The following is a 115,343-nucleotide window of genomic DNA, read 5'->3' on the forward strand; positions in this document are numbered from 1 at the left end:
AAATTGCGGAAAACCGTCAACACCTAAGTATTTGATTTTTATGGGTTGACATATTTGGACTCTTAATCCGTAGGTCGAGTGTTCGAGCCACTCACGCCCCACCAGAATACAAAAGGGTTTCCGAAATGATCGGAAACCCTTTTTCATTTGTGGCGGCGCAACCGGGCTGGCCCTGCCTGCGCGGCCCGCCAACGCACTGCCAAATGCATCGCAGCCGCGCGCTTTCCCTCATTCCATCGCGGCTCAGCCGCGCTGCCCCATCGCCGGCCACGCTCCGTGCGATCGGCATCATTTGTATGATGACCATACGTTCCGTGCATGGTATCGTCAGCTGATGAAAAAGCCATCTTCCAGCCGCGCCAACAGCTCTCCGCCGAACGCCTCGCCCCAGCCGGCGATCGAATTCGATGCCCCCAGGATAGCGCCGGCAGGCACACTCGCCGACCGCGTCACCGCGGTGCTGCTGGAAAAAATCAGGGCCGGCGAATTTCCCCCGGGCATGAGGCTGCCGCCCGAACAGGCGATCTGCGAGCGCTTCGGCGTGAGCCGCACGGTCGTGCGCGAGGCGATCTCGCGGCTCAAGTCCGACGGGCTCGTCGAGGTGCGGCAAGGCAGCGGCACGGTGGTGCGCGAGCCGAACAGCGCCACGGCGTTTCGACTCGATATCGACACGCAGCACTCGATCGAAGCGGTGCTGCGCGTGACCGAGCTGCGTCGCGGCATCGAGGCCGAGGCCGCCGCGCTCGCCGCACAGCGCCGTACCCGCGCCCAGCTTGCTGCGATTCGGCGCGCGCTGGGCGCGATCGACAAGGCCGTCAAGCAGCAACGAGACGGGGTCGACGAAGATCTGGCTTTTCATATCGCCATCTCCCACGCAACCGGCAACCCGCTGTACCCGCCACTGCTGGAGTATCTGAGCCACTTCATTCATACGGCGATCGGCATTACGCGTTCCAACGAAGCACGGCGCGACGATTTTTCCAACGCGGTACGCGAGGAGCACAACGCAATCTATGAGGCGATCGCCGCCCAGGATGTGGTGGCGGCGCGGCGCGCCGTCGTCAAGCACATCGACAATGCCGGCCGGCGCATCCGCGAGGCCGATGCGGCATTCTGGGCCGAACATGGCGGGGCCGCCGCCGAGCCGCTGGTCGCGCCGGCCCGCCGTGGCACCCGGAACGCCGCACAACGCTAACACGCCAGTCTCGCCGCGCCGTATGTTTGCCGACGATCCGAACATAAGATAAGATCATCATACAACTTAGGGCAGTGCGTCATCGCGCCTTGCAAGGAGACACAAATGAACATCGTGGTCACGGGTGCGGCGGGCTTTCTCGGCAAGCGGCTGATCAAGGCGCTGCTCGAACGCGGTGAACTGCATGACCCGCACGGGCAGCGGCAGCGTATCGAAAAAATCAGCGCGTTCGACGTCGCCCCGGTCACCGGTATCGACGATCCCCGAGTGCAGGCTCTGTCAGGCGACATCGCCGATACAGTCCAGCTCGAGCGCCTGATCGGGCCGGACACCGCCAGCGTGTTCCACCTCGCGGCAATCGTCTCGGGCCAGGCCGAACAGGATTTCGATCTCGGCATGCGCGTCAACTTCGACGCAACGCGCGCGCTGCTCGAGCGCATTCGCGCGCTCGGCACGGGCGCGCGATTGGTCATGACGAGCTCGGTGGCGGTATTCGGGGGCGCCTTGCCGCGCACCGTCGAAGACACGCACGTGTGGGCGCCGCAAAGCTCCTACGGCACCGAAAAGGCGCTGGCCGATCTGCTGCTGGCCGATTACAGCCGACGCGGATACGTCGACGGTCGCAGCCTGCGCATGCCGACCGTGGTGGTGCGCCCCGGCAAGCCGAATCGCGCCGCCTCGAGTTTCGCCAGCGGCATTATTCGCGAGCCGATCAACGGCGTTGAGGCGGTTTGCCCGGTCGCACCGCAAACACCGATGTGGCTGATCTCGCCCGAGCGCGCCATCGACAATCTGCTGCACGGCCATGAACTGCTCGCCGCACAACTGAGCGGCGGCCGGGTGATCAACCTGCCCGGCCTGTCGGTGACGGTTGGCGAGATGCTCGAGTCGTTGCGGCGCGTCGCAGGCGGCGCAGCGGCCGATCGGGTACGTTTCGAGCCCGACCCGGCCGTCGAGCGAATCGTCAACTCGTGGCCCGGCAACTTCTCGGCCGACTACGCGCGTGCGCTTGGCTTCGTGGCCGATACGAGCTTCGACGACGTGGTGCGCGCGTTTATCCGAAGCAACGCCGACACCCCCCTCTGAGCGGCCCGCCTCGGGTAATGCGACCATGACAAAATCTTCCGTACTGCTGGGCTGCATCGCCGACGATTTCACCGGAGCGACCGATCTGGCCAATATGCTCGTGCGCGGCGGCATGCGCACTGTCCAGACCATCGGCGTGCCGGCCGGACCGCTCGAGGCCCAGGCCGAAGCCGTGGTGGTCGCACTCAAGTCTCGCACCGCGCCGCGCACCCAGGCGGTGGCCGAATCGCTCGCCGCGCTTGCATGGCTGCGCAAGCTCGGCTGCCGGCAGTTTTATTTCAAATACTGCTCCACTTTCGATTCAACCGACGAGGGCAATATCGGCCCCGTCACCGAGGCATTGATGGCCGCGCTCGACGCGCCATTCGCGATCGCCTGCCCGGCGTTTCCCGAGAACGGACGCACTGTCTATCGGGGGCACCTGTTCGTCGGCGACGCACCGCTCAATGAATCGGGCATGCAGAACCACCCGCTCACGCCCATGACCGACGCCAATCTGGTACGCGTGCTGCAACGGCAAACCGCCGCCAAAGTCGGACTGCTGCGCTACGACGCGATCCAGCGCGGCGTCGAGGCGGTGCGCGCCACGCGCGCGTCGCTCATGGCCGACGGCGTGCGCCTGGCCATCGCCGATGCGATCTCCGACGAAGATCTATACACGCTGGGCACCGCATGTGCGGACGATATATTGCTCACCGGCGGCTCCGGCCTCGCGCTCGGCCTGCCGGGCAATTTCTCGCGCGCCGGGCTGCTGCCCATGGCCGATCAGGCACAGCGCCTGCCCGCCGTCGGGCTGTCATCTGCCGTGCTGTGCGGCAGCTGCTCGCGCGCAACGCAAGCCCAGGTGGCCCACTGGATCGGCCTTGGCAGGCCGGCATTTCGGATCGATCCGTTCGCGCTGGCGCATGGCCAGCCGGTCGCCGACGAGGCCGTGGCATTTGCGCAGCGCCAGTTCGATAGCGGACCGGCCCTCTTCTACGCCACGGGTTCACCGCAAGAGGTCGACGCAGTGCAACGCCAGCTCGGCGCGGCCGCGTCGGGCGAACTGGTCGAACAGGCGCTGGCGGGCATTGCCCGACGGCTTTTCGAGATGGGGGTGCGACGCTTTGTCGTCGCCGGCGGCGAGACCTCCGGCGCGGTGGTCAACGCGCTCGGCGTGCGCGCGTTGCAGATCGGGCCGCAGATCGACCCTGGCGTGCCATGGACGGTATCGCTCGGCGCCGATCCGCTCGCGCTTGCCTTGAAATCAGGCAACTTCGGCACCGAAGATTTTTTCAGCAAGGCCCTGGCATTGTTGGATACCCACGCGGAGATCGCTCAATGAGCAAGCCAGCCTCGGCACGTAACGACGAAAACCGCGTGCGCGAAGAAATCGCGCGGATCGGCGCAGACCTTTACGGGCGCCGCTATACGGTCGGCTCGGCAGGCAACATCAGCGCCCGGCTCGAGGACGGCTGGCTGATCACGCCGACCGATGCCTGCCTGGGCCACCTCGATCCGGCGAAAGTCGCCAAAGTGGATTGCGACGGGCGCTGGGTGAGCGGCGACGCGCCGTCGAAAACGCTCGCGCTGCATCGCGCCGTCTACGATAGCGACCCGGCGATCCATGGTGTCGTGCATACGCACTCGACGCATCTGGTTGCGCTCACGCTGGCCGGCGTATGGCAGACCGATGACGTGCTGCCGCCGATCACGCCATACCAGGTGATGAAAGTCGGGCACATTCCGCTGATTCCGTACAGACGCCCGGGCGATCCGCGTGTGGCCGAGCAGGTGCGATCGCTGGCGGCCGAAGTACGCGGCGTGCTACTCGAGCGGCTCGGGCCGGTCATGTGGGGCAAAAGCGTCTCGGCGGCGGCTTGGGCGCTCGAAGAACTCGAGGAAACCGCCCGGCTCTGGCTCACCACGACCCCGCGTCCGGCACCGCTGAGCGACGCGCAGATCGACGAGTTGCGCGCGACGTTCGGCGCTCGCTGGTAGCCAGCCAAACCGTCGGACCCGCCAAGGCAAAGCGACGCCGCGATACATCGCATAGCACCACCGCTGTGCGATGCGCCCACACCCACGCACCACTGCGATCCCCCGGCACCATCAGAACGCATCGCGCGAGTCCCGTCGCGTCATCCATCCCGCTTGCGGCGATCGGCAACCCAAGGCCGCGCAATCGAAATCGTCAATGCCCCCGGGCATTGACCTCCCCGGCACATTTTTTGCTGCTGACGACAATGCCTGATATACGGCATACCTGCATCCCGAGGTATTCCGTCGCCGGCTTTTTCAAACCATGAGCGGCCTCGCACTCTCCGGTGCGGTTCACGCCGCTCGGGCAAATGTCCTTGGAGAGCATTGATGAATACCACGTCGCAACCGCTAGAGAGTCAGATCCCAAGTATTGCCCCCTCGGTCATCCACAGTCGCTGGGGCCAACTCGTGCTTGGGCTTGTCTGCATGATGGCGATCTCGAGCCCGCAATATGTCTGGACGCTGATGACGCATCCGCTGAGCACCAAGCTCGGCATCACCTTGCCGGAAGTGCAGGTCGCGTTCTCGCTATTGATTATTCTTCAAACCTTCTTTTCGCCCTTCCAAGGCTCGCTCATTGACCGTTTCGGCCCGCGGCTGCTGATTTCCGTGGGTACCGTGCTGTCCGGCCTGAGCTGGGTGCTCGCCGCCCAAGCCACCAGTGCGATGATGCTGTATCTGGCCTATGGCGTGGTGGGCGGCTTAGGCACCGGCATCGTCTACGTCGGCGTGATTGGCCTGATGGTGCGATGGTTTCCGGCGCAACGCGGCTTCGCCGCTGGCGCGGTGGCGGCCGGCTACGGCTTCGGCGCGATCATCACCACTTTTCCGGTATCGACTTCGCTGCATACGCGCGGCCTGGACGCGACGCTGTGGATCTTCGGCATTGCCTTCGCACTGATCGGTTTCGTTGCATCCCAGGGCCTGAGCGTGCCGCGCGGCGCGGCCCCGGCGGCGGTGGACCGAGGCGCCGCCGACCCACTCGACATGCAGCCGGCGCATATGCTGAAGACACCGATTTTCTGGCTGATGTTCGTGATGATGTGCATGATGTCGACTTCCGGCCTGATGGTCATCTCGCAAATGGCCACCTTCGCGCACGACTTCGGTGTGGGCAAAGCTACTGTGTTCGGGCTCGCCGCGCTGCCGCTGGCGCTCACCATCGACCGCTTCACCAATGGCATCACGCGCCCGCTGTTCGGCTGGATCTCCGATCGCGCCGGACGTGAAAATACCATGTGCTTCGCCTTCGCCCTGGAAGGCGTCGCCATGACGCTGTGGCTGCTCACGCGCTCGGATCCGCTCATTTTCGTGCTGCTCTCCGGTGTCGTGTTTTTCGGCTGGGGTGAGATCTTCTCGCTGTTTCCATCGACGCTGACCGACACCTTCGGCACACGCTATGCGACGGCGAATTACGGCTGGCTTTACATCGCCCAGGGTATCGGCGCGGTCTTCGGCGGCCCGCTCGCGGCACTGCTGCACCAACATGCGGGCAGTTGGATGCCGGTATTCGGCAGTGCGATCGCCCTCGACCTGGGTGCAGCGGTGTTGGCGATCTTGGTGCTCAAACCCGGGCGGGCACGTTTTATCGCCGCACGCCGCGCGCAGGCGAATTCGCCCATGGTTGTCTGATACCCGCCCGTCAACGTGCGTTACGTCCGCAGGTCTGCTCCGGCACGACCTGCGACCCCAAGCGCGCGACCAGATAGCCGCCCAGCGCCTGCTGCATTTCGTGCCGCAGCGACTTGCCTCGGGCCTCGTCGAGCAGGCGGCTACCCTGCATCGCCGCGCGTACCATCATCGACGCTGCCAGCGCGATCGGCGCGAGCTCGGCTTCTTTCATCTCGGGCGCAAATCTGGCCAGCAGCATCTGCACGCTTATCGACAACTTTTCCATGCGATACGACTTTGGCACCAGCGACGGCGTCTCCGCCAGCACGCGGCACGCCGGCCGCTGCGACAGGTAGTCGTACACGACAGTGATCAGCTCCTGCCCGAATGCGTCGAGCGAAATGGGCAGAGTCGTCTGCCATTGGGCGAGCCGCTCGCCCAATTCGTCCATATAGCGGTGCAACAAAGCGCTGCCGATACTCTCCTTGCTCGGAAAAAACTGATACAGCGAACCGATCGAGGCACCGGCTTGCTTGGCGATCGCGCTCATTGTCGTGGCATCGTAACCTGCCGTGGCGAAAAGCTGCTCGGCCGCACCGAGCAGATCGGCAACACGCCGCTCGCCGCGCTCCTGTCGCGGCACTTTGGGGTGCCTTGACAATATATGAGGGCTAGTCATATTATGGCTCTCAAAATATGAGTCTCCCTCGCATTTTACCCAAATGGCTCGACGCCGCAAGTCTGAAGTTTGCGGCCTTCGGCCCGGTACCCGGGTCCCTCCCCGATCCGGGCCGTGTCGCGGCAACGCGCGAGCCGGCAAGGCGAGTGAGCGCATGATATGAAAGAGGTGAGCGATGATGCATAACGCCAATGACCGGCTTGTGCCCGCGGCGGGGCGCCGCGTCCGGTTGCTGGAGCGCCCTCGCCCGGGCGTGCTGGTGGTCAACTGGAGCGACGCGCGTCGATGCCACTACGGCGAGCAAATCTGGCGGCTCGGCAAAGCCGCCACCAACGGTCTATGTGCCCTGAGCGGCGCGCCGATCCGCAAGGGTGATCCCGTCTTCAAACCACACCGCCGCCCACCGCCGCTCAATGCGGACGCCATGATCCTGCAGCGTGAAGTTCCCGAGTCCGTGTGCGCCGACGACCCGGCGGCGACGCTGCACTGATGCCCACCGCCGGCGCCCAATACGACGTCCGCGCCTTCCTGCGCGGGGCCTGAGGCGAGTCTGCGCGCCATGTCCGCCGCCCACGCCGCACAGGTTCGCCTGGCCCCCAAAGCCCACGCTTTCGTCACGGCCTCGGTAATGCTCGCGACGATCATGCAGGTGCTCGACAGCACGATCGCCAACGTCGCCTTGCCACATATGCAGGGTAGCCTGTCTGCCACGCAGGACCAGATCACCTGGGTGCTGACCTCCTATATCGTTGCGGCGGCCATCGGCACGCCGCTGACCGGCTGGCTGGCCGGACGTTTTGGCCGCAAGCGCATTTTCCTGATATCGGTGGCGGGCTTCACCGCCACCTCGATCGCTTGCGGCATATCGATCTCGCTGCTCCAGATCGTCGTGGCGCGCCTGCTGCAGGGCCTGTGTGGCGCAGCCCTGGTGCCACTTTCGCAGGCGGTGATGCTCGACATCAACCCGCCGGCAAAGCACGGCCAGGCGATGGGGCTGTGGGGCACCGGCGTCACGCTGGGGCCCATTCTCGGGCCCGCGCTGGGCGGCTGGCTGACGGACAATTACAACTGGCGCTGGGTGTTCTACGTCAACGTGCCCATCGGGCTGCTGGCGTTCTTCGGGATCCTCGCCTTCATGACGGAGACCCGGCTTTCGCCGCGCAAGCTCGATCTGTTCGGCTTCGCGACGCTGAGCATCGCCATCGGCGCGCTGCAGTTGTTCCTCGACCGGGGCGAGGTGCAGGACTGGTTCGGATCTGTGGAAATCTGGATCGAGTCGCTGTGCGCGCTGATCGCATTCGCCTTTTTTCTCGGGCACACGCTGACTGTCGAGACGACGTCATTCTTCAACCGCGCGCTGGCGCGCGATCGGAATTTCATCATCGGCTGCTGCATTTACTTCGTGATGGGCGCCGTACTCTACGCCACGCGCGCGCTCCTGCCGCCGCTGCTGCAAAATCTGATGCACTACTCGGTATTGGATGCGGGGCTGGCCACGGCGCCCAGCGGTGCCGGCTCGATGCTGGCGATGGTACTCGCCGGACGCCTGGTCGGCCCTATCAAGGCCCGCGATCTGGTCGGCGTCGGCTTTGCGGTCGCTGCCTTCTCGCTTTGGCAGATGTCGGGGTACAACCTGGCCATGGGCGAAGGCACCGTCGTCTGGTCGGGTTTCCTGCAGGGCCTGGGGATCGGGCTGATCTCCGTGCCGCTGACCACCGCGAGTTTCTCGACACTCGATCCACAGTTGCGTGGCGAGGGCACGTCGATCTACAGTTTGAGCAGAAATATCGGCAGCAGCATCGGCATCTCGTTCGTGCAAACGGAATTGACCCGCAACACGCAAGTCGCCCACGCATCGCTTGCCGAGCACATCACCGCGTATAACCCGCTCGCCCAGCCCAATGCACTGCCCGGCGCCTGGAATATTCACACCGCTTCCGGTCTGGCGGCGCTGAATGCGGAAGTCACGCGGCAAGCGTCGATGATCGGTTATGTCGATGACTTCAAGCTGCTGTTCGTGCTCACCCTCGCGTCGATGCCACTGCTGATTCTGATGCGTACCACTCGCCGGGTAACACATGTGGCGGCCGCGGCCGATCATTAGGCGGCATGACGCGGATCACTGCCCCGGCCCTTGCGGCCCTGCTAGAATCGAATGTAACGCGCTGCATCCCGCAGCCCCATCAAGACCAGGCACGCATCATGACCAATGACGCTCCCCAAAAGCCGCAAGACGACGATCTTCAACAGGAGCACTTCGGCGCGGCGCTCAACCATATCAGTCAAGCACTCAACTCGGGCAACATCGCCGTGAGTGCGGCCAAGGGTATTCTGTTCAGCTTGACCGAGACGCTCGGCGTACTGGTGGGCGACCCGGACTTGCCGGCACATGTCAAATCCGGCTATGAAGGCCTGCTGGAAACGGCGCGCGAATTGAGCGTGCAACTGAACAAGTCGAAAAAGTAGGCCGCCACCCGCCGCTCGCCCGCTACCCATTGCGGCACGCACGATGACCGGGCTGGCCAATGTCGTGCTGGTACTCCATGCGCTGATCGCGCTCTTCATCGTCGGCTCGCTCGCGATGATCTGGATCGGCGCCGCGCTGCGCTGGGCGTGGGTGCGGCAGCCGCTGTTCCGGCTCGTTCATTTGCTGGCCATCGGCACGGTTGCGCTGCTGGCACTGGCGGGCCTGCCCTGTCCGCTGACCGTGCTGGAAGATCACCTGCGGCAAGGCGCCATGGGGCAGGCGGGATTCATCCAATACTGGGTCAGTCGCCTGCTGTATTACCAATTCCCGCCGTGGGTATTCACTGTCGCCTATGCCGCATTTGCCATGCTGGCGGCACTCACGTGGCACTGCGTGCCGCCCCGCCGCCGCTGCGCCACGCCCGGACCCTAGCCGATCAGCCTGACCGGCAAGCCAGGATTGACCGCTCGCAAGCGGTCGACCGTCGCCATCAGAAGCTGCCGTGCGTCTCGCTCGCGTCGCGAATCGCCGGCCCGGTGCCGCGGCGCGACGACCAGCCTGGTCACACGAATCGGCTCGGTCGGTTTGAAGTCGGCGTGCAGACTGACGCCCGGCCGACCGACCACCAGGATTTCATTGTACTGATGGCGTGGCGACGTTCTCAGTATCGCGTTCGGACTCTTGATGATGTTGTAGCGTTGAACACTCCGATCGTCGTTCTTATCGAATCCTCCGCGAATTGCATCCGCCAGCGCGTGGGGCTCAAAAACAGCATGCGTCCCCGGATCGACGCCGGCATGATTGGGGAAATACACGTCGCGGTCATGGGTTCCAAGGATATTTTGCGGCGGGACCTCAAGCACGAAGTTAATGTCGGCAATGGCACCGGTGTCTCGGGTATGCACATCCCATGCCGCGATGAGCCTATCGGAAAATTCGCCGATGCGGGAGAGATCCATCAGCGAAGTGCTGACCACGTCCCATTGCGCCAGCGCCGTCTCGGCCGGCTGCTCGAACAACGCGCCGTCGTTGTGGCGGACCGAATGCACCAACATCAGCGGCGGGCTCAGGTTCGCCCATTTTGCCAGACGCCGGGTGAGTTTCGGGAACTCGATAGATGCGGACGGCGAGCGCGTGAAGTTTTCACGGTATTTGGCTGCCGCGCTGGCCGTCAAGCGATCCTTGACGGCCAGCCACAACACCGCCTCATTCTCGCGGGCGGGAACGGCATCGTCGTTTGCCGGCTCCGTCATCCGTCCATCCCGGTCCCTGCTCGAGACCGGGTTATTGTGCACGAAGGCAAACAGGTTCAAGCCGTCTGACGCGCCGGCCGGATCCGCGCTGACCCACCGTCCCAGCCAAGCGCCGTATGAACGATAGCCGTAATCGTGCAGACCGCTCGCATCGCGCTCTTTGCCGCAGTAGCGTCGACATTTCCGGGCTGCGTCGCCCGGGCTGGCGCACCCCCACGCCGCTGTGCCGCCGAATGGATAAAATGTCTCGTGAGTGAGCAAGCTCCCCTGCGCGTCGGTTTCGATCCGACAGGAACCCGCCAGGTCGCGCACCGCATAACGCCACTGTCGTCTCTGCATGCCAGTGACCGCATTGGCCGTAACCATGACCATCTCGGCCCCCGCGCCAGCGGTGACCAGCAATCTGGCGTTGATCACTGCGCGCCGATTGGATTGCCGCAACCATAATCCCGTCAGGTAGCGTGTTTCGTTATGCGGCCCGGCCTTTCGTGCACGCTGGCCAGGGCAACTGTAGCTGTATCGTTCCATGTTTCGAATCCACGGTGTCAATGTCGAGTGCCGCATGCTAGCGAACCGCCCCGTCGGTACTCAACTGCCGCGGCCGTGCCACGCAAGCAATTCATTGTTTTATCGTCAAGATACGAACGGCAGGCACAGCAGGTGAATGTAAGCAAATTTTTCAAGCTTGGCGGGTACGATCGGTTTGATCTAAGCTGAACGGATCACCTTCATCTTCGATAGGGATGCTTAATATGCCAACCTTTCTGCTGCCCGGTAGCGAGCAAACCTGCCCTCCCGGCGCGCGCTGCGTCGGCAGGGCCGATCCGAGCGCGCGCTTTGAAGTCACACTGGTCGTGCGCCAGCCTGCGCAGGACGCCTTCGCGCGTCATCTCGACGCCCTGCACGACGTCGCTCGACGTCCGCCCGCGCTTACGCGCGAGGCCTACGCGGCCCAATACAGCGCCGCCGCGGATGACTTTGCCGCGGTGGAACAGTTTGCCGCAGGCGAAGGCCTGCAGGTGGTGCGCAGAGACGCGGCACAACGCACGATGGTTCTGTCGGGCACAGTCGCGCAGTTCAATCATGCCTTCGAGATCGATTTGCAGAAAATCGAACACGAGGGCAAATCGTATCGCGGCAGAATCGGTCCGGTGCATTTGCCCCAACACCTCAAAACCGTGGTCGAAGCGGTGCTTGGCCTGGAAGATCTCCCGCTGGCCAGAACGCACTTCAGGTTGCAACCGGCGGCTCGCAGTGCCGCCGGCTTCACGCCGCTCGAACTGGCGTCGATTTATCAATTTCCGGCCGGCGCCGGCAAAGGGCAGACGATCGCGCTGATCGAACTGGGCGGCGGCGTCAATGCCAACGACCTGACCACTTACTTCTCGCAATTGGGCATCACACCGCCACAAGTTACTGCGGTGTCGGTAGATCAGGCCACCAACAGCCCGACGGGCGACCCCAATGGTCCCGACGGCGAGGTGACGCTCGACGTCGAAATCGCCGGCGCCATCGCACCCGAGGCACATATCGTCCTGTATTTCGCACCGAACACCGAAGCCGGCTTTTTCAACGCGGTCAGCGCCGCGGTTCACGACACCACGCACCGGCCGACCGTCATCTCGATCAGTTGGGGCGGCCCCGAAGCGGCCTGGACGCGGCAATCGCTCGACGTTTTCGATCGGGCACTGCAAGCGGCCGCCGCGATGGGCGTCACGGTGTGTGCTGCCTCCGGCGACAGCGGATCGAGCGGCAGCCCCGGCAACGGCAGCCCGCAAGTCGACTTTCCCGCGTCCAGCCCGCATGTGCTCGCCTGCGGCGGCACCCGGCTGCAAGCCAGCGCCAATCGGCGCGATACGGAGTCGGTGTGGAACGATGGCGCCGGCGGCGGCGCGTCGGGCGGCGGCGTGAGCGCCGCCTTTGCCCTGCCCTCCTGGCAGGAGGGCTTGCAGGTTACGGCCACCGATGGCACGACCCAAGCGTTGGCCCAGCGCGGCGTGCCCGATGTGGCGGGCGACGCCAGCCCGGCAAGCGGCTATGACATCGTGGTCGACGCGCAAGCGGCGATCGTTGGCGGCACCAGTGCCGTCGCGCCCCTGTGGGCCGGCCTGATCGCCCGCCTGAACGCGTCGCTGGGCAAACCGCTCGGGTATCTGAATCCAATTCTGTACCAGCATCCCGGGGTGCTCAACGACATTACCCAGGGAAATAATGGCGAATTCGCCGCCGCACCGGGCTGGGACGCCTGTACCGGCCTGGGCAGCCCCAACGGCCAGAAAATCGCCGGCGTCGTCTGAGCGCGACCGGTGACGCGGCAGCGCCGGCTAACGCGCTCGGCGGCGCGCCTGCAGACTCAGGATGCGCTGCATGGCGGCGTGATCGTTCGCGGCGCTATCGTAGAAGTTCACCAGATCGGCCTTGAGCGCGGTGCGGGATCCGCCGTCGAGATAGACCATATGCCCTGACGGATAGTATCTGACCGTGAGGTTGTCCCTGACTGCGTGGTCCTTGAGTGGCATCGCCTGCAAGTCGAGCGTGGTTTGATAGAACGGCGTTACCGCGTCATAGTACCCATTGGCCGACAGTACCTTCAGATCGACGTTCAGGCTCATCGCCGCGGCAAGATCGCCAGCGGTGTAGAGCACCACGTTGCCCTTGGCATCCACGCCTTTTTGCGCGCCGGTCGGATCGATGTGGCTGAAATCCCAGTAACGGAACGCTTGGTCATTCAGGTCGGTAAAGGCCGAGTTGGAAGTGAACTTGAGCTGATCGTTCAGGTAGCTGTTCCACATCGCGGTGTAGACGCCGCTCACGGCCGTCATGGTCGGATCGTTGCCGCCGGAATTCGGGTCGACCTTGCCGGCAATGCCGGTATCGATGCCGGTGACCCGACCGTCATAGGCGCCGCAGGCAAGCCCCTGCGATTGCAGCAGCGTCACCAGGAACAGCAGGGTGCCCAAGTGATTGTAGGTGCCCACATTGAGATGCCAGCCGGTCAGCGTCTGGGGGCTGATGCCCAGATAGTCACTGAGCTTCTGTACCGTGGCCGGGGCCGCCGTGGGGAAATTCTTCAGCGCCATCAGATAATCGGTGGCGGCGAATTGCGCGACCGCGGCCATGAAATGCGGCAAGTCCCTGGGCGCCGGCTTGACGGAAATTTTCTTGTGATACCAGGCGTCGGCTGCGCACGTCGGCAGCAGGCCGATCGGGTTGCCTGCCTGCGTGTAATCGAGGATCGACGATTGCAGTACCACGCCGTTCAGATCCACACCGTCCTCGTGCAACGCGTAGGCAAGTACCGCGCTGCGGGCAGTGCCGTAGGATTCGCCATAAATGAATTTGGGCGAATTCCACCGGTCGTTGGCCGTCAGGTAGCGCTTGATGAATTGCTTGATCGAGCCGGCGTCCTGGTCGACCCCCCAGAAATCCCGGTTCTTCTTCGGCGCGATAGCCGCCGAATAGCCGGTGCCGACCGGATTGATGAACACCAGGTCGCTTTTATCGAGCAGGCTGTCGGGATTCGGTTCCATCGCATAGGGCGCCGGCGGCGTGAACCCCGGCATCGAGGTCTTGATGCGCATCGGTGCGTAGGATCCAAGCAACACGAAAACCGCCGACGACCCCGGCCCGCCGTTGTAGAAAAATGTGACCGGCCGCGTCGTATGCGACTCGCCGTCGGCTGTGAAGGCCACATAAAACATCTTCGCGTCCGGCTTGGAACTGCTCGGGTCAACGGTCACCAAATGGCCCGCCGTCGCGGTATAGCGTATCGTGCGGCCCCCCAGCACAAGCGAATGGTGAGTGATCGCGGCGTTTTCGGTCGCGTCGGTCACGGAATCGTCGGGTCCGTTGCCGTAGGCGACCGGATCGAAAAAGGGATGATCGGCGTGCGCGGCAGACGCCGGCGCGGTGTGAGGTGTCGGTTTCGAAGGCATAGCAGACTCCTGATTCGCCACATGCCCCGTACCATATGGACTGTTCTTTAATGATAGTCGGATCCATTGTAGTACCAAACAACGACGAATTCACCACGCCGATTCACGCAGCCTCTGCCGGCTCCTTTTCCCTGGCGTATCATATGGCCGCTATGACAACAGGCACGCGGCGGCCGCGCTCGCCAGTGCCTTGCGGGAAAAGGTCTTTCCATGACAAATCTTGTAGTACACGGCGGCCAGCCCCTGCGCGGCCGCATCATGCCGTCAGCCAATAAAAACGCCGTGCTGCCGGTGCTGTGCGCCACCCTGCTCACGTCCCAGCCGATACGCCTGCTCGGCGTGCCGGAAATTACCGACGTCAAGAAAATCCTCGATATCTTTCGCGCCCTGGGCAGCGAAGTGCTGGCCGATTTCGCCAGTGGCATCGTCGAGTTGCACCACCGCGACACGCGGTTCGACCCCAAAGTGCATCGCCTGCCCGAGGAAATGCGCTCATCGATCATGCTGGTGCCGCCGCTGCTGGCGCGCTTCGGCGCCGCCCGCATCGAGGACAACGTCAAGGGCTGCACACTGGGCATGCGCGAAATCGACCCGCACGTCGAAGTCCTGCAGCATTTTGGCGCGCGCATCGAGCGCACCGACGGCTCGCTGCTCATCCTCGCCGACGGCCCGCTGCGCCCCACCCGGCATTGGCTCGATTACGCCTCGGTCACCACCACCGAAAACTTCGTCCTGTGCGCGGCCACCGCGACGGGCACCTCCAGGCTGACCAACGCGGCTTGCGAACCGCATGTTCAGGAATTGTGTCGCTTCATGGCGATGCTCGGCGTCTCTATCGAGGGGCTGGGCACCTCACAGCTGGTGGTCGCCGGCGCCGAGCGCTTCGGCGGCGGCGAATTCACCTTCAGCGAGGATTACCACGAGATCACGACGTTCCTCGCGCTGGGCGCGATCACCGGCGGCGAGATCAGCGTCAAGAACTCCATCCCGGAGCAATTCCCGCTGATCGACCGAACCTTCGGCAAATTCGGCATCGAAGTGATCCACCGCGACGGCTGGTCGTGCGCGGTACAGGACGGCCCGTTGCGCGTGCGCAAGCCATTCACACCGAATATCCTGACCAAGGTCGAGGCAGCGCCGTGGCCCTATTTCCCGGTCGATCTGTTGCCGATTTTCATCTCGCTGGGCGTCAAGGCCGAGGGCAGCGCGATGTTCTGGAACAAGGTCTACGACGGCGCAATGGGCTGGTCGGTCGAACTCTCCAAATTCGGCGCCCATGTCTTCCTGGCCGACCCTCACCGCCTGGTGACCTTCGGCGGCCTGCCGCTGAGCCCGGCGGTGGTCGAGAGCCCCTATATCATTCGCGTGGCAATCGCCTTGCTGATGGTCGCCGCCAGTATCGACGGCCGCTCGGTGATCAAAAACGCCGCGCCGATCCGCCGCGCCCACCCGCGTTTCGTTGAAAACCTGCGCTCGGTCGGGGCTCAGGTCGAGTGGCACGAAGAAAGCTGATCCGGCACGCGCCACGCCCCCGCCAGACGTGCGACAAAGGAGTATGATTTGTTGCTCCTCCCATTTTTGCCAACAGCTTCAAGAGAGGCCCATCGTGACTCGAAAAACCCCCATCGAGCGCTACCGCAACATCGGCATCAGCGCCCACATCGATGCCGGCAAGACAACCACCACCGAGCGCATCCTGTTCTACACCGGCGTGAATCACAAGCTGGGCGAGGTGCACGAAGGCGCCGCGACGATGGACTGGATGGAGCAGGAACAGGAACGCGGCATCACGATCACCTCGGCTGCCACCACCTGCTTCTGGCGCGGCATGGGCAACACCTACCCCGAGCACCGCATCAACATCATCGACACACCGGGGCACGTCGACTTCACCATCGAGGTGGAGCGTTCAATGCGCGTGCTCGACGGCGCCTGCATGGTGTATGACTCGGTCGGCGGCGTGCAGCCGCAATCGGAAACCGTCTGGCGCCAGGCCAACAAATACAAGGTACCGCGCATTGCCTTCGTCAACAAGATGGATCGCGTGGGCGCCGACTTCTTTCGCGTGAACAAGCAAATCCACGAACGCCTGCGCGGCAATTCGGTGCCGGTCCAGATTCCGATCGGCGCCGAAGACCATTTTCGTGGCGTGGTCGACCTGATCAAGATGAAGGGTATCGTCTGGGACGAAGCCTCGCAGGGCGTCAAATTCGAATACGTCGATATTCCCGCCGAATTGCTCGACACCGCGCAGGAATGGCGCGAAAAAATGATCGAGGTCGCGGCCGAAGCCAACGAGACGCTACTCGAAAAATATTTGCACGGCGAGACCCTCACCGAGGCAGAGATCAAACAGGGGCTGCGCGCGCGCACGATTGCCTGCGAAATCGTACCGATGCTGTGCGGCAGCGCATTCAAAAACAAGGGCGTGCAGGCCATGCTCGACGCCGTGGTCGACTTCCTGCCATCGCCATCCGATGTCCCGCCGGTCACTGGGCACGACGAAGACGACAAGGAAGTGCAGCGCAAGGCCACCGATGACGAGAAGTTCTCCGCGCTGGCCTTCAAGATCATGACCGATCCGTTCGTCGGCCAGCTGATCTTCTTTCGCGTGTATTCGGGGTCGATTTATTCGGGCGACACCGTGTACAACCCGATCAAGTCCAAGAAGGAGCGCCTGGGCCGGATCCTGCAGATGCACGCGAACCAGCGTGTCGAAATCAAGGACGTGCACGCCGGCGACATCGCCGCTGCGGTTGGCCTCAAGGAGGCGACCACCGGCGACACGCTGTGCGATCCCGAGCACATCATCGTGCTCGAGCGCATGGTGTTCCCCGAGCCGGTGATCTCCCAGGCAGTCGAGCCCAAGACCAAGGCCGACCAGGAAAAAATGGGTATCGCGCTCAATCGCCTGGCGCAGGAAGATCCGTCATTCCGCGTCAAGACCGACGAAGAATCGGGCCAAACCATCATCTCCGGCATGGGCGAGCTGCACCTGGAAATCCTGGTCGATCGCATGCGCCGCGAGTTCGGCGTCGAGGCCACCGTGGGCAAGCCGCAAGTCGCTTACCGCGAGACCATCCGCAAGAGCTGCGACGAGGTCGAGGGCAAGTTCGTCAAGCAGTCGGGCGGGCGCGGCCAGTACGGTCACGTGGTGCTCAAGCTCGAGCCGCAGGAGCCGGGCAAGGGCTACGAGTTCGTCGACGCGATCAAGGGCGGCGTGGTGCCGCGCGAATACATCCCGGCAGTCGACAAGGGTATTCGCGAGACGCTCAACGCAGGGGTGCTGGCCGGCTATCCGGTGGTGGACGTGAAGGCCACGCTGTTCTTCGGTTCGTACCACGATGTCGACTCGAACGAAAACGCGTTCAAGATGGCCGGCTCGATGGCCTTCAAGGAAGGCATGCGCCGGGCCAGCCCGGTGCTGCTCGAGCCGATGATGGCCGTGGAAGTGGAAATGCCGGAAGAGTTCATGGGCAACGTGATGGGCGACCTGAGCTCGCGCCGGGGCATCGTGCAGGGCATGGACGACATGGTCGGCGGGGGCAAGATCGTGCGCGCCGAGGTGCCACTGGCCGAGATGTTCGGCTATTCGACCTCGCTGCGCTCGCTCACCCAGGGCCGCGCCACCTACACCATGGAATTCAAGCATTACGCTGAAGCGCCGAAGAATGTCGCCGACGCAATCATCAATGCCAAGGTCAAGTAGCCAGCGCGGTTGACTGCGCCGGTTGGCCCGGCGCGGAGAGGGCCCAGGCCCATGCGCGGGGATGCCCGCGCATGGGCCTTTCCATTCGCGTCGCCGGCACCGGCATGACGCACTGCCGCATTCCCGCCGCCGGGCAGGCACGAATTTTTCCCGTTTTGCCGGCAGCCTCCTATACTGGAATGAAGGCTTGATGACAGGAGGCGAAGATGGTCCATCTCAATTGGTACGACCTCACCCTGTTTTTGCCGATGGCCATGGCCGGCGCAATCCTGATCGGCGCGATCCCGGTCGCCACGCGTTTCACCCGACTCAGTCTCAGGGCGGTCGGCGCCATTGCCGGCGCCTTGCTCGCACTGCTGGTGGTCGAGGCTTTGCCGACACTGATCTGATGCCCGTCACGACGGCGTCATAAGCTCGCCCTAAATTCTGTCTTGCATGCTGCCTGATCGCAGCATTGCGGCTGTCCCTCTCCTCAGGCCCGCCGGCTCTGCCGCGGGCTTTTTTTGACGCTGCTTCGCAAGCGCGCGCTGCGCCCCCGATTTTTTCGCCTACAATCGAAAACTGTATCTCAAGTCCGACGACTCATGAGGGAGCCGACATGCCGGATGCGCTCAGCAAATCGTTTGCCGTGGTGGTTCATCACTACCGTTCGCCGCGCGACTATGCGGTCAGTGTCGAGCGCACCGGCGAGATGCTGCTCAAGAATATCGGCCTATTCACCGACGGCTTCGCCGGCGAGGCGCGTCTGTTGATGGGGCTGTTTGCCACCGAAGCCCAGGCATGGGCGCTGGCCAATCAACTCAAGCGGTCGCGCACGATGCTCCATGCGCTGCTGCAAACACCCAAACACCCGACACGCCCGGAGCGGCTGACATCGACCGACTGACGCCTGGACCTCGCAGGCTCCGGCAGACATCGATGCCGCTCGCAGCGACAATCAGCTCTTTCTTGGCTACTTTTCGGAATCATCCAATCACCCGGCGCACAGCGCCGCCCCATGCGGCTTCCCGCGCGATCATCGCACTCCAATTCGCCTGTTTCTCCGCGTCAAACCGGCCAGACCCCAACGGCGCCGCGTAAATCGGGGCATCGCCTATGCAAAAATGCTCGCGGTCGCGCCCGGCAAGCAGCCGCCGCGACCGTGTGTCGAACTTGCAATATTTGGGAGTCATATGAAAAAAATCATCACGGCAGCCTCTTTGGCGCTGCTCAGCGCCACCGCCATCGCGCAATATATCGGCCCGGGGCAGAAGCACGGTTATACCGGCCCGTCCGGTGCGCCGGCCACCACCGTCAAGCAACTGCTCGAACAGGGCAAGGACGATCAATACGCCACATTGCGCGGACGCATCGTGCGCCACCTGGGTGACAAGCACTATCTGTTCGCGGACCAGAGCGGCGAAATCCGGGTAGAAATCAAACCCAAGTATTTTCCGTTGCACCAGCCGATCGACGAGAAGACGGTGGTCGAGCTCAATGGCAAATTCGACAAGGAATTGCTGGGCAAGGCGGAGTTGGATGTCAAGCAACTACGGGTTATCCCCAAATAACACTTTTAGCTTCACCCGTGTTTCGACGGCGCAATTCTTGCGCCGTTTTTGTGCGGCGTGCCCCGTCGAGCGTGCTGCGCCCGCACAAAATTGAAGCTTGTCCGGCATGGGCATAACTTGACGAACCCATCACTTATCCACAAAAACACTGAACAACTTTGTTGATAACTTGCCGATCACCTTTTTCCGTATGGCCGGAATCGGGCGTGCTGAAAAATCGGGCTGCGCCCGCCGATCATTCGTGCTCCCGGATGGTCAACCCCGTGCACATCACGCATGCATCATGTGCTGCTGCCATCGGCCTATGGTAGAGTCGAGCGATTCGCGATAAGCCTTATCGCACATAGCTTTCCCCGTCGATATGAGGTCCCCCATGAGTAACGCCCCCATCACCGTGCTGGGCATTTCCGGCAGCCTGCGCAAGCGGTCATACAACACCGCGGCACTCGATGCCGCCATTGAACTCGCACCGCCGGGCATGACGCTGCTCAAAGCCGATATCTCGGATCTGCCACTCTATAATGAAGACTTGCACACCGACGTCTATCCGGAAATGGTCGAGCGCTTTCGCAAGCAGATCCATGCCGCCGACGCGCTGCTGTTCGTGACGCCCGAATACAATTATTCGATACCCGGCGTGTTGAAGAATGCCATCGACTGGGCCTCGCGCCCGCCCGCGCAGCCGTTTGCCGGCAAGCCCGCCGCCATCATGGGCGTGAGCCCCGGCGCGATCGGCACCGCCCGGGCGCAATACCATCTGCGGCAGGTGGCCGTGTTCCTCGACCTGAAACTGGTCAACAAGCCGGAAGTCATGATCGGCGGCGCCAAGGATCGCTTCGACGAAGCCGGCAAGCTGATCCACGAACCGACCCGCGAGTTCGTGCGACAGTTGCTCGTATCGCTGCACGACTGGGCCACCCTCCTGAAAAAATAAGGTCGCGCTCGTCCCGCAACGCCAGTAAGTCAAGCAATTCATCCATGTGCAGGGCACAATAGCGCCATGCACATGGATTCCACCCCACACCCCTTCTCCACCCTGATGCCCGAGCTCGTGCTGGACGCACTCGACAGCCTCGGGGTGCGCTGCGACGGCCGCCTGCTGGCGCTCAACAGTTACGAAAATCGCGTCTATCAGGCGGGCATCGAAGACGCGGCGCCACTGGTCGTCAAGTTCTATCGGCCGCATCGCTGGCGCACCGAGGCGATCCTCGAAGAGCATGCGTTCACGCAGGAACTGGCCGAGCGCGAAATTCCGGTCGTCGCGCCGCTGGTGTTCGACGGCCGCACGCTGCACCGCTACGGCACCTTCGAGTTCGCCGTCTTTCCCCGGCGCGGCGGGCGCGCCCCCGAGCTGCAGGACCCCGACACCCTGGCCTGGCTCGGCCGATTCATTGGACGCATTCACGCAGTCGGCCGCACTGCGGCGTACCTTCACCGCGACACGCTCGATTCGCGCAGCTTTGGCAGCGAGCCGCGCGACTATCTGTGGCAACACGATTTCATTCCGGCCGATCTGCGCGAGGCCTGGCGCAGCGTTGTCGATCTGGCTCTCGAAGGTGTCGATCGCTGCTTCGCGCGCGCGGGCAACGTATCGACGCTGCGCCTGCACGGCGACTGCCACGCGGGCAACGTGCTATGGACCGATACCGGCCCGCATTTCGTGGATTTCGACGACAGCCGGATGGGTCCGGCGATGCAGGATCTATGGATGCTGCTCTCGGGCGAGCGCGCCGACATGACGCGCCAATTGGCCGAGGTGCTCGATGGCTATCAGGACTTCGCCGAGTTCGATGCGCGCGAGCTGCATCTGATCGAAGCCCTGCGCACGCTGCGTCTGATCCACTACAGCGCATGGATCGCGCGCCGTTGGGACGACCCGGCCTTTCCCGCGGCGTTCCCGTGGTTCAATACCCAGCGCTATTGGCAGGATCGTATTCTGGAATTGCGCGAACAAATCGCGCTGATGGACGAAGCGCCGCTGAACTGGTTCGGGTAAGCCCGGCGGCTTACCCGGTGACGCCGAAGTAAGCGCGCCGCAGCGCGTCGTCGGCGTGCAGCGCCTCGACCGTGCCGCTGAAACCGACCCGCCCGCCCGAGAGCGTCACGACGTGATCGGCCAGCTCGAGAAATTTGATGTTCTGTTCAGCGATCAGCAATGACAGGCCGGTATTGCGGAATCGGCCAAGCACCTGGATCACTTCCTGCACGAACAGCGGCGAGAGCCCGGCCGACGGTTCATCCATCACCAGCAGCTTGGGGTCGCCGGCAAGCGCCTTGGCAATGCCGACCATCTTGCGCTGACCGCCCGACAGACTGCTGGCCAGCGCCTTGCGGCGCGTGGCGATGGCCGGGAAAACGTCATACAGCTCGTCCATGCGTTCGCGCAGCCGCTCGGCCGGCGTGAACTGTCCGCCGATGCGAATGTTCTCGTCAATCGACAGCCCCGGAAAGCAACCGATCTCCGACATATAGGAAATGCCGGCGCGCACCCGCTTGTCGGTGCGCGCGTGGGTCAGGTCGGCCCCCTCGAAAATGATCTCGCCCTGCCACGGCTTGATCAATCCCATGATGGTCTTGATCAGGGTGGTCTTGCCCGCGCCATTGGCGCCCAGCAGCACCACCGTCTGGGCGCGCTGGACCTGCAGGTCAGCGCCCCACAGCACCTGCACGCGGCCATAGCCGGCCTGCAGGTTCTTCACACTGAAAATTTCACTCGCCATGAGAGGTTCCCAGAAACACTTCGACCACCTGAGGATCCTGCACTGCGGCGGCCAGCTTGCCCTCGAAAATCTCCTTACCGGCATTGAGCACGATCACGCGATCGGTAACCGCCTCGAGAAACCCCATCAAGTGCTCGACCACCACTACCGCCACGCCCGAGCGGGCGATCGTGCGTAAATGCTCGGCCACATGCCCCATCTCGCCGGGATTCAGCCCGGCAGCCAGTTCATCGACGCACAGCAACTTGGGCTTGGTCGCCAGCGCGCGCGCCAGGTCGAGCATCTTCTGCTGAATACTGTTGAGTTCGTCGGCACGCCGCTCTGCCTGATCGGCAAGATCGAGCATCTCGAGAATGCGCGCCACATCGGCGTCACCCGCTCCACGCGCGCCATAGGTCGCGGCGATCTCGACGTTCTGCGCCACCGTCAGGCTCAAGAACGGCTTGGGAATCTGGAAGGTTCGGTTGATGCCGGCATGCACCAGCTTGTGCGACGGCAAGCCGCCGATCTCGCGTCCCTCGAACTCGATGGCGCCGCCGCTCGGGGCATAGATACCGGTGATCACATTGATGCACGTGGTCTTGCCCGAGCCGTTCGGGCCGACCAGGCCGACCACTTCGCCCGCATGCACGTTCAGGCTCACCTGGTCGAGCGCGACGAACCCGCCGAAGCGCTTGACCAGTTGCTTGACCGCCAAAAGCGGCGCGCCCTTGGCCGAGCCGGCCGATGCCGGCCTGTCGATTACTTCAGGGGACATCGACACCTCGCCGCTGTAAGAGGGATGTCAGGCCGTTGGGCAGGAACAGCACCAACAGCATGATCAGCGCCCCATAGATCAATTGAAAATATTGAGGAGTGGAAATGCCGATTGCGTTGTACAGCCCATAGAGCAGCAACACGCCGAGCACCGGACCGGTCACCGTCGCGACACCGCCGAACAGGGCGAACACCAGCGCGAACACGCTGAACTCGGCGCTGAACACCGTCTCCGGATAAAACACCGACACATACCAGGCGAAATCGCTGCCGATCAATCCGGCAATCAGCGCCGAGAGCAGCCACGCGACCGTGCGCCCGCGCACCACCGCCACGCCAGCCATCGACGCGCTGATCGGATCGTCCTTGATCGCCTGCAGCGACAGGCCGAAGCGCGAGTTGCGAAGATAGATCACCAGCAGTAGCGTGGCGGCCAGGATCAGCACACCGATGTGATAACTCAGTTGCGGATTGAACACCCCGGACAGGCTCACGCCATAGGGCCCCTTGGTCAGCGACTCCAGGCTCGGGTTGGAGATGACCTGATAGGCGGCCAGTGCGGCGGCCAGATTGGCAATCGCGAAATAAGCGCCGGACAGCCGCAGCAGCGGCGTCAGCACCACGCCCAGCAGCACGGCGGCCGCGGCGCCGAACAGCATGCCCACCAGCGGCGATGCGTGCAGGTGCATCACTGCCAGCGCGAAACCATACGCGCCCGCGCCGAAGAATCCGACGAACCCGAACGGCAGATACCCGGTGAACCCGTAAATCACATTGACGCCTTGCGCCAGGACCAGGTAGACCAGAAAATTGAACAGCAGCAACTGATTCGAATAGACATGCGGCAGTACCAGTGCGGCGCCCACTACGGGCACCAGCACCAGCAGGATATGGCGCAGGAACTTAGCACTCATGAATGTGACCGTCGATAAGGGGGAGATGAGCGCTAGGCACTGCGCACCTTTTTGCCCAACAAACCGCTGGGCCGGATCAGCAGGATCAGGATCAGCAGCACATAAGGCAGCAGGCCGGCCCACGAGCTGAAGTAGGTCTGCATCAGCATCTCGGAGACGCCGTAAATCAGGCCGCCCAGCACCGTGCCCATCGGGCTGCCCAGCGAGCCGATCACTATCACCGCGAACGACTGGATATTGATGTCGACGCCCATGGCCGGGCCGAAGCTGCCCAGCATGAACGGCGCGAACACCCCGCCGACGGCCGCCAGGGCCAGGCCTACGCCGAACGCAATGGCGGAGACCCGGTTCACGTCGATACCGGTGGCCAGCGCTTCGTCGCGATGCACCATCACTGCGCGCGTCAAACGGCCCAGGCGCGTGCGATAGAGGTAAAGATACAGGCATCCCACGGCCACCGCGCTGACCGCTCCACTGACGATCCACGCCGAGGGCAAGTTCTGGCCGAGTACATGCATCGGCGCGGTGCCCAGCACCCGCCCGGGAATCGAGCGATCGCTCGGCCCGAAACCGATCGTGGTGATCGCCTCGATCACCTGGCTGAAGCCGAAGAACAGGATGATCGACAACATCTCCGGATCCTTGGCCTTGAGCAGCCGGGGCACCAGCAGGTAATACAGCGGAATGCCCAGCGCGATGAAACCGACCGTGACGATCAGCACCGTCGCGATCGGATGAATGTGGAACAGGCTATAGAGCCAGAACGCGGAGAACGCGCCCAGCATCAGAAAATCGCCGTGGGCCAGGTTGACGATGCGCATCACCCCGAAAACGAGGTTCAGCCCCAGCCCCACCAGGCAGAAATACAGGCCAAAAACCAGGCCGGCGGTAATCGAATAAGTCAGCATCCGTCTACCTCCGGCCTACCCGTGAGAGACATTCGCGGCACGGTCATCAAGGGTACTGCTCCAGTTTATTGCTGCGGCGCCGGATAGATCGGTTTGCCAGTGGCAACTTCAGGCGGATACACCACCGTGAATTTCACGCTGCCCTTGCCGTCGGGAATGACCTGGCCCAGCGGCGTGATTTCACCGATCTGCGCGCCTGTTTCATCGATCTGGAAAGTACCGTCCAGCGTCTTGAGTTTGCCGGAGAAATCGCCGATGGTCTTGCGCAGTGCCAGTTGATCCATGCTCGGCGTTTTCGCCAGCGCATTCTCGAGCACCAGGCCCGTGGTATAGCCAGCGACTGCGTTAAAGCCGAAAGTGATCTTGCCGCCAGCGTTCTTCTTCTCCCATGCGGCGCGGTAGTCGTCCAGCCCCATGCCGAATTCCGGCTTGTAGTGCAGCACCGACGAGGTCACGTACGTATAGGTGTACTGCATCGCCTTGGCGCCGGCGGTCTCGAGCAGGTGCGACGTTTCCAGACCCGAATAGATATTGAAGACGAAGTTGAACTTCACCCCGGAGTCCTGCAGGTTGCGCAGGAAGGCGATATCGTTGTTGGGATAGCCGAGTTCGACCACGGCGTCAGGATTGGTCGCCTTGATGTTGTTGATCAGCACCGTGTAATTGGTGGTGCTGGTCGGCACGCCCTGGTCATAGACGATCTTGACCTTCGAGCCGGCCGCCTTGATGAAATTGCGCACGGCGGTGGCCTGCGTCCCGGTGAAATCGTTGGTCGCATACAGCAGCGCCACGCGCTTGACACCCAGTTTCGCGCCGTCGGTGGTCAGGAAGTCGGCGACATACTTCGGCCAGATGCTCGACACGGGATCGGCCGTCAGCACGATATAGGGATTGTCCTTGGAGAAAAACGAAGCGCCGGTGCCGGTCTGGTCGATCAGCAGCATCTTGTGCTCGCGTGCGATCGGCACCGCCACCGAGGTCAGCACCGAACCGGAATCGGCCACCAGAAGGTCGACCTTGTCTTGCGTGATCAGCTGGTTATAGAGCGTGGCGGCAGTCGCCGTATTGCTCTGATCGTCGTAAGCGACCAGCTTGATGGGAATCTTTTTGTTGTAGGGCTTGACGAACACGCCGCCCTCGGCGTTCTTTTGCTCGACCCAGAATTTGAGGCCGGAGTAAACCGGCATCGAGATCGCCGCGAAAGCGCCCGAAGAAGCATAGAGCGTCCCGATTTTTATTTCGGACGGTGCAGCTGGCGCGGCGTGCGCACTGACTGTTAGGACTGCTGCTGCGACAAAACCCGTAACCATTCTAGTCAGCATCGTGTCTCTCCTTATTACCCTTATGAGGTTATTACAAAACTTTGCCATGCCTATTCGTCATTGCATACCCGTGTTGCCCCTAATTTCCTTCCTGCCAATACTGCCTTCCGTCGTGCTTAGGGCTACTGCGCGAGCAGGCGCGCAACGGATGCGGCGTCGGGCCCGCGTCGTTCGGGTCGAAGAGCAATCGGCCGGGGCAACGGTTGCCCGCCGCCCGGTCTGGGTGGATGGGACGGATGTTCGAGAGAATATCGCGCACGTGCCGACGGTCCTGACCCCGAACCGGAACACCGTGTGTTTTGATTGACTCCGCGCATCGCGGCATGGCGACCGTCGCGGCAACTACGCCCCCGTATCAGCCAGCGAACCGCCTCGGCGCCACGGTATTCCGCGTTGTTCGCTTGCGAAAACACGGACATCACCGGACCCGGCAAAAGCGCCGGCCAGCGTAATGATCATCTACCCAATGGAAGGTCTCCTTTGTGACTGCTATCGATTTTTTTCTTTTAAGCCCAACGGTCCAACCTGTGCGCATTAGCCTGAACCTGGCCTCCAGGGTTGTCAAGTCATAAGTGTCGCCGGCCCACGCGATCGGGCCACGGCAGGGCCATCCCGGCTCGGCCAGTGCCAACCGGTTTCTGGCCAAGTGCCGGATCGACGGGGCTGGCAAGTGATCCGGGTGCGGCGTGCCGCCCGCTCTCGCGCGGCGCGCCTATGCGGTCAGCGCCCTTGCCGGCGCGCGCCGGCGCATCGCCAGCCCGACGACCACCAGCGCGACGCTGCTGATCACCGCCGCGGCCAGCACGTAATAGCTGGGGGCGAGCTTGTCGCCGGTCACGCCGATGAACCATGTGACGATGAATGGCGCAAAGCCGCCGAACACGGTCACGCCCAGGCTATAGGCCAGCGACAGCCCGGTCGAGCGGGCGCGCGTGGGGAAAATCTCCGACATCAGCGCCGGCATCGGCCCCGAGTAACTGGCCTTGAAAATTCCCGATAAAGCCATGAGCGCCATCAGCCAGCCGATGGTCGGATGATCGCGCAGCCAGTGGAACATCGGATAGATCGTCAGCGCCATCAAAATCGAGGTCGTGAGCATGATGCGAATCCGGCCGATGCGATCGGACAGCGCCCCCATCAGCGGCGAGAGCAGGAACTGCAGCCCGCCATTGAGCACCACCACGCCGAACGATTTGGCGGTCGACAACCCCAGTTCCTTGACGGCGTAGGTGGGCATATAGAGCTGCAGCACGTAGACCATCACGGTCGATTGGGCAACGATGCCCACGGCCACCAGCAGGTTCGCCACCTGGCTGTCGAACACCGCGGCACGAACGGGGGCCGACTGCTTCTTGTCCAGCAGGAACTCCGGCGTCTCGTCCAGATGACGGCGAATATAGTAACCAACGGGCCCGACCAGCAGCCCCAGGGCGAACGGCAGGCGCCAGCCCCATGAAACGATCTGATCGTGGCTCAGCCACGTATTGAGCAATGCGCCGACGGCCGAGGCGCTGATCGCCGCCAGGCCCTGGCTGGCGAATTGCCAACTGGCGAAATAGCCACGCCGGTTGGGACTGTGCTCGACCATGAAAGCGGTCGCACTGCCGAATTCGCCACCCACTGCGAAGCCCTGCACCAGGCGCGCGAGCAGCACCAGGATCGGCGCGGCCAGCCCGATGCTGCTGTAGGCGGGCATCACCGCGATCATGAACGTCGCCAGCACCATCAACAGGATCGACACCGTGAGCGAGGCGCGGCGCCCCTTGCGATCGGCATACAGGCCCAGCACGATCGCGCCGAACGGGCGCGTCAGAAATGACACGCCGAACGAGCCGACGGCCAGCAGCAGCGAGATCCATTGATCGTGCACGGGGAAGAACAGCTTGGCGATCACCGGCGCGAAAAAGCCGTAGACCAGAAAGTCATACCATTCGAGCGCGTTGCCGATCGACGACGAGATGACGATGCGGCGCACCGTCGATTTGCTCGGCGGCACGAACGCCGGTCCTGCGATGCCAGGGTTCATGGTGAGTCTCCTCCACTACTGATTTATTGATTTATTGATTTATTGATTTATTGATCTATTGCGTCAGACAGTCCTGCAAGCCCGCCTAGAAACCCGCCGCGTGCCCGTCGCGCCGGCTGTCGCTGGCCGCCACGTAGCCCTGGTCCGGGTCGTCCGACAGGCGCCAGATGAACTGGCCCGAGCCGAAATCCATGTACGGGTCGTCGATCGATTTGATCTGATGCCCGCGCGCCTGCAGCGCGGCCGCGGTGCCGGCGTCGAGCGTGGCTTCGACGTCGAGCGTGAAGTCGCGGTTGACCTTCCAGCGCGGCGCGTCGCACGCGGCCTGCGGCTGCTGGTGATAATCGAGCATGCGCACCAGCGTTTGCAGATGCCCCTGCGGCTGCATGTCGCCGCCCATCACGCCGAAGCTCATCACCGGCGCGCCGTCGCGCGTGAGGAAGGCCGGGATGATGGTATGGAACGGCCGCTTGCCGGGCGCGACCACGTTGGGCGAGGCCGGATCCATCGAAAAGCCGTAACCGCGATTCTGCAGGCTGATGCCGGTGCCCGGCACCACCACCCCGGAGCCAAAACCCATGTAGTTCGATTGAATGAAGGAAACCATCATGCCGCTCTCGTCGGCCGCGCTCAAATACACCGTGCCCCCCGCGCGCGGCATGCCGAAATCGAAATGTTTCGCGCGGCCCATGTCGATGAGCTTGGCGCGCTCGGCCAGATAGGTGTCGCTGAGCATCTCCTGCGGCGTGACCTCCATCGAGCGCGGATCGGAGACGTATCGGTAGATATCGGCAAAAGCCAGTTTCATCGCCTCGATCTGCAAATGCTGCGAATCCACCGAATCGACCGGCAGCCCAGCCAGATCGAAGCGATCGAGAATGCCCAGTGCGATCAGGGCGGCAATGCCCTGCCCGTTGGGCGGAATTTCGTGAACGTCATAGCCGCGATAGCGCTTGGCGATCGGCTTGACCCACTCGGGGCGATAGTCGCGCAAATCGGCCAGCGTCATCGCGCCGCCCGTCGCGGCGCTGTAGGCGGCAATCCGCTCGGCCAGCTCGCCCTCGTAGAAGGCGCGCCCGCCGGTCGCGCCGATTTGCCGCAGCGAGCGCGCGGCATCGGCCAGCACGAATTTTTCACCTACGCTCGGGGCGCGTCCGTGCGGCATGAAGGCCTGCGCGAAGCCCGGTTGGTCGCGCAGATCCGGGATCGCGGCAGCCCACTTGTGCGCGACGATCGGCGAGACCGCGTAGCCGCGTTCGGCGATTTCGGCGGCAGGCTCCAGCACGTCCGCAAATGGCAGCTTGCCGAACCGCTCGTGCAGCGCAGCCCACGCGGAGATTGCACCCGGCACGGTCACCACGTCCCAGCCGCGCACCGGCCGCCGGGCCTGGCCGTTACCCTCTTCGCCGTACTTGCGGCGGTAGTAGTCGGGGCTCCATGCCGCCGGCGCCACGCCCGAGGCGTTAAGGCCGTGCAGCTCGCGCCCGTCCCACAAAATCGCGAACGCGTCGCTGCCCAGGCCGCACGATACCGGCTCGACCACCGTCAGCGCGGCGGCTGCGGCAATCGCCGCGTCGACAGCGTTACCTCCGCGCAGCAGCATGCGCACGCCGGCCTGCGAGGCCAGCGGCTGGGAAGTCGAGACCGCATTGCGGGCAAACAGGGGGATGCGGACGGTCGGGTAAGGGTTATTCCAATTGAATGACATGATATGAGCTCGGCAGACGAAACCGGTGAAAATCCGGGGTGCCGCGCCAGCGCGGCAGTCGAGCGCAGGCGCGGCGCCCGGACCTTGGGTGACTCCTATTATCTGCACCCGACATTCACAAATAAAGCTAAAATTTCTTGCTTCTTATATAAGAAAATCTTGGATTAGATCGTTCCAGAGCCACCATGAGCAGTATTCGCTTTTTGCGCACCTTCATCGCTGTCGCACGCTATGGTTCGTTCGCCGCGGCGGCCGAGCGCGTGGCGCTCACGCAAGCTGCCGTGAGCATGCAAATGCAGGCGCTGGAGGCCGAGCTCAAGCATCCTTTATTCGATCGCAGCGGGCGCATGGCCAGCCTGAACAGCACCGGCCGGGCGATCCTGCCGCGCGCCGAGCAACTGGTCGCGCTGTACGACGACATGCGCGCCATCGGCGCGGACGCCAGCGAGGTGGTCGGGTCGGTGGCCATCGGTGCGGTGGTGTCAGTCATGGGGGCGCTTGCCTCGATGGTGGCGCAGCTCAAGGTCACGCATCCGCGCCTGGAGGTGCGGTTGATCACCGCTCGCTCGCTCGATCTGGCGGCCCAGCTGGAGGCCAGGGAAATCGACGCCGCGCTGGTCGTCGAGGGTGCGGGCAAGCTGCCCGCCGGCCTGGCCTGGACGCCGCTTTATTCAGAGCCGCTGGTGCTGGTGGCCAGCAGGAAAACCGGCCGCACGCCAGCGGCACAATTGCTGCGCACCCGGCCGTTCCTGCGCTTCGACCGCTCGCAACGCACCGGCGCGCTGATCGAGCGCACCTTGCGCAAACATCGCTGGGCAGTCAATGATTTCCTTGAACTCAGCGCTCTCGAGGCCATCGTCGAACTGGCCCGGCAAAATGTTGGCGTGGCAGTAGTGCCGCTGCTGCGAAACAACTCCTGGAAAACCGACCCGGCACTGCGCGTGCTGCCGCTGCCGCCATCGACTCCGCGTCGCGTAGTCGGCATGCTGGAGCGGCGCGAGCACGATCGCCATGCAATCACCACGGCGATTCGCCAGCGCATTCTCGATGGAATCGCGTAGACGCCGGCCGCGCGACGGGCGCTGCCGTGTTCAGAGCTTGTAGCCGATCTGGCGCAGCAGGTTCTTGCGCCACGCAATCTCCGCGTCGTCCTCGACACCCTTGGGCGATTGCCCGTCGACCACCCCCAGCACAGCCCGACCCTGTTCGGTCTGCGCCACGATCACCTGGGTCGGATTGGCCGTGGCGCAAAAGATCCGGCAGACTTCGGGCACCATTTTCAGGGCGTTGAGCACATTCAGCGGATAAAACCCCTGCGCCAGAAAAATGAAGAAGCTGTGCCCTGCGCCGAGCGCGACCGCATTGCGCCGGGCCAGTTCGAGCATATCCGGGTCGGTGCCCGACCATCTGACCAGGCATTTGCCCGATGCCTCGCAAAACGCGAGCCCGAACCGGATGCCGGGTACCGCGGCAACCAGCGCTTCGTGAATATCTTCCACCGACTTGATGAAATGCGTCTGGCCAAGAATGAAGTTGATCGTCTCCGGCTTGTCGATTGCAACGATCGTCAATTCCATGATTCGCACCTCCTGCGCCACTGCGCCGACCGGCGGTCAAAAAATGCGCCGCCCGACGCTCACAATGCGCCGTCAGCGCCGGGAATGCAAGGCCGCCAGCATGATGCGGATGAGGGGCATTTCCGCTGTCCATCCGGTGCGCCAGGACCTCATCTGACAAAATCGCCGGCTCGACGTATACTTAAAAGCGTGTAACCGTGTCGCCCGGCGCGCCGATCCAGACAGCATCGACGCAACGTTCGGGAGCGCGAAGCCTGCCAGGCTTCATTCATCGTACGTCTGAATACCTCTCACCATCGACGCTCGCGGCAGTGAGTGATTCACTGCCCGGGCTGGCGTATCGACCTGCCATCGCCCCCGCTTGCCCGACACGGCAATGCCTCGCGCCCTGCGCGACGGCCTCTTCTGCAACCACCCTTTCACAAGGAGATTGGCATGCGCATGAACGACACAGTAGCTCTGGTCACCGGCAGCGCCCAGGGCATCGGCCGCGCGATCGCCGTGCGGCTCGCCCAGGAAGGCGCCAAAATCGTCGTCGAGGATCGTCAGGATGCCGATGCAGCCGAGCAAACCCTGGCGCAAGTTCGCGCGGCCGGCAGCGATGGCTGCGTGATCGCTGGTGATGTCGGGCGCGTGCATGACGCGCATAGCGTGGTCGATGCGGCCGTGGCCAAGCTGGGCCGCATCGACGTGCTGGTCAACAATGCCGGCGTCGAGCGCAACGCACCGTTTCTCGACGTCAGCGAAGCCGATTACGACCTGGTGCTCGACGTCAATCTCAAGGGTGCCTTCTTCATGACCCAGGCCTTCGTGCATCACTTGCGCGACACGCGCCGCAGCGGGCGCATCGTCAACATCAGCTCGGTTCACGAGGAGCTGCCATTTCCGCACTTCACCAGCTATTGCGCCAGCAAGGGCGGCATGAAAATGATGATGCGCAACCTCGCGATCGAACTCGCGCCGCTGGGCATCACGGTCAATAACGTCGCGCCGGGCGCCGTGGGCACGGCAATCAACAACAAGCTGCTGCACGATCCGAAGGAACTCGGCGCGCTGCTGGCCAACATCCCGCTCAAGCGGCTGGGCAAGGTCGAGGACGTCGCCAACGCGGTGCTGTTTCTCGCCTCGGACGAGGCCAGCTATATCACGGGCACCACGGTCTACGTCGATGGCGGCCTGCTCTGGAATTACAGCGAGCAATGATCATGACGGCGACCAGCGACCAGATATTGGCCCGCGGCGGGCAAGCGGCGGGCGTCGAACACGTAGCGGCGGCCGACGTGCTGAGTCCGGCGGACCGCTATCAGGAGCTTTTTCGGGCCGTGCAAGGCGCGCGCATCTTCGACGACAGCAAGACCTTCGTCGACACCGTGCCGCGCCGCGACCCGGCCGACATCCTGCGCCGCTACCGGGAACTGTGCCATGAACCGGGCTTCGATCTGGCGCAGTTCGTTCACGCGCACTTTCAGCACGAACCGGTTCCCGTCAATCACTACGACTCCGATCCCGATCAATCGCTATGCGCGCACATCGATGGCCTGTGGGATGTGCTCACGCGTCGTCCGACGACGCACCCCGCCCGCAGCTCGCTGCTGCCCTTGCCCTTCGACTACGTCGTGCCGGGCGGCCGCTTCAGTGAGATGTATTACTGGGATTCCTATTTCACGATGCTGGGTTTGGTGCAGAGCGGCCGCCCCCACCTGCTACGCGCCATGGCCAACAATTTCGCGTTCCTGATCGATACTTACGGCCATATTCCCAACGGCAATCGCAGTTACTATCTGAGCCGCTCGCAGCCGCCGGTGTTCGCGCTGATGGTCGAGCTGTTCGAGACCCATGGCGTAAAACGCGCGGTGCATTATCTGCCCCAGCTCAAACGCGAGTATGCGTTCTGGATGGACGGGGCCGAGGCGCTCAGGCCCGGGCAAACGCACCGTCATCTGGTGTGCCTGCCCGACGGCGCGATACTCAACCGCTATTGGGACGAGCGCGATACGCCGCGCGAGGAAGGCTATCTGGAGGATGTCAACACCGCCGCCCGCTCGGGCCGCCCGCACGGCGAGGTCTACCGCGACCTGCGCGCGGGCGCCGCGTCGGGCTGGGACTTCAGCTCGCGCTGGCTGAGCGACCCGAATGACCTGTCGACCATTCGCACCACGGCGATCCTGCCGGTCGATCTGAACAGCTTCCTCTACAAGCTCGAACGCCAGATCGAGCGTCTGAGCCAGGCCAGCGGCGACAGCGCGGGCGCCGCCGCCTTTCACGCGCACGCCGACGCCCGGCGCGCGGCGGCCAGCCGCTATCTGTGGCACGAGACCGACGGCGCCTTCGTCGATTACGACTGGCAACTCGAGCGCCAGCGGCGCGAACTCTCGGCGGCAACCGCCACGCCGCTCTATGTCGGCATGGCCAGCCAGGCGCAGGCGCAGCGCGTGCGCGAAGCGATCGCCTCGCGCCTTTTGGTGCCGGGCGGATTGATGACCACCGAGCAGCCCAGCGACCAGCAATGGGACCGCGCCAATGGCTGGGCGCCGCTGCAATGGATCGCCATCGACGGGCTGCGCCGCTACGGCCTGCAAGCGCTGGGCGACGATATCGCGCACCGCTGGCTGGAAACGGTCAGCCGGCTCTACGAGCGCGAGAGCAAGCTGGTGGAAAAATACGCGCTACGCAGCGCCGGGCATGCCGAAACCGGCGGCAGCGGCGGCGAATATCCGCTGCAGGACGGCTTTGGCTGGACCAACGGCGTCACCCGCAAGCTGCTCGAGACGCATCCCACGCATTGGGCCCGCGACGCGCGCGCCGGACGTCGCCGCTGAACACACCGCGCAGCGCGGCATAACGCGAACGCACGGGCGAAGCTGCGTGGAGCCAGGCGCTAAATTTTTTAAAGGGGAAATTCGGCCGGACAGGCCAGGAAAACGGTGGGGTGACCGATGGGATTCGAACCCACGACAACCGGAATCACAATCCGGGACTCTACCAACTGAGCTACGGCCACCGTTGACATTGGCAAGGGAGCCCCCGCCGTCAAGAGGTGAGATTATACAAAGGTCTCCGCCGTTTTGCCAAGCCCTATCAACGCGCCGGGATCACAATTCCTGGCAACCGCCATGTTCAGGCCTCGGCGGCCTGCAGGAACGTGCGCGCGTGCGCGAACGCATGCACGCCGTCGCTGGCCAGGCGTTTGGATTCGGACAGCGTGCGGCGCCAGCCGCGGGCGCCCGACATGCCGCGATAGAGCCCCAGCGCGTGGCGCGTGATGGCGCCCAGGTAGGTACCCCGCGCCACCTGGCGAGCGGCGTATTCGATCAGCCCGGCTTCCACCGCCTCGCGGCTGACGATCGGCCCGGTCGCGCCATAGAAGCGCGCGTCCACGCCGGCCAGCAGGTAGGGATGATGATAGGCCTCGCGCCCGATCATCACGCCGTCGACGTGCTCGAGATGCATCGCGGCCGCGTCGAGCGTGTCGATGCCGCCGTTGATGATGATTTCCAGATGCGGAAATTCACGTTTCAGTCGATAAACGTAGTCGTATTTGAGCGGCGGAATCTCGCGGTTTTCCTTCGGGCTCAGTCCCTTGAGAATCGCGTTGCGCGCATGCACGATGAATGTTTCGCAGCCCGCATCGGCCACCTGCCCGACAAAATCACGCACGAAATCGTAGGCCTCGACGCTATCGATACCGATACGGTGCTTGACCGTCACCGGCACGCTTACCGCGTCTCGCATGGCCTTGACGCAATCGGCCACCAGCGCCGGCTCGGCCATCAGGCAGGCGCCGAACGCGCCGCGCTGCACCCGCTCGGACGGACAGCCGCAATTCAGGTTGATCTCGTCATAGCCCCACTGGGCGCCGAGCCGTGCGGCCTGCGCCAGATCGGCCGGCTCGCTGCCGCCCAACTGCAGGGCAACCGGATGCTCGGCGGCGTCGAAATCGAGGTGGCGCGGCACATCGCCGTGCAGCAGCGCGCCGGTCGTCACCATTTCGGTGTACAACCACGTGTGCCGCGACAACAGGCGATGAAAGTAGCGGCAATGACGATCAGTCCAATCCATCATTGGTGCCACGGAGATTCTGCGACCCGGGTATTTCAATGCGTGCCTCGTTTTACTCACCGGCCATCCGGCGGTTGCGCCGGCGTGCGGTCCCGCCTTCCGGCTGAAGGTCGCGATTTTACCACCGGGCTACCCCAGGCGCAGGGCGCAACGGGATGCGCCGTCAGTCGAACAGCAGCGGCAAGCCGACCCGCTGCGCCAGTTCGGCTGCGGCAAGGCCGCTGAAATTGTCGATCACATGCACGCCGTCGGGTTTCAGATCGAACACCGCCAGATCGGTATACACGCGCGAGACGCAACCGATGCCCGTGAGCGGATACGTGCACTGCTCGACCAGCTTGCTGCGGCCTTCCCTGGTCAGCAGATCCATCATCACGAAGACGTGCCTGGCGCCAATGGCCAGATCCATCGCGCCGCCCACCGCCGGAATCGCGTCGGGCGCGCCGGTATGCCAATTGGCCAGATCGCCGCGACGCGACACCTGGAAGGCGCCCAGCACGCAGATATCGAGGTGCCCGCCACGCATCATCGCGAACGAATCGGCGTGGTGGAAATAGGCGCCGCCTGGCAACAGCGTCACCGGCTGCTTGCCGGCATTGATCAGATCGTCGTCTTCCTCGCCCGGGCCCGGCGCGGGCCCCATGCCCAGCACGCCGTTCTCGCTGTGCAGCAGGATTTCGCGGTCTTTGGGCAAATGGTTGGCCACCAGTGTCGGCAAGCCGATACCGAGATTGACGTAAGCGCCTTCCGGAATGTCCCGGGCGACACGGGCGGCGACCTGATCACGATTGAGTCTGTTCATGGGAATTCCCTGGTCGGGTCGGCCAATATCAAGCGGCCATTGCGGCGGGCGAGCCGACCCGCACCACGCGCTGCACGAAAATGCCCGGCGTGACGATCGCTTCCGGATCGAGCTCGCCCAGCGCGACAACCTGGCGCACCGACGCGACGGTGGTCCTGGCGGCCGCAGCCATGATCGGGCCGAAATTGCGCGCGGTCTTGCGGTACACCAGGTTGCCCCAGCGGTCGGCGCGCTCGGCCTTGATCAGCGCGAAATCGGCATGGATCGGATACTCCAGCACGTAATCGCGCCCGTTGATATGACGGGTTTCCTTGCCTTCGGCGAGCGCCGTGCCAAAGCCGGTCGGCGTGAAGAAAGCGCCGATGCCGGCGCCGGCCGCACGAATGCGCTCGGCCAGATTGCCTTGCGGCACCAGCTCCAGCTCGATGTCGCCGGCGCGATAGAGCGCATCGAACACCTGCGAATCGGCCTGGCGCGGAAAAGAGCAAATGATCTTGCGCACGCGCCGCGCCTGCAGCAGCGCCGCCAGCCCGGTCGTGCCATTGCCGGCGTTATTGTTGACGATGGTGAGCTCTTTGGCCCCTTGCGCCAGCAGCGCGTCGATCAGCTCGACCGGTTGGCCGGCCGTACCGAAGCCGCCGATCATGACGGTCGCGCCATCGTGCACCCCCGCCAGCGCCTCGGCGAGGTTTTCAACTATCTTGGAAATCATGCCGTCATCCGCCTCATGCAAAGAGACCCGCCGCGCTTATCGCGCGGCGGGTCTCGCAACTCAAACGCGTTCGATCACCATCGCAATGCCCTGCCCCACGCCAATGCACATCGTGCACAGCGCCAGGCGGCCACCGGTGCGGTGCAACTGGTACATGGCCGTGGTCACCAGCCGCGCGCCGCTCATGCCCAGCGGGTGGCCCAGCGCGATCGCGCCGCCGTTCGGGTTCACGCGAGGGTCGTCGTCGGGCAGCCCGAGCGCGCGCAGCACCGCCAGTCCCTGGGCCGCAAACGCCTCGTTCAATTCGATCACATCGATCTGATCGAGACTCAGCCCCAGGCGCTGCAACAGCTTTTGCGACGCGGGTGCCGGGCCCATGCCCATGATGCGCGGTGCCACGCCGGCGGTGGCCACGCCCAGCACGCGTGCCTTGGGGCTCAGGCCCAGCCGCGCCGCGGTGGCCTCGTTAGCCAGCAACAGTGCTGCGGCGCCGTCGTTCACGCCGGAGGCATTGCCGGCCGTCACCGTGCCGGTGGGCGAGACCACGCCGCGCAGCTTGGCCAACGCCTCGAGCGTGGTTGCGCGCGGGTGCTCGTCGCGTGCGACCCGCAGCGGCTCGCCCTTCTTCTGGGCAATGCTCACGGGCGTGATTTCTTCGTCCAGCACGCCGTTGGCCTGCGCCCTGGCGGCCTTTTCCTGGCTGCGCAGCGCGAACAGGTCTTGATCGGCGCGGCTAATGTTGAACTCGGTGGCCACGTTCTCGGCGGTCTCGGGCATCGAGTCCACGCCGTATTGCGCCTTCATCAGCGGATTGACGAAACGCCAGCCGATGGTGGTATCGAAAATTTCCGCCTGACGGGCAAACGGCGTGGCCGCCTTGCCCAACACGAATGGCGCGCGGCTCATGCTCTCGACGCCGCCGGCCAGCATCAGCCCCGCCTCGCCGGACTTGATCGCCCGGGCAGCCACGCCCAGCGCATCCATGCCGGAACCGCACAACCGGTTGATGGTGGCGCCCGGCACGCTCTCGGGCAGGCCGGCAAGCAACAGCGACATGCGCGCCACGTTGCGATTGTCTTCGCCGGCCTGGTTGGCGCAGCCGTAAATCACGTCGTCGATAGCGCTCCAGTCGAGCCCCGGATGCCGGGCCATAAGCGCCTTGAGCGGCACCGCGCCCAGATCGTCGGCGCGCACCGACGACAGGCTGCCGCCGTAACGGCCGATGGGTGTCCGAATGGCATCACAAATGAAAGCGTCGATCATTACGTCTCCTGACTCAAAGGGATTTTTACAAAGGGATGGTATTCGTCGAGGCAATATGTTCTAATTACGAACATAAGTTCTATTAGCGAATATTCGCAAAGCAGCGCCTGCTTGTCAAGTTGAACCGCGTGGTGCGATATGCGAGGATTCGCGCTGATTTGCTTCTTGCCGGAACCCCACACCCATGACCGAAGGCAACCACCCTGCGCCGAGCGACAGTTACGTCCAGTCGTTTGCGCGCGGGCTTTCCGTGATTCAGGCGTTCGGCGCCGAGCGCCCGCAAATGACGCTCTCCGAAGTCGCCGCGCACACCGGCCTGACGCGCGCCGGCGCGCGTCGCATCCTGCTCACGCTTGAGCAACTCGGCTACGTGCGCAGCGAGGAGCGCAAGTTCTTCCTTACGCCCAAAATCCTCGATCTCGGCTACGCGTATCTTTCCGCCACCCCGCTGTGGGACTTGGCGACGCCTTTCATGGAAGAAGTGGCCAACGCCACGCACGAGTCGTGTTCGATCTCGGTGCTCGACGGCCTGGAAATCGTCTACATCCTGCGCATTGCCACGCACAAGATCATGACCGTCAACCTGTCGGTCGGCAGCCGTCTGCCGGCTTGGGTGACGTCGATGGGGCGGGTGATGCTGGGCGGTCTCGCGCCGGCTGCGCGAGACGATATCCTCGCGCGCAGCACGATCGTCGCGCATACGCCTCACACGCTGACCGATCCGGCCGAAATCCGCAAAGCGATCACGACCGCGCAGGCCCAGGGCTATGCGTTCGTGGCCGAGGAACTGGAAGCCGGACTGCAATCGATCGCAGTGCCGATTTTCGATCGCAACCGGCGCATCATCGCCGCCATGAACGTCAGCGGACACGCCAGCCGCAACAGCCGCGAGCAAATGCTGAAAGAATTTCTGCCGTGCCTGAAGCAGGCGGCCGAGCGCCTGAGCGCGACGTTGCAGCGCCGCTAGGCGGCCGGGCGTCCCGCGCCGACGCCGCCGCGGGACGGGAGACCGAGAATCCGGTGTTGGCAGTAACGCACGAAGTAGCGGCGGGCGTCGATCTCCTGGCAGCGCCGACGTCCGGCCACGATAACCGCCGAGCGCGGTGCGGGGGTACCCATTCGGCATACCAATGCGCCGGACCGAATGATGCAGGCCGGATAAACCGCCGAGTCGGATCTTCGAGCGCTCACCTTCATCTCCTGTCTCCCATCCTGCACAGAGCAAGTCACGTGCCCGGCCGGCCAAGTCATTGATTTATCGAGCCTTCGAAAAAACGAAGCGGCGCGCGAGCGGCGCCTCCGGCGCAAACTGTTTCACGCCTGATACACGCTGCCGGCTCAACCGGAGCAACACGGCGCCGAGTCGCCGAGTATGGCGTCCGCGCGGTTGGCGCGTTACTTCAGCTCGGGGAAATCCTCCTCCCAGAACTCCTGCGGCCGGCGGCCGGCATCGCCCCGATTGTCTTCCGCGCGACGCAGCTCCACACGGCGAATCTTGCCGGAGATGGTCTTGGGCAGTTCGCAGAATTCCAGCCGGCGAATGCGCTTGTAAGGCGCCAGCTGGGCTCGCGAGAATTTAAGGATATCGAGCGCCAGTTCCCGGCTCGGCGTAAAGCCCGCGCGCAGCGCGACATACGCCTTGGGCACCGACAGGCGCAGCGGATCGGGGCTGGGCACCACGCCGGTCTCGGCAACCGCCGGATGCTTGATCAGTTCGCTCTCCAGCTCGAACGGACTGATGCGGTAGTCCGACGCCTTGAACACGTCATCCGCGCGGCCCACGTAGGTGAAGTAACCGCTGTCGTCGCACATCGCCACGTCGCCCGTGTGATAGTGTCCATCGCGCATCACTTCGCGATTCTTGCCCTCGTCGCCCTCGTAGCCCAGCATCAGCCCGGTCGGGCGCTGCGCCAGCGACAGCGCGATCTCTCCCTCCTGCGCCGGATGGCCGTCGTGATCGAGCAGCGCCACGCGATAACCCGGCATCGGCCGCCCCATCGATCCGGGCTTGATCGGCTGCCCCGGCGAATTGCCGATCTGGCAGCAGGTTTCGGTTTGCCCGTAACCGTCTCGAATCGTGATGTTCCACGCCCGGCGCACCTGCTCGATCACCTCCGGGTTGAGCGGCTCGCCGGCGCCAACCAGCTCGCGCAGCTTGACCGGATAGCTCGCCAGATCCTCCTGGATCAGCATGCGCCACACGGTGGGCGGCGCACACAGGGTGGTCACCTCGCAGCGGCAAATCGTGTCGAGCACCGCCTTCGCATTGAAGCGCGCAAAGTTGTAAATAAAGATCGTCGCCCCGGCGATCCATGGCGCGAAGAAGCAGCTCCAGGCGTGCTTGGCCCAGCCTGGCGAGCTGATATTCCAATGCACGTCGCCCGGCTGCAGGCCGATAAAGTACATCGTCGTCAAATGCCCGACCGGATAGCTCTGGTGGCTATGCAATACCAGTTTCGGCTTGGACGTCGTGCCCGAGGTGAAATACAGCAGCAGCGGATCGTCTGCCATCGTCTTGCCGCTCGGCTCGAACGCCTCGCTCGCCTCATACGCATCGGCAAAGCGCAGCCAGCCGGGCACGTCGCCACCCACGCACAGCCGCGTCAAGCCGGACGGCAATTGGTCGAACTTGGATGTTTCGGCGGCCGTCGTCACGATATGCTTGACGCGCCCGCGCGTGAGGCGGTCGGCCAGATCCTCGGGCGTGAGCAGCGTCGTGGCCGGAATCATCACTGCGCCCAGCTTGATGCAGGCCAGCATCAGATCCCATAGCTCGACCTGATTAGGAATCATGATCAACACGCGGTCGCCGCGCGCCACTCCCTGCTGCCGCAGGAAATTCGCCACGCGATTCGAGCGCGCCGACATCTCGGCATACGTGAGCCTGCGCTCGCTACCGTCCTCCTCCACCACCCACAGCGCCAGCGTATCGTTGCTGCGCGCCTGCACATCGAAAAAATCCAGCGCCCAGTTGAATTCCTTCAGCACCGGCCAGCGAAAATCCCGATACGCCACGTCATACTGCTCGCGATGCGCCTGCAGAAAATCCCTTGCCTGCAAAAACGTCTGCGTCAATGCCACGATCGTCTCCCGTTCGTTTGTTCCCGCTTGATCGCTACATTATGCGGAGCCCCCCGAGCGACCGTCATCCGGGATAACCAGCACCGCAGGGCGTTGCCCGGCATGCGCCAATAAATTATTGGCAAGACCCGTGTCTCTTGCGCAGAAGCTCTGCTATAATCTTGCGTTCTCGGGGCGTAGCGCAGCCTGGTAGCGTACCTGCATGGGGTGCAGGTGGTCGGAGGTTCAAATCCTCTCGCCCCGACCAGACAAAAAATCCACACACCGCAAGGCTGTGTGGGTTTTTTCATGGGCGCTTGAAATTGGGCCGGATTACCAGGATGGATCTAGGGTTTTCACCAATTTTGTGCATTCCGACCGCTGTCGTTAATCTAGCAGTAAGCTACCAATAAGCATGACTGCGTCTTAGCAACCCTGAACAAAGCGGTGTACGAACGGTTCGTCATCAAGCCTTGAAGTTGTCTCGTTTCATTCCGTGAACAAAAAGGCGCCTATGTCGAACACAGAATCAGAGCGGTTGGCGATATTGACCGATCTTGGGGTACTGGATACCCCCGCTTCGCTGGATCTGGACCGGATCACCCGGGTCGCCTGCGAGGTATTCGACGTACCGATTTCCCTGGTGTCGCTCATCGACTGCGATCGTCAGTGGTTCAAGTCTCGCGTCGGCCTGAGCGTTGCCGAGACAGCGCGGGATATCTCCTTTTGCACTCACGCGGTGGATGCCAACGAGACACTCGTGGTGCCGGACGCCCTGGCCGACCCCCGCTTCAGAAATAATCCTCTGGTGACGCACGAACCTGGCATCCGCTTCTATGCAGGCAGGCCCTTGCGATCGCTCGGTGGATTCCCGCTGGGCACGCTATGCGTGATAGATCGCAAAAGCCGGCCTTTTTCCGCCCACCAGCGTCAGCTGCTCGATGACCTGGCCACCATGGCCGAGCAGTATTTCCACGCGCTGGAATCCCAGCGCCGTCTCGAACGTGCGCGCCAGTCGCACCAGCGCACGGCCATGGTGTACGAGCGAATCGTCGAGCAGGCGTCCGTGGGCATCGCGCTCGTGGCAGCCGATGGCACATGGCTGGAGGTCAATGGGCGATTTGCCGGGATGTTGGGTTATTCGATCGGACAGATGCACGGCATGCGATTCCAGCAGATGACCCTGCCGGACGATCTCGCGCGCAGCGTCGCGGCATTCCAGCAGCTGCTCAGCGGCCGCACGCCCTCCTACTCGCTGGAAAAGCGCTATGTGCGCTCCGATGGAAAAGCGCTGTGGGTCCAGGTAGCCGTGTCTCGCCTGACCGATCCCGAGGATGAACATCCGCGCGCGATTATGGTGGCCACCGATATCGCATCGCGCAAGCAGGCCGAGCTGGACCTTGCCAACTTGCATGCCGAACTCGAATCGCGCGTCATCGAGCGGACCACCCAGTTGAACAACGCCGTCTCTACCCTCGAGCGCGAGGCCGGGCAGCGGCGTGTGGCCGAGCTGCAAGTCAAGGAGGAGCGCGAGCGCTTTCACGCCACTCTGGAAAACGCAACCGATGCCTTTATCGAAGTCGACGAAGCCGGCCGGATCCAGATGTGGAACCGGTCAGCCGAGCAGACGTTCGGGTGGTCCAAGCAGGAGGCCATCGGCCAGGACGCGGCATCGCTCATCCTTCCGCCGGCGCAACGCCCGGCGCATCATGCTGCCTTCACCCATGCGCTTGCCGCGCACACCCGGCGGCTGATGGGCAAGCGGCTGGAGCTGACCGCCCAACGCAAGACCGGCGAGCAGTTTCCGGTCGAGATGACGCTCAGCGTCACGTCGCTGGGCAATCGCACGTTGGTCAATGCCTTTATACACGACATCTCGCAACGCAAACTCGACGAAAAGCGTATTCGCCAGGCCGCCCTGCGGCTCAAGACGATCACGGACAATCTTCCCGCGCTGGTCGGCTACGTGGACAACCAGCAAATCTATCGATTTCATAACCGGCAGCACGAGATTTTTTTTGCCGATACATCACTGCAAATTGATGACCGGCACGTGAGACAGATATTCGGCGAATACCTGTACGCGATTGCCGAGCCCTACCTCCAGCGCGCACTCGCCGGAGAAGAAGTGTCGTTCGAATTTCAGACCAGCGCCAAGCGCGGGTCGCGATGGTTCCATATTCATCTTGTGCCGGAACGGGGAGAAGAGCGCGATGGCAAGGAAGGCCAGGAAATATCCGGCGCTTATGTGCTTGCCACCGACATCACAGACCGCAAGCATCGGGAACATGGCCTGCAGCACGCGGCAACCCATGACTATCTGACCGGTTTGCCCAACAGGCGCTCATTCGTGCAGCAGCTTGACGAGGCAATGGCTCGTGCACGGACCAAAGATTTGAAATTCGCGCTGATGTATATCGACCTCGATGATTTCAAAAGCGTCAATGACCGCTTCGGCCATGACGTCGGGGACGCGCTGCTGCGCCGGTTCTCAACAATCGCGCACAGCGCGTTCCGCGCGGATGACTTCATCGCGCGCCTGGCCGGCGACGAGTTCGTCGCCATCGTCGAAGGACTGTCGGCGACCGGCGACGATCTCAAAGTCATTTGCGACAGGCTGCAGGCCATGCTATGCGTCGAGCAGGAAATCGGCGGGCACGTGATGCGCATATCAGCCAGTATCGGCGCGGCGGTCACCGACGGTAACACCGACAGAAAAACACTGCTTCGCATGGCCGACCAAGCCATGTACCAGGCCAAGCAGCAAGGCAAGGGCCGCGTGGTCATATCGCGCTGAACGGGGAGCGCCGTCAGATGAAATACGTACCGATCAAAAGCCTCTATGTGCGCATGTTTTTCGCCATCTGCGCCGCAGCGATCCCATTGCTGGCCGGCAGCGTCTATTACATCTATCGCCAGACCGAGCTGCTGCAGGCCAACGCGCGATCCGAAGCCCGCCAGTATCTCGATGTCGCGGCCGAGTATGCAGCCGCGGAGATAAGAGGCACGGGTGAAACGCTTTCGGCGATTGCCGCAACCCCGATCATTCAGGGGCATCATTGGCAACGCTGCGATCGCTATTTCTCCGACGTGGTGCAGCGGCGCCCCGATCGCTATTCGAATATCGGCGTCATCGACCTCCACGGTAACGTGCTGTGCAGTGGCGTGACGCCCCCAGGAGATGCTTTTCGCAGTCTTGCCGATCGCCCCTACTTTCGGCTGGCGCTGAAGAACCGCGGGCTGGTCGTCGGGGACTACCAGCGCGGCAGGCTCACCGAAATACCGTCAATCGTCGTGGCCAGAGCCATCTATGACGCCGACGGCCAAAAATCTGCCGTGCTGTTCGCCGCATTACGCCTGACCGCCCTCGAACACGTGAGTCAGGATGCGAACTTTCGCGAGGCGCATTTAGCGATACTGGATCGAGGCGGCAGAATACTCACCGCATCCGATTCGATACTCGGACACCCGGGCGACAGGATCGTCGACCCGCTCATGCGACGCTTCATTTCGACACAGCATCGCGATGTCGAGGCAATCGACCAGACCGGGGTTCCGTATCACCTGATCGGATCCGCTTATGCAGGGCCATCCAATGATCCATCGTCGATCGTCGTGCTTTACGCGTCGCGTGGCTCGGAGATGCTGGCGAACCTGCGCCACGGCCTGTGGGGCGGGGCGGTGTTCGCGCTGCTGCTGATCCTGCTCTCGGTAAGCGCCGGCTGGGCGGGGACCAACGCGCTCATCGGACGAAACATCCGCCGCATCGCCGAAGCTGCGACACGGCTGCGCGAGCGCCGGTTCGAGTCGCGAGTGGCCGACGACGTGTCGGGCCGGGAATTCAAGCTGATCGCCGTGCAGCTCGACGAAATGGCCAAGGAGCTTGCGCAGCGAGAGCAACAGTGGCAAAGCTCGGTCCAGCGGCAGGCCATGCAAGTCGAGCTGCTCAGGCGTATCGCCCAGAACGACCCGCTCGACGCGATTCTGGCATCCATATGCGAATTTGCCGAACAGCAAATTCCGGACGCACGCGCCTGTTTGCTGATCGTCGACGAACAAGGGTATGTCACGGACTGTATTGCCCCCCAACTGCCCGACTCGTTTCGCAGGATGTTCATAGGGCAACAGGCGAAGTCCGGCGCTGGTTCCTGTGGAACCGCTATTACCGAACGCCGTGCGATCATCTCCGACGACATCGCAAGCGACGATCTCTGGGTCGATTACCGCGGTCTGGCAATGGAGTACGGTCTGCATGCCTGCTGGTCTTATCCGATCATCTCTGCCGGCAATCGCGTATTCGGGTCATTTGCGCTGTATTTCAAGACACCGAAGAAACCCGGCGCCGGTGAATTTTCCATCAGCCAGATGGGCGCGGAGCTCGCCGCGGTGGCCATCGACCGCCACACGACCGGCGAGGCCTTGTCACAGTCCGAAGCGGAGTACCGGTCGCTATTCGAGAGCAACCCGTATCCGATGTGGGTGTCCGACACCGCGACCGGGAAATTCCTGGCTGTCAACACAACCGCGGTCGGGCACTACGGATTTTCCAAGGACGAGCTTCTGGGCATGAGAGAGGCCGATCTGGAACTGGCGCATCCAGCAGACAGCCGAGTGCGTGATGCATCGCCCCGCTCGCGGCTTCACCGCAACGCCAACGGTGACGTGCTGGAAGTCGAGACAACGTACTTCCCGTTGCGCTTCCAGGGGCGCGAGGCCTCGCTCGCGCTCGTTTCCGACGTCACTTATCGCAGCTCGCTGACCAAAACGATCAGTGATCAGAACGCGCTGTTCTCGCTGCTGATGAACTCCACCGTCGAGGCCATCTACGGCGTGGACAAAAACGGCTGTTGCACCTTCGCAAACGCTGCATGCGAGCGCCTGTTGGGTTACGCGGCCAGTGAATTGGTGGGCCGCTCGATGCACAGGCTGATCCATCACAGTCGAGAAGTCGGCCAACCCTACCCGCTGTCGAGTTGCCGGATCCACAACAGAATTGACTCGAACGCTCATATTCATCTCGACGATGAGGTTTTCTGGCGCAAGGACGGCCGGCCGCTACCTGTCGAGTATTGGGCCTATCCCATTGTCCGGGCAGGAACGGTGACAGGCTCGATTGTCACCTTCATCGACACCACCGAGCGTCGGCGCCAGCAGGACGAACTGCGCCGCCGCGCCACCTTCGATGGACTCACCGGGCTGCTCAATCGGGCGAGCTTCGTCGCCGTGCTGGCCTCACGCCTCGAGAGGGCAGCCTCGGAGCAACGAAGCCTGATCGTGGCGCTGCTCGATCTTGATGGATTCAAAGAGGTCAACGATCACCTCGGGCACTCGGCGGGCGATCAGCTGCTGGGCGAAATCGCCGCGCGGCTTGCCGCCACGCTCGGCGCCACGGCAGAAATCGGGCGTATTGGCGGCGACGAATTTGTGTTCGTGATGGACGGGGCCGACGAGCAGACGGTCATCGGTTACATCAAGGCTGTGCTTGAATCGGTGCGACAGCCATTCTCGATCTCTGGCCTGGACATTCAGATCAGCGGCAGCGTTGGCGCGGCAACATTCCCAGGCGCCGGATCGGACGTCGACACGCTCCTGCGCAGTGCCGACGCGGCAATGTACGCGGCCAAGCGGGAAGGCTGCGGCGTCAGCCTGACGGACCGCATCGACGCCGGCAGCTCGCGGCCGTTCCTGATGAGCGAGTTGCGACGCGCAATGCAAGATGAGCAGTTTCTCCTGCATTTTCAGCCCAAAGTCTCTCTCCAGGGCAGGCGGCGCATCGGCTTCGAGGCCTTGCTGCGCTGGAAGCATCCAGCGCTCGGACTGGTCGGGCCCTGTGAATACATGCCCATGCTCGAGTTGAGCGATCTGATCCATCCATTGACGGAGTGGGTGATCGAATCGGCGGTGACGCAGTTCGTTGGTCTGGCCAGGCAATGCCCCCACGCATTCGTTTCCGTCAATGTGTCCATGCGCAACCTGCTCGATCTCGGCTTTTCCGCCAAAGTGCGCCGTCTGCTCGACCGTCACGACTTCCCCGCGCATCAACTCAAGCTCGAAGTCACGGAGAGTACCCTGATGTCGGATCCGGAGCGAACCAAAAAAGCCCTCGATGAACTTCACGCCCAGGGGGTTCGCATCGCCATCGATGATTTCGGAACCGGCTACTCATCGCTGTCGTACCTGCAGAAACTGCCTGTCGACGACCTGAAGATCGATCGATCCTTTGTCATGGATATGTCAGACAGCGAAGCCTCCAAAACCATCGTGCGATCGATCATCTCGCTCGCGCACAGCCTTGGGATCACCGTGACCGCCGAGGGCATCGAAACCGAGGAAACGCTGGCGCTCCTGCGCGGCGCCGGGTGTGATTTCGCACAAGGGTACTTCATTGGGCGGCCCATGCCATTCGATGCCCTGCTTGACTGGATTGATGACAGCGATTGGTGTGCGAACATGCGCGCCAAATGAGCTGCCCGGGATTTCGCTCGTGTTTGCCCCGTGCGAGTCCTGATTCGACGGAACGCCGCCGCTGACAAACGTCGCGCCGATGATCGTTCGACAGCAGTCGTTCGAGCCACCTACCGCCGCCGCGCGGGGCCACCTCACGCCGACAGCGCCCGCTCGTGATCGTGCCCCGGCGCGGCGATGCGCACCCGGTTGCGGCCGGCATGCTTGGCCGCATAGAGCGCAACGTCGGCCGCGCCGATCAGTGCTTGCGGCGTGCCCGCGCCGTCGCGCAAGGCGACGCCGACGCTGATCGTCACGCTCACCGGTTTGCGTTCCACGACAAATTGCAGATGCTGTACCGCATCGCGCAGCCTTTCCGCGGTCTGCGCGGCATCATCCATCGTCGCTTGCGGCAGCAGCACGGCGAATTCCTCGCCGCCGAAGCGGGCGAGCAGATCGGCGCTGCGCAAGTGCGCCGCCAAGCGCTTCGCGACGTGACACAGACACGTGTCGCCGGCAAGATGCCCATAGCGATCATTGAACGCCTTGAACCGGTCGATATCGATCAGCAGCAGCGCGCCGGCCACCCCGGGCGCGGCCACCAGTTCAGCCAGTGCCTCGTCCAGGCGACGCCGGTTGGCAACGCCGGTCAGGGCATCGGTGTAGGAAAGATCGGTGAGCGTGGCATTTTGCGCCTCGAGCGCCTCGCTGCGCAGGCGGTCGAGCAGCCGGTGCAAATAGATCCGGCGCGACGCGCGCTCATACGCATGGGCGCCGACCAGCGACGGCAGCAACAGCGTCATCATGAAGCCGATCAGGAATACGTCGTCGCCCGAGCTGATTTCCGGGCGGCTGACCAGGACCAGCGCAAAGACGCCGAGATTCACGACGAAAAAACCCAACGTCTGGGCAAAGCGCAATCGCACGAAAACCAGCACGAAGCTCGCCGGCGGGATCGCCATCAGAAAATCGCGCAGGGTGGCCGGGGTCGGCTTGGCCGTGATGACCAGCATCGCCGCCGCGCTGCACAGCAGGCAGCACACCAGCAGCGCGTTCTCGCGCGTGGCAACGGTGTTTCTGCTCCCCAATCCGAAGCGCAGGATGAGCAGGACGGCCGAGCAGGCGCCGCCCAATTGAATCGCAACGTTTTTCCAGTCGGGATTCGGAATGACGGTCAGGTTCAGCAATATGCCCAGGCAGAAATAGCTGGTAACGCCCCACCAGACAATGGTGCGGATCTCCCGCAACCGCTCGGCGCCGATGTCTTCCCGGTAGCGCCTTTCGAGCGCATCGGGAAACGCCAGCCGAAAACCGGACCGGCCGAGCTCCGACTCGGCCAGCCCATCCAGGCGCGGCGCCTGTCCCCGTTGAGTCGCACCGGAGTGCTTCATTCGATTAACCACCTTATGTGCCGGCTGTTGAAACCCAGCGTAAAAAATGCCGGAATCGCCGCGATCTGGTACGCCGATTCACGCACGCGAAGACGTATAGCCGTTTCTTTTGGAATGATCGGTAGCATACCGCACGTTCAGCCAGAACACAGCCGCAGCCTAATCGGCGATCGAGCGAACGACGCTCGCTGGATTGCCGGCGACAAGCGTATTCGCAGGCACGTCCCGGGTGACGACCGATCCAGCGGCGATAACCGAGTTTTCGCCGACCGTCACACCGCCGATAACGGTCGCGCCGGCGGCAATCCAAACGTTTTTCCCGATCACGATGGGTCGGGCGACAACGCCGTCGCGCCGCCTGGCGGGTTCAATGGGATGACCGGACGTCATCAGGCTCACGTTTGGCCCGATCATCACATCGTCTGCAATGTCCAGCCCGCCAAGATCGTAAAAAGTGCAATTCTGGTTGATGAAGACATTGCGCCCGACACGGATATCGACGCCACCGGTCGTATAAAACGGCGGAATCAATAGAAAGCCCTCGTCCACCGGCTTGCCGATCAGCTCGCTGAACAACACCCTGACCTCATCCGCCTCGTTGAATGTCAGGCGGTTGAGCGCGGCGGTGATCGACAATGCCCGCTTCACGTTGGCCAGCATGGCTGCCGATTCGGGCGTTCCGCGGGGAATGGTTTTGATGCGATCGTCGTTCGCCATGCGTTCCTTGTCTCCCAAAGCCACCCGATGACCGGCAGCAACCAGTGGCTGCCTCAGCCGTCCACGCACAGGCGCAATGTGCGCGCCAGGCGCGCGGCCTGAGCCGCGTCGACCACGTTGGCGAAGCCCATCACCAGGCCGCGCCGCGAGTGAGGCGCCCGGCCATTGGCATACCAGATCGACAGCGGCAGCACAGCGAGCCCGGCCTCGCGCGCGCGGGAAGCCACCGCGACGTCGTCCACCGCATCGCGCGAGCCCGCCGCGAACTGTACCGCAAACTGGATCCCGCCTGGCGGCAAATCAACCACCAGCCGCGGCCCGAATTCCTTCTCCAGCGCCCGCACGATCAGCGTACGCCGCTGCGCATACAGCGCGCGCATGCGTTTCAGGTGGCGCGCAAAATGCCCGCTGTCCATGAAATCGGCCACAGCCGCCTGGAACAGGGTCGGCGCGCCGGCGTTCATGCTGTGCGCGACACGCTCGACACGCTCCACGGCCCGCTGCGGCACTACCGCGTAGGCCAGCCGCAAGCCGGGAAACATCACCTTGCTGAAGGTGCCGCAATAAATCACGCGATCGCGTCGGTCCAGACTCTTCAAGGCCGGTAGTGGCCGGCCCACGTAGCGGAATTCGCTGTCGTAATCGTCCTCGATAATCCAGCCGGCGGCCTCCTGTGCCCAGTCCAGCAGTGCCGCGCGCCTGGCCAGCGAGAGGGTCACCCCAAGCGGGCTCTGGTGCGAGGGCGTGACCAGCGCGAAGCGCGCCTGCCGATCCAGCCGCATGCCGCGCTCGACGTCGATCCCCTCTTCGTCGACCGGCACCGGCACCAGTTGCATGCCGGCCTCGACCAGAAAATTGCGCGCCAGCAGATAGCCCGGGTCCTCGATCCACATGCGATCGTCCGGGCGGGCAAGGCTGCGCAGCACGAGTTCGAGCGTTGCCCGATAGCCGCCGGTCACGAACACCTGTTCCGGCCGGCAAGTCACGCCGCGCGACAGCCCGAGATAGGTGGCGATATGCTCGCGCAGCGGCCAGTAGCCCGCTGGATCGGGGTACGCGAGCATCGCCTGCGCGCCGCTGCGCGCATGACGCGACACCAGCCGGTGCCACACCTTGCGCGCAAACGCGTCGAGCGCGGGCAGCCCGGGCTGCAATGGCCTGGGCTCGCCGCTCATGGCCACCGCAATGGCCGTTCGGCGCGGCGCCGGTTTACCGCCATCCGATGCGTCTTGCGCTCCGGCCTCTTCAACGCCCCGCCAGGCGAGCTCCTGCGCGGGCGCCGGTGCACGCATTGCATGCGTAAGCGACGCCGGCAGCGACGGCGAGACGAACGTGCCCGCCGCGCCGCGCATCTGCAGATAGCCCTCGTCGACCAGAATCGTGTAAGCCAGCTCCACCGTGCCACGCGCCGCGTTCAACTGGGCGGCCAGTGCGCGCAGCGCGGGGACGCGGTCGCCTGGGCGCAAATGCCCGGCGGCGATCGCCGTCTTGAAACGCTCGCAGATCTGCAGATAGATGGGCAACGGCTGCTGCCGGTCTATTTCGATGGTCAACGGGGGCGTGGGCATGGTAACGAGGGACTCTCGGGCAACGAACGGCGCAACCGGAATGGACCAGTCGAATCGATCAAACTTGGCACTTACCACTGGGTCATGATCTTCCCATAATAGCCTCATGCGATGCGGCGGCGGCGATCATCTTCACACGAACCCGTCCGCGCCGGACGCGCCCCGTATTCCCCTTCCTTCTCTGGAGAGTCTGTCATGAAAATCGTCGTCATCGGTGGTTCCGGCCTGATCGGATCGCGTCTGGTCAAGTTGCTTGGCGAGGCTGGCCACGAGGCGCTCGCCGCATCGCCTCGCCATGGCATCAATAGCGTGACCGGCGAGGGTCCGAGCGAAGCGCTGGCAGGAGCCGAGGTCGTCGTGGACGTGACGAACGCACCGTCATGGGAGCCTCAGGCAGTGCTCGATTTTTTCCGTACGTCCGCGCGCAATCTGGGCAAGAGCGAAGTGGCCGCGGGGGTGCGCCATCATGTCGCCCTGTCCATCGTCGGCTGCGACCGCACGCCGGAGAATGCGTATTTTGTGGCCAAGGTTGCCCAGGAAGAGGCGATCGCGGCGGCGGGCGTGCCGCACACCATCGTGCGCGCCACCCAGTTCATGGAATTCATCGGCGGCATCGCCGATTTCAGCACGGTCGACGGGACGGTCCGCCTGGGCGACGGACTGTTTCAGCCGATCGCGGCCGACGACGTCGCGGCAATGCTCGCGCAAATCGCGCTCTGCGCGCCGCAAAACGGCACGATCGAGATCGCCGGCCCGGACCGCGCACCGTTCGCCGAGATCATGACGCGTCACCTGAATGCCTCGAACGATGCACGGCCAGTGGTGACGGATCCCGAGGCCCGGTACTATGGCGGTCTGGTCGAGCAGCAATCGCTCGTTCCGCTGGGCGACGCGCGAATCGGCCGCATTAGCCTCGATCAGTGGCTGGCGCGCGCCACGCGATGAACTGCCAACGACGGCACACGCCTCACCGTACCAATCCTTGCAGAAAATCCGGCACCGCATAGTCGATCGAGACGAGATAGGCCGCCATGGCGCCGGCCACTTTGCGTACCGCGGGGCGCGCCGTCATCCGCTCGCGCCACGCCAGCAGATTGGGCGTGTGCGCTGTCATCGGCGCGCCCTTGCGCGCGCCAAACAACTGCGCCATGTAAAAGGCGATGTCGGCGCAGGAATAGGCCCCAGCCAGGAATTCCCGATCGCCCAGCACCCGTTCCATGCGCAGGTAATATTGCGACGCCGCTTCGCGCGCGCTGCGCGCCGCCGGGTCGTCCGGCGTGGCCTCAAGGCCCATCAGCCGGATAATGTACGGAAAGTAGATCTCGTCGCTACTGTGCTCGAGCTGGCGCGCCATCGCACGCGCCTGGCAATCCGCCGGCCATAACGGCGGATCGGGCCGCAGGTCTTCGAGGTACTCGAAGATCTGAGTGGAATCGAAAATCTCGAGCGCTCCATCGATCAGCACCGGCACCTGGCGTTTCGGGTTGATGCGCAATACGTCGGGATGCTTGGGCTCATAACCGCGCTGCGGATCGAACGGCGCCATCACCAGTTCGAACTCGATACCCTTTTCGTGCGCCGCAATCTCGACCTTGGCGCCGAACATGCTCAGCGGACCGGAAATTATTTTCATGGATCTTTCCTCGTTGGTTGTCGTGCGCGGCAAGCTTCGCCGCAGTCTTCATGCGGGCATGTAGCGAACGGGCATCGAGAAGCTCGATGGGTTCGCAAACCGTCACGCGATTTACTCCGCCAGGGGGTGTCGACAATAATAGAATCGTTAACATGACATCTTCTGTCATGTATTTTCGCGACGATATCCCTGATGAAAGCCAGCCGGCTACTATCGATCATGATGATGCTCCAGGCGCGCGGGCGCATGACGGCCCCGGTGTTGGCCCAGGCGCTGGAGGTTTCCGAGCGTACGATCCTGCGTGACATCGATCAGCTCTCCAACGCTGGCGTGCCGATCTGGGGCGATCGCGGCCGCAACGGCGGGTTTCAATTACGCCCGGGTTGGCGCACCGAGCTCACCGGGCTCACCGAACGCGAGGCCCATGCGCTGTTTCTGGCCGGCTTGCCCGAGCCGGCGACAGCACTGGGGCTGGATGCCATGGCGGCTTCCGCGCAGCTCAAGATAATTGCCAGCCTGTCGCCCGAATCGCGCGAGCAGGCCGACCGCGTCGCCAGCCGCCTGCACATCGACACCGTAGACTGGTACCGCGCACCGGAGACGCCGCCCCTGCTGCGCGAAGTCGCCGACGCCGTCTGGGGCGCCTACCGTATCGAAGTGACTTACGAAAGCTGGCGGGGCGTGTCTCACCGCGAACTCGAGCCCCTGGGACTGGTGCTCAAGGGCGGCGCCTGGTACCTGGTTGCCAGGATGGTCGGGCGGCCAGGCGTGCTGACCTTTCGGATGGCGAATATTCACGAACTCAAGACCTCGGGCCGCCGCTTCAGGCGCCCTGCGCGGTTCGATCTGGCCAGGCACTGGCACGAAGCCATGCAGCAGTACGAGACCGATCTCTACCGCTTGACGGCACATATCGCCGTATCGCCGCGCGGCGAGAAATGGCTGCTCAACGAGCGCATCAAAACCGCGCCCCTCGCGCGGGATGCGCAAAGCGCGGAAGTGCCGCCGGGTTGGAAAGCGTTTTTGATGCCCATTGAATCCATCGAACATGGCGCGCGCAAGCTGCTCGGCTATGGCAGCGAGGTCAAGGTCATCGGGCCGCCGGCGCTCAAGAAAAAATTCATCGAAGCGTTGTCGCGGGTGCATGCCTTATATCGGCAAACGCGTGAGCCTGGCGGGGGATGACGTCGATTTCGCGTCGATGCCAAACGGCCAGCCGTCCACTCGAATCCCCCCCTGAGTCAACAAACGGGGTCGATACAACGACCCTGAACCCGATTCGCATTGGCGCAGACCACCGCATGTCAGTGCCGCTCTCGCTGCACTCACCTGCATCTATTCACTCTCAAGATATTTACAGTTTATCTGTACAGATAAACTGTAAATATGCTACATTCCCGCCATGAGCACACTACCCAGCCCATCCGACGCTTCGGCGTCGACCGCCCTGGCCGGCGAATTGCGCATTTGCGTGAGCAAGTTGATTCGGCGCTTGCGCGAGCAGGCCAATGCGGGCGATTTCACCTCTTCCCAGCGATCGGTGCTGCTGCGCCTCGATCGCGACGGCCCGGCCACCGTTTCGGCGCTGGCGCGGGCCGAGAGCGTGCGCCCGCAGTCGATGCGGGTCACGGTGGCCAGCCTGGAGGCCATGGGCGCCGTGTGCGGTGAGCCCGATCCGCACGACGGCCGGCAAACGCTGATCGACCTGAGCCCGACGTTCCGCAAGACCCTCAAGGCCAGCCGCGCCGCGAAGGACGATTGGCTGTTGCACGCGCTGCAGGCGCAGCTCTCGCCCCAGGAACAGGCCCAACTCGCCGCGGCGGTGAAATTACTCGAACGGCTCGCCGATTTCTGAGGCCCGGCAACTCCATTCCCAACATCAACATGGCACTCACCTCGCTCGACACCAACACAGCGCTGATCGTCGTCGATCTGCAACAAGGCATCGTCGGTTATCCGCTCATTCACCCGATTGAAGGCATCGTGGCGCGCACCCGTGCGCTGCTCGGCGCATTTCGGCGGCTTGGCTTGCCGGTCGTGCTCGTCAACGTCGCCGGCGGTGCGCCGGGCCGCACGGAACGACCCCGCCTGCCCGAATCCTTGCCGCCCGGCTGGACCGATCTCATCCCCGAACTCGACCGGCAACCCGGCGATATCGTCGTGACCAAGCGGACCTGGGGCGCGTTCGCCAGTACCGATCTCGAGCATCGCCTGAAGGCGCTGGGCGTGACCCAGGTGGTCGTCACCGGCGTGGCCACCGGCACCGGCGTCGAGGCGACCGCTCGCCAGGCGTACGAACAAGGGTTCAACGTGACGCTGGCGCTCGACGCGATGACCGATACCCGGCCCGAGGCGCACGAATACAGCATCGGGCACGTCTTCCCGAGGCTGGGCGAAACCGGCACGGCCGAGGAGATCATCGCTCTGCTCAACACACGGAGAACCTGACCATGCCGTGGCTTCATCTGCTGTCATGGTGCCTTGGCGGCGCCGCGCTCGCCAACGCCGTGCCGCACTTCGTCAGCGGCATCATGGGCAAGCCGTTTCAGAGCCCGTTCGCCAAGCCGCCGGGCGAAGGCCTGTCGTCATCGACGGTGAACCTGCTCTGGGGATTTTTCAATTTATGCGTCGGCTATGCGCTGATCTGCCGCGTCGGCAACTTCACACTCAAGAGCACGATGGATGCGGCCGCCCTCGGGCTCGGCATGCTCGCGCTCGGCCTGCCGATGGCGCGGCATTTCGGCCGCCTGCATGGCGGCAACCTGTCGGAGCGCGCCTGAGCATGGCATCGGCCGGCGTTTTTCGTTCGCTCAGGAACTATAACTACCGCGTCTGGGCGGCCGGCGCGCTGGTCTCCAACGTGGGCACCTGGATGCAGCGCACGGCCCAGGACTGGCTGGTGCTCACGCAGCTCACGCGCAACAATGCGTCGGCGGTGGGCATCGTCATGGCACTTCAGTTCGGGCCTCAGTTGCTGCTGTTGCCGTGGACCGGCTTCGCGGCCGATCACTTCAATCAGCGCAAGCTGCTGATGGTCACCCAGGCCACCATGGGCGCGCTGGCCATCGCGCTCGGCCTGCTCACGGTCATCGGCCTGGTGCAGCTCTGGCAGGTCTATGCGTTCGCGTTTGTGTTCGGCTGCGCGTCGGCTTTCGACGCGCCGGTGCGCCAGACCTTCGTGGCCGAGCTGGTGGGCGACACCGACCTTTCCAACGCCGTGGCGCTCAACTCAATGTCATTCAACGCCGCGCGCATGATCGGTCCGGCCGCGGCGGGCCTGGTGATCGCCTCGGTCGGCACCGGCTGGGCGTTTTTGCTCAACGGCGCGAGTTTCGCCGCGGTGCTCGCCTCGCTCTCGCTGTTCCGGGTCGCCGAACTGCGTCCCAGCCTGCGGACTCACCGCGCCCGGGGCGGCATGCTGGAGGGGTTTCGCTACGTCGCGTCGCGCCCCGACCTGGTGGCGATGCTGGTCATGCTGTTCCTGATCGGCACCTTCGGCCTGAACTTTCCGATCTTCATCTCGACCATGGCCGTACGCGTGTTTCACACCGACGCGCGAGGCTACGGCGTGCTCTCGTCATTCATGGCCGCCGGCACCGTCACCGGCGCGCTGCTGGCGGCCCGGCGCGAGCGGGCGCGCTTCGGTTCGCTACTCACCGGCGCCGCCGTCTTCGGACTCGGTTGCACGCTGGCAGCCATCGCCCCCAGCTACTGGCTGTTTGCCGGCGCGCTCGCCATCACCGGCGTGGCCGCCCTCACCTTCACCAACTCAAGCAACAGCCTCATGCAGCTCTCGACCGAGCCGGCCATGCGCGGCCGCGTCATGGCGCTGCGCGTGGCGATCGTGCTGGGCTGCACGCCGCTCGGCGCGCCGATCGTCGGCTGGGTCGCCGACCACCCCGGCCCGCGCTGGTCGCTCGCGGTTGGCGCGGCATCGGGTTTCGCCGCCGCGCTGGTCGCCCTCTATGCGATCCGGCGGCAGATGCATTTGCAGCATGGGGACGGATTCGGGGAGCCCGATCCGCGGTGATTGAGCAACAGCGGGATCGATCCAGGCACTCGCTCCGAACGCCGCGCGTCGTGCGGGCACGGCGCCGCCGACGGCTTGGGTATGATGAGTACCAGAGGCCATGGCGCTCGACAGCAAGCCGCGTCAGTCGTCGCGCGCGCGCTGGACTCGCTTCAACCGGCGTTGCCCGATGAACGCGACAATCAGGCCGACGATCGCGAATAGCCCGCCCTCGCCCCAGATCAAAATATTCGTCACCGGGTCTTCGCCCGGTATCTTGCCGCCGAGCGTGATATCCCGCTTGAGCACTGCGGTCCACGGCCCCACGCCATAGCCTGCTGCGCGAAAGGCGTCCGCGACGCCTTCACGCGGGCCGCCCAACGACAGCTTTCCTTCCAATGCGCCGGGCGGATCGGCGATGTCCTGCGCGTCGTGATAACGCGGAATCGTGTCGTCCCGCTCGAGCAGATAGATGCGCCCGCCAGAGCGCCAGCCGGCCGGAACGATCGGGGTGTAGTAGTCACGATAGGCATGCCCGCGGATCGAATAATCACGGGCGAACACGCCGTCGAGAAGAGGCGCCCCGTTGAGCACGTGAACCCAGGGACTCGAGTTGCCCAGTACGATCGGCGCATCCGGGCGCATCGTCACTGGCGTCAGGGGCTTTCCCGCGTCCGTGTTGGTTGCAATATTCATCCAAACGGCGACCACAAGGGCGATGATGAAACTAGCTGCCGCGAGGTACAGGCCGGCATTGCGCGTGCGGCGCGCGATCCTCAGTTTCCCGGCGCCATCGGCGGTATCCCATCGTGCACGGGACTCAGCCGTCAGTTCAGCGCGGGAACGGCTTGCCCGGCGAATCTGGGATGCGAGGTCGGCAATCACCGGATTATCCGGCCACCGCCGCTGCAGCCGGCCAATGACAAATGGCGGCCCGAGAAAGATCACGACCGCCGCAATGCCGGCGGCAAGCAAAATATTCGATCCGCCGAATAGCGCCTCCTGCCAGCGCAGCAGGAAAGTGAACGGCCCGCGATCCTCGATGAGGCTATAGATGACTGCGCCATAACCCCCGAACCACCAGATGAGCATCAGGATACCGACGAGCCAGGAGGGAGCCGTGCGACGGCCGCTCGCAGTCCCGGGTTGCTGTGGCTTGCTTGTGCCTGCGCGTTTGCCGTTTCGCATTTTTCTGGGCTCTTCGGGTCAATTTCGCTTCGGACTGATGACCGACATCGTAGCAGCGAACCGGCCAGCCCGCTCGCGCCGACCGATAGCGGCGATATGGCCATGCCGACCGCCAATCCCGCGCGCCACGGCGCATGTGGGGGAGCGACGCGGCTACTGCGCGGCCTGCCGGTCGGCGCGGCGAATGGCCTGCGGCGGCATGCCATAGAGCTTTACGAACGCTCGTCGCATGCGTTCCGGATCGCTGAAGCCGACGGCACGGGCGATCTGCTCGATCGGCTCCGCGCCGGCTTGCAAGCGCATGCGGGCCGCTTCGACGCGCAAGCGTTCGACGGCCCGCGCGGGCGTCTCGCCGGTCTCGCGCCGAAAGGCCCGCCCGAACTGACGCACGCTGAGGTGGGCGGCTTGCGCCAGCCGCTCGAGTGGCAACGGTTCATGCAGATGGTCACGCGCGAAGCCAAGCGCCAACCGGATGCGGTCGGATTCCGGCGCCATCTGCGACATGGGCGAGAACTGCGACTGGCCGCCAGAGCGGCGATGGTAGACGACCAACTCACGCGCCACCTTGTGCGCCACCTTGCTGCCATGATCGGCCTCGATCAGCGCGAGCGCCAGGTCGATGCCGGCGGTGATGCCCGCCGATGTCCAGACGCCGCGGTCCGCAATGAAAATCCGGTCGGCCTCGACATCCACCGCCGGATAATCCTGTTGCAACCGGTGCGCCATCCGCCAATGGGTGGTCGCGCGCCTGCCGTCGAGCAACCCGACCTCGGCCAGCAGAAACGCGCCGGTACAGACACTTGCCACGCGCGGCGTGCGGCGACTGAGCGCGGCGGCGGCCTGCACCACGTCCGGCACCAACATCGAAGCGATATTGCCGCCGACCACGATCAGCGTTTGGATATCCGCGGCATGCGCCGGCAGCGTCGCCACCGGCAAACCGCCGCTGCCCTGCACCAGACCGCCGGTGGGCGAGAACGCCTCGAGCGCATAACACGGACGCCCCAAGACCGTCGCGACGGATTCGAAGGCACCAAACGGCCCGGCCAGGTCGAGGATCTGATGGCCCGGATAAACGAAAAATCCCACTTTGTGCATGATGGCGCATTTTAAGGGATCTACGTCCTTTACGCCATTCGCCGTTGCGGCCATCATCAACCTCGGCACGAGCATTCACGCACAGAAGGAGAATCACAGATGATCACGGTTGTCATTCCGCTTTACGAGGGCGTCACGCACCTCGATTTCACTGGGCCACATCAATTCCTGAGCGTTCTGCCGGACACCGACATTGTCGTCGCGTCGCTGGACGGTGCGCCCATCACGTCACATGGACTGACTTTCAGCGCGCTCGCCGATCTCGAGACCATTGAGCGTTGCGACCTGCTCTGCATTCCCGGCGGTACCGGCTGCGTTGCCGCAATAGAAAACACGCGTTTTCTGTCGGCAATCCGCCGCCTTGCCCGCGGGGCCCAGCATCTGAGCTCGGTCTGCACCGGGTCGCTGATTCTCGCGGCCGCCGGGCTGCTGGCCGGGCGGCGGGCAGCCTGCCATTGGGCCTGGCGCGACCTGCTGTCGACCTTCGGCGCGATCCCGGATGACGCCCGCGTCGTGCGCGACGGCAACATCATCACGGGCGGCGGCGTTACGGCCGGCATCGATTTCGCGCTGGCACTGATCGCGCAATTGCGCGGTGCCGAAGCCGCCCAGTTCATTCAACTGCTGCTGGAGTACGCGCCCGAACCTCCATTCGACGCCGGCCTGCCGGAAACGGCGCCGCCGCGCATTCGTGAAGCAGTCCTCAACCGCATGGCGGCAACCCTGACGGATGCCGAGCAGCGTATCGGCCACGTCGCACGCCAGCTTCGCGCGTAACGCGGGCGGGCCACCGCATGCGGCGCTTATGGTGCGTACCCGGCTGCATCCGGCGCACCAATCTCAAAGGAGGGATGCATGAAACTCACAGGCAAAACCGCGTTGATCACCGGCGGCACCAGCGGCATCGGTCTGGCAACCGCCAGGCTTTTCATCGATGAAGGCGCGCGCGTGGCGGTGACCGGGCGCGACACACGCCGGTTCGATGAGGTTCGCGCCCAGCTCGGCGACGGCGCACTGATCCTCGCAGCCGACGCCAGTTCGATCGCGGACATGACAGCCGTGCGTCAGGCCGTCGGCGAGACCTTCGGCGGCCTCGACATCTTTTTCGCCAATGCCGGCATCGCCTATGGAACCCCGCTCGCCACAACCGACGAAGCGCGCTACGATGAGATTATGAACGTCAACGTGAAGGGAGTCTTCTTCTCGATGCAGGCCGTCTCGCCGATTTTGCGTAACGGGGCATCGGTGATCCTGACGACCTCTTTCATCATTCACGTTGGCCGGCCCGGGATTTCGCTGCTCGCCGCCTCCAAGGCTGCCGTGCGTTCGCTGGCGCGCAGCTGGTCGCGCGAATTCCTGGAGCGCAGGATCCGCGTCAACGCCATCAGTCCAGGCAGCATCGACACGCCGCTGATCAGCCGTCATCGCACTCCTGAGCAGTTGGCGGCCTTCAAGGCGCAGATGGCGGCACAGGTACCGCTGGGCCGAATGGGGCAAGCGGGCGATATCGCCGCGGCGGCGCTGTTTCTGGCGAGCGACGACTCACGGTATATGTTGGGGGCGGAGTTGGTGGTCGACGGCGGCATCTCGCAGATCTGATGGCTCGAACCGGATGCGCCCCATTGATGAGTGAGCAGGCATGCAGGGTTATCAGCGCATCGAACAATCCGATCTGCCGCCGGCCTCGAGGCTGAGTTCGTCTTACGCCCAGGCCGATTTCTCAGACGCCTTCTCGGTGGCGTTGCCGGACGCCGCCTGCGGCGATGCCGAAGCGCTCGCACGGCACGTCTTTACAAAGCAACCCGCGTGGATCGCGCTGCTGCTGAGATGCCGGGACACGCTCGTGCGGCCGCTTGGCCTGAAGAGAACCGCTGAGCTCAAGGCCAACGGCGACGACCGGATAAGCCTGTTTCGCGTCTTCGAACGCCATGCCGACGAAGTCATTCTCGGGGAAGACGACTCGCATCTCGACTTCCGCGTATCGGTCCTTGTACAGCCGCCGTCCCAAGGTCGCCTCCGTCGCCTGACGGTGACGACGCTCGTGTTCTACCGTCGCCCGCTGGGGCGAGCCTACATTGCCCTGATCGCACCGTTTCATCGCGCCGTCGTGCGCGCCTCGCTTGACCGGGCGCAGCAGCGCGGATGGCCCGACGCCCAACCGCGGGCGGTCGACACGCCATGAACGTGCGAGCACCCCGCACTCAGTTGGCGGCAGTCGAAGTTCGGGCCATGGCGTTCTGCGACGCGATGGCCGCCGCGAGATCGGTCATCAGCGGCGGCCGCGTGGGCTGCCAGTGTAATTGCTCGCGCGTGGCGCGACTCGACACCGGATTGTCGGCGCCGGCAAACGGAGCAAGCCAACCGAAATGACGGACCGCTTCGGCAGGCGTGATTGAAACGGTACGCACACCGAGGTATTGCCCGATCGCGCTGGCGAGTTCGCCGAATGGAATGCCCTCCTCGGCCACCGCGTGATAGCGGGTGCCCGCCGTGCCGTTTTCAAGCGCGAGCCCGAACAGACGCGACGCATCGAGCCGATGCACCGCAGCCCACCGGTTCTGTCCGTCACCGACATAGGCCGAGACGCGCTTCTTGCGCGCGATCGCGACCAACTGCGTGACGAGGCCCTGACGCGTCTGGTCGTGCACCGAAGGCGGCAGCCGGACAACCGTAGCGTTGACCCCGCATTCGGCCAGCGCGAGCGCGGCCTTTTCGCATCTCGCCCTCAAGCCGCCCACCGCCTGCGGGTCGGCAATGTCGGTCTCGATGGCCGCTCGCCCCGGCGTCATCGCCATGGTCGGAAACGCGATCACAAGGGGGCGCTCTTTGCCACGCAGCGCTTGGCCAAAGGTCTCGATCGCGCGCCGGTCGGCCTCGACAGCGGCGAACATGAACCGCCTGACCAGGCCCGTCGGCATCCCCCCCAGCATCACGCGCATGCGAGTGCCGAAACCGGCGTGCGAGAAGGCATGGAAAAACGCGGTGTGGATCACCCCATCCGCCCTTGACGCCGCCTGGCGCAGCGCGCCGAGATTCTCGATCGTGCCTCGGTGCGCGGTCGCGCCGGCGGCCGCCAGCTTCGCGGACGCGGCGGCCGAACGAGCGAGCCCGGTGACTTCATGGCCCGCCGCGACGAGATCCCGAACGACAGCAGACCCGATAAACCCGGTCGCCCCAGTGACAAATACACGCATAACCCACCTCCTGATCGTTTCAGCGACAGATTAAGGGCTTGGCGATGGACGATCCATGGCATAAAGTTCGCATTTGGTATTTAATCGTTCGGAGTTACTACGTGGATTCGCTATCGCAAGTGCTGTCGCTACTGAAGCTGCGCAGCTATGTGTCCGGCGGCTTCGATGCAAGCGGAGACTGGGCGGTGCAATTCGGCGCGCACGAGGGCATCAAGTTTCACGCCGTGCTGCGCGGCGCATGCTGGGTGTCCGTCGAGGGAGAGCCCGCCCCCGTGAAAGTGAGCGAAGGCGAATGCTTCCTGCTGGCCCGAGGAAGGCCGTTTCGGCTCGCCAGCGACGTGCGCGTCGCAGCGGTCGACGTCAGCACGCTCCTGCCACAGGCCCGGGACGGGCGCATCGTCACATACAACGAAGGTGGCGAATTCCTGAGCATCGGCGGCTATTTCACGCTGGCCGATGGCCAGGCCGATCTGCTGCTGAGCATGCTGCCGCCGCTCGTGCATGTCCGGGAGCAAGCGGATCGGGCAACGCTGCGATGGTGCGTCGAGCGCATGCGGCAGGAATTGAGCGATGCGCAGCCGGGCGAGTTCATCGTCGCGCAACAACTGGCGACGTTGGTGCTGGTGCAAGTGTTGCGACTGCATTTGTCGAACGAGTCCCAGGAAAAAGCGGGTTGGCTTTTCGCCTTGTCCGACAAGCGCATGCGAGCCGCGATCGATGCCATGCATGCTTCGCCAGGGCACCGGTGGACCTTGCAGACCCTGGCCGAGCAGGCGGCCATGTCGCGCACGACCTTCACCCTGCGATTCAAGGAAACGGTTGGGCTCACGCCGATGGCGTATTTGACGCGCTGGCGAATGATGCTCGCCGCTGACCGATTGACCCATTCACGCGATTCGGTGGCGGCAATCGGTCTCGCCCTGGGCTATGAATCCGAGAAATCCTTCAGCACGGCGTTCAAACGAGCGATGAACTGTTCTCCTGGCCGATATGGCCGGCAGAAGAAGGCTGGCATAAGCCGTGCCCAACAAGGCGTTGAAAAACCTGGCGAGCGGATTTGAATCGGATCAGGCCGAAGCAGTCGTCTTGCAACGCCGATCGCTAAATCTGAACCCCACCCGCGACCTCGATCCGTTGCGCGTTGACCCAGCCGAACTCTTCCGACAGCAGCGCCGCGATGACCGGCCCGACATCTTCGGGCACGCCGGCGCGGCCGAGTGCGGTGTGGGCGGCAACCGCCTGGTTGACCTGCGGGTTGTCGCGCACGATGCCACCGCTGAAGTCGGTGGCAATCGCGCCCGGCGCGACGACGTTCACGGCGATGCGCCGCGGACCGAGTTCCACCGCCATGTAGCGCGTGAGTGCTTCCACTGCCGCCTTCATCGAGCCATAGCCGATGCGGTTCGGCATCGCAAAGCGGGCCAGTCCGGAAGAGATATTGACGATGCGGCCGCCGTCGTTGATGAGTGGCAGGAGCTTTTGCGTGAGAAACAAGACGCCTTTGAAATGGACGTCGTAGAGCTGGTCCATCTCCGCCTCGGTAATGCGCTCCAGGCCCGCGGCCGACGAGATGCCGGCATTGTTGACGAGGTAGTCGAAGCGCTGTGCGCCCAGCTCGCGGAGCGCCGTGCGCACGCTTTCGGCAAAGCCGTCGAACGTGCTGGCATCACCCGTGTCGAGTTGCAGTGTGATTGCTCGCGCGCCCGCTTCGCCGACGAGCGCGGCGACCTTCTCCGCTTCCGCCCGGTTGGATTTATACGTGATGATCGAATGCACGCCGCGCCGCGCCAGACACAGAACGGCGTTGCGGCCGATGCCGCGGCTGCCACCGGTCACGATTGCGATGCTATTGCTCGCCATGATGAAGACTCCTTGTAGATTCCCGTCACTTGGTATTGACGTTCGAGTCCATTATGGCGATGCGAGGCAAGCGCTAGAATGCCGAAATCATCCAACTTTCTGCCTATTCCTGCCCGGTGGGCGCCGGGATGCGGCATGGCATGCGAGGAACCCTGTATGTCGGATCAGCTGGCCGAGGCGTTGCTGCGCTATACGAACACGCACCCCGGCGAGAGTCCGTTCATGACGCCGATCGACGGCGTCGCCATTCTGAGATCGGATCGTCCCAAGCCGCCCACCCCAATGATTTCGAAGCCCGCCTTGTGTATCGTCGCGCAAGGCGCCAAGTGGGCGACGTTCGGCGGCAACAAGCTCGTCTACCAGGCCGGCCAGGCGCTTCTGATCGGCGTCGAAGCGCCCTCGATCGGGCGCGTCGTGGCGGCGAGCCCCGACGCACCGTGCCTGGTGCTTGCCATCGAGCTCGACCTCGCCGTGATGCGCAGCGTCGCGGATGAGATGGCCGAACCGCCGCCGCGCGCGGAGACGACCAGCGCCGGCATCTTCGTCACCGACTTTGACGGACCACTCGCCGACTGCGCGCTGCGCCTGGTGCGCCTGATCGACACGCCACAGGCGATTCCCGTCTTGCGGCCGCTCATCCTGCGCGAGATCTGCTATTGGCTGCTCACTGGCGCGCAAGGCGCCGACGTCGCCGCGCTGACCCTGAAAAACGGGCCGTCGCAGCGGATCATCGATGCGATCAACTGGCTGCGCAGTCGCTTCCGGCAAACCATCCGGATCGAAGAACTTGCCGAGATGGCACAGATGAGCCCGTCGGCGTTTCATCGCCATTTCAAGGCGCTGACGTCCATGACGCCGTTGCAGTATCAGAAGCAGCTGCGCTTGCTCGAAGCGCGCCGGCTGATGATTTCATACGCCGCCAGTGTGGAAACGGCATCGTTCGAAGTCGGCTATGAAAGCGCCTCGCAATTCAGCCGCGAGTATGCCCGCATGTTCGGGACATCGCCCAGACGCGATGTCACGGCAATGCATCGGGCGCTACGGGTGGATGAGTTGGAGACTGCCCGGGCGAGCGCCGACGGCGTGCATTAGCCGCACGCCGCAACGCGCGGCCAACGTGGCCAACGCGGCCAACACGGTCAACCGCCGGCCTTGTTGTCCGCGACGATAATCAACACCTCGGTCTTCGGCTCGACGCCACGCAAGCGATGCCTGACCAGCCCCGGAAACTGCGCATAGTCGCCCTGGCGCAGAATCACCGAGTGCGCGGCGAGTTCGATTTCGATCGCGCCGGACAACACGAAAAAAATCTCGTCGCCGCCGTGAAAGGCTTCTTCGCCAAACACCGACTCGGCCGATAGCTGCAGCAGGAACGCAGTCGGGCTCTCGTTGCCATCGGCTCGGCTCAGCGGCGCGAACGTATATTTACCGGCGTTCACCCGGCGCAATTGCCGCTCGGAGGCGCGCACCACATGGAGAATGTCTTCGCCGACCTGCTCGCCCAGCAGAGACGCCACCGAGGTGTGCAAGGCCTGCGCGACGCGCACGAGCGCGGCGATCGACAGCGCTTTTTCCCCGCGCTCGAAGCGCGACAGATGCCCCTTGCTCAGCGCCGTTTCCTCGGCCAACTGATCCAGCGTCAATTGGCGGCGCAACCGTAGCGCGCGCACCAGCCGGCCCGAAGCGGGAATCACGGCGTCGGGCGGCGGCGCCTGCCGGGAATTGCGTGTTTGATAAGCCACTGACTACCTCGCTCGTTGTCTTCGCTTGCGGTCTTCGCTGGGGGTCTTCGCTTGCAGCCTTTCGATCGATGCGGGGCCGGACCCGAAGTCGCCTTATAGGCAAAACGCCCGCCACACCTGATACGTGTAAACACCTAGCGAATTCCAGAAAATCCGCTTGTCGCCCTGCATTTTAAATCACTATACTTTTGCCCTATGGACAACTTAGTTGTCTTTAAAAAGGGGCGACCATGAATACGGCAAATAGCGAAGTAACCGAATTGGCGCCGGCGAGTGTTTCGCCGGATTCCCGTTTGAGGCGCGTTGCCTTGGCCTCGATGGCCGGCACCACCATCGAGGCCTTCGACTTCCTGGCCTACGGCACCGCTGCGGCACTGGTTTTCAATAAGCTGTTTTTCCCGACGCTGGACCCGACCGCCGGTACCCTGGCGGCTTTTGGCGCATTTGCCTCGGGCCTGTTCGCGCGCCCCATCGGCGGCATCATTTTTGGCCACTTTGGCGATCGCCTGGGCCGCAAGGCCATTCTGATCCTGAGTTTGATCCTGATGGGCGTATGCACCGTCTTGAACGGGCTGCTGCCGACCTATGAGTCGCTCGGCATCTGGGCCGCGGTGCTGCTCGTGCTGCTGCGTATCGGCCAGGGGATTTCGTTCGGCGGCGAATTGGGCGGCGCGATGCTGATGGCCGTCGAACACGCGCCAGCCCACAGAAAATCGCTGTTCGGCAGCCTGCCGCAAGCCGGGGCGCCGCTGGGCATCCTGTTGTCTTCCGGGGCCTTCGCGCTGATGAATCTGTTGCCCAATGCCAGCTTCATGCGCTGGGGCTGGCGCATTCCCTTCGTGGCGAGCGCCATTCTCATCGCGGTGGGTGTCTTTATTCGCATGAAGGTCGAGGAAACGCCCGACTTCACGGCCGTCAGGCAGCAACGCAAGATCGCCGCGATACCTGCGTGGGACGTCATCGCCCGCCACAAGCGGCCGCTGCTGCTGACCATCGGCGGCAAGCTCGGCGAAGTCACGTTGATCTACACCATCATCGTCTTTTCCATCTCGTATGCGATGGCGAATCTGGGGTTCTCGCGCTCGGCCGCGCTCAACGCCGTGGTGATCGGATCGCTCGGCCAAAGCATCACGATCCCGCTCTTTGGCTGGCTGGGCGACAAGATCGGCGCGCGGCGCCTCTACATCGCCGGCACCCTGCTGCTCGCCGTGATGGCCGTGCCGCTGTTCCGCGCCATGGGCAGCGGCTCGCACGGGGTCTACACCGCTGCGGTGGTGATCGCGCTAATGCTCAATTACGCGATCATCTTCGGGCCGCAGTCGAGCCTTTACAGCGCTCAGTTCCCGGCTGAATTGCGTTACTCGGGGATGTCGATCGGCATTCAGATCGCCGCCACGCTCGGCGGCGGCCTCGCGCCGATCATCGCCACCACCCTGGTCGCGCACGGCGGTGGCATCGGCTCGGTCGGCATTTACCTGACGGTGCTGGGCCTGATCGGCGCGCTCAGCGCGTTCCTGATGAAGCCCTCGGCATCCGACTAAGGAGTGCTTGCCATGTTGACGCTCTACGATCACCCCCGCTCGGGCAACTGCCATAAGGTCCGCCTGTTTCTGTCGATGCTGCGGCTACCCTATGAGAGCGTGTTCATCGACGTGCCCAACGGCGTCAACCGCGAGCCGTTCTTCACCGCCATCAACCCGCTGCAGCAAATTCCGGTGCTGGTCGACGGCGACTACACGATTCAGGACAGCCAGGCGATCCTGCTCTACCTGGCCCATCGCCACGCACCCGACTGGGCCGGCAACGGCGCGCGAGAGATAGCCGATATCGCACAGTGGCTTTCCTTTGCCGCCAACGAAATCGGCAACAGCCTGCAGCCCGCCCGCCTTTATTATTTGCTGGGTGAGGAAATCGACATCGCCGCCGCGCAAGCCAAAAGCCTGCGCGCCCTGAAAATTCTCGACGCCCACCTGACGCGCCACCCGTGGCTGGCCGCCGGCCGGCCCACCATCGCCGACCTGGCCTGTTTTCCGTATGTAGGGCTGGCACGCGAGGGCCGCATGCCGCTGGACGATTTCCCGCATGTGCTGGACTGGATAAGCCGCATCGTCGCCCTCGACGGCTACGTGACGATGCCCGGCTTGCCGCCGCCGCCCGCAACGCCGGATCGTGCCGGCGCATGAGCGCACTCGCCTTACTCACCGCACTCACCGAACGAATTGCGATGACCGCCAGGATCATCGCCGTCGCATTGCCAATCTCATGGAGAAATCGATGCAGCATGCCCCCAAGCAACACTTCACCGACGCCGCGATCGACAAGATGGCGACAAAACTCGATCTCGGCCAATGGACCGAAGCAGAAAAAATCGCGCTCACGTGCCGCATGCTGGCCATGGAAGGCCACTCGGAAACCCTGGCCGGGCAAATCACCGTGCGCAGCACCGACGGCACCTACCTGACCACCCCGATGGCGGTCGGCTTCGACGAAATCGACACGCGGCACATCATTCGCATGGACGACTCGCTACGCGTCATTGAAGGCGACGGCATGCCCAACCCGGCGGTGCGTTTCCATCTGTGGGTCTACCGCCGCCGGCCCGACGTGCAATGCATCGTCCACACTCACCCGCCCTACGTGTCGGCCCTGTCGATGACCGGCCGCCCGCTGCGCATCGCGCACATGGACGCCACCCCCTTCGCCGACGACTGCGCCTTCCTCGCCGAATGGCCAGGACTGCCCATCGCCGACCACGAAGGCGACATCATCTCCACCGCGCTCGGCACGCGCCGTACGATACTGCTCGCGCATCACGGCTTTCTCGCCACCACCTCGTCGATCGAGGAAACCGCCTACCTCTCGATGCTGATCGAGCGCGCCGCCCGCAACCAGCTGCTGGCCGAAGCCACCGGCGAAATCAAGGAACTGGACCCGGCGCTGGCCAAGGAATCTCATGACTTTTTGTTGTTGCCGAGTGTTGTCAAGGCGAGCTTTGCGATGTTTGGGCGGCGGGTGGTGCGGGAGACTGGCTTTGGGGGTGTGTGAGGGGTGGTGTTGGTTGGACGGGGGGTGCGTGGGGGGTGATGTGGTCGGTGGCGGGGAAAGTCGGTTCGCGACCCACTACGGCCAGACGACTTTCTCGAAACCGGTCAGTCGGCCAAACCGAGAATTCTCAAAGTAGAGTGCCACTAAGCGCCCGTTGGCCACCGCACCTGATCGGCCACCTCCAGTCATTCACTCCGGGGTGCGGACGGACATCCAAACGGCGGTTCCACTCAGAGAGCGGACGCACGCCTAGTCGATTGACCGCATTTTGTCCTATTATGTGAACTAACGCAGGGGCATAAGATTACAAGAAGCTGTCCCGACAGACAGCGTCATCGGGGGGGCATGTTGCGAACGACCATTGCAGTCGGCGTGCTTTTGTTTTGCAGGATTGCGATCGCTCAGACTTGCCCTTACGACCCGCGATGCACAAACAATCCCTACGGCGCGGGAAGCCCCTATGCGCCGAACGGCATTAATAATCCGTACAGTCGATACGGAAGCCCATACAGCAACGAGTCTGCCCGAAACCCTTACGCCACCAATGCCCCGGCCCTCTACGACCAGCAGGGCGTCTATCACGGTCGGCTTAGCAGCAACCCATATGACCCGGATTCAACTTCGAACCCATACGGTCGATATGGGAGTCCATATTCGCCCGATAGCATCAACAACCCTTACGGGGCTGGAAATCCGTACAGACGACCGATGATTGTGGTCCCGCAGCAATAGGAATTCATCAGCACGACGACTATGGAGAGGCACAGTCATGCGTACCATGTCCGCTTTTCTTGTCCTGTCCCTTTATGTTTCATCAGCCTTTGGCGGCGAGACGGAGACGATAAGCAGCGAGTCGGCGTACGCGCACGTTGGAGATTACGCAACGGTGTGCGGAACAGTCGCCAGCGCAAAGTATGCCACTGCTAGCCGAGGGCAACCCACCTTCCTCGACTTCGGCAGGCCATACCCCTACGAGAATTTCGTGGCTGTGATTTGGGGCACAGCGCGCCCAGTATTTGGCGAACCTGAGGTGACGTACCTCGGCCGTAGCGTATGCGTATCGGGGATGATTACAAAGTACAGAGGAAAGCCCGATATGATTCTAAGTAACCCAAATCAAATTACAGCAGAGTAGCAGAATCATATCGATCGCCCACGAGGTGTGCGCCATGACGAGAGCTGATGCGTTTGTGCGCGTGGCATTATTAACGTTGCTCTCTTTACTCACTACCCATTCAGCATTGGCTGCATCTTGTGATAACGATGACCTCGAGAGCAAGAGTGACGACGGCTCATACCTCATTATGTCGTCAGGATCAGTCTACGAGGTGTTGCCAGGAGACGAAATTGAAAGTGAACTGTGGCTGCCACCTGCCGATGTAGTGATGTGTTCGCGATCCGTCACGGTCCAAGGGCATCAGTACCTTGTCTATGACATCATCAACAAGGATGAAAACGAGAAGGTGAGCGCGATGAAGCGCCGCTGACGATTCGATTATCAAAACATGTGGAAAAAGCCCCAGACTCCGACTGTTTCAGACTCGCCGAAAGAGGCGCTTGCAGCTTACCTTCAGTACATGGAGCGCGAATATTCATGGTACGAAGCGGCCGCCAAGTGATCTGCCCCCGCATTTCTCCCCTCGCTGCCCCCGGTTCTCGCTTTCTTCGATCGAATAGGCGCAAACAGCTATCCGCCGGGACTTTTGCAGATTTTCCCTAGCGGGACAGGAAGTCCAATACCATCCTGTTGAATTTCTCCGCGTGCTCCCACTGCACCCAATGGCCACAACGGCTGAACAGATGCAACTCTGCCTCCGGCAATCCGGATAGCAGACGCAATCCGATGTCATAGGGCAAGAATCGATCTTCCCTGCCCCAGACGATCAGCGTCGGCGCCTTGATCTCCGGCAATCGCAGTTGATAGTCCGTGAATTGCTTGGGGTTTGCCGTCACACTCGCCACCCAGTTTTCAAGGTGGTGTCTGTTGGCATGCATGTTGTTGACGCGCTGTTGCAACAGGTCGTCCGTCAATGCCGATGGGTCGTACACGAACACGTTCATCATGCGCTTGACGTTTTCCAGCGTGGGCTCTCGATAAACGAAATTCAGTAACTTGATCCCTTCTGTCGGCTGGGGGACGAAGGTGCTGGTCCCGCCGGTACCGCCCCCCATATAGACCAGGCGATGAACGCGATCGGGATTGGCGAGCGCGAAAGCCGTGGCCGAATGCGCTCCCATCGAGTTTCCGATCAAATGGATTCGGTCAACCTGAATCCGGTCGAGCACCGCACGAATAACCAGACCGTTGAATTCCGACCGCGAACCTTCGGCAATCACAACCGGATCGCTCTTGCCGAATCCCGGCACGTTGATCAGCAAAACGCGATACCCGGCACCGGCAAAGGCATCGATATTTCGATGGTAATTGGCCCATCCCGTTGCCCCGGGCCCTGAACCATGGAGCATCACCACGACAGGGTCTTCTACGCGACCGACGTCGTTGTAGTGCACTTTGTAATCGGCATCCTGCACGCGAACCATAACCTCGCGGCTGGTCTTTGCCTCATTGAACAATGAACTCATATTTGATCTCACGTCGAAGTCATACATCGGAACTATTGGGTCTTCCCACGCGCACCGCCCCTTTGATATATCGCCCCGGTGCGACGCTAAATGCTCATGCCACCATCCACGGATAGCGTGGAGCCGGTGACATATTTGGCTTGTTCGGACAAAAGCCACAGAACCGCATTGCCGACCTCATCCGGCTGGCCGATTCTGCGCATGGGAATCATGTCGTCCAGCAGATGCAGATCGCCGCCCGTCGAGCGCATGTAGTTTGGCGTTTCGGTGGCCCCTGGACAGATCGCGTTGACGCGGATATTGAATTCCGCGTACTCCTTGGCCACTGCTTTCGTCAACCCGACGACCGCGTGTTTAGAGGCGACGTAGTGGGCGATTCCCGCCACGCCACGAAGCCCGAAGATCGACGCGTTGTTGACAATGGCCCCGCCGCCCGAGCGCAGCATCGCTTCAACCTGGTACTTCATGCCATAGTAGACACCCTTGAAATTCAGATCGATTACCCATTCGGCTTCTTCAACCGGTGTCTCATGAATGGGGTGGAATTCGCCGTGACCACCTGCGTTGTTGAATGCGAAGTCCAGACGACCGAAGCGCGATTCGACGAATGCCACCAGTGCTTCGTTAGCGTCTCGCGAGGCGGCATCCGTGAGATGGATTTCGGCGTTTCCTCCCTGGGAGACAATGCGTTCGCGAACCGAAAGCAATTTGTCTTTTGTGCGCCCGGCCAAAACCACGGTGGCGCCCTCTTGGGCCAACGCCAGCGCCGCGGCCATGCCCATGCCGGAACCGCCGCCCGTGATCAGGCCCACTTTGCCTTTCATCAACATCGACTATCTCCTTCCGCGTTCCGAGCTACGCCACCTACACGGAATCGGCCTGAACTTCCCCTGCGTCACTCTCTGCCGGGATGCGATCCGCATGCACCAGATTGCGCCGCAAAACGACCGCCTGACCGCCATGCGTTCTACCGTTGATCCACGCCGAGAGCGACGAATCCATATAGTCGGCGTGCCCCGGAAACCAGTCGATCAGCGACTGCGCAAGCCGATGAATGGCCCCCAGCCCGATCTGACCGATGGCGGCCAGCTGTTGTACCTGAAATACCGCGGCGAGCACCTCGTCGTGTTGATCGCGGTGGCACTTGGCATAGACATCGGGAAACGCTGTTCTGTCCATCCATGCGTGTTCAAGATCAAAGTGCGAAATCAGATGCGCCGCCACAGCCGAGAGCGCCGCCAGTGCCATGTTTGCCGTGCTGTTGCGCAACGCCATCACGACGTGAACGAACTCCCTGTGCTCGTCGTCCATGGGCTCGTGGCCGAGAAGCAGGCCGTCATGCCATTCCAGATTCTCGTTATGTCCAGTGGGGCGCTGTACATGGCGCGCGTGATGATCACTCGATTGCAGGCTGCTCATTCCGACCTCAGACTCCGATGCTTGATTGATGCTTACTTCCGTTTGGCGTCGAGAAGAATCGATGCCATCACGGCGGGTTGCGCGCTGCGATTTCGCCACGCGTGCCGGGTGCCGTTCTGGATCACGATGTCGCCTGCCCTGAGCTCACGTGTTTCACCATCATCCAGTTCGAGCGTCAATTCACCTGACAGGATGATGTCGTAGTCGATCGAATCGGTGATGTGAAATCCCGAGCCATCGGGCTCGAAGCATTCGGCCAGGCCCGGCAGCACCTTCGCGTATTCAGCGCCTGCAGCGGCTCCGTCGAAACGGGGGTCGGCCATCACGGCATCGGGCGGGAATTGCACGATCATGAAGCGCGAACCATTCAATCCAGGCAGCACTGAATTGGAATTCTCAACCGGATCACCGCCCGTATGCGGCAAGGCGGTTGCCGGATTCGTAGCCCATACCTGTGTGGTCTTGAATCCGGGAACCGCGGCGAATTCATGACCTCGAGCTTCATCGTCACTGAGGACAACGGATTTACCGTTTTTTTGGCCGGTAACTACACGACGTACCATCTTCGCACTCCAGGTTATTGTGTGATGACCACGTTGAAGAAGCCGCCCGCGCGTTTTTCCGCGTCCTTTAACGCTTCGTTTGCCTGATCGAGCGTGTACGTGTGGTTTTCGAAAACCGATACATCGAGCGTACCTGCTTCGATCATGCTCACCAGATCCTGGCCCTCACCCACCGTGAACCACAGGGATCCGATGATCGACAGGGCCGAGCACATCATTTCGTGCATATTGATTGGCACTTCATTGATCTGTGCGCCGATTTCCACCAGGCGACCGCCGCGACGCAGGCAACCCAAAGCGTTCTTCGTCACCAGCATGTTGGTCGGACTCGGAGCAATTGCATCCACCACGGCATCAACGCCCATGCCCCCCGTTTGCTCCCTGGCCCATGCGACCATGTCGCCCGAGCCGGCCGCGAATGTGGAGATTCGCCGGGGATCGATCTTCCGGACACGGGCCAACGTTTGCTCGTCGCGAGCGACGACCATGATTTTGGCTGCGCCCATGGCACGCGCGATCAGTGTCGCGCCCAGACCCAGCGTGCCTGTCCCGCCGATGATGAGAACATTCTTGCCGCCGGCGACACCCGCCTTGCGCAGACCCGCGTATGCCGTGCCCAGATAGCCGAAACGCGCGGCGGCTTCGAAGCTGACTTCATTGCCAAGCTTCACCAGGCCATCCGCCGGTGCCGTGGCGTACTGGCTGAAGCCGCCATACGGATATCGTTCGTAGATCTTTTTTGACTTGGGGCCAAAGCCAAAGTAGCCCTGGAAGGTATATGCCTCGCAGAAGATGTTTTCGCCAACACGGCATGCGTGGCACGAACCGCACGAGCGACCCGGATTGACGTATACGCGATCACCAACCTTGATGCCGGTGACTGCGTCACCCACTTCGACCACGACGCCGGCCGCGTCCAGACCGAAAATTGCCGGCAGGTCCGGCAACGTAAGATAAGCCTTGTCATTCGCGTAATTACTGATGACGTTGCGCAGATTCGGAACCACTCCCGAGGCCTTGAGCTGAACGATCACATCCGTGGGGCGTTGAAGTTGCGGATACGGAATGGACTCGATACGGAAGTTGCCCGATGCATCGTGGACGCGCGCGGCGCGCATCATTTCGTTTTTGCTCATTTCTGCGTTTCCTTTATGGCGTTCCTGACGCGCTACGCGTCAGGAACTTTAAGCACGGGTTTTCCTATCCAGATCAGAACGCGTGGATGAGGCCGAGACTGAACGCCGCTTGACGGCCACCCGACGCGGGGCCGGCAGCCATCAGAATCCATGCCGGCCCGCCGGAAGACTGCTGGTAGGCCAACGTTGAATACAGGCTCGTGCGTTTCGAGAACATGTAGATAAGCGAGAGCGTTTCCTGATTCACGTGCTGCTCGTTCAACACATGGTTACCCTTTTGGTACTGATACGAAAAATGCGCATGCAGCGGCGTGGACAACGCGTAGGTCACGTCTGCCTCGTACACGCCAATACGCGCGCCGTTCTGTGTATTGGAGGTATTTGTGTACAGGGCGGCGAGTTCGGCGGCCCCAACCATCCACGACGTACCGACGCCGAAATTTCGAATGCCGTCGTTGCCGTTGTTCAACGCAGCGTACTTGATGTACGTATAGGCGCCGTTGAGCGAGAACCCGCCATTGTGGTAGTTGGCCCCGAAGCTTTGCCCCGAGTTCGCGCCGAAGTTGCCGGCGACGCCGCCGAAGCTGTACATCCCCCCGAAGGAGAAGCCGTTGTACGTCGGGCTAACGTACTTGACTGAGTTAGGTACCGCTGAGCCCAGCATGCGGTCGAAGTCGAACGACCCATTGCCGGGAATACGCGGACTGTTCAATCCCTGGAACGAACTCTGGCGCAGGTTCATCGCGTTGATCACAGGGAATGCGGGGCCCCACCGGTCCGGAACCAGCGAATCGAACATGAAGTCGATTTGATTGCCGATCGTCAGCGTGCCATATTTTTCTTCCTTGAGACCGACGTAGGCGGTATGGCCGAACTGCCCGTTGACCATCGTGCCATTGTTCATGTTGAACTGGCCCTCGAGCTTGAAGATCGCTTTGGTGCCGCCACCAAGATCTTCACTTCCCGTCATGCCAAACAGATCGGGTGCCTGACTATCCGGATCGATGGACAGCATTTTCTTGCCGCCGACATTCGAGGTGTACATGACACCCGAATCGATCAGACCGTAGATCGACACCGATTGCGCGCTGGCACTGACAGACACCGTCGCTCCGATAAGTAGTACTAATTTTTTCATTTCCATTCCCGACTTCTCCTCACCCATCAGTACCCGCCTCCTGCAGCGGCACCGTGTTTTACGCTATGCCCCTAGGGACCGCGATATATGACTCCCTCTGCTACTGAGGGAGTCGCCTCCGGAAGTGACGCCTAAGCTGCGCTGGCTTTTAGGCTTTTTGCCTTGAGCAAATCCAAAGCGACGTCAACGATCATGTCCTCCTGGCCGCCGACCATACGGCGCTTGCCCAGCTCGACCAGAATATCGACCGTGTTCAAGCCGTACTTGGCTGCCGCGACTTCCGAGTGGCGCAGGAACGACGAATAGACACCTGCGTAACCCAGCGCAAGGGTCTCGCGGTCGACCCGCACCGGGCGGTCTTGCAGGGGGCGCACGATATCGTCTGCCGCATCCATCAATGCGTAGAGATCCGTGCCGTGATTCCAGCCCATGCGTTCGGCCGCGGCAATGAAAACTTCGAGCGGAGCATTCCCGGCACCGGCACCCATACCTGCCAGCGACGCATCGATACGGTCGCAGCCCTCTTCCACGGCAACGATGGAGTTGGCGACGCCCAGCGACAGGTTGTGGTGAGCGTGCATACCGGTTTGGGTCTCTGGCTGCAATACCGCCTTGATGGCCCGGAAGCGATCCCGCACGTCATTCATCGACAACGCGCCACCGGAGTCCACGACGTAAATCGTAGTGGCGCCATAACTTTCCATCAGCTTGGCTTGCTGGGCCAGCACTGCCGGCGTTGTCATGTGCGACATCATGAGAAAGCCAACGGTATCCATGCCGAGCTCACGCGCATACTCGATGTGCTGTTTGCTGACGTCCGCTTCCGTGCAGTGGGTCGCGACACGAACCACACGCGCCCCGGCGCCATATGCAGCCTTCAGATCATGAATGGTGCCAATGCCGGGCAGCAGCAGCGTGGCGATCTTCGAATGCGTGACGACGTCGGCTACGGCTTCGATCCATTCCAGATCGCTGTGCGCGCCAAAGCCGTAGTTGAAGCTCGAGCCTTGCAGGCCGTCGCCATGTGCGACTTCAATCGAATCCACCTTTGCCTTGTCCAGCGCTCGTGCGATGTCCTGCACGTTCTGAATCGAGTATTGATGGCGAATGGCGTGCGAGCCGTCGCGCAGCGTCACATCGGAGATATAGAGTTTCTTGCCGTGATTGCCCATTTGCGATGGCTCCTTAAACGTTCATCATGGATTGAGCCATGCGCTCTGCGGTTCTCATGCCGGCGCTGGTCATAATGTCCAGATTCCCTGCGTAGGCCGGCAGGTAGTGCGCGGCCCCTTCCACTTCGAGAAATACCGAAGTCTTCAGCCCGCTCAGTTTGCCCAGCCCCGGAACATTCAACGGCGCCTCCGGACTGATCACGTCGAACTGCACTTTCTGCTTCAGGCGGTAGCCCGGGACGTACGTGTTCACCGCCTTGACCATTTCTTCAATCGATGCCTCGACCGCCTCGCGATCGGCGGGCTCCGACAGGGTATAAACCGTGTCGCGCATAATGACCGGCGGCTCAGCCGGATTCAGCACGATGATGGCCTTGCCCTTCGATGCGCCGCCCACGACCTCGATAGCCTTGGAGGTGGTTTCCGTGAACTCGTCAATATTGGCGCGCGTACCTGGCCCTGCCGATTTGCTCGAGATCGAGGCTATGATTTCGCCGTAGTGAACCTTGACGACCCGTGATACCGCAGCCACTATCGGGATCGTCGCCTGACCGCCGCATGTCACCATGTTGACGTTGAGCGCATCGATGTTTGCCTCACCGTTCACCACGGGAATGCAGTACGGACCGATTGCCGCGGGCGTCAGGTCAATTACCCGGATGCCGGGCTTCAATGCGCGCAGAAACGCGTCGTTCTTCAGGTGGGCACTGGCCGAAGTCGCATCGAATACAAAATCGATATCCGCGAACACCGGCAAACGCGCCAGTCCTTCGATGCCTTCGTGCGTGGTGGCAACGCCCAGACGACTCGCGCGAGCCAGGCCGTCCGACTTCGGATCGATGCCGACCATGGCCCCCATTTGCAGATACTTGCTGTTGCGCATCACTTTGATCATGAGATCGGTACCGATGTTGCCTGAACCGATGATTGCCACTTTGAGTTTCTTTGTCATATTCATTACTCGATGAAAGTTGCGCGAACGCTGCCCAGGCCCTCGATAGCCGCGGCATAAGTTCCCGGCTGGGTGACCGCGACCATGGGACCCAGGGCGCCGGTCAATACCACGTCGCCGGCCCGCAAAGGCGTACCCAGCGCAGCCATGCGATCCGCAAGCCATACGGCGGCGTTCAGCGGATTGCCCAGGCAGGCCGCACCGCTCCCCGTGGATAGAACCTCGCCGCGCGATTCAAGCGCCATCGCGCACGCGGCGAGATCGAGTTGCGACAACCGGACCGGACGCGCCCCCATCACGAAAGCCGCCGAACTGGCGTTGTCCGCGACGGTATCGACGAACTTGATGTCCCAGTTCTCAATCCGGCTGTCCACAACTTCCAGCGCGGCCACCGCGCAGTCCGTGGCGCCGATCAGATCGGCAAACGTATGCCGTTCGTACGTGAGGTCACGCTTGAGTACCAGCGCGATTTCGGCCTCGACTTTCGGCTGAATCAGTTTCGAAAGCGAGATCGGCTGCGCATCGCCGTATGCCATGGAGGCAAACAATGCCCCGAAATCCGGCTGATCGACGCCCAACTGCTTCTGCACCGCCAGCGATGTCAGACCAATCTTGCGCCCCACAATCCGCTCTCCCCGCGCTACTCGCGCATCGACGTTGATCTGCTGCACCGCATATGCGGACTGCATGTCATCGAGCCCGATGTCACCGCGCACCGGAGCGATAACCTGGCGGCCAATCTCGGCCTTTTTGAGGCGGGCCGCGATCGCTTTCAACTTCTCTTGCTGCATCTGATTTCTCCTTGGGCGTCAGGCGATGCGTGCATGCACGCGAACCCCGCGATCCATTCAGGAATAGCCTGATAGAAGTCAATCTCCGCGGTATAGTCGCCGAACGCAGACAGCGCAGCGAAAGCCGCAACCCAGGTGCGGATCTCATGCGCACTCCGGCCGGCCTCCCTCGACACATCCTCGTTACTCAACCGGTCAACGGCCGGCAAATCGCTTTGCATCATCTTCAGGAATGCCATGTCCCACGCGGGGTTCAGCGCTCTCATGTTCTCGGCCTCCCCGGCGGTGAATGCCTTGGCGGCGTTGATGACCCTTTCCTGCCTGGCGTTCCGGGCTTGCGGGCTGAGATTTCGCCCGGCGTAGATCAGGCGATCCGCAATCTCCTGAGTCGCGCCCTTCAACTCGGGAATCGGTGGTTCATGTGATATGCCGCCCGACCCTAAAATCAGCACGCGTTTCCCGGTCGATTTCAGATACTCGCCAATGACCCACCCCATCATGCGGGACCGGCGAAGCGTTGACATAGGCGGAGCCACCGAATTGATAAACACCGGAATCACCGGATAGCTGTCGAGCCCACCCGTGACGACTTCCAGGGCCTGGGCTGCGCCGTGGTCCACCGACATGCGATAGGAAATCGCCATATCGATATCGCGATTCAGCGCGTACTCGACCATTGCCCGGGCCTGTTCCGCGGGAACCGGGAGAGTCCCCGCCAGGCTCCTGTAGTCGCCAATGGCCTCGGCCTTGGCTCCCACACAGAAGCTGGGCATCAACTCATAGAAAAATCCGTTGTAGTGATCGGGGGCAAACACGACCACCAGCTCAGGATCGAAGGCTCGGACGCGTTCTCGCGCGACGGCGTTGATCCTTGCAACCTCGGCAACCAACGCCGGCTTGGGATCGAAGTACCCCTGCAAAGGCGTATGGGAAACACATTCAAGAATAGCTGGCATGTCTGGGCCTTAAGCGCGTTTGAATGTCAGGCGAGCGACGCGGGCTTCCGACGTCCCCGCTTCCAGCTTGTGCGTGGTCAACGTCAACTGATCGCCGTCGAGTTCCGCATAGCGCTTCTGCTCACTGCCGACCCAGTTCGGAAAAAGGCAAAGCTTGACCTTGTGCGTCACTACGTTGCCCTCGACATCCCAGTCGCCCGCGTACGTCAGATACGTGTTGTAGGCCTCGGCCTTCTCCGCGTCCGACGCGTTCCATTGGCCGCCCGTCGTGAAGTCCGGCCTTTCTTTTCTGGCGATGGCACAGAACATGCCGCTCGGGCCATACGCCATGAAGCCGTCGAGCTCACGGCCCATCGGATACGTGATGCGACCATCGTCAAAGATTTGTTCCCAGGCGAGGATTTGCCAACGGCCCTTGACGTCAAGATTTTTCATACTGTTTCTGGCCCTCTGTCAGTTGTTGATAAGAAAGTCCGAAACCAACTGCGAAAACTGCGCGGCCCTTTCAATTTGTACCCAATGACCGCATTCGCCGTACGTGTGCAATTCGGCATGGGGAAGCAAGCGCAGCATGCGCTCCGACCACTCGACCGGGATCACCTGATCGTTCAAGCCATGGATGAGCAATGTCTTGTTTGTGATCGACATCAAATCGACTTCCGTCAGGGCCAGCATCTCCACGCCGTTTTGTCTCGGGGCTGGAAACAGCCGAGCGAACCGCTCCTGCACATCGGCACGAATCGAGGCTTCGTAGCGCATCCGAACTAGGTCTTCGGTAATGATCGAGTGATCGTAGGCGAACACCTCCATCAATCCCTTCATGGCCTCCAGGCTCGGCGTATAGCCCCAGACCTTCTCAAGTCCGTCACTGATGGGAGCGTTGATGCCCGCCGCCCCCATCAAAACCAGCCGGTTCACCCGTTGCGGGCATGCCTTGGCCAGTGCCAATGCGATGGCTCCGCCGAAGCTGTTGCCAACGACCGACACCCGGTCGATGTTCAGCGCGTCGAGCAGGCAGACGAGCGATTGCACCCACGTGTCTGGCGTTAGCGCGATATCGGGGGCGCACTTCGTGTAGCCGAACCCCAGCATATCGGGAGCAATAACCCGTGCCTTGCGGCTCAGCGCGGGAATGATGCCGCGCCAGTTGGCCCACGCCGTAACGCCAGGGCCCGATCCGTGAATGAGCAGGATCGGCTCGCCCTCACCCTGATCGTGATAATTCAGCGTGTATTGACTCAGTTCAATCTGACTCCCGATTTCGGGACTCACGGTAGCGCTCATCTTCATTCCTTCGCAGTTCGCTTCAACTGCGTTTGATTCTCGGGAAGCACAACAGGCGCTCGCATCCCCTCCGCGGCAAGATGCTTCAGAATCTGCCGTGCTTCTTCACGTTTGTGATCCGGAAGCCACGTACGATCATGGCCCCATAGGCTCATACCCTTCAGTTCTTCGACTTCCCAATCCGGTCCCACTGTGCGAGTGGCCCAACCGAGTTCGAACATCCAGCCGTCGGGGTTCTTCAGATAGAACGAGGTGGCGTGATCGTTGATATGGCGACCGAGAGTGACGCCGATGGAATCCGGATTCGGCAACGCCATGTCGTAGGCCCTACCCAGATCGTCAAAGTCGTTGTATTCCAGCATCAGGTGATAGATCTTTGCCGGCTGCCCGGTATGAGCAATGCCAATCGTGTGATGCCTCGGATTGCAGTGCAGGAATTCGACCTTGAACGGCTTATCCGTGTAGTCTGTGAGATTCATGCCGAGCACATTGCGATACAGATTCGATATCGCTTCAAAGTGCTCGGTAATAAACGCTACATGACCCAGGCCCATGGGGCCAGTGCGGAAACCACCGATGGGCCGGCCGGGCTTGAATGCAGTCGGTGCGTCCTTTAAGCCACACGCGATTTCCAACCTGACACCGTCGTTGTCCTTGAAGTGCATCATGTCCTGCACTCCTCGTAATTCGATTTCTTCCGGCGTGCCTGGCGTGGTTTTGTACCCCGCGGCTTCCAGTGCCATCGAGCAGCGCATCAACGTCTGGGCATCCGGCACCTCGAAACCCATACCCATGGTCGGCTCGCCGCTGGTTGCGCAGACGACGAATCGCTGAATCTTCTCGTCCGCGCGCACTCGCATGGTCTTGCCGGCTTCGAGCACTTCAACCTGCATGCCGATATGGTGGGTCACCTGATCGATCCATGCCTGCATATGGGGCGTCTGCACTACGATGTAGCTCAGTGCGGTAATCATGTCTGTTCAATTCCGATAGAAGCAACTTGCATGTCTGTCAGGGAGGCGAAATACGACCCAACACACCTTCGAGCAAAATCCCGATGGCCAGGAGCCGCCGGTCCGAACGCCACGGGCCATCGAACTCCATGCCCACGGGAAGCCCGGAACAGGAACCGCGGCCCACGGGCAGATTCAATCCAGGGAGCCCCGCACTGGCCATCGGCTCGGTGTTTTGAATCAAGCGCCGGAAGTTCGCTTCCTCATAAATGCTGTCATCGGCTGCCGGCGCCACGCATGCGGTCGTGGGGAACATCAGCGCATCCAGCCGATGTTTCTCAAACAGTTCGGCGTAACGGGCGCGCAATGCGTCACGACCGCCGCCAGCCTTTTGTGCCTGTTCGTACATAGGGGCAACGTCGTCGAGCTCGCCCGTGGCATTCGGGAACTTCCCGGGCAGCACCCAGTTTTCGTAAATCCACTTTACGTCCGGGCTATCAATGTTCCTGGCCAGGTCCTCAATCGTCATCGCGTGACCATTGCTTCTCAGGTATTCCTCCATGCTGGATCGCGACTCGCCAACGACGACCTGAAATCCAACGGCATTGTTCAACTCCGTCAATCCCGTACGCCCGAGATCGATGAAGGTCACGCCCAGCCGGGAGAGTCTGGTGACTACCGATTCCGCTACCTCGCTCGTATCGCGATCGAGGTTTTCCCAGAACTCAACGGGCAGTCCCAATCGCAGTTCGCCGAGTTCGACCGATGGCATGGCAAAGTCGTCAGTAATTACCGCGTCAAGCAACGCCACGTCATGCATATTCAATGCCATGGGGCCGACCGTATCCCGGCTCCCGGCAATCGGAATCACACCCAGACTCGAGTAGCGACCCCATGTCGGACGCAGGGATGCCACGCCATTCAATGCCGGGGGAATACGCATCGAGCCGCCGGTGTCGGTACCCAATGCGCCCAAAGCCATGCGGGCGCCCAGGGCCGCGGCCGAACCCGAGGACGATCCGCCTGCAATCTTCGACGGGTCATATGCGTTACGAACGCCACGACCGAGGCCGGTATTGAATGCACCGTTATAGCCAGTAGCGCCGTAGGCCAGCTCATGCATGTTCGTCTTACCCAACACGATGGCGCCGGCTTCACGCAGTTTTCGCAACGTGGGCGCATCTTCGACGGGAACGAACCGATCGAAAGCCGGGCTACCCGCGGTACAACGAAGGCCCGCACTGTGAATGTTGTCCTTCACCACAATAGGAATACCGCTCAGCGGCGCCGTGGCCGCCCCCATCTTCCGGGCCTGATCCAGCGCCGCAGCCGCCTTTAGCGCACCCTCGGCATCGACGGTAACGAACGCATTGAGCTCCTTTCCCGCGGCAATGCGGTCCAGGCACGCCAACACCAACTGCGTGCTCGTCAGCGAACCGTTGCGAAAAGCCTGGGCCGCGTCCGCCATCGTGAAATTGACGAACCGTTGATCCTTATCTTTCTTCATGGGCTGGGTCGTTGCTACTGACTGTCGTGAATCACAAGCCGAATGCGGCGTCCTTGTTCGTTTCCGGGCTCGGGAACGCGGCCTTGCTGTGGCAGAGGCCGAGATCGAGCAGCATTTCGCAGTATTTGTAAGCAACGACGCCCGGATTGAGCACGGGAACATTCAAATGCCTGGCCAGGTATTCGTGCGACTGATGCATCGTGGTCGAACCCAGAACCAGGACGTCGGCGCCGTCTTCTTCCACCGCCCTCCTGCCCGCTTCAACCAGGGACGCGAACGCGACGTCCTCCTTGCCTTGCAGCAGCTCCTGCGTGTCGGGTCTCATACCGATATCGCGAATCGAAGCAAGACGGGATTCGAGCCCATATTCCTTGGTCGTCTTCTTGTACAGCGCATGCCACTGCGGCCACATCGTGAGTACGCTGAATTTGTGGCCCAAGGAGCATGCGAGATGAAATGACGCGATAGCCGGGGCCATCACCGGAATCGAAAGGCGCGAACGCAGCGCATAAAGCCCGGAATCCGACACGGTGTTGATGCAGACCGCATCGAAACCCTGCTCTTCAGCCTTGATGCCCGCCTGAATTACAGCCATCTCCATCACAGCCATATCAAGATACGAATCCGCCAGCGTCATGACTTCCCCCGCGCCAACGAACTCCACTGCGATGTCGGGGCGCTTCATCGATGCCGGAAGCTGAGATTCAACGAGCGGGCGCGTAGCCTCGCTCATCGGGACCGGGAAAATCATTTTGATGCGTTTCATCTTTTATCTCCTCTCTTGCTCTCTGGTTAAGAAGGATTACCCGGCTGACAGGCCCAGCTCACTTCGCCCTCGGGTGAGCGTATCGATCACCGCGTACAGAATCTTTTCAGCGCACGGCATCAGATCGGGGACATAGGTGGCGCCCATCCCGCCCAATCCTTCGGCGACTGGCATCGGAGCACCGGTGGCCGGCCATGGCCAGCCGATACGCGCGGTCGGCACGCCATAACGACGCAGGGCCGCACCGTCCGTCTGGCCGGCCAAATAGTCGGGCGTGCCATGCGGACGACCTTCGACATGCTCCCAACCGCGCTTGGCCGACTGAATGATCCAGTTATCCGGATCGGTGGTGCCGCCCGGGACCGACCCGTACATTTCCCAATCCAGTTCGATTTCCGGCTTGCGAGATTTCAGATCGGCAATGAACGCAGCGAATTGCGCCTTGACGTCAGCCGGACTGACTCGCGGGTTCACGCGCACGTCGAAGAAGATGTCGGTTACCGCCGAAGGGAACGCGGGCCGCTCCATCTGGCCGCCGCGAACCCCCGCAATCCAACCATGAGGGGCAATGACGCCCGAGGTATTGCGCCTGGTGTACTCGGGGAGCCATGCCTGCAGTTCCTGGATCACGGTGGCGGCGGGAACCACAGACGAACGGAAGCCCGGCGCATCATGAGGTATGCCCGCGTAGCCCATGGTGCCGCGCACGCGAATCTTGAACCAGGCCATGCCCGGCTCCTCGTGGTAGACCCAGTTCCACGGCTTCATGATGATTGCGAAGTCCGGATACATGCCGCGATTGAGCAATCCCAGCACGCCGTTGGACATACCCGAATGGCGCTCCTTGATATCGACCGGCATGCCGCCATCGGCCATGCCCAGCAGGAGATTTCCCTTCAACGGAATGCGCGCTTCGATCAGTGCCGTGCACACCTCGGTATGCGTCGCAATCATGCCCTTGGGATTCGAAGCCCCGAGACCAAACACCCAGTCATCGACTTGCTGTGCGTAGGGTTGCACGTCGGCTTCCTGACCCTCGCCCGAAAGAATCTCTTCCTCCTTGGTGCGATCCAGGTGCGTGTCGAGCGGGGCATAGAGCAGCAGCGATGCGCCACCGCCCAACCCGCGATATTCCCCCATTACCGAACGACTGATCGCAGACAGATCGTGCGTCTTCGTTTCCATGCCGACCATTTCCAGGCGATGCTGCATGTAATTCGCGGCATCGCGCGTTGCCCCCGTCGGGCTGTGGATATTCGTCAGTTCTAACAAAAGCTGTTGCAGACGCTTCGGGTTCAGATTGGCTTTCGCCTTCTCATACCACTCGGCCTGCCGGGCCGAAAACGGTACTTTTTTCGTGGGGTTGAATTCCATGGCCGCCTCCTCAGTTCGACGCAACAAACTGCTCTGCGAAAATCAATTCCGGTTTCATTCCGAACTCGATCAATCGCGCCGTTGCCGCGGCAATCATCGGCTGGGGGCCGCACAGATATGCCACGGTATCCGGGTCCGTAACATCCTCCTGCCTCAGGGCCGAGACGGGAGAGCCCTGATGCAGGCCCTCGGTCGCATTACGATCAACGCAGATGCGCGTCTTCAACGTGGGCAACCAGTGTTGCCGCAGCTCGATGTCCTCCAGACAGAAGAGCGCTTCCGGCACCGCGCAGCCAAAACTGAGCAGCATTGGCGGCTTTTTACCTCCCGCTTGCCGGAGCCTGTCGATCATCGACATGATGGGTGCCAGCCCAGTGCCGCCGGCAACGAAGATATGCGGGCTACGCTTATGTTCTTCGCGAAGGAAGAATGCGCCATACGGCCCCTTCAATGTCAGCACGTCGTCGACCTTGGCCTGATGTTCGAGGAACGTGGACATCGCGCCATTGGGCAGCAGGCGAATCAGGAACTCCATCTTCGGCAACGTCATCGGCGTCGACGACGGCGAGTACGAGCGAAGCACGCCCAGTCCCGGCACCGCAATCTGCATGAATTGGCCGGGGCGGAACTCGAGCCAGTTGCCTTCCGCCAGTTCCACGCTCAGGCGCATGACGTTCGAGCCGATGCGCTCGATGGCGTCGATAAAGACGCTGACCTCCTGTGCGACGCCCGCCCCCACTTCGCTCCCGTATGCGACGTTGAACGTGCAGTCGGAATTTGCCTTGGTAACGCACAGCAAGCGATGCCCTTGCGCGACCTCCGAAGCCAGCAGCGTCGAGCTCGAACCGGGGATGTTTGCGGCGTCTCCCTCGTCGAGCTGACAGGCGCAGGTAGCGCACGCGCCGGCACGGCATTGATACACCACCGGCACTTCCGCTCGGATGGCAGCATCAAGGATGCTTTCGCCCAATTCAGCGGCAAAGGTATGGCTGACACCGTCAGCGAAATTGACGGTGATCTGATGGGTTTGGATCATGACTTAGCCCAAAAACAAAACTTATTCAGCATCGATCAAGCCCATCCCGGCGGGACCTGACGGTGCCAGTCACTGTGGCTCTGCAGTACCATCCCGACCATACACAGGAGGTCGTCCTGGTACTTGCGGCCGATGAGTTGGCCTCCGATGGGCAGTCCGTGCTCGGTAAATCCGATAGGTACCGACAGCGCTGGATGGCCCGTTGCGTTAAATGGCGAGGTGAACTGAATCAGCCGACGATTGGCCTCCGGGTCCGAGGCGAGATCCGCCAACTGCTCGTATGTCGGCGCAGCATAGGGTTGCACCGGCGTCAATATGACGTCAGCCTCCGCGAACACAGCATCCATCTCGCGCGTTAGCCGTTGCGCATCGCGAATGATTCGCTCGTAGTCGACTGCCTTAAGTTCCCGCCCCTGCTCAATCAACCGGGCCAGTGCCGGCCCATATTCAGCCGCCCGGCCGGGATATGTCCGTTCATGAGCCACCGCCGTTTGCACTCCGCAATGAAGCTCCCAATTCGAACTGGCATTGCGCGTGTCCGGAACCTTGATGCTCTTGATCGTGCCGCCCGCCGCCGCCAGGATGTTCTCGACCTGGTGAATCGCGTGCTGAATTACCGGATCAACGCCATCCGAATTCCACGATTCATCCACGCCAATTCGCAACCCCTTGAACCCTTTCAGAAAATCGGCGAACCGTTGCTCGTCGATGGTGGCGAGCAACCGTTGCGTATCGTGTCCGCCGATGACCGCAAGCAGAAGGAGCACATCCCGGGCAGAGCGAGCCATCGGGCCTACATGATCCAGCGACGCCGCCAGTTCCATCACACCGCTACGGCTGACGGTTCCATAGGTGGTCTTTAATCCGGTCAGGTTGTTGGCTGCGCTAGGGAACCGCACCGACCCACCCGTGTCCGTGCCAATCGTCCCGTAGCACAATCGCGCCGCCGTGGCGACACCGCAGCCGGAGGACGAGGCACCGCACCAGTGCGATGCACCCCATGGGTTTACCGGATCGGGGATCGTAGGGTGGTGGATAGCAAATGCACCTTCTGTCATTTGCAGCTTGCCCAGCATGACCGACCCTGCATCCTGCAGTCGTTGCACGACCGTCGCGTTTTCCGTGGGTACGCGCTGTTCATGAATCGGCATACCTCCTGCGCTGACCACGCCATGCGTATCGAATAAATCCTTAACCGCGAGCGGAATGCCGTGCAGGGGACTCCTGACTCCCCCGGCTTGTATCTCCTTATCGGCCTGCTCCGCTTGCTGCATCGCCAGTTCCGGCGTCACGCGCGCAAAGCTTCTCAGCTTCGGGTCCAGCGCTGCTATGCGGGCCAATTGCGTCTTCGTGATGTCTATCGGGCTGATGTCGCCTCTGCGAATCAGCAGCGATAGGTCATAAATTTCGAAATCATGCAGGTCGCTTGGAAGGCCGCTCATTACTGATTAGTAAAGCTAATGATATTAAATTTAAACCAAGACCCCGATGTGCCCGGAAACGGCAACAAAGATCGGGGATGGCGAAATCCTCGTCGCCATCCTCACCGCTGAGCCTGAGAATTACCTCGGCGAGCGCTTTGGTAGGGGCTCGACAGCCGAGCCCCAGTCAACATGGATTCAGAACCAAACTTGATCCACGAAGTACGCGGGTCGCTTGCCGTCGGCGGTGTCCTTGAAACGCGTGCTGTGGGTCTTTACCGCGCCGTACGTACCCTTGCCCGGCTTCGCGATACCACGGTTGTGGCGCGAGGCCAGCTTGCGCCACGTGACGGGAGAGATATCGGTCGAAACCAGTTGCTCGTCGTCCCAGCCGGTGCCGTCGGCATAGAAGTGCTGCATGGCTTCGCGAGCGTAGAGATCGCAGTCGTTGAAGCCGTGCAGGCAGAGATCCTTGTAGACGCGATCAAAGCGATACTTGAATTTTTTGCGATCTTCCTCGGTCGGGCAGATGCGGACCAGCACTTCCCAATACTCGTGCGTGTCGTCCGTGATCGGGACGTACCACTCGTACTGAACGACATGCTCCTCCGGCCAGTTTTCGACCATGAGAACACCGGGGAGAACTACCGACGTACGGTAGAAGCGCCCCTTCAAATTGTCGATTTTGAGGCCCAGATCCTTGTTCTCCAGAACTGGTTGCCATTTGTCGGTGAACAGCCATTGCATCATTCCCTTCGGACCCGTCTCGTCCTCGACGACTTGAATGCAGTCGTCCGCGACCGGCAGGATGCCAAGCGGGAGAACCCAGTCGTTCACGTGAATGATCGAGTTATCCTTGTGCACCAGGATGTGGGCGTTGTCGAAGCCGTTTTCGCATGCGATACGCCAGTTGCCAAATCCCGTGCGGTGCATACCGTGCGCAATCGCATCCTTGTCGAGGATCGACGGGGCGGCAGGCCACAGCGGGTGCGGGAAGCGCTCACTGTTTTCCGGAAAGCGGAACGGAAGGTCGTCCGACAGCGGGGGAACATCTTCGAGAGGAAAGTCGTCTTCACGCACGAATACGAAAATCATGCCCGCGACTTCTTCAACCGGATACGTCGTGATGCCGGTCGTGCCGATCAGCTTGTCTTCAGGATTGGCGACGATGGTGCTGAGCTTGCCGTCGTCCAGATTGAACGTGAAGCCGTGGTACCAGCAGGTGATCGTTTCCTTATTGAAGCACATCGGCTTTTCAGACAGGCGAATGCCGCGATGCACGCATTGATCCTTGACGGCAAAAACCTGGCCGTTCACTCGACGCAGTGCGATGGGAACGCCTGCAATTTGAATACCTTTCACACTCGGGACGATATCCTCGTCGCCGCCTTCGCCATTCACCACTTCCACAAGCTCCCTGCTGAACATCGCCGGGTACCAGTGGTTGATGAAGCCCCATGCCGCATCCTTGTAGGGCTGATATTGCGATTGCGACTTTGCATCGTTATAGCGAGTGTCGCTGATCGAATGCTGAACAACGCGACGACGAACAACCGGCTGATCGGACATTTATGTGTCTCCTGGTTAGCTAGGCAAACGTGTGTTGAGCACACTTAATCGTTGGTACGGCTTCGCACCGAATACCTTTTGCGGACTTGGTAGCGAGTGACCACGAAGAAATACTATTCGGTCGCCGGGACACGGGCACTCCAATGACTACGCGCTCTATCCCGTTCGTGCATCCAACGTGCATTCCTCGGGTTTATCCTGATAAATGGATAAGGGCCCCTGAGAGGTCCTGCATCGCAAATAAGGCGCAGGAGCAACGTTGGCCTTTTGTTTTTTTATATCGGGCAGTTCGCTCGGCAGCACGGCGCAATCCTTGCAGCGCTTCAGCCATGCACATCGTTGAGGGAATTCGGGTGTCGCGCTTCGGCCTTTTGATCGGCCTTTTCGATCACCGCGTAGCAGTCGAGCGTGCGCGCTGCCGCGCCCGCGGCCGCATAGTGCTCAGCTGATCGGCTGTTTCACCGAGAGCATGCAATGGGGCGCGACGGTTGTGTGGCGGATTCGGCGTGCCAATGTCGCCGAGCCTATGAACGCCCGCGCCTGGCTCAGGCCAGCCGATGCCGGGGCAGGTAATGTTGATCTGCGCTTGATTATTCGAACTTGCGCATGGGTGCGTTCTTCGACGCCAATTGCCTTAGCGAGCGAGGGTTTCGCTCGGGCTCTCGCCGAACCAACGTTTGTAGTCGGTGGTGAAGTGCCCCAGATGGGCGAACCCCCACTGGTATGCTATTGCTGTCACTGTTGTACTTTTCGGATCGGACCTCAACAACTGCTCCCGCACCCGATTGAGTCTGACGCTCTTTAAAAGAAGCATGGGAGATGTGTTTCGATACCGGCGAAATCCTGCATATAGCGAACTCGCGCTGACGCCCACATGCTCGGCGATGCTGCCTACCGTAATCGGCTCGTGCGCCCGCTCCTCGATAAAGAGTTCCGCCTTCCTGATGAAAGCCGGAGTCACGGAACGCGAGCGCTCCTCATGAAGCGCCAAACTATGGTTGCTTGTATGGCTAAGCAGCAACAGCGACCCAATCATATGCTCGATTTGTGCCGCCAGCAAAGGCGACGACGATTGAGCTCCCTCGAGGAAGTCGAACAGCCATTGCATGGTGAATGCCCACCGCCTGCCGGCCGCGGAATCCAGCGGCATAGCGGTTTCGAATTCGACCTTGGTTTGCGAACCGTTGCCGAGATGCTGCCCACACAGGCGCTCCACCAAATCGCGATTGATCCGGAGAATCAGCTTTTCGGTGCCTTTGCCGTGATTGATTTCGTGTTGCTGCCTCGCATTGAGTATCGAGCCAACCGTGGGCGAAGAGTAGACGGTCTCGTTGCCACGGATGATACGCTCGCCACCACTTAGCGGCACCTGCACCAGATAGAAGTCATCAAACGTATTGGGCCGGATCGTGACATCGCCGCCGTAAGTCATACGTCCGATGCCGATGGAGCCATACCGCCGATAGAGCAGACGAGCGTTGAGCTCGCCTCGAACATCGATGTTTCGAAGCTCGTTTTCGCAAAACGTGCGCGTGCCCCACTGCCGGGCTTGCTCGATATCACGCGTCAGAAACAATTCTGTATCGGATGGAGGAGTCGGATTCGTCATTGGATTCATCTTGCAACGCGCTTTTCGGTGTCATCTATTTCTCAAGTTTGAAATCGTCAACCAGGGTCTGAGCCGGGTGATTAACCAGTATTGCATGCTTGCCGACAATCCGCTCATGCGCATTTTCCCTATCTACAATACTGGCTCGCGCCCTTCGCCAGTACGGGCGGGATTTCACTCCATTCGAGTTACACCCTCTGCGTCAGCTGGCCGGCATGAATCAACGCCAACGAGGGCACTCCCGCGGGTCCCACGGTCAGTCCCTCGACTCGCGAACGGAGGCCTGATCCGTCCGCGCGGCTTTGGCGTGGCCGCTAACTCGAGCCGCGAGCAATGTCCGCGCTGGCGGTGCGGGTTCCTGACGGGCATGCCGAGCGCGAATTCCTTCATAAACCCGCTAATTTACTGTGCTGTAGGTTGCCGCCTCATACCTGCCCGCCACGCCTAAACTGAACTTTACTAGATTCCGTAACGTAGCGTTTGTCGAGGAAAATCCCTGCGAATTAGCCATGATCAATCGCGCGGGCCAAATCAAGCTGCTTGCGCAATGCGAATTTTTGAATTTTTCCGGTCGCGGTCTTGGGCAGCTCGCCAAAGCGCACGGCCTTGGGAATCTTGAACGATGCCAGGAGCGAGCGGCAATGAGCGACGATTTCATCGGCCGTGCACGCCATGCCAGGCCGGAGTTCGACAAACGCACATGGAACCTCGCCCCACTTCGGGTCCGGCTGGGCCACGACCGCGACTACCGACACTGCAGCGTGCCGGTAGATTGCATCTTCGATCTCGATGCTGGAGATATTTTCTCCACCCGAGATAATGATGTCCTTGCTGCGATCCTTGAGTTTCACGTACCCATCCGCAGTCAGAACGCCCAGGTCGCCTGTATGAAACCACCCGCCGGAGAACGCTTCGTCCGTCGCCCTCCGGTTCTTCAGGTAACCTTTCATGGTCAGATTGCCCCGAAACACGACCTCGCCGATGGTCTCGCCGTCTCGAGGCACTTCCTGCATGGTCTGCGGATCGACCACCGTGGTTCCGGCCTGAAGGTGGAATCGAACGCCTTGGCGCGCATTCATTTCCGCGCGCTCCCGTTGGCTCAGTGCGGCCCACGAATCCTGTACGGCGCAAACCGCGGCAGGACCGTAGACCTCGGTCAACCCATAGACATGAGTCAACTCAAACCCAATGGCCTCCATGCGGGCCAGTACGGTTGATGATGGTGCCGCCCCCGCCACCGTGGCCTTAACCCGATGCGTGATACCCGTGCGCCATTCATCCGGCGCGTCCGCCAGGGCGGAGTGAACGATCGGCGCACCCGAATAATGCGTCACGCAATGCTCTCGGATCAAATCGAAAACGACTTTGGCGTCGACTCGGCGCAAGCATACATTGGTGCCGGCACGAGCTGCGATAGTCCATGGGAAGCACCAGCCGTTGCAATGAAACATGGGCAGCGTCCACAGGTAGACCGGATGCTTTGCCATGTCCCATTCGAGCACATTGCTCGTCGCCGTAAGATGCGCGCCGCGATGGGAATAGACCACGCCTTTTGGCTTGCCTGTCGTACCTGACGTGTAATTAAGCGCGATTGCGTCCCATTCGTCGAGTGGCAGCAGATATTGGAAATTGGAATCCCCCTTTGCAATCAGGCTGTCGTAGCTCGTGGCCTGTGCCAAAACGTTACCGTCGGCGACAGCGAACGTGTCCTGGACCTTGATGATCGTCAGATCCGGACGAGCCGCAGCCACAGCCTGCGCAACGGCTGCGTACTCGGTGTCAATGATCAGTGCACGAGCCTCACCGTGATCGAGCATGTAAAGTATTGCGTCGGCATCGAGTCGGGTATTGAGTGCGTTCAATACCGCCCCGGCCATGGGGACGCCGAAGTGAGCTTCCACCATCTCCGGAATGTTGGGGAGCATCGCGGCGACCGTATCGCCACGCTGAATGCCCATCTGAACGAGGGCGCTGGACAGCCTGACACATCGTTCGAAGGTTTCTCGCCATGTTCGTTTTACCTGACCATACAGAATTGCAACCTTGTCACCATAGACTTCCGACGCTCGAACCAGGAAATCCACAGGTGTCAGCGGGGCGTAATTGGCGTTGCGGCGCTGCAAACCGTCTTCATACATTTGCATTCGCACTGTCTCCGTCTATTTTTAGGCGCTCTCTCGTCGGTGCCGGATCGCCACCCAATTCCGGACAAGATCGCTTAGGCAGACTATTCCGCTCTCTCTCGAGCGGCTATCCAAATCGCGCATCGGCTATCCCGATACCACAGGAAATGGCGCTATCGCCAGGCAGATCGGCACCGATGCGCAACCGTTGAGCCCCCGCTTTTTTCCGCGCCTCCCGCGCTAATGCGCTTGAAGGCATCCCCGCTATCCCCCGCTTCCTTGTGCTAAATCAAGCCGCCGGCCCAAGCCGGGTGCAACGATGACAAGGCGCCGTTATCGCGGGCGCCGTGGCATTCGCGCAGGCGGCGCTTCGGCCCGCTGCGCGGTTGCGGGCCCTGCGGGTTTTGGAGGAGGCGGAGATGAGCGACGATATTTCACGCGTGGTGTGGTTCGAGGATTTGCGCCGCACCGACGTGCCGACAGTTGGCGGCAAGAACGCCTCGCTGGGCGAGTTGATCAGCGCGCTGGCGCCGCAGGGCATTCAGGTGCCGCCCGGTTTTGCGCTGACGGCGGCGGCGTACTGGGAATATCTCGACGCCAATCATTTGCGCCCGGTGCTTGCTTCGCTGCTCGACGATCTGACGGCCGGCAAGCGCACGCTGGCCGAGGCCGGCCAGGCGATTCGCCGCGCGATGCTCGATGGCGATTGGCCGGCGGCGACCGCGCGGGCGGTGGCGCAGGCTTATGCCGAGCTCAATCGCCGCAGCCGTCGCGCCGAGGTGGACGTGGCGGTGCGCTCGAGCGCGACGGCCGAGGATTTGCCGGACGCCAGCTTCGCTGGCCAGCAGGAAACCTTTTTGAATATGCGCGGCGAGCGCGCGGTGCTCGATGCGTGCCGCCGCTGCTATGCGTCGCTGTTCACCGACCGGGCGATCAGTTACCGGCAGGCCAAGGGCTTCGATCATATGAAGGTGGCGCTGTCGGTGGGCGTGCAGCGCATGGTGCGCTCCGACCGCGGCGGCGCCGGCGTGATGTTTACGATCGATACCGAGACCGGCTTTGACAAGGTGGTGCTGATCAACGCGGCCTGGGGGCTTGGCGAGAGCGTGGTGCAAGGCTCGGTCGACCCCGACGAGTACGAGGTGTTCAAGCCGCTGCTGTCGGATGCCGCGCTGGCCCCGATCATCGGCAAGCGGTGCGGCGCGAAGGAACACAAGCTGATTTACGCGGCGGACGGCCAGGGCACCCAGGGCGCCACGCAATACGTGGCCACCGCCCGGGCCGAGCGCGCCGCTTTTGTGCTCGACGACGCGCAGATCCTCGCGCTGTCGCGCTGGGGCTGCCTGATCGAGGCGCATTACGGCCGGCCGATGGACATCGAATGGGCCAGGGACGGCGAGACCGGCGAGATGTTTATCGTGCAGGCCCGGCCCGAGACCGTGCAGTCGCGTCGCGAAGCGGGCGCGACGAAGGTCTATCGCATCAGGAAGGCCGGCCGCACGCTGGCCACCGGCGTGAGCATTGGCGATGCGGTGGCCACCGGCCAGGTGTGCATCATCGAGAGCCCGCGCGAGATGGCGCGGTTCGTCGACGGCGCGATTCTGGTCACGCAGTCGACCGACCCCGACTGGGTGCCGGTGATGCGCCGCGCCTCGGCCATCGTCACCAACGAAGGCGGCCGCACCTCGCACGCGGCGATCGTGAGCCGCGAGCTCGGGCTGCCGGCGATCGTCGGCACCGGCAACGCGACCGAGGTGCTGCATGACCAGCAGGCGGTGACGGTGTCCTGCGCGCAGGGGCGCGAAGGGTTCGTCTATGAGGGGCTGGCCGAGTATGACGTCGAGAAGGTCGATTTCACGCAGCTGCCGGCCACGCGCACCAAGATCATGCTCAATCTGGCCAACCCGGCCGCGGCGTTTCGCTGGTGGCGGGTGCCGGCCGATGGCATCGGCCTGGCGCGCATGGAGTTCGTGGTGAGCAACCTGATCAAGATCCATCCAATGGCGCTGGTGCGCTACGACACGCTGGCCGATGCACAGGCCAAGACCGTCATCGCCGGGCTCACCGCCGGTTACGAAAGCAAGACGGAATATTTCGTCGATCGCCTGGCGCGCGGGCTCGGCAGGATCGCGGCGCTGCAATACCCGCACCCGGTGATCGTGCGCATGAGCGACTTCAAGACCAATGAGTATGCGCACCTGATCGGCGGCGCGGCGTTCGAGCCGAAGGAAGAGAACCCGATGCTGGGCTTTCGGGGCGCGTCGCGCTATTACTCGCCGCGTTATCGCGAGGGCTTCGCGCTGGAATGCCAGGCGATTGCCCGCCTGCGCAACCAGTTGGGGTTTACCAATGTGATCGTGATGATTCCGTTTTGCCGCTCAGCCAGGGAGGCCGATCGCGTGCTTGCCGCCATGGCGGAAAACGGCCTGGTGCGCGGGCAGGCGGGGCTGGAGGTGTACGTGATGTGCGAGATTCCGTCGAATGTGATTCTGGCGCAGGCGTTCGCGCAGCGCTTCGACGGCTTCTCGATCGGCAGCAACGATCTGACCCAGCTCACGCTCGGCGTCGACCGCGACTCCGCCGAGCTCTCCGAGCTGTTCGACGAGCAGGACGACGCCGTCAAATGGATGATCCGCAACGTCATCACCGAAGCGCACAAGAGCGGCGCGCATGTCGGCCTGTGCGGGCAGGCGCCGAGCGATCACCCCGAGTTCGCCGAGTTTCTGGTCGAGTGCGGCATCGACTCGATGTCGGTGAGCCCCGACAGTTTCATTGCGGTCAAGCGGCGCGTCGCGCGCGCCGAGGCTGCCCACCAGCCGGGCGCGACGCCCCCGGCCCTTTGAGCGAGGCACAGCCCTGCGATGCCCGAGATCCTGACCTTCACGCCGAACCCGTCGATCGACGTGTTCACCACCGTCGACAAAGTGATCGATACGCGCAAGATGCGCTGCGGCGCCGAGCGGCGTGACCCGGGCGGCGGCGGCGTGAACGTCGCGCGCGTCGTGCAGCGGCTGGGCGGCAGTTGCACCGCCGTGGTGATGGCCGGCGGCCAGACCGGCGCCATGCTGCGGCAGTTGCTCGAGGCCGAACAGGTGGCCACCGCGTGCGTCGACATCGCCGGCCACACGCGCGAGAGCTTCTCGGTGCTCGAGACCAGCACGGGGCGCGAGTTCCGCTTTGTGCTGCCGGGCCCGGTCATCACCGGCAACGACTGGCAGCGCTGTCTGGATGCGGTGGCCGCGTTCGATCCGGCCCCGCGCTTTCTGGTGCTCAGCGGCCGGCTGCCGCCGGGCGCGCCCATCGACGGCTATGCGCAGCTGGCGCGTGCGGCTGCCGGGCGCGGCACGCAGGTCGCGCTCGATACCTCGGGGCCGGCACTGGCCGCGGCGCTCGAGGCGGGCGTGGCGATCGTCAAGCCCAGCGTCGACGAATTGCGCGAATTGACGGGCGAGCCGCTGGCCGACGAGGCCCAGTGGTGCGAGGCTGCGCGGCAGATCGTGCGCGACGGCCGCGCGCGCATCGTCGCGCTGACGCTGGGCGGGCGTGGCGCGCTGCTGGTCGAGCGCGACCGGGTGCTGCGTGCGCCGGCGCTACCGGTCAGGATGGTGAGCGCGATCGGCGCGGGTGATAGTTTCCTGGCGGCGCTGGTGTGGGCGTTAAACCGCGGCGCCGGCACCGGCGAGGCATTCCGCTATGGCATGGCGGCTGCCGCGGCGGCGCTGCTGAGCGCCGGCACGGGCCTGTGCCGCTGGGAGGACGTCGAGCGCCTCTACCACGAAGCGTCGAGCCACCCGACGGCGCTCGGGTAGTTCAGCGGGCGATGCAGCAGCGGCATGCTAGAGGCCGATGGGGATCGGAGGCTGCTCGGTGTGATCGACAACGCGCTTGACCCCGGGTATGCCCTCGGCCGCCACGCGCACTGCGTCGACCGATGCCTGCGAGCTGAAGACGCCCCACAGATGCACGACGCCATCACGCACGATCACGCCGCGGCCGGCAAAACCCCATGGCTGGCCTGCCAGTTCCGCCAGGAGCCGCTCGCGTATTTCGTGATCCGAAACGAATTCGTCGACTGCCGGCTGCGGCAAGCTGCTGGCAAGCGCTTGAACGAGATTGGCGCGACTGATCACCCCGACCACCTTGCCCGCGCGCAATACCGGCACCCGTTTGATACCTCGCGACTCCAGCAGGCCTGCGACGTCGCCGAGCGGCGTCTGCTCGTCGACCGACGCCACATCGCGGGTCATCACGTCGGAAACCTGGTGCCCGTGCGATTTAACGTATTCCTGTGCCCGCGCATCGGCTGACAACAATCCCAGCCACCAGGACCGGTGCTGTTTTTCCGTGCCGAGTTCGGCGCGCCGGATCAGATCGCCTTCGCTAACGATACCGACCAGCTTCCCGCCTTCGTCGATGACCGGGGCACCGCTGATGCGATGCTGCAAAAAGAGACCAGCGACATCACGAATTGTCGCGCTGGGTTTGACTGAAATGACATTTGGCGTCATGACATCGCGAGCATGCATTGTCCATCTCCTGACAAGGTATTTATGCATCAACGGATCCGCCGTACATCCGGACTCCGACCTATCCTGCAATCGAATTCCAGCTTAATCGTGTGTACGGGTGCCCTCTTGATAAATGTCAACCGACGCGCACGCATGTTAATAATTGAAATACAATTAAAACAATCCCGATTCAATATTTATCAAGCGGGTTACGATCAAATTTTCGGCCCGATGCCATTGCCCGGACCGCCCTATCGATATGCCCAAAAAGACGCCCTCCCCGCCACCCGAACCGCCGCGCGCCACGCACGAGGCATCGCCGCGTTCGTCGCTGTTCGTCGGTTCGACAGAAAAGGCCTTTCAGGTGCTGCATGCGTTCGACGGTCCGAGCCGCCATATGACGCTGGCCGATATCGCGCGCAGTTCGGGGCTCGATCGCAGCGCGACGCAGCGGGTGGTGTATACGCTCGAGAACCTGGGCTACCTGTATCGCATCCCGGAGACGCGCACCTATGGCCTGACGCCGAAGGTATTGCAGTTTTCCTACAACTACGTGCGCGCCAACGAACTGATCGACAAGGCCTCGCCCTACCTGCTCGACATCAGCCGGCGGGTTGGCGAGACCACCAATTTGCAGGAACTCGACGGCAACGAGATCGTCTTCGTGGCACGCTTTCCCGGGCACCATCTGGTGAATATCGACATCGTGGTCGGCAGCCGCCTGCCGGCGCTTTTCACCGCGTCGGGCACGGCGATCCTGGCGCGCCTGCCGCAAGAGCGGTGCGAGGAAATTTTCGCGCAGACGCGGCTCGAGCCGATCACGCCGTACACGGAAATCAACCCGGGCAAACTGCGCGAGCGGATCCGCAAGACGGCGCAAACCGGCTATGCGATCGTGACGAACGAAACGGTGCTGGGCGATATCTCCGTGGCCGCGCCCGTCACCGATCATCGGGGCATTGCGGTGGCCGCGATCAATATTTCGGTACCGACCTCGCGCTGGACGGTCGAGCGGGTCGAGGCCGAACTGGCGCAGCACGTGCAGGTCGTGGCCACGTCGATCTCGAAAGCGAAATTCAGCAGCTACACGCGATAAGCCCGGCCGCCCATCGTGCTCACGCCAGCCGCTCGAACACCGCGAGCTGCCTGGCCAGTTCTTCGCGCAGGCTGGCCTGCAGCGCCGGTGCCGCGGCAACCAGTGGCGCGAGCAAATCCGGGGCGTTCACGCCGATCAAATCGATCACGGATTTCATCGGGCCCGGATTGGTTTCGGAAAACGCTAGGTTCATCAGTGGAATCAATTGGCGGTGCACTTCCAACGCCTGCCGGGTGTGGCCCTGCGAGGCGAGCCGATAAATCTTGCGCCACGCGCTCGGCAGGAGGTTGGCCGTCACCACGATGCCGCCGCGCGCGCCAGCGGCCACGTGCAGCGGGAACAGCGTGTCTTCGCCGCTGAGCATGGCAAACGATTCATCGACGCCGGCGATGGTGCGCAGGAAGTGATACATGTCGGTGTTGCACGCTTTCATGCCGATGATGCGCTCGTGCCGGGAGAGCTCGTGCAGCACCTCTGGCGAGATCGCGATACGGGTGCGGTAGGGAATCTCGTAAATCAGGATCGGCACCGGCGAGGCATCGGCATAGCGCAGAAAATAATCGCGAATGCCGGCCTGTGTCGGGTTGGTGTAGTAAGGCGTGAGCACCAGCAGCGCATCGACGCCGGCCGCGGCGAATTCCCTGCCGGCTTGCAGCGCGTCGTAGTATCCCGGGTCGAGCACACCGGCGATCACCGGCACGCTGCGGCCCACCGCATCGACGGTGATCTCGGCCATGCGGATCCGCTCGGCATGGGGCAGCGAGCCATATTCGCCGGTACCGCCCAGCGGCACGACGCCCTCCACGCCCTGCTTCAGCAGATAGGCGATCAATGCGCGCGTGGCGGATTCGTTGATCGTGTCGTCCGGATTGACCGGCGTCGGTATCGCGGGCATGACACCGCGTAATTGATTGGCATTGAGCATGAAATGTCCTGGTATCGAAAATCGGCCCGCACGGTCAGCGTGCCACGCTGCGGCGATGCAGCCTGGCCGCAACCCAGATCAGGCTGGCGGTAAAGAGGAACAGGCACGTCGAGACGGCGGCGATCACCGGCGAGATCTCCATGGTGATGGTGTCCCAGAACTGCTTGGGCAGGGTCGTGCTCAAACCGCCCGAGGAAAACAGCGCGATGGTCAGTTCGTCGAACGAGGTAGCGAAGGCGAACAGGAACGACGACATCAGGCCGGCCGCCAGAATCGGGAACGTCACGAAGCGCAGCGTGGCGCTCGGGCGGGCCCCCAGACTCTGGGCGGCCTGGTCGAGGCGAACGTCATAGTTGCGCAACACCGCCATCATGGTGATGACCACGTAGGGCACGGCAACCACGGTATGACCCAGCACCAACCCCAGCGACGTGCCGACCAAACCAATATGCGCGTAGAAATAGAACAACCCGACGGCGAGAATCATGCGCGGCACGACGATCGGCGCCATCACAAACGCCAGCATCAGCGACTTGCCGCGCAGCTTGCCGCGCGCCAGCAGGAACGCCGCAGGCGTGCCGATAAGCATCGACAGCAGCGCGGTGCAGGTGCCGACGATGAACGAGCGCGCGATCGACTGCATCCATAGCGGCGAGCGCAGCATTTGGTGATACCACTGCAGCGAGAAGCCGTGCGGTGGCCAGGTAAGACCGGACGCGGCATCGAACGACAGCGGAATCATCAGAAAGGTGGGCGCGCTCAGGAACAGCAGCAGCAGGATCACCACGCCCCAGGTGAAGCGCGACTGCCCCGGCACCGCCGCGCCGGCGCGGCGCCGCTTTGGCAGACAGTCGACCAGCCGGTCGGTGAGCACGGCCAGGACGGCGAGCACGGCGTCGCCCACCCGGCGAGGCCAGTTGCCGAGCGACGACGGGCGGGCGCGGGCTTCGCCGCCGGTCATGGTGGACAGCCCCACCAGCTTGTCGTAGACGAGAAACACGATCAGCACGACCACCAGCAGCAACACCGAGATCGCGCCCGCGAACCCCCAGTTCAGGGCCTGCAGCACCTGGTCGATGATCAATTGCGTGATCATCGTCTGATGGCGCCCGCCCAGCAATGCCGGCGTGATGAAAAAGCCGATCGCGGTGACGAACACCATCAGCGCCGCGGCGGCCACGCCCGGCATCGACAGCGGAAAGTAGATTTTCCAGAACGCCGTGCCGGGGCGTGCGCCGAGCGTCGCGGCCGCGCGCGGCAAATTGCGGTCGATGTTCTCCATGACCGACAGCATGGTCAGCACCGCCAGCGGCATGAGTGCATGCACCATGCCGAGGATCACCGCGCCGAAATTGTAGAGCAGGTTCAGCGGCTGATGGATGACGCCGACGGCCATCAGGAAATCGTTGATCACGCCATTGCGCCCGAGCAGCACGACCCAGGCGAAGGTCCGCACCAGAAAGCTGGTCCAAAACGACAGCAGCACCCAGAACAGCAACGCGTTCTTGCGCTTGCCGTGCAGCGACGAAATCAGATAGGCGACCGGGTAGGCACAGAGCACCGAGAAAAAGGTGGTCCACAACGAGATCTTCAACGTGATCACCAGCACGTCGAGATAGACGGGCGTGGCAAACAGGCGGCGGTACTCGCCCAAATTGAAGCCGGTGGCGTGGTGTACGCTTTGCAGCAATAACTGGCCGACCGGGTACACCAGCAGGGCCAGCAGCAGAGCGACCAGCGGCGCGCCCATGAGAACAGGACGCCACGAGCGCTTGCGCGGCCGGTTGGCCGGGTCGCGCGCCAGGACTGCGGATGTCTGCATGGCGTTACTCCGCAAGCGCCACGGCATCGGCCGCAGCCCATGACAGGCCGAGCGTTTGCCCAACTTCATATTGCCGGCCCAACTGGCAGGTCGGATACGAGGCCACCAGCGAGGCGCTCGCGTCGGTGTTGGCCACGAGATAGAGCTTGGTCAGGCTGCCGGTCACCATGATGTCGCGCAGCTGGCAAGCGATCCGGCCGTCGGCATGCTCAGCCGCATCGATGCGCAGATTCTGCGGGCGCAGCATCAGCTTGACCTTCTGTCCGATGCGCGGCGGCTGCCCGTTGACGGTCGCCCGTCCACTGCCGGCCTGGCCGTTGATGCTCACGCCCACTTCGTTGCCGTCCAGATGCGTCACAACCGCGTCGAGCAGATTCGATTCGCCGAGGAAATCGGCCACGAACACGGTACGCGGCCGGAAATACAGGTCGGCGGGCGTGCCCAGTTGTTCGATCGCGCCGCCGTTCATCAGGCAGATGCGGTCGGACATCGTCATCGCCTCTTCCTGGTCATGGGTCACGTACACGATGGTGGTGCCCAGTTCGCGGTGGATGCGCTTGATCTCCAGCTGCATGTGGTCGCGCAGCTTCTTGTCGAGCGCGCCCAGCGGTTCGTCCATCAGAATGATCGACGGCCGATAGACCAGGCAGCGCGCCAGTGCGATGCGCTGCTGCTGCCCGCCGGAGAGCTCGCGCGGCAAGCGCTGCGCGACATGCGGCAGGTGCACCATCTCCAGTGCCTCGGCCACGCGGGCACGCACCGTGGCACTGTCGGCCTTGCGCATTTGCAGCGGAAAGGCAATGTTCTGCGCGACGCTCATGTGCGGGAACAGCGCGTAGTTCTGGAATACCATGCCGATGTCGCGTTCATACGGCGCACCGTAGGTGACATCGACACCGTTGATCAGCACCTGCCCGCCATCCGGCTGTGCCAGCCCGGCGATCAGGCTGAGCAAGGTCGTCTTGCCCGAGCCGGAGGGGCCGAGCAGCGTGAGAAATTCGCCTTGGGCGACGTCGAGATCGGTGGGCGCCAGGGCGACGAAGTCGCCATAGCGCTTGCACAGTTTCGAGATTTTCAGGTTGGCTGAAGACATGGCATTCAATGGCAATGATGAAACGTCGAATCAGGTCAGGATCCAGCTGTTGAAGCGCTCGAGCGCCTTGCTCTGATTGTCGAGCCAGAATTGCGCATCGATGTGCAGCCCGTCTTTCATGTTGGCCGGGTAGGTTGGGCAGTTCCTGGCCACGGCCGGTTTGACGTAGTTGAATGCGGCCGGCTGGGTCAACCCGGCCGGGAAGAACTCGACAAGTTGCGCCTGCCGCTTCGGGTCCGAGGCAAACTTGATGAACTCGCGGCAGGCTTGCGCGTTCGGCGTGCCTTTGAGAATCGACCAGTTGTCGCAACCCCAGATATTCTGGTTCCAGACGATCTCGACCGGGGCGCCGGCGGCTATCGCCGCTTGCGCGCGCGAGACCCAGGTGCCGATCATGTCGACTTCGCCCGAGCCCAGCATCTGCTCGACCTGGGCGCCGGTGGTCCACCACACGTCGACGTGCTTGGCGATTTTGTCCAGGCTGGCGAAAGCCCGATCGAAGTTGCACGGGTACACCTGCGAGGTGGGCACGCCGGCGGCCATCAGGGACTCCTCGATGGTGTCGAACGGATATTTGCGCAAGCCGCGGCGGCCGGCGAATTCCTTGACGTTCCAGAAGTCGGCCCATGATTGCGGCGCCTTGCGGCCCTTGAAGGCGTCGGTACGGTACGCCAGCACGGTCGTGTAGACGTTGGTGCCCACGCCATAGGGCGACATGTATTGGTGAGGGATCTGGGCGATCGTCGGATCGGACTCCAATCCATGCTTTTCCAGGTAAACCTTGCCCGGGCGCGTGAGCAACAGAATTGCCGGCTGGCTGATCTTGGCCATGTCCCACGTATAGCTGCCGGTCTCGACCATGCTGCGGATTTGCGCGGTCGGCTCGGCGTTGGCCTGCACGCCAACCACTTCGATGCCGGTCTTCTCCGTGAACGGACGATAGAACACCGCACCATAAGCCTTGCTGTAGATGCCGCCGTCATCGCGCACGACGATGCGCTTGTTGGCCGCGGCGCGCGCGCTGGTCCATACCGCCGGGAATGCGAGGGTGGCGGCGCCGGCTGCCGCGGCCTTGATGGCGTTGCGGCGCGACGGATTCTTAGGGCTGGATTTCTTTTGCATGGCGACTCCTGAGGCTGAAGTGAGAAGAACGTGAAACTTCCATGACAACCACCATCTCCGGTGCGACGGCTGGCCTGTCGGCAGCCGCTTCGCGCACCGGCTTCACCGCATACGGATAGCGCTACGGAAGTAGCCGACCCGGATTGAACAAATGCCGAGGATCGAAGGCGCGCTTGACCGCTCGCATCATCTCCAGCTCGACCGCCGACTTGTATCGCGCCATCTCGCTCAGCCCGGTTTGCCCGACACCATGCTCGGCACTGAAGGTGCCGCCCAACGCGCTGGCGATGTCGTTGACGCCGCGCCGGATCGCCGCGGCCAGCGCGCCTTGGTCGGGCACGCGATGCCACTGATCGAAGGAAAAGAATGGAATGAAATGCACGTTGCCGTCGCCCAGGTGCGCGACCACGAGCACCGGCAGGTCCGGGACGATCGCACGCACCGCGCCGCTCGCCTGCTCGATAAAGTCGGGCACGGCCGACACCGGCACAGCGCAATCGGTGGTCAAGCCGATACCGGCCTTCTTGTTCGCTTCGGAAACGCTGTGCCGAATTTCCCACAGCGTGCTGCGCTGGGCCTCGCTGCTGGCGATCACCGCGTCCTCGAGCAGGCCTTCGGCGGTGGCGGCCTCCAGTATGTGCTGCAGTACCTGGGACAATTCCTCCCCGCCGCCGGTATCGGCCAACTCGACCAGGCCATGCCAGCGATGCGCGCCGCTCAATGGGTTGCGGCGGTTCGGCACGTGTTCGATCACCAGCTCGAGCTGCATGGCGTCGATCATCTCGAAGGCCGACAATTGCGCGCCGCATGCTGTCTGGAACATGCCGAGCATGCGCACCGCGGCGGCCGGGTCGTTCGGCGCAAACCAGGCAACGGCATGACGCGTCGGCAGCGGGTGCAGTTTGAGCACCGCGGCGGTGACGATGCCCATGGCGCCTTCGGCGCCGATGAACAGATGCTTCAGATCGAACCCCGTATTGTTCTTGCGCAGCGCGGTCAAGCCGTTCCATATGCTGCCGTCGGGCAGCACGACTTCCAGGCCGAGCACATTCTCGCGGGTATTGCCATAGCGCAGCACACCCGTGCCGCCGGCATTCGTGGCGATGGTGCCGCCGATCTGGCACGAGCCTTCCGCGCCGAGACTGATCGGGTACAGGCGACCGACTTCGGCCGCCGCTTGCTGCACCGTGGCCAGAACGCAGCCCGCTTCGACCTCCATTGAATTATTGGCCGCATCGATGCGGCGGATCCGACGCATCCGCGACAGATTGACGATGACCGGCGGCTCGCCATCGGCCGCGGGCACCGCGCCGCCGCACAAACTGGTGTTGCCGCCTTGCGGCAGTACCGGGACGCCATGCTCGGCGCACAGACGCACGATTGCCGCGACTTGCCCAGTGCTCGACGGCAGCGCAACGCAAACGGCCGCGCCGCGATACCGGCCTCGCCAATCTTCGATGAACCCGGCCAGTTCGGCCTCGCCACGCAACACGCCATCGGCGCCCAACAGGTCGGCCAGTGCGTCGATCAGGCTTCCGGCATCAGTCATTTTCTTGATTCCTTCGCATCGTTTTCGAATGCCAATGAACACTGCTATGACACAGCATACGAACAAATGAATTGTATTGAAATGACAATAATTGCAATTCAATTAAAAAAGGGGTTTACCATGATTTCACCGCCGAACCAGGTTTGGCGCGCGGCGAGGACGAGGCTGGTCGCCAGAAGGGCAGCGATTGTTGGGCGCAGACGTCAATGCGCCGACCGGGGGAGTGTCTCGAACTCGCTGGACAGCGGTCGCCGCGACTTGCGTTCAACGACGTTGAGCCGGGTATGAGGGATGTCGAGGTGTCGCATGAGGGGCGAAGGTCGCCCGCATCGACACCGGTCAGAGGGAATGGGTCGGGGGCTGTGCGCCCCGTTTGGCGTGCTGAAGGCTCGCCAGGCAGCGCCATCGGGCAAACCACGGGTCGCGAGACCCGGCGACCACTGGCGAGCCCGCGGCGGAGCCGCTTCGGCCTGGCCAGTGGCGGGTATCGCGCTCTTACGCGCTGACCGTCGTGGCGCCATGCCGCGCGATCCGCTCGATGATTTCGCGGCGTCGCGGCATGGTTTGCGCGTAGCTTGCGGCGACCACCTCCATTACTTCGGGCGGGGCCAGATCGGGGCGCCCCGCATTGAATGGCGGGTGCGGGGCGTATTCGAGCCCCAATTGCACGCTCTGGGCGGTGACCGGGTCCGTCAGCTCGGCGGCCACGGTGAGCGCGAAGTCGATGCCCGCGGTGACGCCGCCGCCGGTGATCAGGTTGCCGTCGCGCACCACCCGGCCGTCGTCGGCAATCGCGCCGAACAACGGCAGCATGTCGCGCCAGGCCCAGTGGCAGGCGGCGCGCCTGCCTTGCAGCAACCCTGCCGCGCCAAGAATCAGCGAGCCGGTGCACACCGAGGTGATGTAGCGCGCGCCGTCCGCCAGCCGCCGCACGTGGCGCATGAAAACGTCGTCCAGCATGGCCTCGGTGACGCCGGCGCCGCCCGGCACGCACAGTACGTCACACCGCGCGACCTCTTCGAGCCGGGCCAGATCGGAAAAAACCAGGCCGTCTGCACTGACCGGCGCGCCGCCCACCGAGGCGACGGTGACGTCGATGCCGGGCGTGCGGGCGAAGAACTGATGCGGGCCGGTGAAATCGAGATGGGTCATGCCACGGTACAGCGGAAAGACGATGTGAATGGTGTTGGCCATGAGAGCTTCCTCCAGAGGGGGTGGTTTGACTTGGCCAGTGTAGCGATTCACAATGATGTCTGAAATGACATTATTCCAACGAATACTGACATGCCTCGCACAATCGCCTTTCTGCTGTTTCCCGGCTTTGAACTGCTCGATCTGAGCGGGCCGCACACGGCCTTTCAATTCGCCTCCAATTTGGTGCCGGGCTCGTATCGCATCGACGTCGTTTCAGCCGCCGGCGGCGCGCTGGCCAGCTCGTCCGGCGTGAGCGTGGGCACGTCGCCCGCGCGGGGCAAGCGACCCGATACGCTGATGGTGCCAGGCGGCAGCGGCGTGCGCGCGTACGCCAAAACAGCGGAGGCGCTACGCCTCGCGCAGCGCCTGGCGGCACGCTCGCGACGCGTCACCAGCGTCTGCACCGGCGCGTTTCTGATGGCCGCCGCCGGCCTGCTCGATGGCCGCCGCGTGACGACGCATTGGCGGCATGCAGCGAGCCTGCAGGCAGCTTATCCGCTGCTGCGCGTGGAGCCCGACAGGATTTTTATTCGCGATGGGTCGGTGTGGACTTCGGCCGGCGTGAGCGCGGGCATCGATCTTGCGCTCGCGCTGATCGAGGAAGATCTGGGGCTGGATGTCTCGCGCGCGGTCGCCCGCGAGATGGTGGTATACCATCGCCGGCCGGGCGGCCAGTCGCAATTCTCGGCACTGCTCGATATCGAACCGCCGTCGGACCGCATTCGCGCGGTGCTGCATTTCGCGCGCGAGCATCTGCACGAACCGTTGCCGGTGGAGCGTCTGGCCGAGGTCGCACGCTTGAGCCCGCGGCAATTCGCGCGCGCGTTCGTCAGCGAAACCGGCCAGACGCCGGCCAAGGCCGTCGAGCGCATGCGCGCCGAAGCAGCCCGCCCCCGTGTCGAGGACGGCCGCGAGCCGCTTGAGATGATTGCCTGCGCGAGCGGTTTCGGTGATCCGGAGCGCATGCGCCGGGGCTTTATCCGCGCGTTCGGGCAACCGCCGCAAGCACTGCGCCGGCTGGCGCACGCACGGCAACGATCGCTGTCATAGCGCTGGAGAATTCATCGTGACCGTTTTTATCGCACTGCTGCGCGCCGTCAATGTCGGGGGCACCGGTATCCTGCCGATGAAAGTGCTGTCGGCCCATTGCGCCGGCCTCGGCTTCGAGCGGGTGCGCACTTACATTCAGAGCGGCAATGTCGTGTTCGAGAGCGCCGGCGACGAGGGCGAGCTACGACGCCTGCTGGCGAATTCGCTGGCCGATCTGATGGGAAAGCCGGTCGGCGTGGCGCTGCGCAGCGCGCCGGCGCTGGCTGCGGTGCTCGATGCCAATCCGTTTCCGGACGCGCCGCCCGCGCAGGTGGCGGTCGCCTTTCACCACGCCTTGCTGCCTCGCACGCTGCTCGACGGCTTCACGGCGCCGGGCGGCGAGGAAGTGCGACTCGGGCAGCGCGAGCTTTATGCGTATTATCCGAACGGCATGGGCCGCTCGCGGCTCAAGCTGCCATTGCCGCCCGGCGAGATTACCGTACGCAATATCAATACGGTATCCAAATTGGTCGCGCTGGCTGGCGACTGACGTGCTCAACGGCCGATACGGCGGCTGTTCCCGTCAAGCTGTTCGTTCAATACGCGCTGTTCGTCGCCGGTGATGCCGCCGCCTTGCTGCGAGGCCATATCATTGAGCTCACGCTGAATGGCATCGACACGTCGATGCAGCGCACCACCGTAGCCGGGATCGATATAGCCCTGGCTCACCCTTGCGTCGATACGGTGATGTTGCGTGGCAATGCGATGTTCGATCTGCGCCTTGCGCTGCAGACTGACCTGATACGGGGTGGGTCCCACGCGGGCCGGCGGCGCCGGTTGATAGACGGTACAGCCATATAGCGCCGCGCAAGCCATCGCCAAGGTCAACGCCATTTTCTTTGTGTTGTGCATCATGAGTTACCTGAGATCGGCAAATAGGCCGGTTGGTGGGTCGCCGATATAACGGCGGTGCGCATGAAACGGTTGACGCGTCGCGGGCATTGCCGAGGATGATGCCCGCGACCGGCTGCTGGCATGCGTGTTAGCCCCGCTCGAACACGGCGATCGATTCGACGTGCGAGGTATGCGGAAACATATTGACGACGCCGGCACGCGTGAGGCGATAGCCAGCCTCGTGCACCAGCAGGCCCGCATCGCGCGCCAGCGTGGCGGGATTGCAGGAGACGTATACGATGCGGCGCGGCAAGCCCGGCGCGTTGTCCTGCGCCAGCACGGCCAGCGCCTTGGCGACGGCCAGCGCGCCTTCGCGCGGCGGGTCGACCAGATAGCGATCGAATGCACCCAGGGCGCGGAGTTCATCCGGGGTGATGTCGAACAGGTTGCGGCAGGCAAAGCCGGTTTTGTCGGCCAGACCGTTGGCCCTGGCGTTGTCCAGCGCGCGCTGCGTCAAGGTTTGACTGCCTTCGATGCCGAGCACTTCGCCGGCTTTGCGGGCCAGGGGCAAGGTGAAGTTGCCAATCCCGCAGAATAGATCCAGCACGCGCTCGCCGGGCTCGGGAGCCAGCAAGTTCAGGGCGCGATGCACCAGCACGCGATTGATCTGGTGATTGACCTGGGTGAAGTCGGTGGGCCGAAACGGCATGCGGATCTGATATTCGGGCAGCACGTATGCCAGTTCCCGGTCGAGCGGATAGAACGGCACGGCCGTCTCGGGCCCCTTGGGCTGCACCCAGAACTGCACGCCGTGCGCATCGGCGAATTCGCGCAGCAGCGGCTCGTCGGCCGCACTGAGCGGCTCGAGGATGCGCAGCACCAGGGCCGTCACGTCGGCGCCGATCGCGAGCTCGATTTGCGGCAATCGATCGCGAATCGACAGTGACTCGACCAGGTGGCGCAACGGCACGAGCAGATCGGAGACGTGCGGCGGCAGGATCTCGCAGGAGGTCATGTCCGCCACGAAGCTGCTCTTGCGCTCGTGAAAACCGATCAGCACGCCGCCCTTCTTGGCGACATGACGTACCGTCAGACGGGCCCGGTACCGGTAACCCCAGTCCGGCCCCTGGATCGGGCGCAGCATGGTCTCGGCCCTGACCTTGGACAGGTGCCACAGATTGTCTTCGAGCACGCGCTGCTTGATCGCCACTTGCGCGCGCGGCTCGAGATGCTGCATCGAGCAGCCGCCGCAGGTGCCGAAAAACCGGCAGCGCGGCGTCGCGCGCAGAATGCTCGGCCGCAGCACGCGCACCAGCTCAGCCTGCTCGAAGCTCGGTTTGCGCCGATAGCTCTTGTAGATCACCCGCTCGCCCGGCAACGCGCCCTCGACGAAGATGACCTTGCCCGGACGGTCGTCGGCGCCCGGCAGGCGGCCGACGCCGCGCGCCTCCATGTCCAGCGATTCGATTTCAAGGGTGTCGGCAACCAGGTCGACGACCTGGCTCGAGGCTGCGTTAGGGGATTTGGCGTCTGTCACGGCGGTGATTCTCTTCAGCGAAGCCGCGATTGTAGACCATTCGCCCGCCGGTCTGGGTGCCGGCGCTCAAGCCGCGAAAGCCGCCAGATACTCGCGCCAGTGCGCCGCGCTCTCGCCCGCGAGCGCGGTTTTGACCAGTTGGACTTCCTGTTCGTATTCGGCCGGCGAAAACCCGCCGCGCATGAGCTGGAACCGGCAGTACACGAGGTAGGTATTGACGACATCGGTTTCGCAGTAATTGCGGATATCGGCCAGTTGGCCCTGCTGATAAGCTTCCCACACCTTGCTGCCGTCCATGCCGAGCTTGCCGGGAAAGCCGCACAGCTTGGCCAGGTCGTCGAGCGGCGCATTGGCGCGCGCCTGGTACATCGCGAGCAGGTCCATCAGGTCGAGATGGCGATGATGGTAGCGGCTGATGTAGTTGTTCCACTTGAAGTCGCGGTCGTCCTCGCCCATGTCCCAGTAGCGCGGCGCGGCCACCGAGTTGATCAGGCCGCGGTAATGCATTACGGGCAGATCGAAACCGCCGCCGTTCCAGGACACCAGTTGCGGCGAGTATTTCTCGATCACGCGGTAGAAGCTCTGGATCAGCGATGCTTCGCTATCTTCGAGGGTGCCCAGCGAACGCACGCGAAAGCCGTCGCGATCGCGAAAGACGCAGGAGATCGCCGCGACCTTGTGCAGGTGCAGCGGCAGGAAGTCGCCGCCGGTTCTTTCGCGCCGGGCGGCAAACGCCTGCTCGGCCACCTCGGCGTCGGACATCGTGGCCGGCGCGTCCTGCAGGCGACGCAGGCCCGCGACGTCGGGAATCGTCTCGATGTCGAAAACCAGAACGGGAATCACAATACGGAATCCTTGCGCACGCCGTTGGAGGCGAAATAACGCTTGAGCTTGACCAGGGCTTCCTGCTGGATTTGCCTGACCCGCTCGCGCGTGAGGCCCATTTCGTCGGCCAGTTCCTCGAGCGTGGCCGGCTCGATCCGGTTGAGCCCGAAGCGACGCTCGATCACGTAGCGGTGCTTGGTGGAAAGACGCGAGAGCCACAGGCGCATCAGGTCTTCGAGCTCGCGGTGCTGCACTTCCTGCTCCGGCGCCTGGCTGTGGTCGTCAGAGAGCAGGTCGAGCAGGCTGCTGCCGGGGTCGATTTCGAGCGGCGCATCGAGCGAGGCGACGTGCTCGTTGAGCGCGAGGATATCGACGATTTCATCGGCCGTCTTGCCGGTCAGGTCGGCAATGTCATCGATGCTGGCATCGCGCCGTTCGGCGCCATCGACGTAAGGCGCGCTTTTCTCCAGGTGGCGCTTGGCGCGCAGCACCTGATTGAGTTCGCGGATCACGTGCACCGGCAGGCGAACGGTGCGCGCCTGGTTCATGATGGCGCGCTCGATGCTTTGCCGGATCCACCACGTCGCGTAGGTCGAAAACCGGAAGCCACGGCCCGGATCGAATTTTTCGATGGCATGCATCAGGCCGAGATTGCCCTCTTCGATCAGGTCGAGCAGCGGCACGCCGCGGTTCAGGTAGCCCTTGGCGATGCTGACCACCAGACGCAGGTTGCGCTCGATCATGACTTGCCGCGCGCCGAACTCGCCGCCCTGCGCGAGCGTCGCGTAATGGAGTTCTTCAGCGGGCGTGAGCAGCGGCTTGATGCTGATGCGGTTCAGGTAGTGCTGAACGGTGTCGGCCGTGAGTTCGGCCTGCAGGATGGTGGTGAAGTCGTCGGGTTCGGCGGCGGCGGCCTGTGGTGCGTCGAGTTCGCGCGCCTCGCCTGGCTCGCCGGACTCGCCGTCGCCTTCGACGAACGGGTCGTCGGCCGGCGCGTCATGGCGTTCCGGCTGCTCGCCGGCCTCTTCGGCGGCGAGCTCGGAGTTTTCTCCGTGATGCGAGAGATGACGCTTCTTTTTCAGCATCCTACCCTGCTCATGGTTGATCGACTCACTTCGGCGGCAGATAGCTCATTGGATCCACCGGCTTGCCCATGCGGCGCACTTCGAAATGCAACATCACCTGAGAACTGTCGGTATTGCCCATCTCGGCGATCTTTTGCCCCTGGCTGACGACATCGCCTTCCTTTACCAACAGTGTGCGGTTGTGAGCATATGCCGTCAAGAACGTTCCGTTATGTTTGATGATGATCAGGTTGCCATAGCCGCGCAAGCCATTGCCGGCATAGACGACCTTACCCGCCGCGGCGGCCACTACAGGCTCGCCCGCCGTGCCGACGATGTTCACCCCTTTGTTGGTGCTGTCGTTGAAGGTGCCCACCACCTTGCCCTGGGCCGGCCATACCAGCGAGATGGTCGTTCCGGCCGCCGGGGCCGACGGGTTAAGCGGCGCCGGCGCGGGTGTGGGCGCGGCCGCGGGCGGCGTCATCGCGCCGCTGCCGGACGCGGCAACCGGGGCCGATGCGCTCGGCGGCAACATCGGCGTGGCGCTCTGGCCCGGCGGCGGCACCACGCGCAACACCTGCCCGACTTCAATTTGGTCGGCATTGGACAGATTGTTCCAGCTGGCGATATCGCGATAGTTCTGGCCGTGATCCAGCGCGATGCGATATAGCGTGTCGCCCGGCTTGACGCGGTAATAGCCCGGGGCGACCGGCAGGCTTTCCACTACCGGTGCGTTGTTGGGGATCGGCGTGCCGGGCGCCACGGACGTGCTGCCTGTCGCGGTGCCCGGAGCCTGCACCACCGGCGCGCCGACCTGGCGCGTCGCGCATGCTGCCAGCGTGCTGATCAGTACGGCGCCAGCGAGGCGTTGATATAGTCTCGATCGCGAGTTCACTCATTTCCTCCGCGTAATTTCTTCGGCATCAGATGATCCCGGATTTTAAGGGGACAAAGAAAACCCGATCAAGCCGCGTTTCGCGCCATTGATGCGCTCCAGTTCGTTCGATCAGGGTCAATATTTGTTGTTCGCCACCCAGCGGCGCCACCAGGCGCGCGCCGATATCGAGCTGCTCGAGCAGCGCCTGGGGAATCTCCAGGCCCGCCGCGGCAACGACGATGCCGTCGAACGGCGCCACCAGCGGCATGCCCAGCCGGCCGTCGCCGTAATGCAGCCGAATGTTCGGCACGCGCAAGGGGCGAAGGTTCGCCTTGGCGCGCTCATGCAGCGGACGAATTCGCTCGATCGAATAGACTTCGCGCGCCACCTGGCTCAGCACCGCCGCCTGGTAGCCGCAACCGGTGCCGATTTCGAGCACCTTGTTCAGCGGCCGGCCCGACGCGGCCAGCAATTCAATCATGCGCGCCACGACCGACGGCTTGGAAATCGTCTGCGCGTGCCCGATCGGCAGCGCGGCATCTTCATACGCCTGATTGGCGAGCGCCGCGTCGACAAACCGGTGACGCGGCACATGGCCGATCGCCGCCAGCACGCGCGGATCCCGGATGCCGCCCTCGGCCAGGCGCAGCGCCAGGCGCTGCCGGATACGCTCGGAGGTCAGGCCCAGCGATTCGTGCGAGACCTCCGTGAGCACGGTTTGCTTGCCGCCGCCTGCCTTGGCCTTGGCCGGCGCGGTTGTCGCCATGCCTGGCTTGCGATGCGAGCCGGACGGACTCTGGCGCGCCGGCGAAGCGGCGCGCTTGCCGGACCGGTCGATCACTTCGGACAACGGCAGGGGAAATCGCTTGGCCGGCAATTGGCTCATTTGGCGGCCACTCCCGCGTTCTCCAGCCAGTCATGAACTGCGTGCAGTTGCGCGGTATGGGTCAAATCGAGCTGTAGCGGGGTGACGGAGACATGGCCGTGCGCGACCGCATGGAAATCGGTGCCTTCGCTCGCATCGCGCGCGTCGCCGGCCGGGCCAATCCAGTAGATTGGTTCGCCACGGGGGCTCTCCTGCCGGATCACCGGCTGCGATTGATGGCGTTTGCCCAGGCGCGTCGAGCGCGCGCCCTTGATCGCCTCGTAAGGCAAATTGGGAATGTTGACGTTGAGCAGGAATGGCGAGGCCAGCGGCTGCTCGAGGTAGCGTTCGATGATTTCCCGAGCGACGCGGGCGGCCGACTCGAGGTGGTCCCAGCCCTTGTTGACCTGCGAGAATGCGAAGGACGGGATGCCGAACATGAATCCTTCGGTGGCCGCCGCCACCGTGCCGGAGTAAAGCGTGTCTTCGCCCATGTTCTGGCCGTTGTTGATGCCCGATACGACGATGTCCGGCCGGTGTTCGAGCAACCCGGTCAGGGCGATGTGCACGCAGTCGGTGGGCGTGCCATTGATGAAGCGATATCCGTTGGCGGCCCTGAACACAGACAGCGGCCGCTGCAGGGTCAGCGAGTTCGAGGCGCCGCTGCAATTTTGTTCGGGCGCCACCACGGTGATGTCGCCAAGCGGCGCAAGCGCCTCGTAAAGCGCGGCCAGACCGGGCGCCTGATAGCCGTCGTCGTTGCTGAGCAGAATTTGCATGTCTGGATTGTAACTTAGGAAAGCGGGTGGCAAACGCGTTAGCGAGGCCGAGTTGCCGATCAAGCCGGCGCGACGCCGCGCCGGCCGGCGTCGCGCAAAATGGCGTCCAAGCCTAACACACCAGCGTCGATTGCCGCCGCCACCGGGCTCCGTGCGTTGCCGGTGTTTTACCGCAAAAGCGTGTCAGATTCGCGTCCTGCCACGGCGCGGGCCGCTCGGATCACAAGAGGGGAACGAACAGTCTGTCGAAAGACGCGCCGGCGACACGGCAAGCCGTGCCAGCGCCCCCGTTAAACGCGCCCGATGTTGCACCGAAGCAACGCCGAGCCGGTCGCGACGGGGTCAATGCGAGCGGTCTTCGAACAATTGGCGGGCGCCGCGTTGCGCGGCGATATAGATCGCTTCACCACGATTGCGCGCGCCGAGTCGACGATACAGCGCGCTGATGTGGGTTTTGGCGGTGCCTTCCGAGATCAGCAGATGCTGGCAGATATGCTTGATCGAAAAGCCGCGCGAGAGCAGCGTCAGGATTTCGTACTGTCGCCGGGAAATGCCCAGCCGCGCCAGCTCGTCGCTGTCGTCGCCGTTT

The 115,343-nt window shown here is 62.9% G+C and carries 103 protein-coding genes, 2 tRNA genes and 1 pseudogene (1 of these 106 running past the window's edge); 44 read left to right on the forward strand and 62 right to left on the reverse strand.

Translation table 11 applies throughout. The features are described from left to right. The first annotated feature begins 334 nt into the window (after window positions 1–334). The 5 genes from EPN80_RS17320 to oxlT all read left to right on the forward strand — a co-directional run bounded on the left by EPN80_RS17320 (window position 335) and on the right by oxlT (window position 5,935). Window positions 335–1,195, forward strand: a complete 861-nt coding sequence (locus EPN80_RS17320) for a FadR/GntR family transcriptional regulator (protein WP_293030135.1) — start codon at window positions 335–337, stop codon at window positions 1,193–1,195. Window positions 1,196–1,300: 105 nt separating this feature from the next. Continuing rightward, entirely contained in the window at window positions 1,301–2,281 is a 981-nt protein-coding gene (gene denD, locus EPN80_RS17325; RefSeq protein ID WP_293030138.1) for a D-erythronate dehydrogenase, read from the forward strand. 25 nt (window positions 2,282–2,306) lie between these two features. After that, window positions 2,307–3,605 (forward strand): 3-oxo-tetronate kinase, encoded by a 1,299-nt coding sequence (gene otnK / locus EPN80_RS17330; protein ID WP_293030141.1) that lies wholly within the window; start codon window positions 2,307–2,309, stop codon window positions 3,603–3,605. Then, complete coding sequence (locus EPN80_RS17335) at window positions 3,602–4,261, forward strand: aldolase (RefSeq protein ID WP_293030144.1); 660 nt, start codon at window positions 3,602–3,604, stop codon at window positions 4,259–4,261. The genes otnK and EPN80_RS17335 overlap by 4 nt, the downstream gene beginning before the upstream one ends. Window positions 4,262–4,630: 369 nt before the next feature. Further along, window positions 4,631–5,935, forward strand: coding sequence for an oxalate/formate MFS antiporter (gene oxlT / locus EPN80_RS17340; RefSeq protein ID WP_293030147.1), 1,305 nt, complete (start codon window positions 4,631–4,633; stop codon window positions 5,933–5,935). A 10-nt stretch (window positions 5,936–5,945) separates the two neighbouring features. Here the strand turns inward: oxlT and EPN80_RS17345 are convergent, their stop codons facing one another. Further along, on the reverse strand, window positions 5,946–6,593 hold the full coding sequence (locus tag EPN80_RS17345) for a TetR/AcrR family transcriptional regulator (RefSeq protein ID WP_293030150.1): 648 nt from the start codon (window positions 6,591–6,593) through the stop codon (window positions 5,946–5,948). 175 nt (window positions 6,594–6,768) lie between these two features. On the opposite strand from EPN80_RS17345, the gene EPN80_RS17350 reads away from it, so the two are divergent. From EPN80_RS17350 to EPN80_RS17365, 4 genes are all read left to right on the forward strand, one after another. After that, the gene (locus EPN80_RS17350) at window positions 6,769–7,083 is read left to right on the forward strand and encodes a DUF3331 domain-containing protein (protein ID WP_293030153.1); all 315 of its coding nucleotides are present in this window, start codon (window positions 6,769–6,771) and stop codon (window positions 7,081–7,083) included. A 69-nt stretch (window positions 7,084–7,152) separates the two neighbouring features. Next, window positions 7,153–8,697, forward strand: a complete 1,545-nt coding sequence (locus EPN80_RS17355) for a DHA2 family efflux MFS transporter permease subunit (protein WP_293030156.1) — start codon at window positions 7,153–7,155, stop codon at window positions 8,695–8,697. 98 nt (window positions 8,698–8,795) lie between these two features. Next, entirely contained in the window at window positions 8,796–9,059 is a 264-nt protein-coding gene (locus EPN80_RS17360) for a hypothetical protein (RefSeq protein ID WP_293030159.1), read from the forward strand. A 43-nt stretch (window positions 9,060–9,102) separates the two neighbouring features. Next, window positions 9,103–9,492: a DUF2784 domain-containing protein gene (locus EPN80_RS17365; protein ID WP_293030162.1), complete on the forward strand. Its 390-nt coding sequence runs from the start codon at window positions 9,103–9,105 to the stop codon at window positions 9,490–9,492. Here EPN80_RS17365 and EPN80_RS17370 read toward each other — a convergent pair. Continuing rightward, on the reverse strand, window positions 9,489–10,841 hold the full coding sequence (locus EPN80_RS17370; RefSeq protein ID WP_293030165.1) for an RHS repeat-associated core domain-containing protein: 1,353 nt from the start codon (window positions 10,839–10,841) through the stop codon (window positions 9,489–9,491). The genes EPN80_RS17365 and EPN80_RS17370 overlap by 4 nt on opposite strands. Window positions 10,842–11,065: 224 nt before the next feature. Between EPN80_RS17370 and EPN80_RS17375 the strand changes: the two genes are divergently transcribed. Then, window positions 11,066–12,610 (forward strand): S53 family peptidase, encoded by a 1,545-nt coding sequence (locus EPN80_RS17375; RefSeq protein WP_293030168.1) that lies wholly within the window; start codon window positions 11,066–11,068, stop codon window positions 12,608–12,610. Window positions 12,611–12,637: 27 nt separating this feature from the next. Here EPN80_RS17375 and EPN80_RS17380 read toward each other — a convergent pair whose 3' ends face one another. Then, complete coding sequence (locus EPN80_RS17380) at window positions 12,638–14,269, reverse strand: peptidase S1 (protein ID WP_293030171.1); 1,632 nt, start codon at window positions 14,267–14,269, stop codon at window positions 12,638–12,640. A gap of 189 nt (window positions 14,270–14,458) precedes the next feature. Here EPN80_RS17380 and EPN80_RS17385 point away from each other — a divergent pair, with 189 nt between their 5' ends. The 7 genes from EPN80_RS17385 (at window position 14,459) to EPN80_RS17415 (ending at window position 21,503) form a co-directional block, all read left to right on the forward strand. Further along, window positions 14,459–15,760 (forward strand): UDP-N-acetylglucosamine 1-carboxyvinyltransferase, encoded by a 1,302-nt coding sequence (locus EPN80_RS17385; RefSeq protein ID WP_293030174.1) that lies wholly within the window; start codon window positions 14,459–14,461, stop codon window positions 15,758–15,760. A gap of 94 nt (window positions 15,761–15,854) precedes the next feature. Then, a complete protein-coding gene (gene fusA / locus EPN80_RS17390; protein WP_293030177.1) occupies window positions 15,855–17,957 on the forward strand; it encodes an elongation factor G in 2,103 nt (700 codons plus the stop codon). Window positions 17,958–18,163: 206 nt separating this feature from the next. Further along, complete coding sequence (locus tag EPN80_RS17395; RefSeq protein WP_293030180.1) at window positions 18,164–18,346, forward strand: hypothetical protein; 183 nt, start codon at window positions 18,164–18,166, stop codon at window positions 18,344–18,346. A 209-nt stretch (window positions 18,347–18,555) separates the two neighbouring features. Next, a complete protein-coding gene (locus tag EPN80_RS17400; RefSeq protein ID WP_293030183.1) occupies window positions 18,556–18,843 on the forward strand; it encodes a hypothetical protein in 288 nt (95 codons plus the stop codon). Between the two features lie 286 nt (window positions 18,844–19,129). Then, window positions 19,130–19,507 (forward strand): NirD/YgiW/YdeI family stress tolerance protein, encoded by a 378-nt coding sequence (locus EPN80_RS17405; protein ID WP_293030186.1) that lies wholly within the window; start codon window positions 19,130–19,132, stop codon window positions 19,505–19,507. A 373-nt stretch (window positions 19,508–19,880) separates the two neighbouring features. Further along, window positions 19,881–20,441, forward strand: a complete 561-nt coding sequence (locus EPN80_RS17410; protein WP_293030189.1) for an NADPH-dependent FMN reductase — start codon at window positions 19,881–19,883, stop codon at window positions 20,439–20,441. A 66-nt stretch (window positions 20,442–20,507) separates the two neighbouring features. Beyond that, entirely contained in the window at window positions 20,508–21,503 is a 996-nt protein-coding gene (locus EPN80_RS17415; RefSeq protein ID WP_293030192.1) for a serine/threonine protein kinase, read from the forward strand. Between the two features lie 10 nt (window positions 21,504–21,513). On the opposite strand, the gene EPN80_RS17420 is transcribed toward EPN80_RS17415, so the two are convergent. The 7 genes from EPN80_RS17420 to EPN80_RS17450 all read right to left on the reverse strand — a co-directional run bounded on the left by EPN80_RS17420 (window position 21,514) and on the right by EPN80_RS17450 (window position 29,861). Continuing rightward, the gene (locus tag EPN80_RS17420) at window positions 21,514–22,227 is read right to left on the reverse strand and encodes an ABC transporter ATP-binding protein (protein ID WP_293030195.1); all 714 of its coding nucleotides are present in this window, start codon (window positions 22,225–22,227) and stop codon (window positions 21,514–21,516) included. Then, window positions 22,217–22,984 carry an ABC transporter ATP-binding protein gene (locus EPN80_RS17425; RefSeq protein ID WP_293030198.1) on the reverse strand — a complete coding sequence of 256 codons (768 nt, stop codon included), beginning with the start codon at window positions 22,982–22,984 and terminating at the stop codon, window positions 22,217–22,219. The genes EPN80_RS17420 and EPN80_RS17425 overlap by 11 nt, the downstream gene beginning before the upstream one ends. Beyond that, on the reverse strand, window positions 22,974–23,897 hold the full coding sequence (locus tag EPN80_RS17430; RefSeq protein WP_293030201.1) for a branched-chain amino acid ABC transporter permease: 924 nt from the start codon (window positions 23,895–23,897) through the stop codon (window positions 22,974–22,976). The genes EPN80_RS17425 and EPN80_RS17430 overlap by 11 nt, the downstream gene beginning before the upstream one ends. Before the next feature lie 32 nt (window positions 23,898–23,929). Then, on the reverse strand, window positions 23,930–24,805 hold the full coding sequence (locus EPN80_RS17435; protein ID WP_293030204.1) for a branched-chain amino acid ABC transporter permease: 876 nt from the start codon (window positions 24,803–24,805) through the stop codon (window positions 23,930–23,932). 65 nt (window positions 24,806–24,870) lie between these two features. Next, a complete protein-coding gene (locus tag EPN80_RS17440; protein WP_366929096.1) occupies window positions 24,871–26,127 on the reverse strand; it encodes an amino acid ABC transporter substrate-binding protein in 1,257 nt (418 codons plus the stop codon). 712 nt (window positions 26,128–26,839) lie between these two features. Then, entirely contained in the window at window positions 26,840–28,153 is a 1,314-nt protein-coding gene (locus EPN80_RS17445) for an MFS transporter (protein WP_293030207.1), read from the reverse strand. A gap of 85 nt (window positions 28,154–28,238) precedes the next feature. After that, window positions 28,239–29,861: a gamma-glutamyltransferase family protein gene (locus EPN80_RS17450; protein WP_293030210.1), complete on the reverse strand. Its 1,623-nt coding sequence runs from the start codon at window positions 29,859–29,861 to the stop codon at window positions 28,239–28,241. 185 nt (window positions 29,862–30,046) lie between these two features. Between EPN80_RS17450 and EPN80_RS17455 the strand changes: the two genes are divergently transcribed. Then, the gene (locus EPN80_RS17455) at window positions 30,047–30,922 is read left to right on the forward strand and encodes a LysR family transcriptional regulator (RefSeq protein WP_293030213.1); all 876 of its coding nucleotides are present in this window, start codon (window positions 30,047–30,049) and stop codon (window positions 30,920–30,922) included. A gap of 30 nt (window positions 30,923–30,952) precedes the next feature. Here EPN80_RS17455 and EPN80_RS17460 read toward each other — a convergent pair whose 3' ends face one another. Beyond that, window positions 30,953–31,438: an adenosine-specific kinase gene (locus tag EPN80_RS17460; RefSeq protein ID WP_293030216.1), complete on the reverse strand. Its 486-nt coding sequence runs from the start codon at window positions 31,436–31,438 to the stop codon at window positions 30,953–30,955. A 441-nt stretch (window positions 31,439–31,879) separates the two neighbouring features. Here EPN80_RS17460 and EPN80_RS17465 point away from each other — a divergent pair, with 441 nt between their 5' ends. Both EPN80_RS17465 and treF read left to right on the forward strand, forming a co-directional pair. Beyond that, the gene (locus EPN80_RS17465) at window positions 31,880–32,641 is read left to right on the forward strand and encodes a glucose 1-dehydrogenase (RefSeq protein WP_293030219.1); all 762 of its coding nucleotides are present in this window, start codon (window positions 31,880–31,882) and stop codon (window positions 32,639–32,641) included. A 2-nt stretch (window positions 32,642–32,643) separates the two neighbouring features. After that, window positions 32,644–34,257 carry an alpha,alpha-trehalase TreF gene (treF, locus tag EPN80_RS17470; RefSeq protein WP_366468427.1) on the forward strand — a complete coding sequence of 538 codons (1,614 nt, stop codon included), beginning with the start codon at window positions 32,644–32,646 and terminating at the stop codon, window positions 34,255–34,257. A gap of 106 nt (window positions 34,258–34,363) precedes the next feature. Here treF and EPN80_RS17475 read toward each other — a convergent pair. The 5 genes from EPN80_RS17475 to pcaF form a co-directional block, all read right to left on the reverse strand. Next, window positions 34,364–34,439 (reverse strand) — tRNA-His (locus EPN80_RS17475). A gap of 116 nt (window positions 34,440–34,555) precedes the next feature. Further along, the gene (gene dusA / locus EPN80_RS17480; RefSeq protein WP_366468425.1) at window positions 34,556–35,536 is read right to left on the reverse strand and encodes a tRNA dihydrouridine(20/20a) synthase DusA; all 981 of its coding nucleotides are present in this window, start codon (window positions 35,534–35,536) and stop codon (window positions 34,556–34,558) included. A 124-nt stretch (window positions 35,537–35,660) separates the two neighbouring features. Further along, the gene (locus EPN80_RS17485) at window positions 35,661–36,299 is read right to left on the reverse strand and encodes a 3-oxoacid CoA-transferase subunit B (RefSeq protein WP_293030228.1); all 639 of its coding nucleotides are present in this window, start codon (window positions 36,297–36,299) and stop codon (window positions 35,661–35,663) included. Window positions 36,300–36,327: 28 nt separating this feature from the next. After that, complete coding sequence (locus EPN80_RS17490) at window positions 36,328–37,011, reverse strand: 3-oxoacid CoA-transferase subunit A (protein ID WP_293030231.1); 684 nt, start codon at window positions 37,009–37,011, stop codon at window positions 36,328–36,330. Between the two features lie 60 nt (window positions 37,012–37,071). After that, window positions 37,072–38,274 (reverse strand): 3-oxoadipyl-CoA thiolase, encoded by a 1,203-nt coding sequence (pcaF, locus tag EPN80_RS17495; protein WP_293030234.1) that lies wholly within the window; start codon window positions 38,272–38,274, stop codon window positions 37,072–37,074. A 184-nt stretch (window positions 38,275–38,458) separates the two neighbouring features. On the opposite strand from pcaF, the gene EPN80_RS17500 reads away from it, so the two are divergent. Continuing rightward, window positions 38,459–39,241 carry an IclR family transcriptional regulator gene (locus EPN80_RS17500; protein ID WP_293030236.1) on the forward strand — a complete coding sequence of 261 codons (783 nt, stop codon included), beginning with the start codon at window positions 38,459–38,461 and terminating at the stop codon, window positions 39,239–39,241. A gap of 428 nt (window positions 39,242–39,669) precedes the next feature. Here the strand turns inward: EPN80_RS17500 and EPN80_RS17505 are convergent, their stop codons facing one another. Then, on the reverse strand, window positions 39,670–41,355 hold the full coding sequence (locus tag EPN80_RS17505) for an AMP-binding protein (protein WP_293030239.1): 1,686 nt from the start codon (window positions 41,353–41,355) through the stop codon (window positions 39,670–39,672). 170 nt (window positions 41,356–41,525) lie between these two features. Between EPN80_RS17505 and EPN80_RS17510 the strand changes: the two genes are divergently transcribed. The 3 genes from EPN80_RS17510 to EPN80_RS17520 all read left to right on the forward strand — a co-directional run bounded on the left by EPN80_RS17510 (window position 41,526) and on the right by EPN80_RS17520 (window position 47,799). Beyond that, window positions 41,526–41,602: transfer RNA gene (locus EPN80_RS17510), tRNA-Pro, on the forward strand. Between the two features lie 246 nt (window positions 41,603–41,848). Continuing rightward, complete coding sequence (locus EPN80_RS17515; protein ID WP_293030242.1) at window positions 41,849–44,131, forward strand: PAS domain S-box protein; 2,283 nt, start codon at window positions 41,849–41,851, stop codon at window positions 44,129–44,131. A gap of 17 nt (window positions 44,132–44,148) precedes the next feature. Continuing rightward, window positions 44,149–47,799 (forward strand): EAL domain-containing protein, encoded by a 3,651-nt coding sequence (locus EPN80_RS17520; protein WP_293030244.1) that lies wholly within the window; start codon window positions 44,149–44,151, stop codon window positions 47,797–47,799. Window positions 47,800–47,933: 134 nt separating this feature from the next. Here EPN80_RS17520 and EPN80_RS17525 read toward each other — a convergent pair whose 3' ends face one another. The 3 genes from EPN80_RS17525 to EPN80_RS17535 all read right to left on the reverse strand — a co-directional run bounded on the left by EPN80_RS17525 (window position 47,934) and on the right by EPN80_RS17535 (window position 51,454). Continuing rightward, window positions 47,934–49,169 (reverse strand): GGDEF domain-containing protein, encoded by a 1,236-nt coding sequence (locus EPN80_RS17525; protein WP_293030247.1) that lies wholly within the window; start codon window positions 49,167–49,169, stop codon window positions 47,934–47,936. Between the two features lie 159 nt (window positions 49,170–49,328). Next, window positions 49,329–49,886 (reverse strand): sugar O-acetyltransferase, encoded by a 558-nt coding sequence (locus EPN80_RS17530; protein WP_293030251.1) that lies wholly within the window; start codon window positions 49,884–49,886, stop codon window positions 49,329–49,331. A 53-nt stretch (window positions 49,887–49,939) separates the two neighbouring features. Further along, the gene (locus tag EPN80_RS17535; RefSeq protein ID WP_293030253.1) at window positions 49,940–51,454 is read right to left on the reverse strand and encodes a PLP-dependent aminotransferase family protein; all 1,515 of its coding nucleotides are present in this window, start codon (window positions 51,452–51,454) and stop codon (window positions 49,940–49,942) included. A 195-nt stretch (window positions 51,455–51,649) separates the two neighbouring features. Between EPN80_RS17535 and EPN80_RS17540 the strand changes: the two genes are divergently transcribed. After that, a complete protein-coding gene (locus tag EPN80_RS17540; protein ID WP_293030255.1) occupies window positions 51,650–52,399 on the forward strand; it encodes an SDR family oxidoreductase in 750 nt (249 codons plus the stop codon). A 22-nt stretch (window positions 52,400–52,421) separates the two neighbouring features. Here the strand turns inward: EPN80_RS17540 and EPN80_RS17545 are convergent, their stop codons facing one another. Beyond that, on the reverse strand, window positions 52,422–53,087 hold the full coding sequence (locus tag EPN80_RS17545; RefSeq protein ID WP_293030258.1) for a glutathione S-transferase family protein: 666 nt from the start codon (window positions 53,085–53,087) through the stop codon (window positions 52,422–52,424). 192 nt (window positions 53,088–53,279) lie between these two features. Here EPN80_RS17545 and EPN80_RS17550 point away from each other — a divergent pair, with 192 nt between their 5' ends. The 5 genes from EPN80_RS17550 (at window position 53,280) to EPN80_RS17570 (ending at window position 57,117) form a co-directional block, all read left to right on the forward strand. Continuing rightward, entirely contained in the window at window positions 53,280–54,272 is a 993-nt protein-coding gene (locus EPN80_RS17550; RefSeq protein WP_293030261.1) for a YafY family protein, read from the forward strand. Window positions 54,273–54,489: 217 nt separating this feature from the next. Next, window positions 54,490–54,942 carry a MarR family transcriptional regulator gene (locus EPN80_RS17555; protein ID WP_293030264.1) on the forward strand — a complete coding sequence of 151 codons (453 nt, stop codon included), beginning with the start codon at window positions 54,490–54,492 and terminating at the stop codon, window positions 54,940–54,942. Between the two features lie 29 nt (window positions 54,943–54,971). Beyond that, window positions 54,972–55,535 carry an isochorismatase family protein gene (locus EPN80_RS17560; protein ID WP_293030267.1) on the forward strand — a complete coding sequence of 188 codons (564 nt, stop codon included), beginning with the start codon at window positions 54,972–54,974 and terminating at the stop codon, window positions 55,533–55,535. 2 nt (window positions 55,536–55,537) lie between these two features. Continuing rightward, window positions 55,538–55,867: a hypothetical protein gene (locus EPN80_RS17565; protein WP_293030270.1), complete on the forward strand. Its 330-nt coding sequence runs from the start codon at window positions 55,538–55,540 to the stop codon at window positions 55,865–55,867. After that, complete coding sequence (locus tag EPN80_RS17570) at window positions 55,864–57,117, forward strand: MFS transporter (RefSeq protein ID WP_293030508.1); 1,254 nt, start codon at window positions 55,864–55,866, stop codon at window positions 57,115–57,117. Before EPN80_RS17565 ends, EPN80_RS17570 begins: the two co-directional genes overlap by 4 nt. 123 nt (window positions 57,118–57,240) lie before the next feature. Here the strand turns inward: EPN80_RS17570 and EPN80_RS17575 are convergent, their stop codons facing one another. Next, window positions 57,241–58,284: a hypothetical protein gene (locus EPN80_RS17575; RefSeq protein WP_293030273.1), complete on the reverse strand. Its 1,044-nt coding sequence runs from the start codon at window positions 58,282–58,284 to the stop codon at window positions 57,241–57,243. 153 nt (window positions 58,285–58,437) lie between these two features. After that, window positions 58,438–59,382: a GlxA family transcriptional regulator gene (locus EPN80_RS17580; protein ID WP_293030276.1), complete on the reverse strand. Its 945-nt coding sequence runs from the start codon at window positions 59,380–59,382 to the stop codon at window positions 58,438–58,440. A gap of 99 nt (window positions 59,383–59,481) precedes the next feature. Between EPN80_RS17580 and EPN80_RS17585 the strand changes: the two genes are divergently transcribed. From EPN80_RS17585 to EPN80_RS17595, 3 genes are all read left to right on the forward strand, one after another. Further along, a complete protein-coding gene (locus EPN80_RS17585; protein WP_293030279.1) occupies window positions 59,482–60,159 on the forward strand; it encodes a DJ-1/PfpI family protein in 678 nt (225 codons plus the stop codon). Window positions 60,160–60,237: 78 nt separating this feature from the next. Beyond that, window positions 60,238–60,981, forward strand: a complete 744-nt coding sequence (locus EPN80_RS17590) for an SDR family oxidoreductase (RefSeq protein WP_293030282.1) — start codon at window positions 60,238–60,240, stop codon at window positions 60,979–60,981. A 40-nt stretch (window positions 60,982–61,021) separates the two neighbouring features. Continuing rightward, window positions 61,022–61,564, forward strand: a complete 543-nt coding sequence (locus tag EPN80_RS17595) for a DUF2867 domain-containing protein (protein ID WP_293030285.1) — start codon at window positions 61,022–61,024, stop codon at window positions 61,562–61,564. A 19-nt stretch (window positions 61,565–61,583) separates the two neighbouring features. Here EPN80_RS17595 and EPN80_RS17600 read toward each other — a convergent pair whose 3' ends face one another. Beyond that, the gene (locus EPN80_RS17600) at window positions 61,584–62,576 is read right to left on the reverse strand and encodes an SDR family oxidoreductase (RefSeq protein ID WP_293030288.1); all 993 of its coding nucleotides are present in this window, start codon (window positions 62,574–62,576) and stop codon (window positions 61,584–61,586) included. Between the two features lie 101 nt (window positions 62,577–62,677). On the opposite strand from EPN80_RS17600, the gene EPN80_RS17605 reads away from it, so the two are divergent. Next, window positions 62,678–63,637, forward strand: a complete 960-nt coding sequence (locus tag EPN80_RS17605; protein WP_293030291.1) for an AraC family transcriptional regulator — start codon at window positions 62,678–62,680, stop codon at window positions 63,635–63,637. Window positions 63,638–63,677: 40 nt separating this feature from the next. Here the strand turns inward: EPN80_RS17605 and EPN80_RS17610 are convergent, their stop codons facing one another. After that, window positions 63,678–64,436 (reverse strand): SDR family oxidoreductase, encoded by a 759-nt coding sequence (locus EPN80_RS17610; RefSeq protein ID WP_293030293.1) that lies wholly within the window; start codon window positions 64,434–64,436, stop codon window positions 63,678–63,680. Between the two features lie 156 nt (window positions 64,437–64,592). On the opposite strand from EPN80_RS17610, the gene EPN80_RS17615 reads away from it, so the two are divergent. Further along, the gene (locus EPN80_RS17615) at window positions 64,593–65,528 is read left to right on the forward strand and encodes an AraC family transcriptional regulator (protein ID WP_293030296.1); all 936 of its coding nucleotides are present in this window, start codon (window positions 64,593–64,595) and stop codon (window positions 65,526–65,528) included. A gap of 47 nt (window positions 65,529–65,575) precedes the next feature. Here the strand turns inward: EPN80_RS17615 and EPN80_RS17620 are convergent, their stop codons facing one another. Continuing rightward, window positions 65,576–66,178: an XRE family transcriptional regulator gene (locus EPN80_RS17620; RefSeq protein ID WP_293030299.1), complete on the reverse strand. Its 603-nt coding sequence runs from the start codon at window positions 66,176–66,178 to the stop codon at window positions 65,576–65,578. A gap of 230 nt (window positions 66,179–66,408) precedes the next feature. Between EPN80_RS17620 and EPN80_RS17625 the strand changes: the two genes are divergently transcribed. The 4 genes from EPN80_RS17625 (at window position 66,409) to EPN80_RS17640 (ending at window position 70,710) form a co-directional block, all read left to right on the forward strand. Beyond that, a complete protein-coding gene (locus tag EPN80_RS17625) occupies window positions 66,409–67,719 on the forward strand; it encodes an MFS transporter (protein ID WP_293030302.1) in 1,311 nt (436 codons plus the stop codon). A gap of 12 nt (window positions 67,720–67,731) precedes the next feature. After that, entirely contained in the window at window positions 67,732–68,361 is a 630-nt protein-coding gene (locus EPN80_RS17630; protein ID WP_293030305.1) for a glutathione S-transferase family protein, read from the forward strand. 91 nt (window positions 68,362–68,452) lie between these two features. Then, entirely contained in the window at window positions 68,453–69,223 is a 771-nt protein-coding gene (locus EPN80_RS17635) for an aldolase (protein ID WP_293030308.1), read from the forward strand. A gap of 1,169 nt (window positions 69,224–70,392) precedes the next feature. Then, window positions 70,393–70,710: a hypothetical protein gene (locus EPN80_RS17640; RefSeq protein WP_293030311.1), complete on the forward strand. Its 318-nt coding sequence runs from the start codon at window positions 70,393–70,395 to the stop codon at window positions 70,708–70,710. Window positions 70,711–70,939: 229 nt separating this feature from the next. Here EPN80_RS17640 and EPN80_RS17645 read toward each other — a convergent pair whose 3' ends face one another. From EPN80_RS17645 to EPN80_RS17745, 21 genes are all read right to left on the reverse strand, one after another. After that, window positions 70,940–71,764 (reverse strand): alpha/beta fold hydrolase, encoded by an 825-nt coding sequence (locus tag EPN80_RS17645; protein WP_293030510.1) that lies wholly within the window; start codon window positions 71,762–71,764, stop codon window positions 70,940–70,942. 128 nt (window positions 71,765–71,892) lie between these two features. Further along, window positions 71,893–72,636, reverse strand: a complete 744-nt coding sequence (locus EPN80_RS17650; RefSeq protein ID WP_293030314.1) for an SDR family NAD(P)-dependent oxidoreductase — start codon at window positions 72,634–72,636, stop codon at window positions 71,893–71,895. 34 nt (window positions 72,637–72,670) lie between these two features. Further along, window positions 72,671–73,225, reverse strand: coding sequence for a bacteriohemerythrin (locus EPN80_RS17655; RefSeq protein ID WP_293030317.1), 555 nt, complete (start codon window positions 73,223–73,225; stop codon window positions 72,671–72,673). A gap of 32 nt (window positions 73,226–73,257) precedes the next feature. Further along, on the reverse strand, window positions 73,258–73,788 hold the full coding sequence (locus EPN80_RS17660) for a cupin domain-containing protein (RefSeq protein ID WP_293030320.1): 531 nt from the start codon (window positions 73,786–73,788) through the stop codon (window positions 73,258–73,260). A gap of 14 nt (window positions 73,789–73,802) precedes the next feature. Then, window positions 73,803–74,924, reverse strand: coding sequence for an alcohol dehydrogenase catalytic domain-containing protein (locus EPN80_RS17665; protein WP_293030323.1), 1,122 nt, complete (start codon window positions 74,922–74,924; stop codon window positions 73,803–73,805). 73 nt (window positions 74,925–74,997) lie between these two features. Further along, window positions 74,998–76,062, reverse strand: a complete 1,065-nt coding sequence (locus EPN80_RS17670) for a porin (RefSeq protein WP_293030326.1) — start codon at window positions 76,060–76,062, stop codon at window positions 74,998–75,000. Between the two features lie 131 nt (window positions 76,063–76,193). Then, the gene (dmpG, locus tag EPN80_RS17675; RefSeq protein WP_293030329.1) at window positions 76,194–77,234 is read right to left on the reverse strand and encodes a 4-hydroxy-2-oxovalerate aldolase; all 1,041 of its coding nucleotides are present in this window, start codon (window positions 77,232–77,234) and stop codon (window positions 76,194–76,196) included. Between the two features lie 13 nt (window positions 77,235–77,247). Continuing rightward, window positions 77,248–78,186 (reverse strand): acetaldehyde dehydrogenase (acetylating), encoded by a 939-nt coding sequence (locus EPN80_RS17680; RefSeq protein ID WP_293030332.1) that lies wholly within the window; start codon window positions 78,184–78,186, stop codon window positions 77,248–77,250. A 5-nt stretch (window positions 78,187–78,191) separates the two neighbouring features. Beyond that, on the reverse strand, window positions 78,192–78,977 hold the full coding sequence (mhpD, locus tag EPN80_RS17685) for a 2-keto-4-pentenoate hydratase (RefSeq protein WP_293030335.1): 786 nt from the start codon (window positions 78,975–78,977) through the stop codon (window positions 78,192–78,194). Continuing rightward, complete coding sequence (locus EPN80_RS17690) at window positions 78,959–79,933, reverse strand: 3-carboxyethylcatechol 2,3-dioxygenase (protein ID WP_293030338.1); 975 nt, start codon at window positions 79,931–79,933, stop codon at window positions 78,959–78,961. Before EPN80_RS17690 ends, mhpD begins: the two co-directional genes overlap by 19 nt. A gap of 9 nt (window positions 79,934–79,942) precedes the next feature. Then, the gene (locus EPN80_RS17695; protein WP_293030341.1) at window positions 79,943–80,368 is read right to left on the reverse strand and encodes a lipocalin-like domain-containing protein; all 426 of its coding nucleotides are present in this window, start codon (window positions 80,366–80,368) and stop codon (window positions 79,943–79,945) included. 18 nt (window positions 80,369–80,386) lie between these two features. Next, a complete protein-coding gene (locus EPN80_RS17700; protein ID WP_293030344.1) occupies window positions 80,387–81,217 on the reverse strand; it encodes an alpha/beta hydrolase in 831 nt (276 codons plus the stop codon). 2 nt (window positions 81,218–81,219) lie between these two features. Further along, window positions 81,220–82,191 carry a VOC family protein gene (locus tag EPN80_RS17705; RefSeq protein ID WP_293030347.1) on the reverse strand — a complete coding sequence of 324 codons (972 nt, stop codon included), beginning with the start codon at window positions 82,189–82,191 and terminating at the stop codon, window positions 81,220–81,222. 37 nt (window positions 82,192–82,228) lie between these two features. Further along, window positions 82,229–83,677, reverse strand: coding sequence for an indoleacetamide hydrolase (iaaH, locus tag EPN80_RS17710; protein WP_293030350.1), 1,449 nt, complete (start codon window positions 83,675–83,677; stop codon window positions 82,229–82,231). 31 nt (window positions 83,678–83,708) lie between these two features. Continuing rightward, window positions 83,709–84,443 carry an aspartate/glutamate racemase family protein gene (locus EPN80_RS17715; protein WP_293030353.1) on the reverse strand — a complete coding sequence of 245 codons (735 nt, stop codon included), beginning with the start codon at window positions 84,441–84,443 and terminating at the stop codon, window positions 83,709–83,711. Window positions 84,444–84,479: 36 nt separating this feature from the next. After that, complete coding sequence (locus EPN80_RS17720; RefSeq protein ID WP_293030356.1) at window positions 84,480–85,817, reverse strand: acetylornithine deacetylase; 1,338 nt, start codon at window positions 85,815–85,817, stop codon at window positions 84,480–84,482. A 10-nt stretch (window positions 85,818–85,827) separates the two neighbouring features. Then, window positions 85,828–86,853 (reverse strand): FAD-binding oxidoreductase, encoded by a 1,026-nt coding sequence (locus tag EPN80_RS17725; RefSeq protein WP_293030359.1) that lies wholly within the window; start codon window positions 86,851–86,853, stop codon window positions 85,828–85,830. A gap of 35 nt (window positions 86,854–86,888) precedes the next feature. Then, window positions 86,889–88,295: an amidase gene (locus EPN80_RS17730; RefSeq protein WP_293030362.1), complete on the reverse strand. Its 1,407-nt coding sequence runs from the start codon at window positions 88,293–88,295 to the stop codon at window positions 86,889–86,891. Window positions 88,296–88,472: 177 nt separating this feature from the next. Next, entirely contained in the window at window positions 88,473–89,843 is a 1,371-nt protein-coding gene (locus EPN80_RS17735) for a Rieske 2Fe-2S domain-containing protein (RefSeq protein WP_293030365.1), read from the reverse strand. Window positions 89,844–90,477: 634 nt separating this feature from the next. Next, a complete protein-coding gene (locus tag EPN80_RS17740; RefSeq protein ID WP_293030368.1) occupies window positions 90,478–91,452 on the reverse strand; it encodes an AraC family transcriptional regulator in 975 nt (324 codons plus the stop codon). 503 nt (window positions 91,453–91,955) lie between these two features. After that, window positions 91,956–93,590, reverse strand: coding sequence for an acyl-CoA synthetase (locus EPN80_RS17745; RefSeq protein ID WP_293030513.1), 1,635 nt, complete (start codon window positions 93,588–93,590; stop codon window positions 91,956–91,958). 404 nt (window positions 93,591–93,994) lie between these two features. Here EPN80_RS17745 and ppsA point away from each other — a divergent pair, with 404 nt between their 5' ends. Next, a complete protein-coding gene (gene ppsA, locus EPN80_RS17750; RefSeq protein WP_293030371.1) occupies window positions 93,995–96,418 on the forward strand; it encodes a phosphoenolpyruvate synthase in 2,424 nt (807 codons plus the stop codon). 18 nt (window positions 96,419–96,436) lie between these two features. Next, complete coding sequence (locus EPN80_RS17755; protein WP_293030374.1) at window positions 96,437–97,384, forward strand: 1-phosphofructokinase family hexose kinase; 948 nt, start codon at window positions 96,437–96,439, stop codon at window positions 97,382–97,384. A gap of 27 nt (window positions 97,385–97,411) precedes the next feature. On the opposite strand, the gene EPN80_RS17760 is transcribed toward EPN80_RS17755, so the two are convergent. Then, window positions 97,412–98,101, reverse strand: a complete 690-nt coding sequence (locus tag EPN80_RS17760; RefSeq protein WP_293030377.1) for a CBS domain-containing protein — start codon at window positions 98,099–98,101, stop codon at window positions 97,412–97,414. Window positions 98,102–98,342: 241 nt separating this feature from the next. Between EPN80_RS17760 and EPN80_RS17765 the strand changes: the two genes are divergently transcribed. Further along, entirely contained in the window at window positions 98,343–99,179 is an 837-nt protein-coding gene (locus EPN80_RS17765; protein ID WP_293030380.1) for an IclR family transcriptional regulator, read from the forward strand. A 19-nt stretch (window positions 99,180–99,198) separates the two neighbouring features. On the opposite strand, the gene dapA is transcribed toward EPN80_RS17765, so the two are convergent. From dapA to EPN80_RS17795, 6 genes are all read right to left on the reverse strand, one after another. Then, window positions 99,199–100,104: a 4-hydroxy-tetrahydrodipicolinate synthase gene (gene dapA / locus EPN80_RS17770; RefSeq protein ID WP_293030382.1), complete on the reverse strand. Its 906-nt coding sequence runs from the start codon at window positions 100,102–100,104 to the stop codon at window positions 99,199–99,201. A gap of 34 nt (window positions 100,105–100,138) precedes the next feature. Then, window positions 100,139–101,926 (reverse strand): ABC transporter permease subunit, encoded by a 1,788-nt coding sequence (locus tag EPN80_RS17775; protein ID WP_293030384.1) that lies wholly within the window; start codon window positions 101,924–101,926, stop codon window positions 100,139–100,141. A gap of 4 nt (window positions 101,927–101,930) precedes the next feature. Beyond that, window positions 101,931–103,019, reverse strand: a complete 1,089-nt coding sequence (locus EPN80_RS17780; protein WP_293030386.1) for an ABC transporter ATP-binding protein — start codon at window positions 103,017–103,019, stop codon at window positions 101,931–101,933. Window positions 103,020–103,049: 30 nt separating this feature from the next. Beyond that, window positions 103,050–104,141 (reverse strand): ABC transporter substrate-binding protein, encoded by a 1,092-nt coding sequence (locus EPN80_RS17785; RefSeq protein ID WP_293030389.1) that lies wholly within the window; start codon window positions 104,139–104,141, stop codon window positions 103,050–103,052. Window positions 104,142–104,262: 121 nt separating this feature from the next. Next, on the reverse strand, window positions 104,263–105,690 hold the full coding sequence (locus EPN80_RS17790) for an FAD-binding oxidoreductase (RefSeq protein WP_293030391.1): 1,428 nt from the start codon (window positions 105,688–105,690) through the stop codon (window positions 104,263–104,265). Window positions 105,691–106,185: 495 nt separating this feature from the next. Then, on the reverse strand, window positions 106,186–106,884 hold the full coding sequence (locus EPN80_RS17795) for a DJ-1/PfpI family protein (protein ID WP_293030394.1): 699 nt from the start codon (window positions 106,882–106,884) through the stop codon (window positions 106,186–106,188). Between the two features lie 90 nt (window positions 106,885–106,974). On the opposite strand from EPN80_RS17795, the gene EPN80_RS17800 reads away from it, so the two are divergent. Together EPN80_RS17800 and EPN80_RS17805 are read left to right on the forward strand one after the other, a co-directional pair. After that, window positions 106,975–107,934, forward strand: coding sequence for a DJ-1/PfpI family protein (locus EPN80_RS17800; RefSeq protein ID WP_293030397.1), 960 nt, complete (start codon window positions 106,975–106,977; stop codon window positions 107,932–107,934). 16 nt (window positions 107,935–107,950) lie between these two features. Continuing rightward, window positions 107,951–108,463 carry a DUF1697 domain-containing protein gene (locus tag EPN80_RS17805; protein WP_293030399.1) on the forward strand — a complete coding sequence of 171 codons (513 nt, stop codon included), beginning with the start codon at window positions 107,951–107,953 and terminating at the stop codon, window positions 108,461–108,463. 5 nt (window positions 108,464–108,468) lie between these two features. On the opposite strand, the gene EPN80_RS17810 is transcribed toward EPN80_RS17805, so the two are convergent. The 8 genes and pseudogenes from EPN80_RS17810 to EPN80_RS17845 all read right to left on the reverse strand — a co-directional run. After that, complete coding sequence (locus EPN80_RS17810) at window positions 108,469–108,828, reverse strand: hypothetical protein (RefSeq protein WP_293030402.1); 360 nt, start codon at window positions 108,826–108,828, stop codon at window positions 108,469–108,471. A 127-nt stretch (window positions 108,829–108,955) separates the two neighbouring features. Further along, window positions 108,956–110,296, reverse strand: coding sequence for a 23S rRNA (uracil(1939)-C(5))-methyltransferase RlmD (rlmD, locus tag EPN80_RS17815; protein WP_293030516.1), 1,341 nt, complete (start codon window positions 110,294–110,296; stop codon window positions 108,956–108,958). Between the two features lie 114 nt (window positions 110,297–110,410). Then, complete coding sequence (locus EPN80_RS17820) at window positions 110,411–111,187, reverse strand: 3'-5' exonuclease (protein ID WP_293030405.1); 777 nt, start codon at window positions 111,185–111,187, stop codon at window positions 110,411–110,413. Then, window positions 111,184–112,080: pseudogene (gene rpoS, locus EPN80_RS17825) on the reverse strand (RNA polymerase sigma factor RpoS); the annotation flags it as partial. The pseudogene rpoS and the gene EPN80_RS17820, both read right to left, overlap by 4 nt. Window positions 112,081–112,279: 199 nt before the next feature. Further along, window positions 112,280–113,128: a peptidoglycan DD-metalloendopeptidase family protein gene (locus tag EPN80_RS17830; RefSeq protein WP_293030411.1), complete on the reverse strand. Its 849-nt coding sequence runs from the start codon at window positions 113,126–113,128 to the stop codon at window positions 112,280–112,282. 28 nt (window positions 113,129–113,156) lie between these two features. Continuing rightward, the gene (locus EPN80_RS17835) at window positions 113,157–113,996 is read right to left on the reverse strand and encodes a protein-L-isoaspartate(D-aspartate) O-methyltransferase (RefSeq protein WP_293030414.1); all 840 of its coding nucleotides are present in this window, start codon (window positions 113,994–113,996) and stop codon (window positions 113,157–113,159) included. Further along, the gene (gene surE, locus EPN80_RS17840) at window positions 113,993–114,754 is read right to left on the reverse strand and encodes a 5'/3'-nucleotidase SurE (RefSeq protein ID WP_293030416.1); all 762 of its coding nucleotides are present in this window, start codon (window positions 114,752–114,754) and stop codon (window positions 113,993–113,995) included. Before surE ends, EPN80_RS17835 begins: the two co-directional genes overlap by 4 nt. 342 nt (window positions 114,755–115,096) lie before the next feature. Continuing rightward, window positions 115,097–115,343, reverse strand: the end of a protein-coding gene (locus tag EPN80_RS17845; RefSeq protein WP_293030419.1) for a response regulator transcription factor. 446 nt of this gene lie beyond the right edge of the window; 247 of the gene's 693 nt are visible here — the last part of the coding sequence; its start codon lies off the right edge, out of view; it ends in the stop codon at window positions 115,097–115,099.

Source organism: Pandoraea sp. (assembly GCF_004297875.1).
In the GTDB taxonomy this organism is placed as follows: Bacteria; Pseudomonadota; Gammaproteobacteria; order Burkholderiales; family Burkholderiaceae; genus Pandoraea.

Coding starts and splice junctions, on each gene's coding strand:
- EPN80_RS17320 (WP_293030135.1), top strand. CDS start 335: ATGAAAAAGCCATCTTCCAGCCGCGCCAACAGCTCTCCGCCGAACGCC.
- denD (WP_293030138.1), top strand. CDS start 1,301: ATGAACATCGTGGTCACGGGTGCGGCGGGCTTTCTCGGCAAGCGGCTG.
- otnK (WP_293030141.1), top strand. CDS start 2,307: ATGACAAAATCTTCCGTACTGCTGGGCTGCATCGCCGACGATTTCACC.
- EPN80_RS17335 (WP_293030144.1), top strand. CDS start 3,602: ATGAGCAAGCCAGCCTCGGCACGTAACGACGAAAACCGCGTGCGCGAA.
- oxlT (WP_293030147.1), top strand. CDS start 4,631: ATGAATACCACGTCGCAACCGCTAGAGAGTCAGATCCCAAGTATTGCC.
- EPN80_RS17345 (WP_293030150.1), bottom strand. CDS start 6,593: ATGACTAGCCCTCATATATTGTCAAGGCACCCCAAAGTGCCGCGACAG.
- EPN80_RS17350 (WP_293030153.1), top strand. CDS start 6,769: ATGATGCATAACGCCAATGACCGGCTTGTGCCCGCGGCGGGGCGCCGC.
- EPN80_RS17355 (WP_293030156.1), top strand. CDS start 7,153: ATGTCCGCCGCCCACGCCGCACAGGTTCGCCTGGCCCCCAAAGCCCAC.
- EPN80_RS17360 (WP_293030159.1), top strand. CDS start 8,796: ATGACCAATGACGCTCCCCAAAAGCCGCAAGACGACGATCTTCAACAG.
- EPN80_RS17365 (WP_293030162.1), top strand. CDS start 9,103: ATGACCGGGCTGGCCAATGTCGTGCTGGTACTCCATGCGCTGATCGCG.
- EPN80_RS17370 (WP_293030165.1), bottom strand. CDS start 10,841: ATGGAACGATACAGCTACAGTTGCCCTGGCCAGCGTGCACGAAAGGCC.
- EPN80_RS17375 (WP_293030168.1), top strand. CDS start 11,066: ATGCCAACCTTTCTGCTGCCCGGTAGCGAGCAAACCTGCCCTCCCGGC.
- EPN80_RS17385 (WP_293030174.1), top strand. CDS start 14,459: ATGACAAATCTTGTAGTACACGGCGGCCAGCCCCTGCGCGGCCGCATC.
- EPN80_RS17395 (WP_293030180.1), top strand. CDS start 18,164: ATGGTCCATCTCAATTGGTACGACCTCACCCTGTTTTTGCCGATGGCC.
- EPN80_RS17400 (WP_293030183.1), top strand. CDS start 18,556: ATGCCGGATGCGCTCAGCAAATCGTTTGCCGTGGTGGTTCATCACTAC.
- EPN80_RS17405 (WP_293030186.1), top strand. CDS start 19,130: ATGAAAAAAATCATCACGGCAGCCTCTTTGGCGCTGCTCAGCGCCACC.
- EPN80_RS17410 (WP_293030189.1), top strand. CDS start 19,881: ATGAGTAACGCCCCCATCACCGTGCTGGGCATTTCCGGCAGCCTGCGC.
- EPN80_RS17415 (WP_293030192.1), top strand. CDS start 20,508: ATGCACATGGATTCCACCCCACACCCCTTCTCCACCCTGATGCCCGAG.
- EPN80_RS17420 (WP_293030195.1), bottom strand. CDS start 22,227: ATGGCGAGTGAAATTTTCAGTGTGAAGAACCTGCAGGCCGGCTATGGC.
- EPN80_RS17425 (WP_293030198.1), bottom strand. CDS start 22,984: ATGTCCCCTGAAGTAATCGACAGGCCGGCATCGGCCGGCTCGGCCAAG.
- EPN80_RS17430 (WP_293030201.1), bottom strand. CDS start 23,897: ATGAGTGCTAAGTTCCTGCGCCATATCCTGCTGGTGCTGGTGCCCGTA.
- EPN80_RS17435 (WP_293030204.1), bottom strand. CDS start 24,805: ATGCTGACTTATTCGATTACCGCCGGCCTGGTTTTTGGCCTGTATTTC.
- EPN80_RS17440 (WP_366929096.1), bottom strand. CDS start 26,127: ATGCTGACTAGAATGGTTACGGGTTTTGTCGCAGCAGCAGTCCTAACA.
- EPN80_RS17445 (WP_293030207.1), bottom strand. CDS start 28,153: ATGAACCCTGGCATCGCAGGACCGGCGTTCGTGCCGCCGAGCAAATCG.
- EPN80_RS17450 (WP_293030210.1), bottom strand. CDS start 29,861: ATGTCATTCAATTGGAATAACCCTTACCCGACCGTCCGCATCCCCCTG.
- EPN80_RS17455 (WP_293030213.1), top strand. CDS start 30,047: ATGAGCAGTATTCGCTTTTTGCGCACCTTCATCGCTGTCGCACGCTAT.
- EPN80_RS17460 (WP_293030216.1), bottom strand. CDS start 31,438: ATGGAATTGACGATCGTTGCAATCGACAAGCCGGAGACGATCAACTTC.
- EPN80_RS17465 (WP_293030219.1), top strand. CDS start 31,880: ATGAACGACACAGTAGCTCTGGTCACCGGCAGCGCCCAGGGCATCGGC.
- treF (WP_366468427.1), top strand. CDS start 32,644: ATGACGGCGACCAGCGACCAGATATTGGCCCGCGGCGGGCAAGCGGCG.
- EPN80_RS17485 (WP_293030228.1), bottom strand. CDS start 36,299: ATGAACAGACTCAATCGTGATCAGGTCGCCGCCCGTGTCGCCCGGGAC.
- EPN80_RS17490 (WP_293030231.1), bottom strand. CDS start 37,011: ATGATTTCCAAGATAGTTGAAAACCTCGCCGAGGCGCTGGCGGGGGTG.
- pcaF (WP_293030234.1), bottom strand. CDS start 38,274: ATGATCGACGCTTTCATTTGTGATGCCATTCGGACACCCATCGGCCGT.
- EPN80_RS17500 (WP_293030236.1), top strand. CDS start 38,459: ATGACCGAAGGCAACCACCCTGCGCCGAGCGACAGTTACGTCCAGTCG.
- EPN80_RS17515 (WP_293030242.1), top strand. CDS start 41,849: ATGTCGAACACAGAATCAGAGCGGTTGGCGATATTGACCGATCTTGGG.
- EPN80_RS17520 (WP_293030244.1), top strand. CDS start 44,149: ATGAAATACGTACCGATCAAAAGCCTCTATGTGCGCATGTTTTTCGCC.
- EPN80_RS17525 (WP_293030247.1), bottom strand. CDS start 49,169: ATGAAGCACTCCGGTGCGACTCAACGGGGACAGGCGCCGCGCCTGGAT.
- EPN80_RS17530 (WP_293030251.1), bottom strand. CDS start 49,886: ATGGCGAACGACGATCGCATCAAAACCATTCCCCGCGGAACGCCCGAA.
- EPN80_RS17535 (WP_293030253.1), bottom strand. CDS start 51,454: ATGCCCACGCCCCCGTTGACCATCGAAATAGACCGGCAGCAGCCGTTG.
- EPN80_RS17540 (WP_293030255.1), top strand. CDS start 51,650: ATGAAAATCGTCGTCATCGGTGGTTCCGGCCTGATCGGATCGCGTCTG.
- EPN80_RS17545 (WP_293030258.1), bottom strand. CDS start 53,087: ATGAAAATAATTTCCGGTCCGCTGAGCATGTTCGGCGCCAAGGTCGAG.
- EPN80_RS17550 (WP_293030261.1), top strand. CDS start 53,280: ATGAAAGCCAGCCGGCTACTATCGATCATGATGATGCTCCAGGCGCGC.
- EPN80_RS17555 (WP_293030264.1), top strand. CDS start 54,490: ATGAGCACACTACCCAGCCCATCCGACGCTTCGGCGTCGACCGCCCTG.
- EPN80_RS17560 (WP_293030267.1), top strand. CDS start 54,972: ATGGCACTCACCTCGCTCGACACCAACACAGCGCTGATCGTCGTCGAT.
- EPN80_RS17565 (WP_293030270.1), top strand. CDS start 55,538: ATGCCGTGGCTTCATCTGCTGTCATGGTGCCTTGGCGGCGCCGCGCTC.
- EPN80_RS17575 (WP_293030273.1), bottom strand. CDS start 58,284: ATGCGAAACGGCAAACGCGCAGGCACAAGCAAGCCACAGCAACCCGGG.
- EPN80_RS17580 (WP_293030276.1), bottom strand. CDS start 59,382: ATGCACAAAGTGGGATTTTTCGTTTATCCGGGCCATCAGATCCTCGAC.
- EPN80_RS17585 (WP_293030279.1), top strand. CDS start 59,482: ATGATCACGGTTGTCATTCCGCTTTACGAGGGCGTCACGCACCTCGAT.
- EPN80_RS17590 (WP_293030282.1), top strand. CDS start 60,238: ATGAAACTCACAGGCAAAACCGCGTTGATCACCGGCGGCACCAGCGGC.
- EPN80_RS17595 (WP_293030285.1), top strand. CDS start 61,022: ATGCAGGGTTATCAGCGCATCGAACAATCCGATCTGCCGCCGGCCTCG.
- EPN80_RS17600 (WP_293030288.1), bottom strand. CDS start 62,576: ATGCGTGTATTTGTCACTGGGGCGACCGGGTTTATCGGGTCTGCTGTC.
- EPN80_RS17610 (WP_293030293.1), bottom strand. CDS start 64,436: ATGGCGAGCAATAGCATCGCAATCGTGACCGGTGGCAGCCGCGGCATC.
- EPN80_RS17615 (WP_293030296.1), top strand. CDS start 64,593: ATGTCGGATCAGCTGGCCGAGGCGTTGCTGCGCTATACGAACACGCAC.
- EPN80_RS17625 (WP_293030302.1), top strand. CDS start 66,409: ATGAATACGGCAAATAGCGAAGTAACCGAATTGGCGCCGGCGAGTGTT.
- EPN80_RS17630 (WP_293030305.1), top strand. CDS start 67,732: ATGTTGACGCTCTACGATCACCCCCGCTCGGGCAACTGCCATAAGGTC.
- EPN80_RS17635 (WP_293030308.1), top strand. CDS start 68,453: ATGCAGCATGCCCCCAAGCAACACTTCACCGACGCCGCGATCGACAAG.
- EPN80_RS17640 (WP_293030311.1), top strand. CDS start 70,393: ATGACGAGAGCTGATGCGTTTGTGCGCGTGGCATTATTAACGTTGCTC.
- EPN80_RS17645 (WP_293030510.1), bottom strand. CDS start 71,764: ATGGTTCGCGTGCAGGATGCCGATTACAAAGTGCACTACAACGACGTC.
- EPN80_RS17650 (WP_293030314.1), bottom strand. CDS start 72,636: ATGTTGATGAAAGGCAAAGTGGGCCTGATCACGGGCGGCGGTTCCGGC.
- EPN80_RS17655 (WP_293030317.1), bottom strand. CDS start 73,225: ATGAGCAGCCTGCAATCGAGTGATCATCACGCGCGCCATGTACAGCGC.
- EPN80_RS17660 (WP_293030320.1), bottom strand. CDS start 73,788: ATGGTACGTCGTGTAGTTACCGGCCAAAAAAACGGTAAATCCGTTGTC.
- EPN80_RS17665 (WP_293030323.1), bottom strand. CDS start 74,924: ATGAGCAAAAACGAAATGATGCGCGCCGCGCGCGTCCACGATGCATCG.
- EPN80_RS17670 (WP_293030326.1), bottom strand. CDS start 76,062: ATGAAAAAATTAGTACTACTTATCGGAGCGACGGTGTCTGTCAGTGCC.
- dmpG (WP_293030329.1), bottom strand. CDS start 77,234: ATGGGCAATCACGGCAAGAAACTCTATATCTCCGATGTGACGCTGCGC.
- EPN80_RS17680 (WP_293030332.1), bottom strand. CDS start 78,186: ATGACAAAGAAACTCAAAGTGGCAATCATCGGTTCAGGCAACATCGGT.
- mhpD (WP_293030335.1), bottom strand. CDS start 78,977: ATGCAGCAAGAGAAGTTGAAAGCGATCGCGGCCCGCCTCAAAAAGGCC.
- EPN80_RS17690 (WP_293030338.1), bottom strand. CDS start 79,933: ATGCCAGCTATTCTTGAATGTGTTTCCCATACGCCTTTGCAGGGGTAC.
- EPN80_RS17695 (WP_293030341.1), bottom strand. CDS start 80,368: ATGAAAAATCTTGACGTCAAGGGCCGTTGGCAAATCCTCGCCTGGGAA.
- EPN80_RS17700 (WP_293030344.1), bottom strand. CDS start 81,217: ATGAGCGCTACCGTGAGTCCCGAAATCGGGAGTCAGATTGAACTGAGT.
- EPN80_RS17705 (WP_293030347.1), bottom strand. CDS start 82,191: ATGATTACCGCACTGAGCTACATCGTAGTGCAGACGCCCCATATGCAG.
- iaaH (WP_293030350.1), bottom strand. CDS start 83,677: ATGAAGAAAGATAAGGATCAACGGTTCGTCAATTTCACGATGGCGGAC.
- EPN80_RS17715 (WP_293030353.1), bottom strand. CDS start 84,443: ATGAAACGCATCAAAATGATTTTCCCGGTCCCGATGAGCGAGGCTACG.
- EPN80_RS17720 (WP_293030356.1), bottom strand. CDS start 85,817: ATGGAATTCAACCCCACGAAAAAAGTACCGTTTTCGGCCCGGCAGGCC.
- EPN80_RS17725 (WP_293030359.1), bottom strand. CDS start 86,853: ATGATCCAAACCCATCAGATCACCGTCAATTTCGCTGACGGTGTCAGC.
- EPN80_RS17730 (WP_293030362.1), bottom strand. CDS start 88,295: ATGAGCGGCCTTCCAAGCGACCTGCATGATTTCGAAATTTATGACCTA.
- EPN80_RS17735 (WP_293030365.1), bottom strand. CDS start 89,843: ATGTCCGATCAGCCGGTTGTTCGTCGTCGCGTTGTTCAGCATTCGATC.
- EPN80_RS17740 (WP_293030368.1), bottom strand. CDS start 91,452: ATGACGAATCCGACTCCTCCATCCGATACAGAATTGTTTCTGACGCGT.
- EPN80_RS17745 (WP_293030513.1), bottom strand. CDS start 93,590: ATGTATGAAGACGGTTTGCAGCGCCGCAACGCCAATTACGCCCCGCTG.
- ppsA (WP_293030371.1), top strand. CDS start 93,995: ATGAGCGACGATATTTCACGCGTGGTGTGGTTCGAGGATTTGCGCCGC.
- EPN80_RS17755 (WP_293030374.1), top strand. CDS start 96,437: ATGCCCGAGATCCTGACCTTCACGCCGAACCCGTCGATCGACGTGTTC.
- EPN80_RS17760 (WP_293030377.1), bottom strand. CDS start 98,101: ATGCATGCTCGCGATGTCATGACGCCAAATGTCATTTCAGTCAAACCC.
- EPN80_RS17765 (WP_293030380.1), top strand. CDS start 98,343: ATGCCCAAAAAGACGCCCTCCCCGCCACCCGAACCGCCGCGCGCCACG.
- dapA (WP_293030382.1), bottom strand. CDS start 100,104: ATGCTCAATGCCAATCAATTACGCGGTGTCATGCCCGCGATACCGACG.
- EPN80_RS17775 (WP_293030384.1), bottom strand. CDS start 101,926: ATGCAGACATCCGCAGTCCTGGCGCGCGACCCGGCCAACCGGCCGCGC.
- EPN80_RS17780 (WP_293030386.1), bottom strand. CDS start 103,019: ATGTCTTCAGCCAACCTGAAAATCTCGAAACTGTGCAAGCGCTATGGC.
- EPN80_RS17785 (WP_293030389.1), bottom strand. CDS start 104,141: ATGCAAAAGAAATCCAGCCCTAAGAATCCGTCGCGCCGCAACGCCATC.
- EPN80_RS17790 (WP_293030391.1), bottom strand. CDS start 105,690: ATGACTGATGCCGGAAGCCTGATCGACGCACTGGCCGACCTGTTGGGC.
- EPN80_RS17795 (WP_293030394.1), bottom strand. CDS start 106,884: ATGGCCAACACCATTCACATCGTCTTTCCGCTGTACCGTGGCATGACC.
- EPN80_RS17800 (WP_293030397.1), top strand. CDS start 106,975: ATGCCTCGCACAATCGCCTTTCTGCTGTTTCCCGGCTTTGAACTGCTC.
- EPN80_RS17810 (WP_293030402.1), bottom strand. CDS start 108,828: ATGATGCACAACACAAAGAAAATGGCGTTGACCTTGGCGATGGCTTGC.
- EPN80_RS17835 (WP_293030414.1), bottom strand. CDS start 113,996: ATGAGCCAATTGCCGGCCAAGCGATTTCCCCTGCCGTTGTCCGAAGTG.
- surE (WP_293030416.1), bottom strand. CDS start 114,754: ATGCAAATTCTGCTCAGCAACGACGACGGCTATCAGGCGCCCGGTCTG.